Below are 115,343 nucleotides of genomic sequence, written 5' to 3'. Positions count from 1 at the left end.
CAACACCAGGACGGCGTACTGCCGGCACCCGTACGCCGGTCACCTGGCCGAACCGCACCTCGCCGGGGACGTCCCGGGCGAGCACGGCCACCTCGAGTACGACGTCGACGCCCTGACCGGTCTCATCTCCCGCGCCGGCCGGGCAGGTCTGGGTACTGCCGTGCACGCCATCGGCGACGCAGCCGTGACGGCAGCCCTGGACGCCTACGCGAACGCACGCTCCGCCGTCGGGGATCCCGGCCTGCCGGCTACGATCGAGCACGCCCAGCTCGTGCACCCCACGGACCTGCCCCGGTTCGCCCAGTTGGGGGTCACCGCCAGTGTGCAGCCCGAGCACGCGATGGACGATCGCGACATCGCCGAGGAGTACTGGCCTGACCAGACCGGGCGAGCATTCGCGCTGCGATCGCTGTTGGACGCCGGGGCCGGGCTGAGACTGGGTTCCGACGCGCCGGTGGCACCGCTGGACCCGTGGGCTGCGATCGCCGCCGCGGTGACCCGTAGCCGGGACGGTCGCGCCCCGTGGCACCCGGAGCAGCGGATCAGCGCCCGGGAGGCGCTGCGTGCGTCGACGGGGCGCGCGCGACTCGACCTACGGGCGGGAGATCCCGCAGACCTGGTGCTCGTGGCCGAGGATCCGCTGCGTGCCGACCCGGACGCGCTGCGCCGTCCGGACGTCCTCGCCACCCTGCTCGGCGGACGGTGGACACACCGCGCACTGTGAGTCGCCCCTCGCTACTGTCGACGGCGAGCCGAACCGCGCGAGAAAGGGCACCATGGACGAGCTGCTGCTGATCACACCGACCGAAGCGCTGGCGGTGGTGGCGGGGACGGTGGGGATGTATGTCGCGATGGTCGTCCTGGTCAAGGTGCTCGGACAGCGCATGCTCGCCACGATGTCCAGCTATGACCTTGCTGCCGTGGTCGCCTTCGGCGCGATCATCGGCCGCGCCAGTCTGGGTGAGGTGCCCCGGCTGGCAGCGGGTGTGCTCGCGCTGGCCACCCTGATCCTGCTGCAGGCGGTCGCGGGGATGATCCGGGTGACCCGCTCGGGCAATCATGCCGTCGCCGTTCCACCGGTGGTGCTGATGGCCGGGTCGACGGTGATCGAGGAGAACATGAAGCGTTGCCACGTGGTCCAGCACGAGCTCGCGTCCCGGTTGCGGCAGGCGGGCATCCGACACCGCGGTGAAGTGGCGGCGGTCATCTTCGAGCCTTCCGGTGCGATCAGCGTGCTGCGCCGGGGGGACGGGATCGAGCCCCAGCTGCTGGAGGGGGTACGAGGGGCCGATCTGGTACCGCGGGAGCTGCTGCGCTGACCAGGCCCTCTGCCACCGCGGACCGCCAACCTGTCCTAGGCTCTCCGGTATGCACCAGGGGTTCAGGCTCGTGGCCGCCGGAGCCGCGATAGCGATGGGGGCGGCGGTGGTCACCGCGTGCTCGGTGATCGGGATCGAGCAGCAGGAACCGATCACGTGCGAGGGGGAGTCGCCTCCCGCGACGGCACCTGGCGAGTCGTTCCCGTTGCTCACCATCGCGCAGGGTGAGAGCCCGTGGGCGCTGGTGACCGTCGTCTACGCCGACGGCGTGGTGGTCCAGGCCGAGAATGGTTCCAGCGTGGTGGAGCCGGTGACTGAGAGCGCCGGCGAGAGCCCAGACGACAGTGCCGATAGCCCCGGCAGCGCCGGCCCGGATGACTCGGCTGGGCCCTGGCGGACCGGCTACCTGCTCCCGTGCGCGGTCTCCGAGTTGCGGGAGGTGGCCGAGCGGGCGCTCTTCGGTGGCCCCGAGTTCGGCCGCATCGATCGCCCCGACCTGGACTGGACCTACCTGCGCTACGACAACGGGGTCTCCACCGCCTCAGCCGAGGTGCACGGCCATGGCACTGGGTTCTCCGACGGTCTGAGTTGGTCCGAGCGTCGCGCCCGCGACGTGCTGCGGGAGGTCAGCGACCTACTTCGCGTCAACATCGTCTCCACCGGCGAAGCCGTGCCTATCGCTGCCGTCCAGCTGGATGGTGAGATCCCCGACGGCGCAGCCCTCCCCTCCACGTGGCCCGGGCCACCCGCTGCCGAGGTGCTCGGGGAGGACGGGTGCGGGGTGCTGCCCGAGGACGTCGCCGAGGAGACGTTCCGGTACGGGGCCGAGCAGGGTCTGGGCGACGCGGGAGCCGCACTGAACCTGCGGGCGCTGCCCCCCGGTGTGGCCGGCTGCGAGTGATCGTCGGCGGACGACGTCCGGGCAGGTGCCGGTGCGTGAGCAGGCACACACGGGCACCGCTGCCCATTCCCGCCGCGCGGCGCCGCACCTAGCGTCGACGGTGTGAGCCGGGGAGGTCCCGGCACGAGGGAGAACACCGTTGAAGAACGTCACCACGATCCGGGTCCGTCACGCTGCTGCCGCAGCCGGAATGGGACTGCTGCTGGCTCTGACTGCCTGCAGTGAGCCCGCGAGCGAGGACGCTGCGGCCACCGGTTCCGAGGAGAGCGGTACCGAAGTAGCCGCCGAGGACGGCGAGGACACGGCTACCGAGGAGAGCGGCGGGGCCGAGGACGAAGAGGCTGAGGGCGAGGTCGCTGAGGACAGTGACGAGCAGGAGCAGCCCAGTGGCGATGTCGTGGCCCCCGCCGAGGACTTCGACCCGTGCACTGTGGTCTCCGCGGAGCAGGCCGGCGATGCTGTCGGGTTCGCCGTCGGGGAGGGGGAGTCGGACGAGCTGATGGGATCGCAGACCTGCACGTTCACCTCCAGCGAGGGCCTCGCCGCGAGCGTGCTCGTGCAGTGGATCCCTGTCGAGGATGACTTCGACGCCACGGTCGACTCGGCGACGAGCGCCTACGACGACATCAGCGAACCGGAAGACGTAGTGGTGGCGGGAACCGAGCGGGCAGTTGCCCTGACCGGGGAGACCATGAGCATGCCGGCGGCGGTGGTGCTCTCGCAGGTCGACGGAGGCTTCTTCCAGGTGCTGGTGATCGGTGAGGATGGCCAGACCGAGCAGGCCGTGGCCCTCACCGAACTCACCGTGAGCCAGGTCTGAGGAACCGTGACGGCACCGGTGGGGGAGGCGCTCGCGTCAGCGGACGCCAGCACCTCCCCCACGGCGCTCATGACCGCTTGACCAGCTCGTAGGCATCGAGTGCAGCTCGCCGGCTCTCGGCCAGATCCACGATGGGCTCGGGATAGTCCCCCGTCTGTGCTTCCGGCACCCAACGCCGCACGTAGGCCCCGCCCGGGTCGAACTTCTGCGCTTGGGTGAGTGGGTTGAAGATGCGGAAGTACGGGGCGGCGTCCGCCCCGGATCCTGCGACCCACTGCCAGTTGCCCGGATTGTTCGCCTCGTCGGCGTCGACGAGCGTGTCCCAGAACCACTGTTCCCCGATGCGCCAATCCACCAGCAGGTTCTTCACCAGGAACGAGGCGGTGACCATCCGCACGCGATTGTGCATGGAGCCGGTGTGCCACAGCTCTCGCATTCCCGCGTCGACCAGCGGGATCCCGGTGTGGCCATAGCGCCACCGGTTCAGTTCCTCCTCGGGTGCCTCGCCCCAGGGGAAGGCGTCGAACTGGCGCCGGACGTTCACCTGGGCCAGGTCCTCGGCGTGGAAGGCGACGTGATGGTGGAACTCGCGCCAGCCCACCTCACTGAGGAACTTTCCCTGGTTCTGCCGTGCGCCGTCGGGAAGATCCTGGTGCAGGCGATGCCAGATCTGGAACGGGCTGATCTCCCCGAACGCCAGCGAGGGGGACAGGCGGGAGGTGACCTCAGCGGCCGGTTCATCGCGCCGGTGGTACTCGGCCAGCGCGCCGGTGGCGAACTCCTCCAGCCGGCGCGCGGCGTCCACCTCGCCCGGCTCCCAGGTCTCGCGGAGCCCTCCCGCCCAGTCCGGCCGCGTCGGCAGGAGGCCCCAGTCCTGGAGGTCATCGGTGGCGGGCCCGGTGGACGGTGCGGGAATCTCCGCTGGTTCCGGCAGCGGACCCCGCGGCTCCGGCCCCGCGAGGAACGCCCTCCAGAACGGGGTGAACACCTGGTAGGGCTTTCCCTCGCCGGTACGGATCGTCCACGGCTCACTGAGCAGATTCGCGGCGAAGCTCTCGACCTCCACGCCCCCGGCGCGCAGCCCGTCCTTCAACACGGCGTCGGCGTGGCGCCCGTGGCCGTACCGCCGGTTCCAGAACACCCGGGTGGCTCCGGCCTCGCCGACGACGTCTCGCACCTGCTCGGGTCCGTTCCCCCGCCGTAGCACCAGCGTTCCGCCACGGTCCGCCAGGCGGTCCGCGAGCTGGGCCAGGCTGTGGTGCAACCACCAGCGGGAGGCTCCGCCCAGCGGCCGGACGCCCGGCGTATGCTCCTCCAGCACATAGACCGCGATCACGGGTGCTCCGCGCTCGGCAGCGGCGAGCAGCGCCGGGTTGTCCGCGAGTCGGAGGTCGCGGCGCAACCAGACCACGGTGGGGGAATCCATGCGGAACCTTCCGCTCGGGGCGCGCCGACCTGCGGGTGGCGCGGATACGGAATCACCCTAAGCACACATGCGTTGTGGCGAGCATGAGACTTCACGGAGAGTACGAGCCCAGCACCACCGCGTGGGTGCGCGAGCAGGTCGAGGCCTACGAGGCCAGCGGAGGGCAGGAGGCGAATACCCTGAGGGGGCGCCCGGAGTGGCCGATCGTGGTGGTCACCTCGCGTGGGGCCCGATCCGGGAAACTCCGCAAGAACCCGGTGATGCGTGTGGAGTCCGGCGGTGTCTATGCCGCGGTCGCCTCCAAGGGCGGTGCTCCCGAGCACCCGGTCTGGTACTACAACTTCCTCGCCGACCCGGTGGTCGAGGTGCAGGACGGAGCTGAGCCGCGGCTGTACCGCGCACGGCTCGCAGAAGGTGCTGAGCGCGAGGAGTGGTGGCAGCGGTCGGTGGCCCTGTACGCCCCCTATGCGGAGTACCAGGAGAAGACGGACCGGCTGATCCCGGTGTTCCTGCTGGAGCCGATCGACGAGTAGGAGCGCTGAGGCGGGTGTGACACGGGTACGTCGGTCTGCAACAGCGGAGTGCCGCAGACCGGCGTACCCGTGTCGGCCCGGTCAGCGAGCGGCGGTGCGCATCACCAGGGCGAGGGAGATCGCTCCGGGATCCGGGTGCCCGATGCTCCGCTCGGCCAGTGGCCGGGCGCGCCCGATGCGCGGGGTGAGGTCCGCCGTCGCATCCGCCTCCGTGGTGGCGACCTGGGCGGCGGCAGCCCACGCCTGCGCCAGCTCGCCCTCGTCCTGCTCGAGCGCCTCGGTGAAGGGGATCAGTGCATCCAACAGCGTCTTGTCCCCTCGTTCGGCCTTGCCGTAGGAGAGGATGTGCTCCAGCGCCGCGCGTACCGCTGCGCGCACCTGGGCCCCGGTGACGGCGGAGTCGTCCGTCAGCTCACCCGCTGCGGCCCGTAGCCCCGCACCCCACAGGGCACCGGAGGTGCCGCCGGCGCGATCACCCCAGGCGTCCCCGGCGGCCGCCAGGGCGGACGCGGCCCCGGCCCTAGCCTCGACGGCTTCGGTGAGAGCCTTCAGAGCAGCGTCGGCACCGCTGGTCATGCCGCGTCCATGGTCGCCGTCGCCGGCAATCGAGTCCAGCTTGCCGAGTTCGGTCTCGTGCTCGTGCAGGGCCGCTGCCACACGCTGGCCGATCGCCAGTAGTGCCCGCGCGCTCGCCTGGGACTCGGTAGTGGACTCCGGGTAGGTGACGGTAGTGGCGTCCTCGATCGCGGCAGGGTCGCGGCGGGTGGTGGTGATGGCGCTGCCACGTCGGAACGCGGGCGTCTGGGCGGGAGCCACCCAGAGCTTCTCCAACTCCTCGTCCAGCCAGAACAGGGTGAGGGAGACCCCGGCCATGTCCAGGCTGGTGATGAGCTCACCGACCTCGGGTGCCACGATCTGGACGCCCGCGTCCTCCAGGAGCGGGGCGATGTCGTTCCACAGCACGAACATCTCTTCGTACTTGGTCCCCCCGAGGCCGTTCACCAAGACGGCAGCCCGGCGTGCGCCGTCGGGACGTTCGGTCAGGACCTTCTCCACGAGCATGCGGGCCAGGTCCGCTGCAGGCAGCACGTCCTCCTCGGCGATGCCCGGCTCGCCGTGGACACCCATGCCGACGCCCATCCGCCCCTTCGGCACCGTGAACAACGGGTCCGGATCGCCCGGAAGAGTGCAGCCGGCGAAGGCGACCGCGAACGAGTAGGTGGCATCGTTCGCGCGCTGGGCCACCTCCACCACACCGTCCAGGTCGTAGCCGGCTTCCGCAGCGGCTCCGGCGATCTTGAAGACCACGAGGTCACCGGTGGTGCCGCGGCGCTTGTGCCGCTCCTCGGCGCTCGCGGAGGTGATGTCGTCGGCCACCACCACGGTGCGGGTGGGGATACCCTCGGCGTTCAGGCGCTCCTGGGCGAGGTCGAAGTTCAGCACATCCCCGGCGTAGTTGCCGTAGGAGAGGAACACCCCGCCTCCGCGCTGGGCGGCCTTGGCCACAGCGTGCACCTGCTGAGCGGACGGGGAGGCGAAGACGTTGCCCACGACGGCGCCGTCGGCCATACCAGGACCCACCCAGCCGGCGAAGGCCGGGTAGTGGCCGCTGCCGCCGCCGATGACGACGGCGACCTTGCCCTCCGGTGTGTCGGTCGCGCGCACGCACCCACCGGTGACGGGTTGCACGGTGTCGGCGTGCAACCGGCAGAAGCCGGAGAGCATCTCCTGGGCGAACTGGGTGGGATCGTTGAACACCGTTGTCATCGCAGACTCCTCGAGGTCGCGCCAGCTTCGATCGGGCGACGTCTGGGGTCGGGCGACGGCGCCACGTTCAGTCGTTCGTGTGAACGCTCTCAATCCTGCCGTGTTCGGGCGCCCGTCCGCCAGGCGGTACTCATGCTGAGACAGTGGGGGCACGAGCGCCTGCTCGGTCACTAGAAGAGGAAATACAGACCGTACGTGGCGAGGGCGATCACCGAAGAGGCGAGCGAGGCAAGTCCGAGCGCGAGCCCGGCCGCGGCTGCCATCCGCGGCGAGCCGGTGCGACGCACCCCGATCGCGCCGCTCACCGTGGCGACCAGCGCCAGTACCGTGACTACCACATTGGTCGGACCGTAGAGGAGCTGGTACAGCGTCGAACTGGCGAGATCGAAGGAGTCCGCGAGCGAGGGGATGAGGTTGCTCAGGCCCTGCTGCACCAAGCCGAGCACCACCACCGCGATCCCAGCCGCCAGCGCGACCTTCCCTGGCGGGTTGCCCTGTCGTGGCACCTGTTCATAGCCGTAGGCGCCTGGCTGACCGGCTCGGTACGGGCCGTCGGGGTGATGGCCCGCGCCGTCGGTGGGCTCGGAGGGGTGCGGTGAGGCTGGCGTCGACATGGCCGTAGTCTGCTCCCTGCTGGTGTGCCTGGTCGAGGGTCGTGCCTGGGCAGAGGTACCCGTCAGGCTTGCGGCACCCGTCGCGTCGGTGCGCGGCGGGCCGGGTGCGTCACCGGCAGCACACCCGTGGGGGCGGGGATCGCGAGGCGGACAGGCTCCTCTCCGGACAGTTCGACCGGTTCCCCGTGGTGAGAGGTGCGCAGCGACTCACCCTCGACCAGCCGGTAGGTCGCGGTGTCGGTGCCGTCCTCGCGGCGAACGTCCACCTCGACCACCGCACCGTTCCACCGGATGCGGAAACGCAGGCGGGTCAGCTCGTTCGGCAGCCGGGGCGCGAAGGTCACATGCCCGCCGTGGTCGCGCATACCGCCGAACCCGGAGACGGCGACCTGCCACGATCCGCCCATCGAGGCGATGTGCAGACCGTCGTCGACGTTGCCGTGCAGATCGCCTAGGTCCACCAGTGCCACCTCGGCCCAGTAGTCGTAAGCGAGTTCCAGGTGGCCCGTCTCGGCTGCCAGCACTGCCTGTGTGGCTGCGGACAGCGAGGAGTCGCGGACAGTCCGGGCCTCGTAGTAGGCGAAGTTCCGTGCCTTCTGCTCCGGAGTGAACAGGTCCCCTCGCAGTTGCATCGCCAGCACGAGGTCGGCCTGCTTGATCACCTGCTTGCGGTAGATCTGGAAGTAGGGGAAGTTCAGCAGCAGCGGGTAGAACTCATCCGATGTGCCCTCGAAGTCCCACTCGTCCCGCCGGGTGAATCCCTCCGACTGGGCGTGAACCTGCAGTTCGTCGTCGTAGGGGATCGCCATGGCAGCAGCCGCGCGTCGCCACCCGGCCACTTCCTCCTCGGTCACCCCGAGTCCGGCGGCGCTCTCCGGGTTGCGCTCGCACGCGGCGGCGGCAGCGGTGAAGTTCGCCTGTGCCGTGACGTTCGTGTACAGGTTGTCGTCCACGATCGCCGTGTACTCGTCCGGCCCGGTGACCCCATCGATGTGGAATGACCCGTCGGTGTTGAAGTGCCCCAAGGACATCCACAGCCGGGCAGTCTCGGTGAGCAGCTCAGTCCCGGGCCCGCGGTCGAACTCGCAGTCACCCGTCGCGGCCACGTACCGGGCCGTCGCGTCGGCCACCGCAGAGTTGACGTGGAAGGCCGCCGTTCCTGCCGGCCAGTAGCCCGAGCACTCCTTCCCGGTGATCGTGCGCCACGGGAATGCCGCTCCGTGTAGCCCCAGTTCGGTCGCCCGCTCGCGTGCTTGTGGCAGGGTGTCGCGCCGCCACGTGAGGTGGTCGCGGGCCGCCTGTGGCTTGGTGTAGGTCAGCATGGGGAGTGCGAAGAGGTCGGCGTCCCAGAAGGTGTGCCCGTCGTATCCGATGCCGCTGAGCCCCTTGGCGCCCAGACCCTGACCCTCCGCACGGGCCGAGCACTGCAGCACGTGGAACATCGAGATCCGTACCGCCTGCTGCAGCCCGGGATCGCCGTCGATCTCGACGTCGGCGTGTTCCCAGAAGTCGTCGAGGTACGCGCGCTGCTTCGCGGCAAGCTCGTCCCAGCCGATGAGCTTGCCGACGGCCAGCGCTGCCTCGACCTGGTCGCGCAGGGCGGGACCGGACCGGCGGTGCGACCACCCGTAGGCCAGATACTTGACCATCCGCAGCTTCGACCCCTTGGGCAGCTGCGCCGTCACGGTGTAGCGGGCGAGGTCCTTGTCCGCCTCGATCGTGGTCTGTGCGCCCTGGGGAACCTCCAGCACGTGGTCCATGCCGACTGCCATCCGCAACCTGCTGCGCCGGGTCCGGTGCACCAGCACCGCCTGCTGGTCACGTGCCGCGGATGCCTCCGACTTCAGTGGACGTTCGAGCACGGCGGCATCCCGCGGGTCCGAGGAGGGTGCCGCGTTCTGCTCGTTGGCGAGCAGGTCGGAGTAGAGCGCGACATAGACGTTGTCGTCGAGGGCCTCGACCTCATAGTGGATCGCAGCCAGTGACCGGTGCACGAAGGAGACCAGCCGGCGGGAGGTGACCCGCACCGACTGTCCGTTCGGCGACGTCCACTCGGTTTCCCGGTCGAGGGTGCCGGTGCGCAGATCCAGGGCGCGTTCGTGGGAATGGGTGGTCCCGTACCGCAGGTCGAAGGGGGAATCGCCGACGAACAGCCGGATGAGTTTGCCGTCGGTGACGTTCACGACCGTCTCACCGGACTCGGGGAACCCGTAGCCGGACTCGGCGTGCGGCAGGGGACGCTCTTCGTAGAAGCCGTTGATGTACGTCCCGGGCACAGCCCGCGGTTCACCCTCCTCCAGGGTTCCGCGCATGCCGAAGTGCCCGTTCGAGAGGGTGAAGAGCGTTTCGCTCGCCGCGATCTCGTCCGGCATCAAGCCCGAGCGCGCGAGCTTCCAGGGGTGGATGGCGTAGCCGTGCCGGGAGGTGGCGTAGGTGGTCGAGTCGCCGCTCTCACCGGTGGCGTGCTGGCCGTGTCCGTTGGTCATCAGGACTCCTCGGTGGTCGGGGCGGTGGTGGGTTCCTGCTCCAGCGACGAGCGGTCCGCGAGCAGCTCGCCGAGGTCAGCGACGACGACGTCGGCTCCGGCCTCGGCCAGCGCGTCGGCATGCCCCAGCCGGTCCACTCCGATGACGTAGCCGAAGTCGCCGGCGCGCCCGGCCTGCACCCCTGCGATCGCATCCTCGATCACGACCGCCTCGCGAGGAGCCACGCCGAGTGCCTCGGCGCCGGCGAGGAAGGTGTCCGGTGCCGGTTTGCCGGGCAGGGAGCGTTCCGCGGCGATGACGCCGTCGATGCGCGCGTCGAACATATCGATCAGCCCGGCGGCCGTGAGCACGGCTACCGCGTTCGCGGACGCGGTCACCACTGCCGCGGGAATCCCAGCCGCGCGTACCGCTTCCAGGTAGGCGACTGAACCTGGGAACGTCTCCACGCCGCGCTCGTTGAGGATGCGGCGTACGTCGGCGTCCTTGCGATTGCCGATCCCACAGACCGTCTCGGCCTCCGGCGGGTCGTCGGGCGTTCCCTCCGCGGGGTGGATGCCACGCGAGGCGAGGAAGGTACGCACGCCGTCGTACCGCCGTCGGCCATCGACATGCGCGGCGTAGTCCGCCTCGGTGAACACCGGCAGGCCACGCTCGGCGAGCAGGGCGTCGAATGTCTCCTTCCAGGCAGCGAAGTGCAGTGTCGCGGTGCGGGTCAGTACGCCGTCCAGGTCGAACAGGCAGGCGCGCACGTGAGCGGGCAGACCGAGATCGGCGAGAGTCTGGGGGGAGGCCATGACGAGCACGTTAGTGCCGATGGGTGGGGGCATGTCGAGCGCGGCGGGTCGAGTTTCGTTGATCGTTGCTCTCCCGCAACATCGCGGCCACGCCAGCGGGCGTCCACCGGGGCATCTGTGCCGCTCGCCCACCCCGCCCAGGGGCCGAATGTTCGGCCCCCGAGCCGCTCAGGGGCCGAACTTTCGACCCCTGGAACGGGGAGACCCCGAGTCTTGGGCCCCTTCGCAAGGTTCCGACGGCGGAGGGGCGCCTATGCATGCCAAGCAACCCTCCGCCGTCCACGGGTCAGGACATGCCGGTCACCTTGGCAAGCGCCTCCTCCTGGGCCTTGATGCGCCGATCCTGCTGGATGCCGCGGGCGAGGGCGAACAGCATCGCGAACACCAGGATGAAGATCGGCAGGCCCACCACGGTGATCACCTGCTGTAGAGCGAACAGCCCCGCATCGCCGGCCAGCACGATCAGCGAGGCCGCGAGCACACCCTCGGCGATACCCCAGAACATCCGCTGCCCGACCGGGCCGGAGCCGGCGTCACCTGTGCAGAGCATGTCCACCACCAGGGAGGCGGAGTCGGAGGAGGTCGCGAAGAAGATCGCCACGATGAGCACTGCCAAACCTTGGATGAGTGTGATCACTCCGTCGGGTACGGCGAACTGATCGAAGAAGGTGAACATCGCCAATGGCACGTTGTTCTCGGTGACGACCTTCTGGGTGATCTCACCGCCGCTGCCACCGATGCCGTCGAACTCGAGTGCGGACCAGCCGAAGATCGAGAACCAGATGATCGTGAAGAGTGTCGGAGCCACGAGCACGCCGATGATGTACTCGCGGATGGTGCGTCCCTTGGAGATGCGGGCGAGGAAGATGCCCATGAACGGCGACCAGGTCACGGTCCAGGCCCAGTAGAACACCGTCCAGCCGGCCTGCCAGCCCCAGCCTTCGGGGTCGGTGTAGGGCGCCATCGCGTCGTTCCAGAACGACAGCGGGATCAGTTGCTGCCCGTAGATACCGATGGTCTCGATGATCTGCCGGGCGAGGAAGACTGTGGACCCGAAGATGAACACGAACACCATCAGGCCCACGGCCATGCCGATGTTGATGTTGGAGAGGGTCTTCACGCCCTTGTCCAGGCCGCGCACGATCGAGGTCACGGCCACCGCCGTCAATGTGACGATGATCAGCACCTTCACCCAGACCGCATCCGGCAGCGCGGTCAACTCGGACAGGCCGGCGTTGATCTGGGAGGTGCCCAGGCCGATCGAGACCGCCACACCGAACAAGGTGCCGAGGATGGCGAAGATGTCGATGGTCTTGCCGATCGGGCCGTAGATCTTCTTCTTCAGGAAGGGATAGAACACCGAGCTGACGCGCATGGGCAGCTTGTACCGGTAGACGAAGAAGCCGAACGCCAGCCCGGGCAGGGTGAAGATCGTCCAGGTGTGCAGCCCGAAGTGGTAGAGCGCGAAGGCCATGGCATCCTCGGCGGCCTGCACCGAGTGCGGCTCGACCCCCGCCCGCGGCGGTTGTGCGGCGTGGTAGATGGGCTCGGCCACTCCCCAGAACATCAGGATCGTGCCGATGCCACCGGCGAAGAGCATCGTGAACCACGAGACATTGCTGTACTCGGGCCGGGCATCGTCCGAGCCGAGCCGGATCTTCCCGTACTTGCTGAGCGCCAGGATCACCAGGAACAGCAACCACAGGCTCACCCCCATGATGAAGAACCAGCCGAGGTTGGTCACGATCCAGGAGCGGGCCGCGGTGAAGGCGTCGGCGGTCTGCGACGGCAGGAGCAGCAGCACGATCAGGAAGAAGACCATGCAGGCCGCTGAGACGAAGAAGATCGTCGGGTCCGTCTTCAGCCGCAGGGCAGTGGCCCAGCGTTCCAGTGTTCCGGTCGGTGTGGAGGATCCTTCGGACATGGTGCGCCTTTCGGTCGGCCGACAGCAGCGACGGCCAGGCAGGCGCGAACGTTCTGCCCGCCCTACCGAGCCGATCGATCCGCACCACTGTGGTGCAGATCACGGCCGGCGGCAACCGGAATGGGGCACCAGATGCCACAGGAGTTCTTCACGATCGTGTTCACATTTCTGGAATGCTTGGGAATCACAGCCAAGATCTGATCCAGGCGGAACAGCCGCTCCTCGCCCTGGAGTGGCCGGTGACGGGCGCGCCGGGGTGATGTGACCCTCGCAAGGAGCGGGCGAGTCGATGGAGATGGCGACGCGGTGGTGTGGGTCATCGCGCACATGGAGTCGATGGCCGCCGTCAGACGGCCCGAGTGCCCTCGTTACCGAATGGGTGCCCTTCTACCTGGGTGCTCATGGGACCCTCCTCGCGCGCACCGGACCCCACCGCACTATCGTCACCACCACAGGCGTGAGGAGGTCGCGATGTCAGCACCAGCCGATCCATCCGAGTACGACGAGGTGCAGCTGCTGGAGGAGGATGAGAACCTGCCGCCGCGGCCCGAGGAGGAGGCGGCCGACCTCTTGCGATCCGAGCCTGCGGATCGGACGCCGGACCAGCACTGACCAACCTCACGACTGCAGATCCGCACGCTCGATGTTCAGTTGTGTGCAGATCCGTGCACTCCGGTCGAACGGGTGCCAGAGTCGGTGGCCCGACCTTCTTCGGCAAGGAGATCCCACTGATGTCGATATCCCTGCGCCCCCGACGCCGAACCGCGGCCGTCCTCACTGCGGCGCTGCTCGCAGCGTTCAGTTCACTGGCCCCGACGGCGGCCCAGGCTGCCGAACTCCCAGCCCTCACCAATCCCACCTTCACTGACGTCGGTACGAACGGAGTCCCGGCCGGCTGGGGAACCTGGGCACCTGCGGGCGCCGCCACGGTCACCGTGGACCAGAGCGCCGGCCCCGAGGGTGGCCCTGCGGTCGCGATCGCTTCGGACTCCGGCCCCGACGCCCGCCTCGCTCTCACGCAGCGAATCGACGTCGACTCCTCGACCGCCCGTGAACTCACCTTGACCGGCTGGGTCCGCGGCGATGGTCTCACCGGCGGCTTCAGCATGTTGCGGATCCAGGCCTACGACTCGGCCGGGAATGTGGTCGTGCCCGTCAACTCCGGGCCCTACCTGACCGGCACCTTCGACTGGCGCACCTACTCCACCGACATCGTGTTGCCCGAGAGTGCGGCTCAGCTCTCGGTGGAACCCATCCTCGACCGGGCCGGCGGCACGATCTGGTTCGCCGACCTCTCGATCACCGAGACCGTCGACGAAGGCGCCACCCTCGCCGCCTCGCCGAACGAACGCGGCCCGGTCGAGCTGTCCTGGGCGTTCGAGGAGGTCCAGGCCGACCGCTACGCGGTCCACCGCGCCGAGGGGACCACTCCGCCGACGGCGTCCCCCGAGACTCGCCTCAAGGTCGCCCTGGCGCCCACCACCGCCGACGCCACGGCCGAGCCCGCGACCACCTACACCTACCTCGTGACCGCCCTCGACGCCGAGGGTTCGGTGCTCGCGACCAGCCCGCCTGCGACCACCACTACGGCCAGCACCTTCGCGGACCGGACCGTCCTGAGCCTCGTCACCGCCCTGGCGGGCGAGGACGGCACCCACGTCAGCTGGGCGGTGGCCGACGGCGAGCCCACCGCCGATCTGACCGTCCAGGTCGGCACGTCCAGCCCGACGGCGGTCTCCGGCTATGAAGGCAGCGTCCAGGCGGCTGCCGCGAGCCCAGGCACCGAGGTGGTGTTGCGCTCGGGCGGCACCGAGTTGGCGCGCGGCGAGGTCGGAGCCTCCCAGCATCCGCGTTCGCTCGTGGACGCCGATGTCGCCGCCCGCATCCAGGCTGACCTCGCCGCCGGCGAGCCGACGATCGCCGGTGCCTGGAATGCGCTCATCGCCCGCCTCGACGGCACCGGATCCGCCTACCCGGGCTCGGCCACCGAGCTCTACCGTGCTCGTGACGCAGCCTTCGCCTACGCCGTCACGGGCGAGGACTCCTACGCCCAGGACGCCTACGACGCCGTCATGGCCGGTGCCGATTGGATCGTGGCCCGGGACGTCAACATGGGCCTGGAGCTCGGGCGCGGGGCGCTGAACCTCGCCCCCGCCTACGACCTCGCCCACGCCGGCTGGACCGAGGACCAGCGCGCCGATGTGCGCGACCTCATGACCCGCACCACCGACCTGCTCTCGACCTACCACCACGACACCCTCGATGGCGCCGACCGGGCCTCCAACTGGGTGGCCGTGACCCACGGCACCGAGCTCGCGCTGCTGCTCGCCGCCCGCGGCGACGGTGACTTCGGCACCCACGACGAGCGGATCACCTACCTGATCAACCAGGTGGCGCGGCACCTGCAGGACGGCTACACCGAGACGGGCTGGACCCAGGAGGGCTGGGACTACTTCCACTACGCCCAGCTGTATCTGTTCCCCTCGCTGTTCATGGCCCAGGACTCGGGTGTGCGCGCCCTGGACCCGGTGCTGGCCGAGGTCGACTTCTGGGACCTCGCCCTGCACACGGTCTCCTCGCGCACCGACGGCGACGTCTCCCAGTTCGGTGTCTCGGGCCCCGCGAACCAGGTCAGCGGCACCTTCCCACTGCTGTTCCCGACGGCGCCGGAGGGCGCCCTGCCGGGCCTGAAGCACCTGTATGACCGCGTCCAGGGGGTGGAAGCGGCCGAGCCGCGTTTCGACGACGTGCACAGCATGTTCGCCGTCCTCTACTACCCCTCCGAGGTGAGCAGCGACCCGGCCGATATGAGCGGCGAGGCCGCGCAGCAGGCCGAGCAGGCCCTGCTCGACGACGAGGCAGGCTTCTACGCCTTCCGCTCCGACGTGGCCGGCGCCGACGACACCCTCATCGCCACTTCCAACCGCAACACCCAGCACAAGGGCTGGGCTGCGGCGGAGACATTCGCCCTCTCCTGGATGGGGTACGACACCACGTGGGCAACCCAGGGCGGCAAATCTCATGACCCGCTGCTGTGGAGTAAACCGCTCGTGGACGGCGAGCTGGAGCCGTTCGAGAACCAGTACAACACCGTGCGCGGTGAGGGCGTGAGCCTGGCCTCCCGGGCCTTCGACGGGCAGGGCGGTGGGTACGTCCACCTGGACGGATCGGCCAACTTCGAGGTGACCACGGCCGAGCGCGAGCAGGTGGTCGACCTCGCACCGGGCGGGGACGCCGACGCGATCGTGGCCATCCGCGACACCTTCGCCGACACCACCTCCCACAGTTGGGACTGGCAGCTGCGCCCGGAGGAGTCCGTCACCATTGCCACCTTCCCCGACGGCGCAGCCCATGAACCGTTGTTCACCTTCACCGGGGCCGACGGCGCGACCCTGTCCGGGTTCGTGCCGGACCGGGAGGGCCTGACGGTCGAGGTCATCGACCAGACCCTGCGACTGAGCCGGACCGGTACCGACGCCGAGTTCGGGATCGTGCTCGCCACCTCCGCCGGCAGCCCGCTCGAGGCGGAGCTCCTCGACGGCGAGCTGATCCTCGACGGGCGCATCGTCGACCTGGACGACCTCAGCTCGGTCGAGGCCGGATTCCCGGCGGAGACCGACGACGCGACGCAACCCCCCGCCGTCGGGGTCCTCAGTTCGGACAACGGCTGGGACACCGGTCTGCGCGACGGCGACTACACGGTCTCCATGAACCTGTGGTGGGGCAGCAACGCGAGCCGGGTGCACCTGTACGAGGACGGGACCCTGATCGCCTCCCAGCGCCTCGACGCGGCGAGCCCGGCGGCCCAGGAGGTGGAGTTCGACATCTCCGGCCGCACCGACGGTGAGTACGTCTACACCGCTGAACTCGTCAACAGTGCCGGATCCACCACGACGGCGCCCCTCACCGTTGCCGTGACCGATGCCTCTCCCGGGGTCCCCGTGCTCAGTCACGACAACTGGGACGGCGACGGGTCCTTCACTCTCACCGGCGAGCTGTGGTGGGGGACCAACGCCGACCGCTACCGGCTCTACCAGGGTGAGGAACTCCTCGCCGAGGGCGAGCTTGAGGTGGCGACGCCCGGCCACCAGCGGATGACCCACGCGGTCGACTCGCTCGAGCCGGGACGCTACGTCTACCGCGTGGAGTGGATCAACGACGCGGGATCCACGTCCTCCCGGGAGCTGACCGTGCGCGTGCGCTGACGGGAGCCGGCGGGCACGAGCGGGCACGAGCGGGCACTGACGGGACTGATGGCGGGGCACAATGGGCGTCATGCTCCCGACCGAGCGTCGTGCCCAGCTGCTGCGGGAGCTGCGCGTGCACGGCACCGTGCGCACCGAGGAGTTCGCGATGCGGGTCGGCTCCTCCGGGATGACGGTCCGCCGTGATCTCGCCGACCTCGAGCAGGCGGGCCTGCTGCGTCGGGTCCATGGCGGCGCCGAGGCGCCCGGCGAACCGTCCGCCCCGCGCGGGAGTGCGCCGGTGGCGACGATCGGGATGGTCGTGCCCTCGGCCAGTTACTACTTCCCTGACGTCATCCGCGGCGCGCAGGCGGCGATCACTGCCGCCGGGAGCAGGATGATCCTCGCCGTCTCGGAGTACTCACCCACGCGTGAGCGCGAGCAGATCACCCGGCTGCTGGACCGTGGAGTGGATGGTCTCCTTGTCGCACCTGCCTCGCACGCCACTGAGGACCCGGAGACCTACCGGCTGCTCGCAAGCGCTCCGGCGGCGGTGGTGGTGCTCGAGCGGAGCCTGGATGGCTCGCCATGGCAGGGAGAGCTCGACGTGGTCCGGTGTGACCACGAGGTGGGCGGACAGCGGGCCGCCACGCACCTGCTCGAGACGGGCTGTACCCGGCTGCTGGTGGCTACCCGGAGCGGCCCGACGGCGCCACTGGTCCGAGCCGGTGCGCGCCAGGTCGCACAGTCGGCCGGCCTGGAGGTGGAGGTGCTCACCCTGCCGCCGGCCAACGCACCGGGGGCGGAGTTGCACGAGGCTCTGGCGGCAATCACCGACAGGGCACGCACCGGGGACGTCGACGGAGTGATCGTCGTTCCCGACGAGGTGGCGATCGGTCTGATCGACCTGGCCGACGATGCAGGTCTGGCCGTACCTGGCGACCTGGCTGTTGTCGCCTATGACGACGAGGTGGCGGCCCTGTGTGCGACACCGCTGACTGCCGTCGCACCCCCGCGCCGCGACGCCGGTACGTCCAGCGCCGAACTGTGCCTGGGACGGGTGATGTCGCGGCTGCGGGCCGATGCCCCGAGGGCGTGGTCCAGCCTTGCGCTGTCCCCGGTGTTGCGGGTGCGCGGGACGACGACGAGCTGACAGGGAGGAACGGGGGTTCTGTCTAGCCGTGCAGGACGAAGTGCGGGGACTCGATCTGATTCACGGCGCGGCGGAGGCATCCCGGCGGGCAGAGGAGTGCCGTGCAACGTGGCGCCGAAGCGCGGCACACGGGACTGGGCCCATGGTGAGAGAGCGCTCTCTTGACCGACCCCGGGGTGTCGTCTATGCTGAGAGAGCGCTCTCTCGCGCATCCTGTACACACAAAGGAGTGACCGTGATGCCACGTCGAACTTTGATGGCGCCCGCCATTGGCGCGCTCAGCCTCAGTATTGCTCTCGCTGCGTGCGGTGGCTCGGACGAAGGGACCGGCGAGGAGGCCGACGGCGAGGTCACGCTCACCGTTGCAACCTTCAACGACTTCGGCTATACCGACGAACTGTTCGACCGCTATGAGGCCGAGCACCCAGGCGTGACCATCGTGCACAACCGTGCAGCCACGTCCAACGATGCCCGGGCGAACTTCTTCAGCAAGCTCGGCAGCGGCGGGCTCGCCGATATCGAGGCCGTCGAGGTCGACTGGGTGCCGGAGATCATGGAGTATTCGGACCTGTTGGCCGATCTCAGCGACCCGGAACTCGAGGGCCGATGGCTCGACTGGAAGGTCGAGTCGGCGACCGACGCGGACGGGCGGCTGATCGGCTACGGCACGGACGTCGGCCCGCAGTCGGTGTGCTATCGAGCCGACCTGTTCGCCGAGGCCGGGCTGCCGACTGACCGCGAGGAGGTGGCCGCGCTCCTCGAGGGCGACTGGGACACCTACTTCGAGGTCGGCCACACCTACGTCGAGGCCACCGGCAATCCGTGGTTCGACACGGGAGGCGGCCCATACCAGGCGATGGTCAACCAGATCGCTGCCGCGTACGAGGACCCCGAGACCAACGAGATCATCGTGGCGGACAACGCCGAGGTGCGGGCCGCCTATGACCAGGCGCTCACCGAGGGAGAGACGCTCTCGGCGAATCTCGGTCAATGGGGCGACGACTGGCGCGCCGGTATCGCCAATGGCGCCTTCGCCACCATGCTCTGCCCGGGCTGGATGCTCGGTGTGATCGAGGGCAACGCGGCCGACGTCGAGGGCTGGGACATCGCGAACGTGTTCCCGGGCGGCGGCGGCAACTGGGGTGGCTCCTACCTGACCGTCCCCGGGAGTGGGGCGAACGTGGAAGCGGCTCAGGACCTGGCCGCGTGGCTGACCTCGCCGGAAGCGCAGTTGGAGGCATTCGCCAACGTCGGTGCCTTCCCGAGTCAGCCCGAGACCTATGACAGCGTCGAGTTGCTGGAGTCGACGAATGACTACTTCAACGATGCGCCCATCGGCGAGATCCTCATCGACCGCGCCAACGCCGTGACAGTAGCGCCCTACAAGGGACCGAACTACTTCGCGATCAACGATGCGCTGCATCAGGCGATCACTCGCGTGGAGGATGGCAGCCAAAGTGCCGAGGAGTCCTGGGAGCAGTTCCTCAGCGATGTCGAAACTTTGAACTGAACCCAGTCGAACTCGGCGGAGTCCGGACGCAGTGGGCTCCGCCGAGCGCCATCCCACCATCAGCGAGGAGTTGCCCGTGACCACGATCGACCGCGACACCCCCGTGCTGAGCCTGCGATCTCGGCTCGGTCGCTGGGACGCGAAGCTCTCGCCGTACCTGTACGTCGCCCCGTTCTTCGTGCTGTTCGCGCTGACCGGACTGTTTCCGCTGTTGTACACCGCGTTCGTGGCCACCCAGGACTGGGACCTGATCCGCAACTCCGGCACCTTCGTGGGCCTGCAGAACTTCGCCGATGTGCTCTCGCACCGCCAGTTCTGGATCGCGCTACGCAACACCTTCTCCATCTTCGCGCTCTCGACCATCCCGCAGCTGATCGCCGCCGTGACGATCGCCGCTCTGCTGGATCGCAACCTGCGCGCGAAGACGTTCTGGCGGATGGGAGTGCTGCTGCCGTACGTTGTGGCGCCGGTGGCGGTCGCGCTCATCTTCTCCAACCTGTTCGGCGACGACTACGGCCTCATCAACAACACGCTGCGGGACCTCGGGCTCAATCCGATCGGATGGCACACGGAGCCGCTGGCGAGCCACGTCGCGATCGCGACGATGGTCAACTTCCGGTGGACCGGATACAACACCCTGATCCTGCTCGCGGCGATGCAAGCAGTGCCGCGCGAGCTCTACGAGGCCGCGGCGATCGACGGCGCCGGTCGCCTCCGGCAGTTTCTCACCGTGACGATCCCGCAACTGCGGGCGACCCTGGTCTTCGTGGTCATCACCGCCACCATCGGCGGCCTGCAGGTCTTCGATGAACCACGGATGTTCGACAGCGGTGGGACCGGCGGCCCGGACCAGCAATGGCTGACGGTCACGATGTACCTGTACAACCTGGGTTGGGGGCAGTTCGACTTCGGGCGTGCCGCCTCGGTGGCCTGGATCCTCTTCCTGCTCATCGTCGCCTTCGGCCTGGTGAACCTCGCGATCACCAGCCGCATCGCCTCGACCGAGGGGAGGCGCTCATGAAACGCCGCCGCATCGCACTCGGCGTCGACTCCCGCCCTGGGTGGGTGGTCTACGGCCTGCTCGTCACCGTCCTGGTCGCCTCGGCGTTCCCGTTCTACTGGTCCTTCCTCATCGGCAGCGGTGACGCGAGCAGCGTCAACTCGCCCGACCTGTCGTGGATCCCCGGTGGGAACTTCCTCGCCAATGCCGCGAGCGTCGTCGACAATCCGGCGGTGAACTTCTGGGTCGGTCTGCGCAACAGTGTGATCGTGTCGACCACCGTCTCGGCGAGCGTCGTCTTCCTGTCGACGCTCGCTGGGTACGCGTTCGCGAAGCTGCGCTTCCGAGGCAGCAAGACGCTCTTGGTCTTCACGATTGCGACGATGGCGATCCCCACTCAGTTGGGAGTGGTGCCTCTCTACATCGCGATGGTCGAGCTCGGTTGGACCGGCGAGCTCGGTGCAGTCATCGTCCCCGCGATGACGTCGGCATTCGGGGTGTTCTGGATGACGCAGTACTTGCGTCAATCCCTTCCGGATGAACTGATCGAGGCCGCGCGCGTCGACGGCGCCAGCATGTTCCGGACGTTCCGGCACGTCGGTGCACCCGCAGCACGACCAGCCGCAGCGATGCTCGCGCTCTTCACGTTCATCACGACCTGGACCAACTTCTTCTGGCCGTTCATCGTGCTCGACCGCAACGATCCGACCCTTCCGGTAGCGCTGTCACTGTTGCAGGCCAACTACTTCGTGGACTACTCGATCGTGCTCGCGGGCGCGCTCCTGTCCACGATCCCGCTCATCGCGCTGTTCGTCGTCGGGGGTCGCCAGCTGGTGAGCGGCATCATGGCAGGGGCGGTCAAGGGATGAGGAGGCCCGACGGAGTCCCGGCCGAAATCTCCCACCGCCCCTTCCCACCCGGTTTCGTCATCGGCGCCGCGACGGCGGCCTACCAGATCGAAGGGGCGGTTGCCGAGGATGGGCGCACCCCCTCGATCTGGGATACGTTCAGCCGGGTGCCTGGCGCTGTCGCCGGCGGCGATACCGGCGATGTCGCGTGCGAGCACTACCACCGGTATCGCGAGGACGTCGCGATCATGCGTGAGATCGGGCTGCACGCCTACCGGTTCTCGGTGTCGTGGTCGCGTGTATGCCCCGATGGGGGGCCGGTCAACACCGTGGGCCTGGACTTCTACTCGCGGCTCGTGGATGAACTACTCAGCCACGGCATCATGCCGTGGCTGACGCTGCACCACTGGGATATGCCGCAGGCCCTGGAGGAGCGAGGTGGGTGGACGTCCCGCACTGTGGTCGACCGCTTCGTGGAGTACGCGACCACGGTGCACGACGCACTCGGCGACCGGGTCTCGCACTGGACGACGCACAACGAGCCGTGGTGCTCGGCGTTCCTGGGCTACGTCGGTGGCCAGCACGCACCCGGACGGCGGGAACCGGCCGCAGGGATCGCTGCCGGCCACCACCTGCTGCTCGCCCACGGCGCTTCCGTGACCGAGCTCCGTCGACGGGACCCGTCGCTCTCACTAGGAATCACGCTCAACCTGCAGCCGATCGAGCCTGTGGACGCCACCTCTCCCGGCGACCTGGAGGCCGCGCGCCGCATCGACGGGCAGTTCAACCGCTTCTTCCTCGATCCGCTGCTGCGTGGCCACTACCCGGACGATGTGCTCGAGGACCTGCGGCCCTTCGGCCTGGAGGACCTGATCGCTCCAGGTGACCTCGAGTCGATCTCCGCGCCGATCGATGTGCTCGGCGTCAACTATTACCACGGCGATGCGGTGTCGTACCGCCCGCCGATCGAGCCGCTCGATCGACGGGCACCGACCACGCGCCCGACCGGGACGCCCTACCCGTCGGCCGAGGGTGTCCATGTGCATTCTCGTGGACTACCCCGCACCGCCATGAACTGGGAGATACAACCCGAGGGCCTGACCACCTTGCTGCTCCGCCTGCACGAGGACTACCTGGACGGTAGCTCGACCCGGCTGTGGGTGACCGAGAACGGGGCGGCCTTCCATGACATCCACGACGTCCATCACGACAGCGTGCACGATCCCGAACGTGCCGCCTTCGTGCAGGCTCATCTCGGGGCGGTCCTCGACGCCGTCGACCTCGGTGTGGACGTCGGTGGCTATTTCGCATGGTCCCTGCTCGACAACTTCGAGTGGGCATGGGGGTACGGGCAGCGGTTCGGGCTCGTGCACGTCGACTACGCGACCCAGCGCCGGACGGTGAAGACGAGCGGGGCCACGCTGCGCGACATCATCCACGCGCAGGCACTGATCACCGGCGGCCCCACGGGCGAGCGACCATGACGGGCTGCCGTTCTATGCTGGCGGGATGTCGATGAGTGCCCGGCCGCCTCTGGGTCGACCGACCCTGGAGATGGTCGCCAAGGAGGCCGGGGTGTCCCGAGCCACGGTGAGTAGGGTGGTGAACGGCCAGCCGACGGTCAACGAGGACATGGCCGCCGTGGTGCATGCCGCCATCGAGCGACTTCAGTATGTCCCGAACCGGGCAGCGAGAACGCTGGTGAATCGCACGAGCAACGCGATCGCGCTCATCGTGCCTGAGGAGACCACCCGGTTCTTTCAGAATCCGTTCTTCGTCGCCGTGGTCGAAGGCATCACCGCGCGGCTGGAGCAGAGCGACTTCATCCTGAATCTGCTGGTGGCCTCGAGCGATCCGCGGGCTAAGATCACCCGGTTCCTCGCCTCAGGTGCCGTCGACGCCGCCATCTTCGTGGCGCATCACGCCGGCGACGCCTCCATCACCGACGTCGATCGCCGCATCCCCACCGTGTTCGCCGGCCGGCCCGCCGGGGAGGGCGCCGAAGGCCGGGTGTACATCGACACCGACAACGCCGACGGCGCACACCGCGCAGGGCAGCATCTGATCCAGCGGGGACGTCGGCGATTGGCAACGATCACCGGACCGCTGGACATGGCTGCCGGGCAGGACCGGCTGAACGGGTTCGTCCGGGCGCTCGCCGAGCACGAGCTGGAGCCGGTGGGGGTGGAGGTCACGGACTTCACCCCACGCGGAGCGGTCCGAGCGTGTGAGCGACTGCTCGCGCGCACCCCGGACCTGGACGGTCTGTTCGTGGCCAGCGACCTGATGGCTGTCGCGGCGCTGACCTGGCTGCGCAGCGCCGGTCGCGATGTCCCAGCCGACGTGGCGGTGGTGGGCTTCGGCGACGATCCCGCCGCCTCGATCGCCGAGGTGCCACTGACGACCGTGCGTCAGCCGTCGATCGAGATGGGTCGTCTGCTCGCCGACGCCGCCCTCCGGCTGATCGATGGTGACGCCGACGTCGCACCAGTGACGGTGCTGCCGACCGAGCTCATCCGGCGCTCCTCGACCTGACATCCAACGGGCCGCCCCCGACGCGGAGGACGGCCACCTCGCTCGTCACCACGCGGTCGTGGCCGTTGGCGACCATTGCACGCACCAGGAGACCGTGCTGCGATCGACTGACGTCGACCAACCGCAGCGTGCCCTCCACAGAGCCTGCGGACCCGGAGGTCGTCCCCGTGGGTCGCGGCTGCCAAGTCGTCCCGCCGTCGGCCGAGGTCTCCCACGTCACCGTGGGCGCCGGGTCGCCCTCGGTGACGACCTCGAAGACCGCAGTCCGGTTCGGAGTCACCCGCACGTCGGCCGGATGGTCGAGGATCACTGGCAGCGTGCCGGACGCGGGGGCGCCGTCACCGAGATCGGCGACGAAGGACGCCACCCACGCGAGCGCGGAGTTCCAGTTGACGGTGATCTCGTTGACCGACCACGCCTCGATGTCGTCGACGTAGCACGTCTGCGGTGCGCAGCCGGCCAGCCACTGGCTGGCGATCGGGTCCTGGAGGCTCGAGTTGGGCCCACCGGCGATCGACCCGACGGGTGGGTTCGGCAGGTCCGCGTCGAGCGATGCCGCGTACCACCGGCTGTGCTGGTTCTGCGCATACACGGTGCCGTAACCCGTCACGTAGGAGATTCCCAAGGCGTTGCGTCCCAGCAGGTAGTCCATCGATTCCAGGACCACGCGGGCGTAGGTGGGATCGGCGGTGAGGTCGAAGGCGGTGGCGAGCACCACCTGGTTGTTCAGTACGGATGAGTTCGAGCCCCACACGTACAGCCCGTCCTCGGGTGTGTATGCCTGCCCGAATGCCTCCAGCTGCTGCCGTTGCGCCAGTTCGTCGGCCGCCGCGATCACCGACCTGCGGACGCGATCCACATCCGGCAGATCCTCGCCGAAGCGGGCCAGATCCAGGCGTGCGGGCATCGCCATGTCACCCCAGTAGAAGCCGCCCGCGGTGAAGACGTCGGCAACGTGCAGCGGGTGGTCGAGCACCGCGTCGCGGTAGTTCGACTCGTTGGTCGTGAGGAACAACTCCGCGGCCGCCCAGTAGAACTCGTCGCTCACGTCGTCGTCGGCGTAGGCCCCGCCGCCCTCTTCACCATCGGCCTGCGGGGCGAGGAGCACGGGGTTGTCTTCGGCTGCGGCGTACGCGGTCCTGGCCGCGGCCAGGAGTTCGGCTGCGAACTCCGGGTCGATGCTTTGGTAGACCCGGGCCCCCTGGGCGGCGACGGCCGCGAGGTTGAGCGTGGCCGCCGTCGAGGGTCGGTGGAGCTGCCGTGGCTCGGGGTCTGCATGCGGGAGCAGCGGTAGCCCGGTCCACGTCGCGTCCTGGACCTTGTGGTGCACCATGCCGGCGAGCGGCTCACCCTCGGGCACCTGCATCGCCAGCAGGAACTCCAGGCTCCAGCGGGCTTCGTCGAGGATGTCGGGGACGCCGTTGCCCTGCTCGGGTATCGCGAGCGAGCCGTCGCTGAGCGCGCTCTCGCCACCTTCCTGGCGTGCGCGCTCCCACGTCGAGAGCAGCTGCCAGGTCGCGATACCCCCATTGACGACGTACTTGCCATGATCTCCGGCGTCGTACCAACCGCCGGTCACGTCCAGCGTGTAGTCACAGGTCCAGCCACCGGTGTAGGGCTGCGGCGGCTGGCATGGCACCGATGTGTCGCCTTGGTTCGGCGCGACGCCGATGTGGCCGGCGGGGCGTGCGTACTCTGCTCCAGCTACGGCGCCGTCGATCTCGATTCCGCTGCGGTTGGTGTAGAAGAAGCGGAATGCGTCGGTGCGCAGCGACTGGTACCGCTCGGCTCCGATGGTGAACGGCCTGCTCGTGATGCCGTCGACCGTCAGCGTGAAGCCCTCACCGGGCGTGCGGACCTCACTGAAGTCGATCGTGTGGACCGGGAACTGGCTCGAGAGATCGACGCCTGCAGGCGTGGTCATGCCGGATGCCACGACGGCGCCTGCCTGCTCGAGCTGCCAGGGTTGCGACTCCTCCGAGCCCGTGACCACGGTGGCGTTCTTGGGGCCCTCGGGCAGGTAGCCGACCTGGTTGACCTGGACTGCGGGACCGTCCTCGAGTGGGGGGCGGTATGCCGTGCCCTGCAGCGAGATGTCGTCGAAGCATGCGGTGTAGGCAACCTCGCTACCACCAAGCCGCACATGGAGCGACGAGCGGTACCTCTCCCGGTCGAAGTCGGTGACGAAGGCGGCGTCGTGCTCGGCCCAGGCCGTCGACGTCGAGAAGGTTTCGCCCAGGAACACGAGGTTGTCCGGGTTGTCGAACGGCTGCACCTGGGCGCCGATCTCTACCGGGACGGAGGTGCGTACACGCAGGGAGAGGCGATAGCCGGTCGCGTCGAGCAAGTGGAGGCTGTTCTGCCCAAGCAGCAGGTCCCACGGGTTCTCGGACGGCGGGACGTCGATGCAGAGCCCGCCACTGTCGAGGCGGTACTCCATGCCACCGTTCACCCACCAGGGTTTGTGGGACTCGTCGAACGTCCCGTTCAGCAGGATCTCGTCGTCGCCGATGGGAGGCAGCGGCGGAGATTCGTCGATCTCCGTCACCAGCTCGACGTTGGAGAAGCAGATCGTGCGGTCCGATGCCGAGCCGCCCAGGCGTAGTTGCAGCGTCGAGTCGGTGACGCCTGCTGGGACCGTTGCGGTGAACGGGAACTCGTAGGTGGTCGGCGCTGTGGAGAGCGACACCGTCTGGGCGAGATAGGTGATGAGGTCGGGATTCTCCGTCGGTTGCACCTGGGCGCGGATGTCCGAGGGGGCGTCTGCCCACGCCGTGAATCGCAAGGTGTAGTCCGCGCCGTCGACCACTGGCAGCCGGCGCTGCCCGACGATCGCCTCCCAGGACTGGACGCCACCCGGCACTTGCGCGCAGTAGCCAGCCGAGCTGACCGAGTACGCCACGTTGGCGGTGGCCCACCACGGTTCGTGAGTCTCGTCGAAGGAGCCGTTGACGATCAGGTCCTGCTCCTCGGCCTGGGCCGGGGCTGACCAACTCGTGAGCATGGCGACTGCGAGCAGGAGGGCGAGAACGGACGACAAGCGGGTGCGACGGTGCACGACCAGGCTCCTTAGGCTGAGAGAGCGCTCTCTGAGCGAGTAGCGACAAGGTTAGCGTCCGATGCGGCACTTGCCTACCCCTTGGCGAGAATCAGCTCGCGTGCACGTCAGAATCCGTCGTGGCCCGCGATCGGCGCCGCGCGCCAAGCCGGCGAGCATGGAGCGTTCTCGCTGGTCAGCCGCGGAACCGCGCTGCCTGCGTGAGCAGGTGCGTCCGTTCGGCCTCACTTGCCGCCTCGCGCACAGCCTGCCGGAACAGTTCGGCAGCCAGCGCGCTGTTTCCTGCGTGCTCCTGCAACCAGGCGGCGACAGCGGCGCGGCGAGGGACGCCGTCGGGAACTGCCGCGAGGGCCCGCAGGCCCGCCTGAGGACCGTCCACTTGCGCCACTGCCACGGCCCGGTTCATCATGATCGCCGGATTCTGCGGCACCAGGCGCACCAGCTCGTCATACCAGGAGAGCACCTGCAGCCAGTCGGTCTCCTCGGCACGGGGCGCGTCGTCGTGCAGCGCCGCGATCGCCGCCTGCACCTGGTACTCACCGAGTTGATCGCGTGCCAGCGCGCCCTGCAAGATCTGCACGCCCTCGGCGATCAGCGCCGTGTCCCAGCGGGTGCGGTCCTGCTCGTCCAGCGGCACCAGCTCACCGGTCGAGGTCAACCGCGCGGCCCGGCGCGCATGATGGAGCAGCATCAGTGCCAGCAACCCGTCGATCTCCGGATGGCGGTCGGCAGCGGCGAGCTGGCGCGTGAGCCGGATGGCCTCCTCGGCCACGTCCACCGGCCCAGTGAACCCGTGGTCGAACATCAGGTACAGCACCCGCAGCACCGCCGCTGCATGGCCGGTCCGGTCGAACCGGGCATCACGCACGGTGCGCTTGGCCCGGCTGATCCGTTGCGCCATCGTCGCCTCCGGCACCAGGTACGCGCGGGCGATCTGCGCCGTCGTCAGACCGGCCACCGCCCGCAACGTCAGCGCGATCGCCGACGCCGGGCTCAGGTCCGGGTGGCAGCAACGGGTCAGCAGCAGGAGGGTGTCGTCCGCCTGCGCCGCAGGCCCGGCAGGAGGCTCGACGGCGACCCTCGCCTCCCGCTGCCGGCGCGCCTTCTCCGAGCGCACCTGGTCGAGGAACTTGCGCCAGCCCACCCGCACCAGCCAGCCGGCCGGATCCTCCGGCATGTGCTCCGGCCAGCGGCGCGCCGCCTCGATCAACGCCTCCTGCACGGCGTCCTCCGCGGCCGTGAACTCGGCACCGCGCCGCACCAGCACCGCCAGTGCGCGGGGGCCGAGTTCACGCAGCAGGTGTTCCATCAGTCGAAGGTGGGCGGCTCAGACATGAAGGGCCGCACCTCGATCCACTCCCCGATCGGACGTCCACCAGGTCCGGGGGCCGAGGAGAGGAAGGCCGCCGCCTCGTGCGCGCGCTCGGTCGAGTCGACGTCGATGATCATCCAGCCGGCGATCAGATCCTTCGACTCCGCGAACGGGCCATCGGTGAGCGGCGCCTTGCCCTCGCCGTCGAAGCGCACGAAGGTCCCCTCCGGGGAGAGCGCCTGAGAATCAACGAACTCACCACGCTCGCGCAGCGTATCGGCCACGTGGTTCATGAACGCGATGTGCGCCTCGATCTCCTCCGGGGTCCACTGGTCCATCGGCACAAAGTCCTCGCAGGCAGGTTCCGGTGCGCCGCGGTAGTGCTTGAGCAACAGGTACTTCGCCATGATTCCTTCTCCTTGGTATCGGCCGGCTCGTCTGCCGACGTCATACAGGAGACGGAGCCGATGTGCCGGTCTCGACATCATGACGCGGAGTCCCTCTCGCTGTCCTCCGTGTTCACCTGCCTCGCACCTCGAGCGGGGCGTAGATTGCGCAGGTGCACTCCTTCCATCTGGCACACGTACCGGCAACGGCCGCCTTCGCAGCCATGACCCGGCCACCGGCCCGGTTCCCCGGCCTGCGCCACCTCGAGTGCCTGGCCACGATGCGACTCGGCGCTCCCGTGCTCTCCCCGGACCGGATGCAGATGCAGCGACTGGCCGTGTTTGCCGCATGGGAGGACGAGCCCGCCCTGGAGCGCTTCCTGTCGACCCACGCGCTGGGACGCCGGCTGGCCATCGGATGGCATGTGCGCCTGGAGTTCCTCCGCCGGTGGGGTGCGGTGACCGAGATGGCCGACCTGCCGGAAGTCGCAGGCCCGTGCGACCCGGGAGAACCGGTCGTCGCTGTGACCCTCGCGCGCATGCGATTGCCCGAGCTACCCCGTTTCGTGCGCTGGGGCCGGCCGGTGGAACGACTCGTCCGTGACCACCCGGGAACCACACTGGCGCTCGCGGCCGTGCGCCCCCCGCGGACGGTCTTGACGTTCTCGGTGTGGCGCACCAGCCGGGAGATGACGGATATGGTGCATGGCCGCAGCGATGTGGACGCAGCTTCGCGGCACGCCGACGCCATGGTCGAGCGGGAACGTCGAGACTTCCACCACGAGTTCACCACGCTGAGGTTCCGGCCCGTCTCCGAGCACGGCGTCTGGGCGGGCAGCGGCGACTACACCGCGGGGTGAGCCACGGCTCTCCCGATACGCGCACTGGGTACGGCCCCCGGTTCGTGTCGCGCGATGCAGCACTGCAGTGACCTACCGCTCGGGAACTGACACGAGAGGGCACCCACCGCGAACGATGGGTGCCCTCTCGTGCCCTGTCACGTGGTGGCGCAGCCGCGCCGGGCATCTTTACGGCCCAGTGGGAGGCTGCGGTGTCGAGGTCGGGTTCGAAGGCGGGGGAGTGTGACTCCCGTCGGACTTCTTCTCGTCGAGCTTCGCCAGCGTCCGGGCGGCAGCGTCCCGGCCGCCGAGGCCGAAGGCGAGCGCGGCTGCCAGTGCGCCACCCACGACCACCGCACCGAAGGCGAGGTTGATGATCGAGTCGGCGATCTCCATGTACTTCAGGCCCATGGCTGTGAAGAGAGCGATCGTCACCCACTTGATCACCGTGCTGGCCGTGCCGCTGCCGACCAGGCGCGAGAGGAGACTCGCCACCAGGAAGCCGGCTGCGATGATCACGCCACCGAAGAGCACCTTGCCACCGAGTTCGAGTACCTCGTTCAGGATCGCAGTGACCTCGGGGAAGTTCAGCGCCCGCGCGGCCATGATGGCGAAGAACACCATGATCGCCACCTGAGCGATGCGGGTGATGATCGTCGACGCGCTCTGACCCTCCGGCACGATCTCCAACTTGGCGATCGCACGGTCTGTGCCCAGGCCCTGCAGTGTGGACTCGAGCAGATTGCCGACGAAGGTGGAGATCAGGTACCCAAGGCCGAGAATGATCGCGGCCGCGATGATCGCCGGGATCGCATTCAGAATGAGGCTCAGCATCTGCTCGGCCGGATCGGAGATCGCGGAGATTCCGAGGATCTGCAACGCGGCGATCGAGACGACGATCAGGATGATCGCGAAGACGAGGTTGCCGACGAGGCCCGCGATCTTGTTGGCGTCGAACCCGCTGCTTGGTTCCTGCGGCTGGCTTTCCGGTGCACCCGACTCGCTGCCGGTGGCCTCGTCGAGCACCGTATCTGTCCCCGACTTCACCTTCTCACCGAGCTTCGAGAAGTTGACGGCCCGGATGGCGGTCTCGACGAGCTGGCGCACGATCTTCGCCAGGACGTAACCGATCACGAAGACGAATGCCGCTCCGATGAGATTCGGCAGGAACCCGAGAATGCCGCTGAGCAGCGACTGGATCGGAGCCAGCACCTGGGTGAGAGCGAACAGTTGCAGGATGGCCGTCAGGCCGAACAGCCAGACCAGTAACGAAGCGACCGTGCCGATCGACTCCCCGAGTGATTGACCGTCTTGGCCCTGCCGTTGCAGGAAGGACACCTTCCCGACAAGCTTGCCGATCGCCCATCTGACGACCCGGGCAAGGATCCACGTCACCAGAATGATGACGATCGCGAGAAGCACCTTCCCGAGAATTCCCCACCAGTCGACATTGTCGAAATCCATCGCCTACTCCTTTGTCACGTGTCTGACGCCGCTGAGGCATTGGTATGCGTCTGCGACGCTAGCAGTGGTCGATGGCGGCTGCATATGGTGTGTTGTACATCTGGTCAAGTTCATTGAGGGTCTCAGGGCCGTGGTGTTGCTCTCATTTGCTGGCGAGATGGTCGATTCGTTCGTAGCCTCGGCACAGAGTCCAGCATCCGCTGGCGGCGTTCTGTTGCACCCATCCCCGACGCCAGCGGCCCCCAGAAATCGGATCCCCCATGTCACTTGCGCACGATGCACCCGCTCCTACGGAACCTGGTTCTGACCAGGCGATCGTCGATGCGGTGCGCGCGGGCCAGATCGGCGAGTTCGCTCTGCTGTACGAGCGCTACCGTGACGAGGCCATGCGCGTGGCCCGGCGCGGTGGTGGTGCCGACGACGCCGCAGACCTTGTGCAGGAGACTTTTGCCCGGGTGCTGCGGGCGATCCGCAACGGGGGTGGGCCCACGCAGGACGTCGCCGGCTACATCTTCCGCACCTTGCGCAACCTCCGGATCGACCGGGGTGGGTTGCGAGAGGACCCCTCTGACGACGTCGAGGCGCTCGGTCCTCCCGGTCTGTGGGTGGTCGATGGCGAGGCAGACCGCGCGATCGACCGGGGGCTGGTTGCCGAGGCGTTCGGAGAGTTGCCACCTCGGTGGCGTGAGGTCCTGTGGCTCACCGAGGTCGAGGGCATGGGCCCCGGTGAGCTCTCCGGCCGGATGGGAATGAAGCCGACGGCGGTCGCCACCCTGTCCTCGCGAGCTCGCCGGGGCTTTCGCTCTGCGTGGCTGCAGGCGCACGTGCGCACCGGTGGCGTGCCGACTGGGTGCCGGCCCTTCGCTGCCCGGCTCGGCGACTATGAGACCCGCAGGCTCTCTCCGCGGCGTCGACTCGAGGTCGAGCGTCACCTGGAGTCGTGTGATCGATGCCCAGCCGTCATGGCCGAGCTGGCTGCGGTCTCCGAGCGTCTAGGGGCTGTGATGCTCCCGGTGGTCCTGCTCGCTCCTACCTCCCTGTGGTGGGTCTTTGGAGGTGTCACCAAGGCGGGGCTCCTGCTGGCGGGGACGGTCAAGGCAGCGGCCTGGACGCTGCGTGACCCGAAGGCTGCGCTTGGCATCGGGGTAGGTGCCGGGACCACGGTCATGGCTGCCACGGTGCTGGCGGTTGCTCTCAGTGCCCAGCCCCCCGTGGAAACCGCCGCGATCACGCCTGACCCCACGCCAGCGGCCAGCGCCGCACCCGTGCCCTCGGAGCCGCCGTCCGAGCCCGTCGACGAGCCGGCCGCTGTCGAGAACGCCACGGCGGATCCCGAACCACCGACCGAACTGCCGCCTCCCGACCCCACGGACCCGGCCCCGGAACCGGTGGCGTCGGCCCCGCCGCCCGCCGAACCCGCCGAGCCGGCGGCCGCGTCGAATCAGGCCGAACCGCGCCTACCGGATGAGAGCCCCGACGCGGGGGCGGGCACTGAACCAGCGCCGGCGGAGCCCGAGCCGGTCGAGGAGGCGGCGCTGCCACCTGCCCCGGTGATCACCAGCGTCCCGGCCTCCGGTCTGCTGGTCGCGCCCACGATCACCGGTACGGCGCTCCCTGGTGCGCAGATCACCCTCACGGGTGATGACGGATCGGCTGCCACCACGTTCGCCGGCGAGGACGGCGGATGGAGTCTCGTCCCGTCATCACCTGCCACGAGCTACTACGCGACTCAACTGATGGAGGCCGGTGGTTCGGAGCAGTATGCCGGTGAGTCCGAGCCGAGCGCACCCGCCGGGCCCTTCGACTACATCGTCCCGACATGGCAGCAACCTCAGCCGGCCAACGGCGCGGTGCTCGAAGACCTCGACCAGGACGGTGAGGAGGATGACCTCCAGATCATGGTCATGGGCGAGAGTGGTGCTCAGGTCGAGGTCATCGCCGATGGCAGTCCGATCGACGTAGCAGTCATCGGCCCCGGTGTCGTCGCCCACCACGTCATCCCGGATGTCGACGTCGGTGAACGCACCTTCGAGCTCCGCTATGTCGACCCGGAGACCGGCGCCCTCGGTCAGGTGGTCACCGTGACGATCACGGTCGTCGAACCCTGACGCTGGTCTGGTCGCGCCAGTGAGTGACAATGATCTGCCTGCGATGTGAGGCAGATCACTTCACGGGTGCGTGACGTATGCCCTCCTCCGGGGTCGTACTCCATGTGCGCGCGGTTCCTTCGCCGCACTGCCGCTCGTGAGCGGCCCGGGTGCGGAACGCCGCAGGGGGGTGTTCCGCACCCGGGGCAGGGGCGAGACTGCTCAGGGCGAGGCAGCACCTGCCTGCGGTGGCGCTGGAGCGGGCCCGGTGCGACGCTGTCAGTGCCCGGACCTGGGCGCCCGAGTTCATAGGCCCACCACCCCGGGCCGGAGAGCGAGTGCTGATGCGCGTCGGTGTCGTCTCTGAAATCAAGAACAACGAGTACCGTGTCTCGGCCACCCCGGCCGGTGTCCACGAACTGGTCGGCCACGGGAACGAGGTACGGGTGCAGGCCGGCGCCGGACTCGGATCCGCTTTCGACGACGAGGTTTACCAGCGCGCGGGAGCCGAGATCGCTACCGAGGCGGGCGCGGTCTGGGAGTGGGCCGACCTGGTGCTCAAGGTGAAGGAGCCGGTGGCACGCGAGTACGGCTACCTGCGTGAGGGGCTGACGCTCTTCACCTACCTGCATCTGGCTGCTGATGAGGAACTGACCCGGGCGTTGCTCACCTCCGGTGCCACCGCCATCGCCTACGAGACCGTCCAGATGCCGGGTGGGGCGCTCCCGCTGCTGGCGCCGATGAGCGAGGTTGCCGGACGTCTGGCCACCCAGGTCGGTTCCTTCCATCTCATGCGTCCCCACCGTGGCCGGGGCCAGCTGCTGGGCGGAGTTCCGGGTACCCCGCGCGGTGAGGTGCTCATCATCGGCGGCGGTGTCGCCGGCGAGCAGGCGGCGACGATCGCGGTCGGCATGCAGGCCCGCGTCACGATCGCCGACGTCTCCCTTCCCCGGCTGCGGTCGCTCGACGATCGATTCGGCACCCGGATTCAGACCGCCCGCTCCAGTCCGTACATCATTGCTGAGCAGATCCGTCAGGCCGACCTGGTCATCGGGGCGGCGCTGGTCCCCGGGGCACACGCACCCACCCTGGTCACTGACGAGATGGTGGCCACGATGCGACCAGGGTCGGTTCTCGTCGATATCGCCATCGATCAGGGCGGATGCTTCGAGGGGTCCCGGCCCACGACCCACGACAACCCGGTCTTCGCCGTGCATGAGTCGCTCTACTACTGCGTGGCGAACATGCCCGGAGCAGTTCCGATCACCTCCACCATCGCGCTGACGAACGCCACCCTTCCCTATGCCCTGACGATCGCCGACGCCGGCTGGGCCGGTGCCGTCGATGCCGATCCGGCGCTCGCGTCCGGTGTGAACGTGACTGCAGGACGGCTCGTCAACCCAGCAGTCGGCGCCGCCCACGGAATCGAGACAGGGCGGCTCTGAGCGTGTGAGGCGGAGCAGGGCCGGACATGCATCGTCAGGCGTGAACCGCGCCCTCGTGGCGCAGGTGCCCGGCGGGTTCAAGCTGGAAGGTGCAGTGGGCGACGTCGAAATGCCCCTCCAAGCACTCGGCCAGGGCGTCCAGGGTGTCGCACTCCAGCTGGGCGCGCTCGGTGCCGGATGCCTCGCCCACATCGATCACCACGTGTGCCGATAGCACCGGTACCCCGCTCGTGATGGTCCAGGCGTGTAGATCGTGCACGTCCTCGACGGCAGGGAGGTCGGTGATGTGCCTGCGCACCGTGTCCAGATCGATCCCGCGCGGGGTCGACTCGAGCAGCACTCCTGCCACGTCCTTGAGCAGTGCCAGGGCGCGAGGGAGGATCAGCAGGCCGATCGCGAAGGAGGCCACGGCGTCCGCCCGGGTCCAGCCGGTGGTCATGATCACCACGCCCGCCACGATCACCGCCACGGAGCCGATCAGATCGCCGAAGACCTCGAGATAGGCGCCGCGCATGTTGAGGCTCTCGCCGCGTGCACTCGTGAGCAGCAGCAAGGACACGAGGTTGGCGACGGCTCCGACCACGGCCGCCACCAGCATCGGCGTGGTCTGGATCTCCGGTTCGCTGCCCCAGCGAGTGAACGCCTCGCGGATCACCAGCACCCCGACGGCGCACAGCACCATCGCATTGATCATCGCCGCAAGCACCTCGGCCCGCTGCCACCCGAACGTCTTCGCCTGCGTCGGAGGTCGCGTCGCCAGGTGGGCGGCGACGAGAGCGATCGCCACGCCCGCCGAGTCGGTGAGCATGTGCCCGGCGTCCGCGAGCAGTGAGAGGGATCCTGAGATCCATGCGCCGAGCGCCTGGGCGACCATCGCCGTCAGTGTGATGCCCAGCACCAGCTGGAGCCGGCGCCGGTTCGCCTGTGTCGCGGTGACGGCGTGGTCGTGGTGTCGACGGTTCTCGCGGGAGTGGTTGTGGTCGCCCGCCCCTGCGTCGCCATCGCTCGCGCGTGCCATCTCGTTCTCCCGTGTTCGACTGTCCAGTCCTTGCACACCATACCGCCTAGGGGTATCTTCTCCATACCCCCTAGAGGTATCCTGGGGCTGTGAAGGAGACAACGATGAGCACCACTGACCAGACGCAGGGCGAGCTACAGCGCATCGAGCTGGGGATCGGCGGGATGACCTGCGCCTCGTGTGCTGCACGGGTTGAGAAGCGCCTCAATCGGCTCGCAGGAGCGAGCGCCAGCGTCAACTACGCCACGGAGAAGGCCCGGATCTTCCACCCGCCGAGCATCACCGTCCCCGAGCTCATCGCAGCAGTCGAGCAGGCCGGATACAGCGCCCATGAGATGCACGCGCCCGGAACCCCCGACGGCGGAGCTTCAGCCGCCGGGTCAGGTGCGGCCGGGCAGCAGGAGGAGCAGGAGCAGGCCGGCCCGCACAGTCTCGCCGCGATGCGTCACCGGCTCATCGTCAGCGCGCTGCTCTCGGTCCCGGTGATCGTGCTCGCCATGGTGCCGGCGCTGCAGTTCACGAACTGGCAGTGGCTCTCCCTCGTGCTGGCCGCCCCGGTGGTGGTGTGGGGAGCTGCTCCCTTCCACCGTGCCGCCTGGACCAATCTCAAGCACGGCGCCGCCACGATGGACACTCTCATCTCGATGGGCACCTCGGCGGCGTTCGCGTGGTCGGTGTGGGCGTTGTTCTTCGGCACCGCCGGTCACCCCGGGATGACGCACCCGTTCTCCTTCACACTCGGATCCGCCGACCCCTCCGGTGCCCTCTATCTCGAGGTGGCAGCCGGCGTGACCACCTTCATCCTCGCCGGCCGGTATTTCGAGCTGCGCGCGCGCCGCAACGCCGGTGCGGCCCTGCGAGCCCTGCTCGATCTGGGCGCCAAGGACGTCGCGATCCGGCACGGTGGTCGGGAGATCCGCCGCCCGGTGAGTGAGCTGGCCGTCGGGGACGAGTTCGTGGTCCGCCCGGGTGAGACCATCGCCACCGACGGTGAGGTGATCGAGGGGCGCTCCGCCGTCGACGTCTCGATGCTGACCGGAGAATCGGTGCCGGCCGAAGTGGAGGCGGGGGACGCCGTCGTGGGTGCCTCGGTGAACGTGGGCGGCCGGCTCGTGGTGCGTGCGACCCGGATCGGAGCGGACACCCAGCTCGCCCGGATCGCCGCGCTGGTGGAGGAAGCGCAGAACGGCAAGGCGGCCGTGCAGCGGCTCGCCGATCGCATCTCCGCGGTCTTCGTGCCGATCGTCATTCTGATCGCGTTGGCGACGTTGATCGTGTGGTGGGCCGTCTCGGGCGAACCTGCCAGCGCGTTCACGGCGGCGGTGGCCGTGCTCATCATCGCCTGCCCGTGCGCACTCGGGCTGGCCACCCCGACGGCGCTGCTCGTCGGTACCGGGAGAGGCGCCCAGCTCGGCATCCTGATCCGCGGCCCTGAGGTGCTCGAGTCCACCCGCGCCGTCGACACGGTCGTGCTGGACAAGACCGGCACCGTGACCACGGGCGCGATGGCGGTGCGCAGCGTGCACCCACTCGCCGGCACCAGCGAGGAGGAGGTGCTGCGTCTGGCCGGCGCCGTCGAGCACGCCTCCGAGCACCCGATCGGAGCGGCCGTGGCGCGGGAGGCGCAGGAACGGCTGGGCGAACTGCCCGCCGTCGCCGACTTCGAGAACCTCGCCGGGCGAGGCGTGCGCGGAGCGGTGGACGGCACGACCGTGCTCGTCGGACGGCCGTCGGTGCTCACCGACGAAGGATGGGATGTCACCGGTCTCGGCGCTGCCGTCGCACAGGCATCGACGGGTGGGGCGACCGTTGTCGCCGTCGGTGCCGACGGCGTGCTGCGCGGGCTCATCGAGGTGGGCGACACCGTCAAGGAGACGTCCGCCGAGGCTGTGCGGATGCTGCGCGGGCTCGGCCTCACCCCCGTGCTGCTGACAGGCGACAACAGGCGCGCCGCCGAGCAGGTGGCGGCCGAGGTGGGGATCGAGGAGGTCATCGCCGAGGTGCTCCCCGAGGAGAAGGTGAACCAGGTGCGGCGCCTGCAGGAGTCGGGCCGGGTGGTCGCGATGGTCGGTGACGGGGTGAACGATGCCGCCGCTCTCGCCACCGCCGACCTGGGACTGGCGATGGGTACGGGAACGGACGCTGCGATCGAGGCCAGCGACATTACCCTCGTGCGCGGCGACCTGCGGGCCGCCGCCGATGCGGTCCGCCTCTCCCGTCGTACCCTGGGCACCATCAAGGGCAATCTGTTCTGGGCGTTCGCCTACAACGTGGCGGCCATCCCGGTGGCAGCGCTCGGGCTGCTCAACCCGATGATCGCCGGCGCGGCGATGGCGTTCTCCTCGGTATTCGTGGTGACGAACAGCCTGCGGTTGCGCGGCTTCCGGTCCGCCACGCGCTGACGAGTTGGCGCTGTGGCGGGCGTCGCCGAGGGTGAATCGCAGGCTGCCATCGAAGTGTTCGCCACCCGTATACCAGGCGGATGGGCGCCGGACATCTTCCCTGTATTGACTACCGGGGTTGCCCGCGCACTCCAGCACCCTGTCGCGCCGATCACCAGCGCGTGGGCGACGTCGTGGCCGGCGCCGTGGAGATCTCGATGCCCCGCTTTGCCTCCTCCGCGATCGGCCTGGCACTCGCTGCTGGCCTGGTCATGGGCGCTCTCACGCCCGCCGCGGCAGCCGACCCGCTCGACGATGTCGAGGGTGACGGTACCGCTGACTCGCCCTATCTCATCGAGACGGCAGCCGAGTTCGTGGCAGTGGCCGACCAGATCAATACCGGTGACGCCGCCTGGATCGATGCGCATCTCGAACTCACCGCGAATCTCGACTTCGCCGGGCAGGAGTTCGGTGGCATCGACCGGTTCACCGGTGTGCTCGACGGTGCCGGGCACAGCATCCGCGACATCGTCTACGGACCGGGCGCGACGAGCAGCGAGCTGGGTCTGTTCCGTGAACTCGACGCCGCCGTCGTCCACGACCTCACCCTCGACGGCGTCAGTGCGCAGACCACCGCGGCCACACGCGTCGCGGGTGTCGCCGTCGTGGCCACGGGCGGGACCCGCATCGAACGCAATGCAATCCTCGGCGCCGCTCTGGTATCCGGGCATCAGTACACGGCCGGCATCACCACGAACGCACAAGACGGCGTCAGCATCGTCGACAACGCGATCGAAGGCGTCTTCGACTCCGCGCGGTACCCGAGCGCTGTGGTCGGGTACGGACGATACGACGTCCAGATCGAACGCAACCTGGTCGACGCCACCGTCGTCTCGGGTGGGTCACGCGCCCACGGTGCGATGCTGCTCGGATACGCCGGTGCCTACTCGGACACCTCGAAATCCGAGGTGGAGATCCTCGACAACATCCTGATCGGGGGCGAGGTGACCTACCGCGGGGGAGACAGCGGCATCGATCCTGCTCGGGTGGTCGGGGTCATCCGGAGCCCCGGAGTGGTGGCCGAGCGCAACGTGGCCGCCGACTCCATCCTGGTCGCCGGGGAGCGCCCCGAGACGCCTGGCGAGCACAACCGTCAGGGCGAGGACATCACCGCTGAGGAACTGCGCCGACAAGCCACGTACGAAGGGCTGGGCTGGCTCTTCCCTGACACCTGGCGGTGGGACGAGGATCGTGAACGTCCGGTGCCGGCGCTCTCCGGGACCGGCGCCGACCTTCCCGAACCCGAGCCGCTGCCCGAACCCGAGCCCGGGGAAGAGCTCACGGGCGTGGACGGACGGGGTACCGCGGCCGATCCCTATCAGATCGCCGACGCCGAGGACTTGATCGCCGTCACCGAGGCGATCAACAGCGACATGGCTACCTACGGCAGTGCACATGTGCGTCTCACCGCGAATATCGACTTCGGCGGTGGCGTGTTCGCCGGCATCGACTACTTCAGCGGTGTGTTCGACGGAGCGGGGCACAAGATCTTCAGCATCGGCGACTACGCCGTTCGTGACAGCGCGAACGGTGACCCTCAGCGCGGGTTCATCCACACGCTGGATGGCGGCACTGTCCGCGACCTCACCATCGATGGACTCCGCGTGACCGACCGCGGGAACGTCCGCGTGGCGGGAATTGCACTCGATGCCGTGAACGGCGCCGTGCTTGACGGCAACTCGGTGCTCGACGCCACCCTCATCTCCGGCAGCCAGTACGCGGCAGCTATCGCTGCCAGGGCGGAGGGCGCCGTCGTCACCGACAACTGGGTCACGGGAACCTTCGACAGCGCCCGCTACCCCGCCGCTGTCGTCGGCTACGCCCGGCACGGCTCCGAGATCAGCAGGAACCTGATCGATGCCACCGTCGTCTCGGGTGGGGCACGCGCACACGGTGCCATGGTGGTCGCCTACCAGGGTGGCGGCAGCGTGGTCGGAACGACCCGGATCACCGACAACGTGCTCTACGGCGGCGAGGTCACGTATCGCGGTGGGCGCCTGGCGATCGCACCCGGCCGCGTGGTCGCCATTCACCGCGCTGACGGATTCGAGGTCGAGAACAACCTCGCGCGGGAGACGATCCTGGTCGCCGGAGAGCTGCCGGACGCCCCCGGTGAGCGCAACATGCACGGCAGCGACACCAGCGCCGAGCAACTCGCCCAACAGGCAACCTACGAGGCACTCGGCTGGGACTTCTCCGGCCAGTGGACGTGGGACGTCTCCCGTGGCCACCCCGTGCCCGATCGCAAATACCTCCTGGGCGCCGGTACACACGAAGCTCCCTTCGAGATCCACAGCCCTGCTGACCTGCAGATGCTCGCCGATGGCCTCAACGGAGGCGACGCCACGCTCGAGGGCGACCGGCGATTCGTCCTCACCAGCGACCTCGACTTCTCCGGTCAGGACCCCTTCACCGGAATCGACCGTTTCGAGGGGGTGCTCGATGGTCAGGGTCACACCATCTCCGGTCTTCGATACGCCCCGAGCGGAGCGCACGACTCGCTCGGACTGGTGCGGACGCTCACAGGCACCATCCGGAACATGCAGTTCGACGATCTGGTCGTCGGCGACAGCACCGAGCCCGTCGCGGCTGTCGCGGTGCACGCTGCCGGTACCGCCTCACAGCGTGCCCTCATTGAGATGATCTCGGTCGACGTCACCATCGACGCCCCATCCTCTCCGCTGGCAGGCGGCCTCGCGGCCACCGCAGAGCACGCGGACGTGACCTTCAATGAGGTCGACGCCACGGTCGCGGCTGCGACTGCAGCGGCGGCCGTGGCCCGCGCCGGTGATGGCGCCCTGATCTCGACCCTCCTCGTCCACGGAGAGGTCACCGGAACCGAGTCGTCCGGCCTCGTGGTCGCCACTGTGCATGCGGGTGCCGAGGTGACCCGGAACATCGTGCTCGGTAGCGCCGTCACGGATGCCGACGGTGGCCGCGTGCTCGGTGACGTCAGTGCAGATGGATGGGATGCCGTCGAGAACCTGGCGAACGTCGAGACCACGGTCGGCGGCGAGACCGTCACGGGCCCCGGTGAGCGCGGACGGCACGGGATCGACGTCAGCGCCGATGATCTCGCTCTGCGCAGCACCTACGACGAGATCGGCTGGAGTTTCGTGGAGCACTGGCGGTGGGATCCGGAGACGGGCACCGCGTCGATCAAGCACACCGCACCCGAGGAGCTCCCGAACCGCATCACGACGACCTTCTATGGCGACCCGCGTACGCAGCGCGGGTTCTCGTGGTATCAGACCGTGGACACCGATGACGCGGCGGTACTGCTGAGTACCGACCCCTCGTTCCCCGTCGGGGAGTCGACCTTCCAGGTCACGGCAGACCAGGCGACGACACGCCACGACGAGTTGCACTACTCGGCGGTCGCCCACGGCCTCGTGCCCGGCAACACGTACTACTACCGCGTCGGCGACTCGCTCACCGGGGTATGGGCCGCCACCGGCGAGTTCGTGACTCCGACGTCAGGGAGCGAGGACTTCACCTTCGTCGACCTGACCGACACTCAGGCCAAGGCCGAAGAGGAAGCGACGTTGGCCGCCACCACGCTGCGCCACGCTCTGGCGACCGTGCCCGAGGCCGAGTTCATGGTGCACAACGGCGACGTGGTGCAGGACGGTCACATCGAGGATGACTGGTCCGACATGCTCGGCGCCGCGCAGGACAGCCTGCTCGCCACCACCATCGCCCCGGCTGCGGGCAACCATGAAGACCGGAACAGTTCCTTCGTCGATCACTTCACGCTGGAGGCCCCGAACGGTCAGAGCACCGAGACCGGCGCCTACTACGCCTACCGCTATCAGGGCGCTCACTTCATGGTTCTCAATACCAACGAGGATCCCGAGGAAGGGATCTCCGACGACCAGCTCCGCTGGCTGCGCGAGGAGGCCCAGGCGGCACGCGCAGACGGCGCCGACTGGTTGTTGCTCGTCATGCACAAGGGTCCCTACACGGCAGGCACTCACGCGACCGACGCCGAGATCCACGCGATGCGCGAGAAGTTGGTTCCGGTGATCGACGAGATCGGGATCGACCTCGTGTTCCAGGGCCACGATCACTACATGTCGCGCACTGAGGTGCTTCGCTACGATCCTGACGGCACGGCGTTCGCGAGCTCGGTGGAGACCTCGGTCATCACCGAGATCGTCGACGGGCACCGGTTCGAGTACACCGTCGATCCGGACGGGACGCTCTACTTCATGCCCAACACAGCGGGCGCCAAGCACTACGCGCAGATCGCCGAGGCGGAGATCTTCGACCTGGAGTCCTATCTGCGGCTCTTCGACCGACTCGGCACGCCGCGCGCCGGGACGGCCGAGACCTTCACCGCCGTCGACGTCACCGAGGAGCGGTTGACCGTCGAGGTGTACAACATCACCGACGGAGGTCAGCCTCGGCTCTCCGAAGGGTTCGGCATCGACCGCCAGCTGACGGGTGTCGAGGGGCTGATCGCGGGCCTCCCGGCCGCCGAGAGCGTCACGCTCGACGACCAGGCGCTCGTCGAGGCAGCGAGGGACGCCGTCGACGCCCTCACCAGCGGCCAACGGGATGTGCTCGACCTCGCGCGACTGGAGGCGGCGGAACTGAGGTTGCGTGAGTTGCGTGGGCTCGTCTCTACCGACGGCACCACCCTCGCGTGGGCCGACCCTGAGGCAACTGCGCGCGAATCGATCACCGTCCGTAACGACACCGCGCGCGACTTCCGTGATGTACCCGTGCGGCTGACCATCGCCGACACCCCAGACGTCGCCGCGGACGAACTCGCCTTCGCCGCAGCAGACGGCGCCTTCCTCGACCATGAGGTGGAGCACTGGAATCCGGGCGAGTCCAGCACCATCTGGGTGCGGATGCCGCGACTGGCCGCCGGCTCGGTCGCGGTGCTGTGGGCCTATTTCAGCGGCGGCGATGAGGGCAACGACCCCACCGAGGTATGGAGCGCCGACTACGCGCTCGTCGAGCATTTCGACGGGACCACGACGGCGGGCCAGACCCGGGTCGACTCCACCGGGCAGCACACCGGCACCTTGTTCGGGGCCGATCTGAGCGCAGAGGCGACTGCGGGTGGGGCGCTCGCAAGCCGCTTCGAGGGATCCCTCTTGCAGTACCCGGGCAACGTGGGAGGGGGGCATCAGACCATCTCCGTGAGCGGCATCTACTCGTTCACCGACGAGGATGTCCTCGCGGGCGGCCAGGACGGCACGATCGTCGCCAAGGAGGACCCGGCAGGCGACACACCGTCGGCGTTCCTGCAACGGCTGAGCGGGGGAGAAGGGGCGGTGCGGACGACCCTGGGCTCCTCGGAGTTCACGGCCACCGTTCCGGCCGACGGCGAACCTCACCTGGTCACCCAGCTCTATGACGGCATGACCTACGCGGTGTTCGTCGACGGCGTGCAGCAGTACGAGACGATGGCCGAACGTCGGCCGACGCGAAGCGACTTCGGCGTCCTCACCACTATCGGTGCGCTATCGGCAGAGGACGACTCGCTCGTCGCGCCGTTCCACGGCACCATCGAGGAGGTGCAGATCGCGAGTGCTCCCGTTCTGCCCGAGTTCGAGCGGTTCCGCTATGCGAACTACTTCGGAGACGCCGTCCGTCACGGCGAACGCACCGAGCGCTCGCAGGACGGGCTGTCCCTGATCGCTGACAGCGCCGCCCCGGACCGTGAGATCGAGGCCGGGCTCGTTCCGATCACCGGTGCGCTCTCCCACCGAGCCGAGATCACGGCCACCGTCGGAGATCGCATCGTCTTCCAGGAGACCGTCGAGGCGGGCATCTTCATGCTCGACGTGCCGGTCCACCTGCCTGGCGAGCAGGATGTCTCGTTGGTGGCGGCACTCGGGGACGATACGGCGGGGGCCACCGTTTCCCTCAGTGTGACCGACACGGCGGCTCCGGAACAGCCTGAGGTGGATACCGAGCGGGTCAATGCCGCCACCGACGAGGTGCGCCTGAGCGCCACTATGGGCAGCGACGATCGTGAGCCCGTTGAGGCGCGATTCTTCATGAACGAGGCGGTCGACCTGACCGAGGCGAACGTGAGTGTGCGCACCGGTGCCACCGAGGACCGGGTGCCCACGTCACTGACACCCGAGTCCGGCGAGGCGGTACAAGATCTCCTCCCGGAGACGGTCGGCGAGGATGCGAATCCCTACCAGATCTACTCCATCGCGCTGACCCCAGAGCAGGCTGCCGAAGAGACCTTCCACCTCAGTTGGACCGGAACCGGCGACGACCGTCGCATCTCCGCCTGGGTGTGGGACCACACGGCCGGGAGCTGGTTGGTGAAGGACAGTGAAGCGGACATCTCCGGAGGTGAGGTCTCGCTGGACATCACCGCCCTCGCGACGGAGAACGCCGTCGGGCCCGACGCTGAGCTCCAGGTGCTGATCTGGCGAGGTCTCGTGACTGAGCCGTTCGGCGACCGCGTGCACGAGCAGTACCCGGACCGTTCCGACTTCGACTGGAGCTTCAGCCATGTGCCGGACACCCAGCTCTACGCCGAGTCCACGCCGTGGATGATGACCGAGATGTTCGAGCACCTCGTCGACAACGCCGACGAACGTCAGACCGAACTCGTGATCCATGCCGGTGACTGGGTTAACCGTGAGTATCTGCGGGACGAGTACCAGTGGAGCGACGCGGAACCTTCAGCCCGTGCACTTGAGGAGGCTGGAATCCCGCTGATGGTCTCGTGGGGCAACCACGACTACTCCGAGGACCGCAACGGTCGCCTGATGCTCCAGCAGTACTTTCCGATGTCCCGCTTCCAGGACAACGTCGAGGACACGCCCTTCACCTTCGGTGGGCACTACGACATCGACAACTACTACTACACGGCAGAGATGGAGGGGGCGCAGCTGCTGTTCCTCGCGCTCAGCTACTGGTCGGCGAACACCGACGATGACCCGGGCATCCAGTGGGCGAGGGAAGTCATCGAAGCACATCCCGAACACACGGTGATCCTGGCCACGCACGACTACATGTTTGCCCGTGACGCGAACGATCCGTACACGAACCCGCGGATCAACGATCAACTCGTCGATCCCTACCCGAACGTGGCGCTCGTGCTTGCCGGCCACAACTCCGGAAGCTATGTGGCTGCTCGGGAGACCGATCACGGCACCACGTCCTACGGTCTGCTCACCGACTACCAGACGCGCCCGTGGGGTGGTCACGAGTTCTACAAGAACCTCAGTGTGGATGCGGAGAACGGTCTTCTGTACGTGAACACGTACTCGCCGTGGCTGGACTCATGGACCTCGGACGGGCGCTGGCATTCCCCCATCTCCTCGGAGGACGTGCCTGGGTTCCACGGTGACGACTCGGAGAACTTCGTCCTCGAGCTCGACCTCGGTGGTGCTGGCGATCACCGCACCCTCGGCGCGCGCGGGCTCAGCCTGGACGTCGGCGCACCGACACCAGTGGGTGAGGCGCAGACGGTTGTCGGCACAGATGCTGCGGACGTCATCGTCGCTGATCTGGCACCGCAGGCCCGGCACGCGTGGTTCGCCGAGGTGACAGATGCTGCGGGGAACGTGTCGCGCAGCGCCACCACGGTGTTCTCGCTGGCGGCTCTGCCGGATCCGGCTCCCGATCCGGAACCCACCGAGCCGGGCAGCCCGGGCGAGGATGACGCTGACCCAGGTGATGGGCAGGGTGACACTGACCCAGGTGATGGGCAGGGTGACACTGACCCAGGTGATGGGCAGGGTGGCGCCGACCCGGGAGATGGGCACGGCGGCGCCGACCCGGGAGATGGCGGGCAGACGGACGGCTCCGGTACGGACGGTGAGCTCTCCGAGACCGGGGTCGGTGTGCCGATGCTGCTCTGCCTCGTTGCCCTGGGGCTGCTCGTGAGCGGGGCCGCAGTGCTGATGATCAGACGACACCAGCGGCCCGGTCACGGCTGATCCGTCCGCAGCATGGTGGTGCCGACTCGGTCGGGTCGGCACCACCTGTGCGCCAGGGACGACAGGCACAGTACTCGGGCCCGCCAGATTCCTCGGTGGCCCGCCTACGTGCAGATCAGTAGCGACGCCTGCTGCACCTGCGCGTGCAGTGCGACGACCTTGCCCAGGTACTCGCCATCCACTTGAAAGTGCTCCGGTCGACGCAGCACGACCCGCACGTCCTTGGTGCGGCGCAGCTGGACCGCTTCGCCGGTCCGCAACGGCCGGCGCTTGCCGGTCCGTCGGCGAACCTGACGTACCAGCGAGTTCTCCTGCACGAACCACGACGCGACCTCACTCCAGGTGCGCGCATCATCGGCGTGCAGCATCAGGACGTCCAGTTCGCCGTCGTCGACCTCGGCGTCCGGCAGCAGCACCAGCCCGGCCGGCAGAGCACCGCCGTTGGCGATGGCCAAGGTGAGCAGCCGGGCCTCTTGCGGCGCTGCGCCGTCCAGGGAATGCGTGACGTCGAGCCGGTCCGGGCGGGTGACACCCCGGGTCACCCCGGCCACGTAGGCCAGCCACCCCAGATGTGCCTTCGCCTCGCTGGAGGTGTGCACCACCATCTGGGCGTCCACACCGAAACCGGCCAGGACCAGAAAGGTCCTGCTCGTGCGGTCCCCGTCTGCCAGGTCCACGCTCACCCGACCGGTGTCGACCCGCCGGTGCATCCCCGAGAACGAGACACGGAGCGCGGCCACCTGGTCCAGCACCGGCAGGCCCACGTTGCGGGCGAACAGATTCGTCGACCCGACCGGCCACACCCCGAGCGGCTGGTCCGTGCCGACAAGCATCTCCGCGACGGCCCGCACTGTCCCGTCACCGCCGGCAGCGATCACCACGTCCGCCTCGCCGGCGGACGCCTCGACCAGGCGCCTACGCAGGGAGGCTGCGTCGTCATCGGCATGGGTGGGCACCCAGACGGACGGGCCCCACCCAGCGCGCCGCTCCTCACGTGCCACGATGCGCCGCCAGCGCTCACCGGTGAGCTTCTCCGGGTGGTAGACCACGGCAGCCATCGGTAGCGTCATCGTGCCTCCCTCCCAAGCCCCGGCTTCTGGTGCCAGTATCCGTCATCGGGCGGGTGGTGCGTGCGTTCCGGCGTAGTCTTCCCCGGTACGGCAGTCGGAGGAAGAAGGAGAAGTGATGGGCGTCGTCGTGGTCGGCTCGGCGAATATGGACGTGGTGGCACGAGTACCGCGCATCCCCGGGCCGGGGGAGACGCTGCTGGCGCGATCCTTCGCACGCGGTGGCGGCGGCAAGGGTGCCAATCAGGCGGTGGCGGCCGCCCGTGCTGGTGGCGTCGAGACGGCGTTCGTCGGCGCGCTTGGCTCGGACGGGGACGGCCAGGCGTTGCGGGAGTCGCTCACCGGCTCCGGAGTCGACATGAGCGTCGTGGCCCAGTCGACCGAGCCGACCGGCACGGCCCTGATCTCGGTGGCCGACGACGGGGAGAACGCGATCGTCGTCGTCGGGGGCGCCAATGCCGACTTCACCGCGCTCGATGCCCGCCAGCAGCAGGTGATCGGGGCTGCCGACGTGCTGCTCGCCCAGCTCGAGATCGACGCCGACGTTGTCCTCGCGGCCGCACAGGCCCGCCGGGAGGGGGCGGTGTTCGTGCTGAACGCCGCACCCTCGCAGCCGCTCTCGGAGGCGATGTGGGCGCAGCTGGACGTGCTGGTGGTCAACGAGCACGAGGCCGCCGACCTGGCCGTCGCGCTCGGTGCGCCGGACCGGGGACTCGACGGCGCCGTCGACCTTCTTGCCGCAAGGGTCGGATCGCTGGTGGTGACCCTCGGCGGGGAAGGCTCCCTCGTGGTCGAGGGCGGTGAGCACACGCGGGTACCGGCCGTACCGGTCACTCCGGTGGACACCACCGGTGCCGGTGACACCTTCGTCGGCGTCCTCGGGGCACGCCTGGCCCTGGGCGACTCGCTCGTGGAGGCCGCCCGGTGGGGTTCAGTGGCAGCGGCACTCGCCGTTCAGCGTCCGGGTGCTCAGGACGGCGTCCCGTCCGCTGCCGAGGTGCGCACGGCGCATGCGAACGGACAGAACTAACGGCCCACGAGATCTCCGTGCCACATGGGGCACGCGAGTCCCCTCGGCCGTCGGTTCCGTTCCGGGTAGTGACTCAGGGGAGCCAGGCGGGAGCGGGCAGATCGTACGGATGGGCCTCCCAATCCCGCCACCAGCCGTCCGCCCCAGGCGGCAGCAACGCCGGGTCGGCGGCCACGACGGCGTCCCGCAGGTCGACCTTCAACCGCGCCACCAGGTCGAGGTCGGGGGAGGCGTCCTCACCCGTCTCCGTGCGGAGCGCATCAGCGTGGCCCTCGGCTGACTCCGGCTGCAGGACGGCATTCTCCACCGCCCAGATCCGCCGCCGGAGCTCGATGAGCGCGCGGGTGGCTGCTCGTTGCGTGGCGGAGGCGCCCGTGCAGACCTCGGCAGCGCGGATCCAGCCGTAGTCCATCGCGATGCGAATGAGGCCGGGGTCCACGGTGAGGATGTCGTGGATGTCGAGCTCGGGCTGGATGACGATGGCTCCGGCGGCATGGGCGCGGCGGACCTCATCGGCCTGGATCTCATCGGTCATCACCCCGAAGCCGGCGCGCATCACGATCTCCAGCATGTCCTTGTCCGCGAAACTCGATGCCGGGCTGAGCCCGGGGGGTGAGGCCACCACGGCGTAGCACCGGGTGACGCCCAGGTGATCGACCGCCACCTCCACGGGTAGGGACTCCCGTGCTCCGCCGTCGACGTAGTGCTCTGATCCGAGGCGGATGGGTGCGAACACGCTCGGGATAGCGCAGGAGGCACGGATGGCGGTCACGAGGTCGACCACCGGTTCGCCCGGGACGGGTTGATCGAGCCGGTCCCGGATCTGGCCGGTCTCGGTCACATACCGCAGCTCACCCGATTCCAGCGCGACCGCAGCGATGCGCAGCTTCACCCCGGAACCGGCCACGTGAGCCGGGTCGAACATCGCCGGGTCGACGAGGCGTTCCACCAGCGGTCCCGGGCGGAATGCTGCGCGCTCGGTCTGTGCCCCGCTCAGGATGAGGTCGACGTCGGTACTGGTGCGTCCCGCCTCCCACAGCGTGGCCATCGTGTCGAGGACGTTCGTCACCGACCATGACGGGCCCTGCTCCGGCGGTGTGCGCTGCGGGGGAGCTGCGTCCGGAGGGCGACGGCGCTCGCGCGGCTCGGAACGGCCTGCCCGGTTGTCACGGGAACCGGCGGTGCGGGCAGTGCGACCCGGGTTGCGGGTGCGGCCGGCCAGAGCATCCCGCGCGTCCCGATGACGCAGCGCCATGACCTTGCGCCAGGTGGGCATGTGCTCGTTCAGCTTGGTGAACCACTCCAGCTCGGCGAACATGTCGGCCGAGCTCTCCATGCTCAGCCACAACTGCCGCAGTTCGCCCACGGCCTGGTGCTGCTGGGTGCGAGTGGGATGCTGGGCGAGGACGGCCGCGAGGATCGACCCAGCGGAGGTTCCGGTGATCACAGACGGGGTGATGCCCTCGCGATCGTAGAGGTAGTCCAGTGCGCCGATCTCGAAGCTGGAGCGGGCGCCGCCGCCGGCGATCGCCAGGCCGACGACCTCGCGCTGCGATGGTTTCGGCAGGGCCGGGACCTGCCCGCCCAAGGCTGTGATGAGTCGATGGCGCAGGTGGTCGAGAGGACCGGACGGGCCAGGCATGCACCCAGAGTAGGTCACGTACTCCTGACCTGTCCGGATGGCGGAGTGGAGCCGGCTGTTCGCCCGAGTCCATCCGCACCACACCTACGTCCATCATGTGAGCCCAGTGATCTCGCGCACCGGACGGACCGGTTGCGGGTACCACCCCGAGGGTGTTTCGGTGGAGTGGTCCCCAGGCGCCACGCGTGTAGTGAGCACGTACTGCTCGTCAGCGTCTATGCCGAAGGAACGAGAGGGAGCATCATGCTCACCCTGACCGAGAACGCCCAGACCGCGATCAAGTCGATCACCGAGCAGGCCGGGCTCCCGGCCGAGGGTGGTGTCCGGATCGCGATGGCCGAGAGCGGCACCGAGCTCCAGCTGTCGCTGGTACCGGAGCCCCAGAACGAGGACCAGGTGATCGAGGAGGACGGTGCCCGCGTCTTCGTCGCCACCGAGACCTCGGAGCTGCTCGACACGCAGAAGCTCGACGCCAACCAGAGCGCCGAGGGCACCGGCTTCACGCTCACCAACCAGGAGGGCTGAGCCCCACCCGCGCACCAGCCAGACTCAGAATTGCTCGTCGATCTGGTCGCCGATCGAATCGGTCGGACCGCCAGATCGACGAGCAATTTTAGTTCGGGCCGCCGGTGAGCTGTCGGCGCAGATCTGCCACAGACGTCACCGGCAGGTCGCAGGTGAATCCGCGGCACACATAGGCAGCGGACCGGCCGTCCACGAGGCCGCGTCCTTCGAGCAGCGGGTGGGTGGTGTCAGTGCCCGCTGCGAGTACCAAGCCCGGACTCGTCGCAGCCCGCGCGACGGCGAGCATCTCCTGCGCGACGTCGTCCTCGCCGACCACCGCCACCTGCAGGGGACCGGCGACGGCCGCCTCAGCGACTGCGAGGAACCAGCCGGCGAACCGCGGGTCGGCGGAGATCGTCCGCGTGCCTGCAGCGAGTGCCCGCTCGGCCTCCTCCCGGCGGGATCCGGTCAGCGCCGAGTACGTCAGCAACGCCCCTGCCAACGACGACGTCCCGCACGGTTCGGCGTTGTCGCCCACCCCTTGTAGTCGCAGCACCAGGCGCTCGGCGTCGGCCGCGGTGTCGTAGAAACCCCCGCCCGGGGCGGAGAACTGGTCGACGGCGGAGCCCAGGATCTCTCCGGCCGCCTCCAGCCAGCGCATCCCACCGGTCGCCTGATGAAGCGCGAGCAAGCCTTCGGCGAGATTGCCGTAGTCGTCGGCCACCCCGGCCGGTTCGCCTGGGCGACCCTCGCGGGAGGCTCGGAGCACGCGGACCTGGCCCTGCGCCGTCGTGGGGTGTTGGGTATGCACAGCGAGCAGCAACTCGGCGCATGCGGTCGCAGCCTCCACCCACCCCGGCTCCTCCAACAGCGCGCCTGCCTCGGCCAGGGCGGCGATCGTCAGCCCGTTCCACGAGGTGACCACCTTGTCGTCCCTCGCCGGCTGCGGGCGCCGGGCCCTCGCCGTCAGCAAGTCTTCCCGCCACGCCGGCCACTCAGGAGGTGGCTCGGCCATCATCTGCAGCGTGGACGCGCCGCCCTCGAACGTCCCTGACTCGGTGACGCCCAGCAACTCGGCGGCACGAGCGCCGTCGGCGGCTCCGAGAACCTCGGCCAACTGCGCCGGGGTCCACACATACGTCAGGCCCTCGACGCCGTCGGTATCGGCATCGAGGGAGGCGGCGAACCCGCCCTCGGGAGTGCGCATCTCCCGCAGCAGGAACTCGGCCGTCTGGGCGACCACGCGGCGGGCGAGCGGGTCGCCGGTGGCTTGGTACCAGTGCAGGTAGAGCCGCAGCAGCAGGGCGTTGTCGTAGAGCATCTTCTCGAAGTGGGGGACCACCCAGGCCTGGTCCACGCTGTAGCGGGCGAACCCGCCGGCGAGCTGGTCGTAGATCCCACCGCGGGCCATCGCCGTGCACGTCCGGTTGACCAGATCCAGCGCCGCCTCGCTGCCCGTGCGGGCGTGGTGGCGCAGGAGGTGCTCGAGCGTCATCGACGGCGGGAACTTCGGGGAGGAACCGAACCCGCCGTGGCGGGTGTCGGCCTGAGCAGCCAGGCGCCCGACGGCGGAGGCCAGCATGGTCTCGTCCGGCACCTGGCCGGGCGGGTGGCCCGGAGCGTTGGGGTTGCCGGGATCGGTGGTGGCCTCGGTGGCTTCCTGCAGCCGGCGGGTGATCTGCTCGGCTCCGGTGAGGATCTCCTCGCGCCGCTCGGACCACACCTCGCTGATCGCCTGCAGCAGGCTGACGAACTGCGTGCGCGGGAAGTAGGTGCCGCAATAGAACGGCTCGCCGGCGGGGGTGAGGAGGCAGGTCATCGGCCACCCGCCCTGACCGGTCATCGCTTGGGTGGCCTGCATGTACACCGCGTCGACGTCCGGGCGCTCCTCCCGGTCCACCTTCACAGGAACGAAGAGCTCGTTCATCACGGCCGCGACCTGCTCGTCCTCGAAGGACTCGTGGGCCATCACGTGGCACCAGTGGCAGGCGGCGTATCCGACGGAGAGGAGGATGGGCACCTCGCGCTGCTTCGCCTCGGCGAATGCCGCCTCACCCCATTCGTGCCAGTGCACGGGGTTGTCTGCGTGCTGGAGCAGGTAGGGGCTGGTGGCCCGGCTGAGGCGGTTGGGCATACATCCAGCGTGACATGCCGGCTCCACTCACTCAGGTGGCAAGGGTGCCGATGCCACCGTGAGGTGGTGGTGGCGGGAGGGCAGCTCGATCTCGTCGAGCACGGCAACCGCGAGATCCTCGGCACTGATGCGTGAGATTCCGGTCGGGTCGATCAGCAGTGTCTGTGTACCGCGGCGGTAGCGCCCAGTCCGTTCGCCTGGTGCGAGCAGAGCGGGCGGGCTGAGGTAGGTCCAGTCCGCGTCCGGGTGACGTCGGCAGGCGTGCAGCTGACCGATGCTGGCAGCCGCGACGGCTCGTACCTGCGGCGGGACGTATCTTGGGTCGTCAGCCACCAGCAGGTCATGGTCGTGCGGGGTGCGCAGCGGTCCGGCGCCGCCGATCACCAGGACGCGGGTTCCGGAAGCCGCCGCCGCATCGAGAACGGAGGTGGTCATCCGCGCCAGGTTGGCTTCGGCACCGGGCTCGGCCCGAACAGCGAGGATGGCCGTGTCGGCATCGGCGAACAGCGACCGGAGTGAGTCCTTCTCGCCGGCGTCGGCGGTCACCCAGTGCACGGAGGCGAGGGTGGTCTGCGGGGCGCGGCCCCGGGAGACCCCGATGACATTGTGGCCGCGGCTCGCGGCCTCATGGACGACGCGATGTCCGACCATGCCGGAGGCGCCGATCACTGTGATCTTCATGCTGGTGGTCGCTTCCGATGGGGTTGAGCTGACCGGCGACGAGAGCCGCCAGAGCGAGGATGAAGCCGGCGAGCTGGGCCGGCGTGAAGGCCTCGCTGAGCACGAGCGCTCCGATGAGCGCCGCGACCAGCGGGGAGAGCAGGCCCAGCAACGCGATCGCGGTGACGGGCAATCGTCCGATGCCGCGGATCCAGAGGGCGTACGCGATGAAACCGCCGACGCTGCCCAGCCACAGGTATCCACCGATGGCAGGGGCGTCGATGACGGGCGGTAGCCCGTCGACCAGAATCATCAGCGGCAGCAGGATGAGCCCGCCCGCAGTGAGTTGCCAGCCAGTGAAGGCCAGTGGACCCACGTTCTCGGGGCGGCCCCAATGCTTGGTCAACGCCACGCCGAGGGCCATGCAACCGGCCGCCGTGAGCCCTGCAGCGACACCGGCCCCATCGAGGGCGGCGGCCGGTCCGAGGGCGACGAGCCCGACCCCGACGATGCCCGCGCCGCCCCAGCCGATCCGCCAGAACGAGGGAGGTTCGCGGAGCACGGCCACCGCCAACCCAGCCACGATCAGCGGTTGAACGGCACCGAGCGTTGCGGCGACACCACCCGGAAGGCGCTCGGCCGCAACGAAGAGCAGCGGGAGAAAGGCACCGATGTTCAAGGCCCCCAGAACACCTGCTTTCCACCACCATTGACCGCTGGGAAGGGTGCGGGTGAGCAGTATCAAGACCAGCCCACCGGGAAGCGCTCGCATCAATGCTGCGAAGATCGGGTGGTCGGGTGGGAGCAACTCCGTGGTCACCGCATAGGTGGTGCCCCATGCAGCGGGTGCGAGCGCGGTCACGACGATCAACGCCGCTGTGGAGATCCGCAGCGGCGCTCTCGTCGGGAGCCGAGACGTTTCGACGGGTGCGCGAGGTGCGTCGGTGGTCATGTGGAGAGTCTCGATTCCGCCGAATCAATATGTCCAACACATCGTTGCGATGACATCAATCGTGTAGCACGATGAATGGATGGAGTTCCGTCAGATCCGGTATGTCCTCGCCGTGGCTGAGACCCGCAACTTCACCCGGGCTGCGGCTCAGTGTTACGTGGCGCAGTCGGCGCTGAGCCACCAGGTCAGATCGCTCGAGCGCGAGCTCGGTGTGCCGCTGTTCGCTCGCACCAGCCGCCGCGTGGAGCTCACCCCTGCAGGTGAGGCTTTCCTCCCCGCTGCACGGCGTTGCCTGGCCGAGGCCGAACGCGCGGCAACCGAGGCAGCTGCGGCGGTCGGCGAGGTGCGCGGGCGGCTGGCAATCGGCATCATCCCTACTGTCGCTGCAGTCGACATTCCGGCGACCTTGCAGCGATTCCGTGATCAGCACCCGCGGGTGCGGGTGAGCTTACGTGTGGGAGCCAGCCACGAGATGTCGGCCGCCGTGGCCGCCGGGGACCTCGACGTCGCCTTCCTCGGCCTACCGGTGAACGACCGTGCCCGCGGGGTGTCGGCGCGTGAGCTGGCCCGCCAGGATCTCGTCGCCGTCGTTCCTGCCGGTCATCCCTGTGCCGACCAGGGCACCGCCACCCTTCAGGACCTCGCCACGTCACCTTTCGCCGACTTTCCCGCCGGCAGCCCGGGCCGCAGCCAGAGCGATGAGGCCTTCGCAGCTGCGAAGCTGGAGCGAGATGTGGCCTATGAGGTCTCTTCAGCTGAGCTGATGGTGCAGATCGTGAGTCAGGGGCTCGCGGTCGCCTTCCTGCCCGCGCCGATCGTGCGCACCGATCCCGGTATTCGTGTTCTCACCGTCGCGGACGGTCCGAGCAGGATCGAGCACCTCATCTGGAGCGAGTTCAATCCAGCGGTGGCCACGAGAGCCTTCCTGGCCGTGTTGGAGCTCGATGAGCCGTAGCAGTTTCGCCCGCCACTGCGATCAGAGTGCCGGCTTGCGCGCCACGATCGAGAGAGTCATCGGTACCCGCTCACGCCACGGCTGTGGGAGCACGAACGCGTCACCGTCTTGCACCATCACCGGCAGCGCCTGCCATGGCAACGTGTCGTGCTCACCGACCGCGACCAGCTGCAGACCCGCATCCAGGAGCGCCTGCAGCGTCTCCGACACCGGATGCGGCCACTCGAAGTTGCGGGTGGAGGTGATCTGGTCGTGATCGCCGTCCACATAAGTGGCGCCGTCGTTGTACGTGAACGCCCTGCCCTCGGGTAGCGACCAGTACCGGTTCCCCAGCCGGACGTCGTCGGTAACCAGATCGTCCATCGTGGCCAGCATCGGGTGTTGGTCCCGGAAGAAGAACGTGCCGCCCGGCCGCAGCAACGCGGCGATCGCACGCGCCCAGGCGTGTAGATCCTGCACCCAGCAGATCGTCCCGATCGAGGTGTGCACGTGATCGAACGTCTCCCCGACGGCGGAAGTCGCCTGCGTCACCTCGCTCTCCACCCATCGCGCCTCCAGTCCGCACCGGTCTGCCAGGTCGCGCGCGTGCTCGAGGGACACCGGCGACAGGTCCACGCCGGTCACGCGGGCGCCGAGCCGGGCCATGGAGAGAGTGTCGGTGCCGATGTGGCACTGCAGGTGGCAGACGTCCAGGCCGTCCAGGAGTCGGTCCGGCTGATCGGCCCGCTCCTCGAGGTGCGGGGCGAGCAGTGCCATGTCCTCGCGGATCACTGAGGAGATGCGGGTCGGATCGGCGGCGAAGCCGTCCAGGTCGTAGGCGTTGCTCGCGGCATGGACGCTCGCGCGGTCGTCCCAGTTGGCGCGGTTGGCGGCGTAGGCCTCGGCGGTGGTCGCCTCGGTCTCGACGATCGGGTCGGTCGGCAGGCTCATGGAGGTCAGCCTGGCACGCACCCAGGTCGGGGCACACCGGAAATACGGACCAAACCGATGGCCCTCAGCGTCGCTGTGCCACATGGGCCACAGGCCCGCTGGGCGCCGTCAGTTCGGTACAGACCTACCCGCCCAGCGCTGCCGAGACCACGTCCTTGGCTGCCGACTGCACCTGGCCGAGGTGCTCGGCCGAGACGAAGGACTCGGCGTAGATCTTGTACACGTCCTCGGTGCCGGAGGGGCGCGCTGCGAACCACGCGTCCGCGGTGGTCACCTTCAACCCTCCGATAGCGGCGCCATTCCCGGGGGCCTCCACCAGCGTGGCCGTGATCGGCTGTCCGGCGAGCTCGGTGCTGGTGACGTCCTCGGCCGACAATGCCGCGAGCTTCGCCTTCTCATCCCGGGAAGCCGGTGCATCCACCCGGGCGTACCAGCTCTCCCCGAACTCGGCCACCTGCTCTTCGTGCAGCTGACTGGGGGAGCGGCCGGTCACCGCAAGGATCTCCGCCGCGAGCAGCGCCAGCAGGATGCCGTCCTTGTCCGTGGTCCACACCGACCCGTCACGGCGCAGGAACGAGGCGCCAGCGGATTCCTCGCCGCCGAAGCCGAGCGACCCCTGCAACAACCCCGGCACGAAGTGCTTGAACCCGACCGGCACCTCCACCAATCGCCGCCCCGTGGCGCCCACCACCCGGTCGATCAGGGCCGAGGAGACCAGCGTCTTGCCGACACCCGCGTCTGCAGCCCACTCGGGGCGATGGCGGAACAGGTAGTCGATCGCTACGGCCAGGTAGTGGTTGGGGTTCATCAGCCCACCATCGCCGGTGACGATCCCGTGCCGGTCGGCGTCGGCGTCGTTGCCCGTGGCGATGTCGAACGGCGGTGCGCCACCCTCGCCTCGCATCTTCGCCACCAGCGACGCCATCGCTGAGGGGGAGGAGCAGTCCATCCGGATCTTGCCGTCCCAGTCCAGTGTCATGAACGACCATTGCGGATCCACCTGCGGGTTCACGACGGTCAGGTCCAGATTGTGGCGTTCAGCGATCGCGGCCCAGTACTCGACGGCGGCACCGCCGAGCGGGTCTGCCCCGATCCGCACACCGGCCTCCCGGATCGCATCGAGGTCGAGCACTGCCTCCAGGTCGTCCACATAGGTCAGCAGGTAGTCGTGGCGGGCCACGTTCTCGGACTCGAGTGCCTGCGCATACGGCACCCGCGCCACCGACGAGACGCCGCTACGCAGCAATTCGTTCGCGCGGGCCGCGATCGCCGAGGTCGCATCGGACCCGGCCGGGCCACCGTGCGGCGGGTTGTACTTGAAGCCCCCGTCCCGCGGGGGGTTGTGCGAGGGGGTCACCACGATCCCGTCGGCCAATCCCGGACCGCGTGTGCGCACTCCCTCGCTGGAACCCGCACCGTTGTGCCGCAGGATTGAGTGCGAGAGCGCAGGGGTGGGGGTGTAGGAGTCGCGGGCGTCGATGCGCACCTCCACACCGGCGGCGGCCAGCACCTCCAGTGCGGTGCGCTGCGCCGGATCGGAGAGCGCGTGGGTGTCCCGCCCCAGGTACAGCGGACCGTCGATGCCCTGGGAGGCCCGGTACTCCACGATCGCCTGGGTGATCGCGACGATGTGAGCCTCGTTGAAGGCGGAGTCCAGGCTCGACCCGCGGTGCCCCGAGGTCCCGAACACCACCTGCTGACCGGGATCGTCGACGTCCGGGGTGCGGTCGTAGTAGGCGGAGACCACGGCATCGACATCGATCAGGTCCTCAGGAAGGGCTACCTGCCCAGCGCGGGAATGCATGACGCCATCGTGCCACTCGCGCCGCCTGGAAGCAGCCTCGACGCGATGCGAACGTCACAGCCCCGGTCTCGATAGGGTGAAGCCATGGCAAAGCGCAAGAAGCAAGGCCCGGTGAACGAGAAGGTCGCCGCACGGCGTGCTGCCCGCAAGGCGGCCAAGGCCTCGGGAGGTGCCCTCGCACCACGGCGATCCTTCGAGGGGCTTCCCGGCGAGGCCGACTGGGTGGCGATGCGCGAGGTCGTCCCAGCCGCCAGTGCCACAGCCCGTACCACCGCCGAGTACGGTTCGCGCGACATCACCGTCGTCACCGTGCTGCCGGGTCTGCTGCCCGCGATGCACCGCGAGGACGGCCAGATCCTCGTCGCTCTCCAGAACGTCACCTCCAGCGGCGATCCGAGCCGGGACGTGGCCGCCGCCTTGCTGCAGGTACTCGACTCCGAGCCCGGGACGAGCCTCACTCATCTCGATCTGCCGGGTCCGGGGCCGCGCCTGCAGGACGTGCTCGACCTCGACGCTCCGTTCGAGGTCACGCTGCACGAGACCTTCGACTTCGTGCTCCCGCCGGACAGCGATCCCAGCCCCGAGGTGAACGACGCGCTGGAGGAGTTCGCCGGGGCGATCGTGCCCACCGTCAAGCTCTCCTCCGTCGACGGCGCGTACTGGTGCCGGATGGGTGCGCGGGAGTTCCTGCGCTGGTCCCGCACGGAGGACGAGGAGCAGCTCCTCGATGCCCTGGCCCGTCTGCACGCCGAGCGCCGTTCCGCGGTCGACGATGGTGCCCGGTTCATCGGGGCGTTCCGCTCCTGCGGTCTGGTGGTCCCGGTGTGGGAGCTCGAGCCCGGGACCGAGGCGGAGGAGCTGGAGAAGCCGGCCCCGCAGTTCGAGGCGAGACTGGCCGAGGCGCTGGCCGTGACCGACCCGTTGAACGCCGAAGAACGGCGGGCCCGCGCGGGTATCGTGTCGCGCCAGGTCACGCTTCGCTGACGACGTTAGGCTGAGGGCGTGAGCCGGGTGTCGGGCGAGGGGATCAATCCCCTACGGATCATCCGTCGCCGTGTGCCTGAGACAGGTCCGATCCCGGTGCCACCAGCCGATCCCGACCATCAGCGGGTCGCCGCTGTCATCCCTGCCAAGGACGAGGCCGCCCGAATTGCCGCGACGGTGCGAGCCGTCCGGGCGATCCCGTACGTCGACCTGGTGCTGGTGGTCGACGACGGCAGCGAGGACGACACCCAGCATCTCGCGCGCTCTGCCGGTGCGGTGGTGGTGCGCCACTCCCACAACCGCGGCAAGGCGTCGGCGATGGAGACCGGTGCCGCCGTCGTCTCCATGCGTGATATCGAAGACGGCCCGGCCCGGCTGCTGCTGTTCGTCGACGCGGACCTGGGTGCCACTGCCGTGAACGCCGCGCCGTTGGTGCCTCCGGTGGTCACCGGCCGGGCCGACCTGTCGATCGCGACCCTGCCGAAGCAGTCCGGCGCCGGGGGCCGGGGCATCGTCACGGGTCTGGCGCGCCGCGCGATTCAGCGCGCCACCGGGTGGGCGCCCAGCCAGCCGCTTTCCGGGCAGCGTTGCATGACCCGCGCTGCTTTCGACGCCGCCACCCCCCTCGCACACGGATGGGGGGTCGAGACCGGCATGACGATGGACGTCTTGATGCAGGGTTTCGCGGTGGTCGAGGTGCCGTGCGATCTGCGGCACCGCGCCACCGGCAACAACCTGGCCGGGCAGCTGCACCGCGCCGGGCAGTACCGCGATGTGGCGATGGCCATCGCCGCTCGCCGGTTTCGTCACTACAAGCAGAAGGTCACCCGCGACGCGGCCGAGCCTGGGCCTGATCTCGACCAGGCCGATACCGACAGGACTCTGACCGACCAGGGCGATGGCCGCACCGGCGACAGCATCAGCGACCACGCAGCGCCACAGAGGCCACAGAGGCCACAGCGGCCACAGGCGTTACAGCCGCCGGACCCGCCACAGGAGCCCGGGCGCCGCTCCCGCTCGCTCAGGCGGGCGGTGGAGTCTTCCCGACGGCGGAGGTCGCGTCCTCGTTGACGTGGGCTTCGCGTAGCCCCAGCATCCAGGTGGCGCAGGCCGCGATCAGCAGCGGCACGCCGTGCGCCACCCCGAGCGCCGGGATCGCGATCCCGGAGTCGTTGACGGCCAGCCCGAGTCCGAGCGCGACGGCCAGGGCGATCAGTCCCGGTCGCAGCATGGGGGCCTGACGGCCCATCAGCGAGATCGGGTTGCCTCCGGAGAGCCACGCGAAGTCGCCGCCACCCGGTGAGGTCAGCGCCACCCGGATCGGCCGGGACAGCACCAGCAGCACCGTGAGCACTCCGCAGATGGCGAGGATCGTCAATGGCCGGTTTCCGAACAGGATGGAGATGTTCTGGTCGAGCTTGCGCCACACCACATCCCACAACCCGCCGTCGAGCACGGTCTGGAAGAACCGGCCCAGGTGCGTCGGGTCTGGGCGCAACCAGTCCACGAACGCGATCGCCATCGTCGCCACGGCGGCGCCGACGAGCACCATCACCACCCGCTGCCAGGTCAGGCGTACACCGGCGGCGAGCAGGGCCAGCACGGCGAAGGCCGGCAGCAGCGCGGGCGGTCCTCCGAAGTCGGCGCCCAGGCCAGGCGCCCCGTCGAGCACCACCACCACCACCCCGACGGCGAGGGTCACCACCGCCGCGAGTCTCCGGCGGCCTGCCCGCACCAGGGGGTTGATGACCGCGATGGTCACCAGCAGCGACGCCGTCGTGAACAGGGCGAACGTGGTGTTGTTCATCCCGTAGAAGCGTCCCGCCACCAGCGTGGGCACTCCCATGACGGCGGAGAGCTGCAGCGTCGCTCCGGTGGCGACGTCCACGGCGAGAACGAGCGCCGTCAGGCTCGCGACCACGGTGACCGACCCGAAGAGGTGACGGCGCCATGGCCCGGCGAGAGACGCCGTCACGATGATCGTGACGATGGCTGCCGTGCTGCCGAGAAGCGCCAGCATCGGGGTCCCGGCACGCCACCAGGGCAGGAGGTTCGTCAGGTACGAGGCCACGGGGATGCTGGCGATCCCGAGCGCGACGGCACGCAGTACCCGCAGGGCCGGTTCTCGTTGGGCCAGGACTCGCCTCAGGCCACGGTTTCCCGGGAGGCGGCCGAGATGTTCGGCCGTCCAGGCTCGCAGGCGCGCGGCAGCGGGGCGCTTCAGCGCCAGGGCCACGACGGCGAAGAGCAGCAGGTTCAGGGCCACCAGCCCGGCGTAGAACACCGGCACGATGGGGCGGACGACGCCGGCGTGCAGGGCGTCGTCCTCCAGCTGGTCGCGGCGATCTTCCGCGGAGGATCCGCGATCGGGCAGCACCTGGGTGACGGCGCCGATGGCCGATCCGGTCGGCCCCGCGTCCTCGATGTCCAGCAGCCGCAGCAGGGTCGGCAGCAGGTCGGTGGTGAGGACGAACCCGTCCTGGCGGGTGGAGGGGGAGGTGAGTAGCCCGGGCTCCACGCCGGGGCCGGTGAGCGCGAGGACGCGCAGGCCCGGCTCGTAGCCATCATCGGCCAGTCCGGCGAGCAGCACCGTGGGCTCTGCCGACTCTGCCGGCGTCCCTGGGAGGCCCGCGAGCACGTCGGCCACCCGGCGCTCGATCACCCGCAGCTGGTCCTCGCGATAGGTCTGCCTGCTTGTGGACAGGGTGAAGCCGTCCTCGCCGGCGCGCAGGGAACCGGCGTCGATCATCAGCAGATCGGCGCGGGTGAGGGTGTCGCTGGTCCAGCGTGTGAGGTCGGTGCCGGTGAGGGTGGTGTGCTCGGTGACCATGCCGGCGGCATCGGCAGCCGCGATTGCCGCCCCGGGCCCGATGCTCGCCACGGTGACGTCACCGGCTGCCAGCAGCTCACCGAACAGCCCGGGCTCGGCCTGGAAGTTCTGCGATGCCAGCTCGGCCGAGTACTCCTCCCAGCCCGGGACTTGACCGGCCGAGGGTTCCAGGAGGAACCGGCACTGCCCCTGACGATCGGGCCCTTCGAGATCGGCGGCGCGGGTGCCGGTGCTCAGGGCGAGCCACCCGTCCGCCGGGCAGGTGAACGACCGCACGCTGCGCACCACCAGGGATCCCACCGCCTCCTCGGTGAGGGAAGCGAGCGCAGGCGTGCTCTCGTCGATGTCCGACCATGCCAGCCCGCCGACGCCGATCACCACGACAGGTCCGGCGGACTCAGTCGTCGGCTGGGGGGCGGCATGGGCCGGGACGGCGATCCCACAGGCGATCAGAATGCCGGCCAGAACCGCCAGGATCGAGTTGCCGGCGGTTCGTGCGCGTTGGCCGGCACGGACCACAGGTGGCAACTCGTGTGTAGTCATCGCCGATCAGCCTACGGTTGCGGGTGTGGAGGAACGGTGAGGGCTCAGCGGAGAGTTCAGTGAGAGGTCGCGTGCCATCTCTCAGAGTCAGCGGGTGCGCACCCGCAACCCACCAGGCTGCACGCGTGCGGTCACGCCGGTCGCCTCACCGATGAGATCGCCGTCGATCTGCACGTGCTCGGGCTGCTCGCACGTGACCGACACCTCCCGCCCGCGCCAGAACTCGATCGAGCTGGCCGAGACCGGCAGGTCCCGGCGGAAGCCGAGGCCCTGCGCCACCACCTTCCCGAACAGCGAAGCCCAGCCGAACACACCGCCCCGGGTGTCCAGTGCCGCCACATCGAGCCATCCGTCGTTCAACTCGGCATCGGGCAGCAACACGATCCCGCCGGGTAGACGGCCGCAGTTCGCGAACAGCAGGCTGCGCACCTTCAGCGGTCGCACCTCGCCCTCGCCCACGCGCATCCGCAACTTCAGCTTGCGGCCGTGCAGGTGACGGGCGCCGGCCAGGAAGTAGGCGAACCAGCCCACCTTCGACTTCAGCTCGTCATCTGCTCCCGCCACCATCGCGGCATCGAAGCCGATACCGGCCATCACCAGGAACAGGTGCTCGTCCTCCTCGGTGCTGAGGTCCGGGCCCTCGTCCTCGGCCGGGTCGAGCCGGCGCGGGCGGATCCAGCCGATGTCGATCGGATGGTCACTGCCCCCGAGCGCAGTCCGCACCAGCGACGCCGTGCCCTCCAGCGGCAGATCAAGGTTGCGGGCCAGCAGATTCCCAGTGCCCATCGGCAGCAACGCCATCGGGATGTCCGATCCTGCCAGCGCGGTCGCCACCGCACGCACGGTGCCGTCGCCGCCGGCAGCCACCACCACCGAGGCCCCGGCAGCCAATGCCTCGCGTGCCTGCCCGACTCCCGGATCCTCCGGTGTGGTCTCGAACCACAGCGGCTCCGGTAGTGCGAGTTCCTCGGCGATCTGGATCGCCATGCGGCGCAATCCCGCCGGATCGTTGGCCTTCACCGGATTCACCACGAACGCCGGCGGGCCCTGCGAGGGCACCCGGTCCGGCTCCGGTGGGCTGATCAGCGGCTCGACCCGAGCACCCCGCTCCCGGATCCGCTTCAGCACCAGCAGTCCCACCACCAAGGCGGCGATCGCCACTGCCAGCGCCACCAGACTCACCGTCTGTTCCCAGGTCATGACCTGAACGGTAGCCCGTCCCCGATAGTCTCGGGGGGTGATCGACCTGAAGAGCCTGCGTGAGGATCCGGACGTCGCCCGAGCCAGCCAGCGGGCCCGGGGTGAAGACCCCGAGCTGGTGGACCGGGTGCTGGCAGCCGACGAACGCCGTCGGGCGCTGCTGACTGCCTTCGAGCAGCAGCGAGCCGAGCAGAAGGAGGTCTCCCGCTCCGTGGGGAAGGCCTCGCCGGAGGAACGCGAGCACATCCTCGCCAAGGCGAAGGCGCTCGCCGAGGAGGTCAAGGCCGCCGAGACAGAGGCGGGCACCGCTCAGCGTGAGTTGGACGAGATGCTTGCGCAGCTACCGAACCTCGTGCTCGACGGCGTCCCTTCCGGTGGTGAGGACGATTACGTCGTCCTCAAGGAAGTAGGCACGCCGCGGGACTTCGCGGCCGAGGGTTTCGAGCCGGCCGATCACCTCGACATCGGGCACGGCCTCGGCGGGATCGACACCGAACGTGGCGCGAAAGTCTCCGGCGCGCGGTTCTACTACCTCACCGGTATCGGCGCCCGGCTGGAGCTGGCGCTGCTGAACGCGGCGATGGACACGGCTCTCGCAGCCGGGTTCACCCCGGTGATCACCCCGACGCTGGTCAAGCCCGAGATCATGGCCGGTACCGGGTTCCTCGGCGCGCACGCAGATGAGATCTACCGGTTGGAGGCCGACGACCTGTACCTGGTGGGGACTTCGGAGGTAGCGCTCGCCGGGTACCACGCGGGCGAGATCATCGACCTGAGCGATGGTCCCAAGCGGTATGCCGGCTGGTCGGCGTGCTACCGCCGCGAGGCCGGCTCCTATGGCAAGGACACTCGCGGCATCATCCGGGTGCACCAGTTCCACAAGGTGGAGATGTTCTCCTACGTCCGGGTCGAGGACGCCGAAGCCGAGCATCAGCGTCTGCTCGGCTGGGAGGAGCAGATGCTTGCCCTCGTGGACCTGCCCTACCGGGTGATCGACACCGCCGCCGGTGACCTGGGTTCCAGTGCCGCCCGCAAGTTCGACTGCGAGGCGTGGCTGCCGACCCAGCAGCGATACCTGGAGCTGACCTCCACCTCCAACTGCACGACCTTCCAGGCCCGCCGCCTGGGTGTGCGCGAACGCGGCGAGCGGGGCACGCATCCGGTGGCCACCCTGAACGGCACTCTCGGGACCACGCGCTGGATCGTGGCGATCCTGGAGAACCACCAGAACGCCGACGGGTCGGTGCGCGTGCCGGAGGGTCTGCGCCCCTACCTGGGCGGGCTCGAGGTGCTCGAACCGGTCGCTGCTCGATGAACCCGATGAGCGTCCGGGACGCAGGCGTGCGGCCGGTCACCGGGCCCGAGGGCAGATCCGCATTGGCCCGGCTCCGGGAAGCGCCGGAGCACCTGGTGGCGCTTGACATCGACGGGACGATCCTGGGGCACGACCAGAGCCTGAGCGCGAACGTGACCGACGCCGTCGGGGCGTTGCGTGAGACCGGTGCGCACGTGGTGCTCTCCACCGGGCGGTCCATCCAGGCCGTGCTACCCGTGGCCGAGGAACTCGGGATCACCGACGCGTGGGCGGTGTGCTCGAACGGGGCGGTCACGGTCCGGCTGGCCGAGGGTGGCTTCACCATCGACGACGTCGTCACCTTCGACCCGGAGCCGACGCTGCGGCTGCTGCGCGAGCACCTGCCGGAGGGCATCTTCGCCGTTGAAGACCTGGGGCGTGGCTTCCTGCTTTCGGCGCCGTTCCCCGACGGGGAGCTGACCGGAGAACTGCGGGTGGTGGGCTTCGAGGAGCTGTGCGCTACCCCGGCTTCCCGCGTGACGCTCCGGGCCCCGGGCCTGGGATCGGACGACTTCCACGACCTCGTCGACCGGTCGGGCCTGCACGGGGTGAGCTACGCCGTCGGGTGGACCGCCTGGCTGGACATCGCCCCCGAGGGGGTCTCCAAGGCGTCTGCGCTGGAGCGGGTGCGTCTGCGCCTGGGCGTCCCGTCGACGGCGACACTCGCCGCAGGCGACGGGCGCAACGATATCGAGATGCTCACCTGGGCCCGGGTGGGTGTGGCGATGGGCGGGGCGGATGCCGACACCCGGGCGGCCGCCGACTTCGACGCAGCGCCGGTGAGTGAGGATGGGTTGGTGCCGGTGCTGACGGCGCTGGTGCCGTGACTGATACGCCCGATCGCCGGATGTCGGTGCCCTGCGGCAGACTGAATGTGGCATCGACGACGAGGAGCACACCGTGAAGACGTTCACCCTGCCCGGTACCCAGATCACCGCACCGAACGTGGTGCTCGGCCTGATGCGGATCGCCGAGAAGAGCGACGAAGAGATCCGCACCCTGGTGGCCACCGCGCGTGAGGCCGGGATCGACTTCATCGACCACGCCGACATCTACGGCCGTGACCACGGCTGCGAGGAACGCTTCGGGGCGGCGATGCAGCTCACCGGCTCCCAGCGCGAGGAGCTGACGATCCAGACCAAGTGCGGGATCGTGCCGGGGCAGAACGGTCGACCCACTCACTTTGATTTCTCCTACGAACACATCGTGGCGCAGGTGGAGGGGTCGTTGCGGGCGCTGCGCACCGACTACCTCGACATCCTGTTGCTGCACCGGCCCGATGCGCTGGTGGAGCCGGAGGAGGTGGCGCGCGCCTTTGACGAACTGCAGGCCGCGGGCAAGGTGCGTCACTTCGGCGTCTCCAATCACACGCCCCGTCAGATCGACCTGCTGAAGACGGCGGTCACGCAGCCGTTGGTGGCGAACCAGGTGCAGCTGTCGATCACGCACTCGCCGATCGTGGCGCAGCCGCTGGCGATGAACATGCAGGGTGAGGACCAGTCGATCGTGCGCGACGGTGGGGGACTGGTGGAGTACTCCCGGCTGCACGACATCACTCTGCAGGCGTGGTCACCGTTCCAGGCGGGGTTCTTCGACGGGGTGTTCCTGGGGTCGGAGCGTTACCCGGAGCTGAACGCCGTGATCGATCGGCTGGCCGCCGAGTACGGGGTACCGCCGATCGCGATCGCGGTGGCCTGGATCACCCGGCACCCGGCGCGGATGCAGGTGGTGCTCGGCACGACCACGCCGGAGCGGGTGACGGGCGCGGCGCAGGGCTCGGACATCCCGCTGACGCGGGCGCAGTGGTACGAACTACTCCACGCGGCGGGCTACCTGATCCCGTAGGCGAGGTGCGGGCCGGATCGCTCCGTCATCACAGGTACTGAAGTCACAGGTACTGAAATCAGAGGTACTGCCCGGTGCCGTGGTGCGGCTCGCTGCCCTCCTGCTTCTGCAGACCCAGTGCCTGACCGGGGTGCACACCGGGAGGAAGTGCCTTGCGCATCTGGGAGAGCTGGCTCTGGGCGGCCATCTGCTGAGCCACCAACGCCGTCTGGATCCCGTGGAACAGGCCCTCGAGCCAGCCCACCAACTGCGCCTGGGCGATCCGCAGCTCGGCGTCAGAAGGAGCACGGTCGTCGGTGAACGGCAGGGTGATCCGGTGCAGCTCGGCGATGAGGTCCTCGTTGAGCCCGTCCTCGAGCTCGTGCAGGGACCGTTCGTGGATCTCCGCCATGCGTTCGCGTGCGGCCTCGTCCAGCGGGGCGCTACGCACCTCGTCCAGAAGTTGCTTGATCATCGTGCCGATGCGCATGACCTTCGCGGGCTCTTCCACCATGGCGGAGGGGTCGCGGGCGTCGTCGGCGGAGGCGATGCCCAGACCATCCGATGAGGAGACGACTACGCGAGGGCTCTTCTCCTCAGCACTGTCCGTGGGATCGGATCCGGGGGACTGCTCGGACTCGCTGGGCTCGCCTTGGTCAGTCTTGTCCCGGTCGGTCTCGCCCTGGGCGGTCTGGTCCTGATCCGGCTCGTCAGCGCTCGCGTTCTCGTGCTCGGACTGCTCGGCCGTGTCGGGCGTCGCGTTCTCGTCTCGACTCGCGGATTCCATGGCACCATCATGCCTGCTCCGGCTCGTGCAGGCGTGGGGGGAGGATCGTGCCCACGGGCAGAAGCACTAGCCTTCGGGTATGAACTGGTTGACCAACGCCGCTCACGCCCGCTGGCTGGAGAACGAGACCGATGCCCTGCTGGACTTCGCTTCCGGTGCGATGGTGGAGGAAGGTTTCGCCTACCTCAGCAGCGAAGGCGAGCAGATTCCGGCCGAGGGGAGCCAGTTGTGGCTCACCTGCCGGATGATCCACTGCTTCGCACTCGGGTCGCTGTTGGGGCGGCCCGGTTCGGCCACGATGGTCGACCACGGGCTACGGGCTCTGTCCAGGCACTTCCGCGACGACGTCAACGGCGGCTGGTATGCCCAGGTGGGTCCGGACGGGCCGATGGATGACACCAAGGCGGCCTACGCGCATGCGTTCGTGATCCTCGCCGGAGCCAGCGCTGCATCTGCGGGCCGTCCGGGTGGCAAGGAACTGCTGGAGGAAGCGCTGACCGTCTCCCTGCAGTGGTTCTGGCGTGAGGACGAAGGCATGGTCGTGGAGTCCTACGACCGGACCTTCACCGATCTGGAGGACTACCGCGGCGTCAACGCGAACATGCACACCGTCGAGGCCTATCTCGCGGCCGCTGACGTGACCGGTGACGACACCTGGCTCGAGCGGGCCACCCGCATCTCCCGCCGCGTGGTGGATGATTTCGCGCGGAACCAGTCCTGGCGGATCCCGGAGCACTTCGACGCCAACTGGCAGCCGCTGCTCGACTACAACATGGACTCCCCGTCCGATCCGTTCCGTCCGGCGGGGGCCACGATCGGGCACTGGTTCGAGTGGTCCCGGCTGGTGCTGCACGTGCGGGCCGCGTGGGCTGCCCGCGGTGTCTCGGCCGAGGACTGGATGCTCGAAGGCGCCCAGGCGTTGTTCGACCTCGGCGTCACCGAGGGATGGGATGTGGACGGCGCCGACGGCTTCGTCTATACGGTCGACTGGGACGGCAAGCCACTCGTACGGGAGCGGATGCACTGGGTGGTGACCGAGGCGCTCGCAGCTGCCGCAGCGTTGTACCGGGTGACCGGGGACGCGAACCTCGCCGCCTGGTACCAGCTGTGGTGGGAGTACGCGGCCGTGCACCTGATCGACACCGAGAACGGCTCCTGGGTGCACGAGCTCGCCCCGGACAACGGCCCCAGCGCCACCGTGTGGGCCGGGAAGCCGGACGCGTACCACGCGGTCCAGGCGACACTGATCCCGCGCCTGCCCCTGACCCCGGTGCTGGCCCCGGCCCTCGCGCAGGGCTTGCTCGATACGCACTGACGCTGGGCCGGTCGTACGACCACTGCCGCCCGTACGACCACCGCACCTCCCATCGCCGCCCGTGCACCCACCGACCGCCTGTACACCCACCGGGGGTGAAGTTGACGTCGGTTATGGGCCCATAACCGACGTCAACTTCACCCCCGGGTGGAGATCCGGTCGGTCCTAGTGCCCGGCAGGCACCCCCCGACGGCGTCCCCTACCTCAGGGGAGGAGCAGCACCTTCCCGAACACCTCGCCGTCAGCCATCATCCGGTGTGCCTCGCTCGCCTCGGCGAGCGGCACACGTGCGTGCACGACCGGGCGGACCTTGCCCGCGGTGACCAGCGGCCAGGCGCGCTGGCCGACATCGGTGAGGATCGCCGTCTTCTGCTCGGGTGGGCGCTGACGCAGCACGGTGCCGTGGATGGACAACCACCGGGTGAGCAGTGGAGCGAGGTTCAGCTCGCCGGTGGTGCCCTTCTGCATGCCAATGATCACCAGGTGACCGAAACGGGCGACGGCGTCGATGTTCCGCTGAAGGTATTTCGCCCCGACGACGTCCAGCACCACGTCAGCGCCCGTGCCGCTGGTCTCGGTGCGCGTGATCTCGACGAAGTCCTCGCTACGGTGGTCGATGGCGCGGTGGGCCCCCAGCTCGGCGCACCGGGCAGTGCGGTCGGGGCCACCGGCCGTGGTGAGTACGCGGGCGCCGAGGGCGGTCAGCAGCTGGATCGCGGCGGTACCCACGCCGCCGGATCCGCCGTGGACGAGAACGGTGGTGCGCTGGAGGGACTCAGGGTCCAGGCCGGCCGTGGCGGGCAGTCCGGGTACGGCGATCAGGTTCGACCAGAGGGTGGCCATGGCCTCCGGCAGGCCGGCGGCGTCGACGAGGTCGAGAGCATCCGGGACCGGAAGCAGATGCTCGGCACGGGCGAGCGCCTGCTCGGCGTACCCTCCGCCGTCGACGAGAGCGCAGACCCGATCGCCCACCTGATGACCGGTGACGCCGTCGCCGAGCGCGGCGATCGTTCCGGAGACCTCCAGGCCCGGCCAGTCGGGCGCACCCGAGGGCGGCGGGTGCAAGCCCTTGAGCTGTAACAGGTCGGCCCGGTTCACACCGGCGGCTGCCACATCGAGGAGCACCTCACCCGGCCCAGGCGAGGGGGTGGGGATGTCGGCTGGTGCTAGGCCAACTGGGGCACCGCCGGAGCCGTTGTCTTGCGAGATGACCATCGCGCGCATACCCCCACTCTATGAACGGGACGCGCCACCGCTCATCCAGGGATCGAGGTTCGCGGAACGAGCGGGTCGATGTCCGGTTTGGGACTGCTCGCAGGTGTGGGACAGAATGGGGCGACCAGGAGGGTTGACAGAGCGGCCGAATGTGACGGTCTTGAAAACCGTTGTGCCTCAACAGCACCAAGGGTTCGAATCCCTTACCCTCCGCCAGATTCCGGCGTACGGTGGCAGACAGGGGAGGGATGCCACCGTGCCGCACGGATGGGAATGGTTCCGGTTCGCCGCTGGAGTGGTCGTTGCGCCGGGGATGGCCAACGGCATCGTGTGGTGGGCCTCCTGGTTGACGCCGCTGACGATGGCGGTGGCGCTCGTGGTCCTGGTCGCTGTGGTGATCTTTGCGCTGGTGCATGAGCAGCGCGCAGCGGGGCAACGGACCGTGCTTCAGCAACGGCGCCGCGAACGTGCGAATCTCGCGTTCGGCCGCGGCATGGCGCTGGGTGGGGTGGGAGCTCTCCTCGCTTCGCTGCTCGGGGTGCCATGGCTCGAGTCAGCCCATATGGCGTGCGTGGTGATCGCTGGGGGTGGAGCGGGTCTGGCTACCGGTGCGCGAGTGCGTCTGGGGCGCCTGGAGACAGCGACATAACTGCGTTCCCGGCGCCTCGGGAGGGGTGGTTCGCATCATGCCGGTGAGCCCGTTATCCTGGTGGGCACCTAGGAGACGTCGCATAGTCTGGTCTAGTGCGCATCCCTGCTAAGGATGTGAAGGGGCAACCCTTCCGTGGGTTCAAATCCCACCGTCTCCGCCCTTGTGATGAAGGCGCCCCACCCCGAGCGAAGCGAGGCGGTGGGGCGCCTTCATCACGTGCTGCAGAGGGGGATTTGGGAGGAGCGAGCGCCAGCGAGGGACGGCTCCCACCGTCTCCGCCCTGTGGTGGTAGGACGGCCCCGAGCGTAGCGAGCGGGTCGGTCTACCACCACACGTGTGTTGGGGGATTTGGGAGGACTGAGGAGCGTCAGCGACGAGGGACAGCTCCCACCGTCTCCGCCCTTGTGAGGAAGCCCCCCCGTGTGTTTCGGGCGGGGCTCCATCACATATCTGGCTTGTGAGATGTAGGAGGAGCGAGCGCGAGCGAGGGACGGCTCCCACCCTCTCTCCGCCGTGCTACGCGAGGGTCCCGCCATGTGACGGCGCGGTCCTCGTCGCAGCATAGGTGCGGATCGGGCGGGTGCGTGCTTGGTTGCGAGGCACTCCAGGCATGCCGGCCACTCGAGGTAGCCGGACGGTTTCTCGGTGCGTGGTCCCGGGTGGTGCTGATACCACAGAAGTGTTGATTTGGTCACAATTCATTGAATGTGATTCACATCGGTGGTGAGGGTCTGTGCGCATTTGCGCAGGTCAGCGCCCGTCTCGGGGACGGCCGGTATCGGCCCGCCCCGGAGATTGAACGCCCGAGAAGTCGTGCCATGGTGGTCATCGCTCCTGCCCAGGTACTCGATCGGGCAGGTCAATCCATACTCTTCGGGGGAAGGTCAATCACCGTGCTGCGCGCAACCAACTCGCCACACCGACGCATCCGACGGGTGCTCGCGAGCGCCCTTGCACTCGTACTGACCGGCGGTGTGGTGATCGCCGGAACGACCCCCGCCGTCGCGGACGTCGGCGATCCGCAGTACCTGACCGTTGACAAGCGCGTCAGCGCGGACGAGATCTCCGTGGATGAGCCGTTCACCTACACGATTGAGGTGAACTGTTCCGAGGCGACCTGTCTCGACGCGCACCTGCAGGACCAGTTCCCAGCAGAGCTGGACGGCTACGCACTGCAGAACGTGACCATCACCCCGTCGGCGTCCTCCGTGCCGCGCGAGGTCACGTGGACCGTCGATGGCGCCGAGACGTCACAGCCGAGCGTGCTGACCGATGACACGGTGCTCGACATCGATTTCCAACAGGAGGGCACCAACCCCGAGGGAACCGGACTCGAGTTCGGCACCCGCGTGAGCGTCAGCATCACCCTCCAGGCACCGGAGAAGACCCCGGGCGAGTACGCGTTCACCAACACCGCCACCACCGAGGCGTCCAACTCCAACCCAGATTCCTCCGACGCCACCACCACACTCGTGGTCCCGTCCGTGCTCGACGTCGACGTCACCAAGGACTGGGATCCTGCCGAGGAAACCTTCACTCCCGGTGCCGAGTCCACCATCAGCCTCGGCGTGACGAACACCTCCAACGGCCCGGTCGAGACCCTCACCCTCCAGGAGCCGCAGAACGCTCCCGACGGCGCCACCTCCCTCGACCCCAGCAATCCGTTCACCCTCACCGACCTCGCCGGACCTGACGGCTTCTCCGCGTCCATGCCCCCCGGTGCCGAGCAGGCGCAGGTGGACGTGTACGTGCTGCAGTCCGACGGCAGCTACGGCTGGGAGACCGGCACACCCGATGCCACCCCCGCGCTGCCGGTCGGTGTCGACCCCGGCGATGTCGCCGGCATCCGGATCACCTACACCGGTGCGGCGATCGAACGGCAGGCGAGTTCCGCCGTCGAGCTGGATCTAGCCCTGCGCGAGACGCACCGCGACACCGGCGAGGACCTTTCCGTCGACACGCACACGGTCGACAACACCACCGTCGGAAGCGCCGCCGTCGCCGATCGCGACCCGGCCACTGCCACCGCCGACGCCAGCTACACGGTGACCCCGCCGGCCCTTGGTGTGGAGACCAGCAAGAACATCAGCCCGAGCCGGATCGCCGCCGGTGACAGCGCCGAAGCCACCCTCACCGGGACGAACGCATCCGACATCCCGGTGGCCGAACTGCGTCTGGCCGACCTCGACTACTTCACCGCCGACCTCACCTTCGACGGTTTCACGGCGGCCCCCAGCTGGCCGGCGGGCGCCACCGGTGCCGAGGTGATCTACCACCCGCTGGATGGTTCCGACCCGGTCAGCGTCCCGTTCGCAGACGGCGAGACACCTGCTGCGCCGGCCGAGGCGATCTCCGGCTTCGAGCTGGTCTTCACAGCCGACGCACCCGGGATCGAGCCCGCCGCGAGCACGAGTGCCGACTTCATGATCGGCTCGACCGAGGCTGCCGTCAGCACCGGCGAGACGCTCCCCACCACGAACACCGTCGACGCCAGCATCACCACGTTCAACGACCGCGGCGAAGAGGCGAGCGACGACGCGAACCTCACACTCGTGGCCCCGGCCGTCGACGTCGAGCTCACCAAGACGATTCGCCCGGGCGCCACCGTGCGCCCTGGTGAGGATGTGGTCACCGAGCTGCGCTCGAATCTGACCACCACCTCGGACTACGTCACGGCCACTCAGATCGTGGTCGAGGATTCCTCCACCGGTGACGGCGGCTTCTGGGACGCCTTCAACGTCGACTCCGTGGCACCCACCCAGGTGCCGAGCAACACCGACCTGACCGTCGAGGTGCAGCTGCCCGACGGCAGCTGGACGTCCGTGGCCGTCTTCGACGCTCAGGCCAGTCCCTTCCTCGCCTCGCTCAGCCAGGCCGAGATCGCTGCCGCACTCCCGGGCGGCGTGACGACCGAGGACCTCACCGGAATCCGGTTCATCTTCGACAACACTGACGGGTTCGCCGCCGACACCACGGTGACCCCCTACGTGGTCTCCACCGCGCGCGACGAGCTTCGCTCGGGCGGTGAGATCACCGAGGACGGCGTGGACGTGGAGAACCTCGCCACCACCACCGGTACGGGTGAGACCGAGGCGGGTACCCCGCTCACCGATACGGATGAGGACGTCGACTCCGCCGGCGTCGCGCCCCAACCGGGCGGACCCGGACCGGGAGTGGGCATCGACAAGTCCTGGGACCGGGCCACCATTCCGGCTCAGACCGACCAGCAGGCGGGCACCACCCTCTCCTGGCGTGTCTCGCCGGGATTCGAGCAGGTGGTCGTCAGTGACCCCGCCGCGCCAGTGCCCGGTGATGTGTCCGACACCGTGTACGACGCCTTCGACCTGGTCCAGCTTGACCCGATCGCCGGCAGTGACGAGCCGTACAGCAACGGCTGGTTTCTGAAGTACGACACGATCACCGCCGTCGAGCTCTACGACGGCACCAGCTGGCAGACCGTGGCCGAGCCGGCCGACGGCTGGCAGTCGAACGGCGCCTTCGTCGGCTACACCCTCACCACGGACGAGCAGGTCTCCACGGTGGCGATGCGGGTCGTCCTCGAGGAAAACACCGCTGCCCGTGAGGCAGCGGCCACTGCCGGTGACGCCTACGACCCGTACGCGCCGACCCCCGGCACCGGTGTGGCGACCAGCAGCGTCGACCGCACCTTCGACCAGACCTGGCGCCTGCGCGACCAGTTGCGCTCCGACGGATCCTGGATCACCGACGAGGCCGTCTACAACGCCGGCGAGCCCGGCGTGGTGGACAACACCACCAGCGTCACCGGCACGCCGATCGGCGGCGATGACCCCGTCACGGACAGCGACAACGCGGTGATCACCATCACCACCACGCCGCCGGGGGTGCAGGTCGGCAAGAGTGTGGACCCCACCAGCGAGTTGTACGTGCCGATGGAAGGCACCACCGAGCCCGGTGATTACCCGACGGCGACGTTCACCCTCACCGCGCGCAACGACTCGGTGACTCCCGCCTCCTACGTGCGCCTGATGGACCCGCCGGCATGCACCGATGCCGAGAACATCTCCGTCTGCCAGAGCGAGGCGAGTGAGGCCGGAGCCCTCGCCGACCCGTTCACCGCCGACATCGACTGGCTGCGGGAGGGGAGCCCGTTCGACCGGTTCACCCTGACCGGTCTCGACATCTCCGCCGGGATCGCCGATCAGGTGGATCTCGCCGAGAGCGTTGTGTGGCTGCTGCACGAGGATGGCACCACCAGCCAGGTCGTGGCCGAGGACGCCAACGATCTCACTGCGCCCGACCTCGCCGATGTGATCGGCCTGAGCGTGACCTACGCCGGCGCAGATCTGGCGACGATCACCTCCGACAACACGCTCTCCGTGGTGCTCGAGACCCAGCTGCGCACCACCCTGCGGTCTACCGGCGAGCAGCAGCTGCTCTCGGCGAACGACCACCTGCAGATCCCGAACCGGGTGTTCGCCCAGTCCTACGATCCGCTGCTCAATGACGGTGCACTCACTGGTGCCAACGCTAGCGCCGCCGTCGGGCTCACCGGCGGGGACATCAACGTGGCCCCCTCCAAGTCCGTCTCCCCCGATGCACTCACCGAGCCCACCCGGGACGAGCCGGTCACCGTCACCCTGGGTGCGGACCAGGGCAACGACCCGGTGAGCACGCTGGCACCGGCGGAGGTGCGCCTCACCGATGACGTCACGACGTCACCGGACTTCTGGAACACCTTCGACCTCACCGGTCTCGGGGAGATCACCGCTCCCGACGGCGCAGACCAGGTCGCGATCGACGTGTACGGACCGTTCGGTACCGACGGCGAGCTGGAGTGGACCAGCGACGCTCCCACCGGATTCGACACCGCCGCACTGCCGGATGTGGACCTCACCGAGGTGCAGGGTGTCCGGTTCGCGTTCTCCCGCGCCGACGGCGAGTTCTTCTCCGACGATGTGCCGGCGCCGGGCTGGTCGGCCAACGCCGCGTTCACCGTGCAGCTGCGCGAGGACTACCGTGACTCCGGCGAGGCCGTGCAGCTCGAGGGAGAGGTGACCAACACCGTCACCGTCATCAGTGACCGGTTGAACGGCGAAAGCTCCGAGGCCAAGGCGGCGGCCGCCGTCGTGGGCCTGAGCGAAGGCACCGCCGAGCTCGAGGTGAACAAGCTCGCCAACGACGGCAACCGCACGGCGACCGTGGGCGACCTGGTGCCGTGGGACCTGACCGTGCACAACTCCGGAACCGGATACCTGGACCTCACCGAGGTGCGGGACGCGCTCCCGGAGCACCTCGCCTACCTCGGGGACGAGCCCACCTACACCGCCGACGACGAGGGCGCGCTCAGCGAGGACGTCACGCTGACCCAGGAGGGCGAGGAGCTCGTCTTCACCTGGCCCGAGGGCGGGAACCGGATGCTGCCGGGGGAGACGTTCACCATCCGCGTGCTGCTGGAGCTGCAGCCGGGCCTGAGCTCTGGAGAGCGCACCACGAACACGATGGTCGCCTCCACTGTTCAGACGCTGGAGCGGTGCGAGAACGTCGTCTCCGGTGGATCGACCACCGACGACTGGGCGTCTGATGCCACGACCTGTGGCGCCACCGACTACGTCCAGCCCGCCCAGGGCACCAACCTCTACACCCTCAAGGGTGTCCGCGGGGAGCTGGAGGGAGCGCACCACAGCTCCTCGGTGGACCGGCTGTGTGAGCCGACGCTCACGGCCACCGGCGGCGACTACTACCGCGCACCCTGCGCCGCCAACAGCGTGATCGGCGGAACCGACGACTGGGTGCTGCAGACCGTCAACGCCGGCACCACCGATATCACCGAGATGGTGGTCTTTGACCAGTTGCCAGTTGCCGGGGACCTCTCCCTGGTGGCGGGGAGCGACCGCGGCTCGGTGTACCGGCCGCAACTACTGGACAACCTGCTGGTGACCGCCCCCGAGGGGACCGAGACGGTCATCGAGGTGACCACCAGCGACGATGTCTGCGTCGGCACCTGGTCGGAGGTCACCACGGCCGAGCCGTGCACCGCCAGCGGTGAGGAGTGGACCGAACTGACCGACGGCACCGACCTTTCGCAGGTGTCCGGCCTGCGGATCTGGCTCGACTTCAGCGCCACGGCCGACGGTGCTCTCGTGCCCGGGCAGGGCGTGGACGTGACCTACTCCAGCGAGAACGTCCCGGCCACTGACGTCGATCCGAGCGGTGCCCCGGTGGAAGTGCCGGTGACCGACACGTATGCGTGGAACCAGTTCGGTGTGAAGTACCAGGTGGCGGGCGAGGACCGCTACGAGAGGCTCGCACCGTCCCCCGTGGGCGTGCACCTGCGTACGGGGTCGCTCGAGGTGGTCAAGGACGTCACAGGCCCCGCCGCTGGTTATGCCGCACAGGAGTTCCTGGCCGACCTGGTCTGCACCGTCGAAGGCGCACCGCTCGACATGGGCGAGTACGCCACGCTGACCCTCACCGACGGCGAGTCGGTGCGGGTGGACGGTATCCCGCTCGGGTCCGAGTGCGTCGTCACCGAGCAGGGTGAGGTCGGCGAGTTCGGAGAGACCAGCCGCGAGCCGGGTTCGGTCACCCTCGACATCACCGAGATGACCGGTACTGAGGACGAGGTTCCTGCTGCTCATGTGGGCCAGCTCGGCAATGACTTCCAGTACGCCGACCTCAGCGTCACCAAGAATGTCGACACCCAGGCCACCTCCGGTGAGCTCGGACCGTTCGACTTCACCCTGACGTGCACCACGGCACTGGGTGCTCCGGTCGACTTCGGTGACGGCGCGACGGAGCTCGCGTTCACCCTGGCCGACGGCGAGACCTTCGACGCCCCGGCCGGGACTATCCCCGTCGGCGCCGAGTGCGTGCTCACCGAGGCCGACGCCGCTCAGGACGAGGTGGTAATCGTGGGCACCAACGTCACCGACAACGGCGACGGATCGGCCACGATCGGCGTCGACGTCACCGGTGCCGAGGTCGAGGTGACCAACGGCTACGATGCCGGCGTGCTGTCGGTGGCCAAGGTCGCCGAGGGTGACGGAGCCGATCTCTACGGCGCCGGACCGTTCGGCTTTGAAGCCGTCTGCACCTACGACGGCCAGACCCTACTCGAGGAGTCCTTCGAGCTCGCTGCCGGCGCAGAGCGCTCGTTCGGCACCTACCCGGCCGGCACCGAGTGTGCCGTGACCGAAACGGCCACCGGGGGAGCGAACGCCACGGCGCTCGAACCCGCCGACGGCGCGGTCACCATCGTGGGCCCGGAAACTGATGAGGAGAACGTGGGCATGGTGGGCGTGACCGCCACGAACACGTTCGTCCTCGGCGAGGTCGCGATCGAGAAGCTGGTCGACGGGCCGGGCGCTGAGCTCTATGGTGCCGGGCCGTTCACCGCGCAGGCGGTCTGCGCCTGGGACCGTGACGGCGAGCAGGTGAGCGTTGAGCTGCCGAACGATGGGCACATTCAGCTCAACGCTGCGAACGGTTACGCCGCCACCATCGGTGACCTGCTGGTGGGCACGGACTGCGTGGTCACCGAGGTTGCCGACGGCGGAGCTACCGCAACGCAGATCCTCCCGGCCGATGGGGTGGTGACCGTGGGAGAAGAGCCGGCTGTGGTCACGTTGACCAACACTTTCGACGTGACGTCGCTGACGGTGACCAAGCAGATCGAGGGCGAGCCTGCCGGTGAGGCGAGCTTCGCCGTCACCCTGGTCTGCACCTGGACGGCGGACGGTGAGGAGCGCGAGGTCGAGATCCCCGGCGGTGCGGTGCGTGAACTGCAGGCCCCGGATGACCTGACGGTCACCTACGAGGATCTGCCGATCGGTGCTGATTGCGTGGTGAACGAGTCCGAGACCGGTGGTGCGGACGCGACCACGATCGCCGTGAGCGCTGCGGGTGAGGAGGTCACCACCGAGGGCGACTCGGCTGAGCTGACCACGCTCGCCGACGCTGGTACCACGGTCACGGTGACCAACGTCTTCGACCCGGAGCCGGGCGCAGGCGACGGCGACCTGCCGGGCACGGGCACCGAACCGGTGTGGTGGATTGCCGGGGCGGCGCTGCTGATGCTGGCCGGAGGGATCCTGCTGGGGGTGCGCCGGCGACAGGTCTGATCACGCTCCCCCGAGCCTGATCACCGGTCGCACTGAGTGCGATCGAACGGAGGCGTGCTCACCCGATCGGGGTGAGCACGCCTCCGTGCTTTCTCGGACAGTGTCCGAGTCGCCTTCCCGGGGCAGTGTCCGCGACGCGGGCGGGCGTGATCATGATGAAGCGAACCGGTTCGCCATCAGGGCCGGAAATTTAAGCGAATACCGCTGAATCAAGGGGTTGCTTTCGCTGTGGGAGACACTGTAGTGTCGAACCGGTTCGCAACGACGAGGACGAGGAGCGCAGCAGGTGGCCACGATCGGAGAGGTCGCACGCGTGGCGGGAGTCTCGCGCAGCACGGCGTCCTACGCACTCTCCGGCAAGCGATCGATCTCTGCCGATGTGCGGCGCAGGGTCGAGGACGCGGTCCGAGAGCTCGGCTACACGCCGAACGCTGGCGCTCGTGCGCTGGCCACCTCGCAAACACGCGTCATCGGCCTGCTTGCCCAGTTCCTCGAAGATGAGTTCGCCCCCGCGATGCTGCAGTACATGCTCGGTGTCTCCAACACTGCGCGCGAGCTCGGGTACGACATCCTGCTCGGCACCGAGGCCGACGGCCGTAGCGCGCTGCGCCGGATGACCAGCTCGCGGATGGTCGACGGCATCGTGCTTCTCAATGTCGCAGAACAGGACGATCGTCTGCCGATTCTGCGCGAGGCGATCCAGCCGGGCGCCCTGGTCGGGCTTCCGGGTGACTGTACGGGCGTGGACGTCTTCGATCTCGACTTCGAGGAAGCCGGCCGGGTGATGGTCGAGCACCTCCGTCGGCTCGGGCATCGTGAGCTGATCCTCGTCTCGCAGCCGCAGCACGTGATCGAGCGTGGTGGCGCCTATGTCTGGCGCCTGCAGAATGCTGCGCTCGAAGCGGCACGACTGAGTGGGATCACACTGCACGCCGAGTTCGGATCCTCGCACCAGCCCGAGGTCGGTCGGGAACTGAACGCCCTGCTGGACGCCCACCCTTCAGCCACCGGACTGCTCATCAACAACGAGGCGGCAGCTGCTGCCCTGCCCAGCGTGCTGCACGCGCGCGGTTTGGCGGCACCTGCGGACCTCTCCGTCGTCGGGCGCTACTCGGACGAGTTCGCCCGCACCTTCTCCCTCCCCTACTCCTCGATCGAAAGCGCCCCCGACCGCCTTGGCCGTATGGCTGTGCGCGAGTTGGTGCGCCGCATCGAGGGGCAGGTGGGACCCGACGAACCCCATGTGGTGCGGTTCGTCTCGCCCGAGCTCGTCGACAGGGGCAGCATCGGCGCCCCACCGGAGCGCTGATGCTGCACGGCTTCCACACCCGACTTTTCTGACATCCAACGTCGAACCGGTTCGACGAATGAGGAACACAGTACCGAACGGCACCCGGCGACACGGGGCCACCACGTTCAAGGAGGAACACATGCAGCACCTTCGGAGAAAGCACCTCATCGTTGCAGCGACCGCTGCAATCACTCTCGGCGCACTGAGCGCCTGCTCGTCCGACGGAGACGACGGCGGCGACGGTATGGGTGATGACACAGCAGGAGGTACCTACACCTGGTGGGACCCCTACCCCCAGCACGACGGTTCCTCCGACTGGGAGGCCCGCGTGCAGGCATGTGGCGAGGCGGCCGGCGTCACCATCGATCGGACGGCCTACGACACCACAGCGCTGACGAACCAGGCCCTGCTCTCGGCGCAGGAGGGGACCTCGCCGGATGTCATCCTCATCGACAACCCGGCCGTGTCCACCCTGGCCGACACCGGGATGCTCACGACCGTCGATGAGTTCGGCCTCGACACGTCCGCGATCGACGAGAACCTGTTGAACGCCGGCGTCGTCGACGGCGAGGCCTATGGCATCCCGATCGGCGCCAACACCCTGTCGCTCTACTACAACGCTGAGGTGCTCGCGGACGCGGGCGTCGACCCTGCCTCGATCACCGACTGGGAGTCACTGACAGCAGCACTCGAGCAGGTGACCGGCGCGGGGCACCAGGGCATCACGTTCTCCGGCATCGGCACTGAGGAAGGATCGTTCCAGTTCCTGCCGTGGTTCTGGGGGTCCGGTGCGGACCTGACCGATCTCGCCTCCGACGAGGCGGTCGCCGCGCTCGAGCTGTGGACGGGCTGGCTGGACGAGGGCTATGCACCGAACACGGTCATCAACAACTCCCAGAACACCGTCTGGGAGGAGTTCCTGACCGGAAACTTCGCCTTTGCGGAGAACGGCACGTGGCAGGTCAACAGTGCTGCCGAGGCCGAGTTCGAGACCGGTATCGTGCAACTACCCGCCCGGAACGGCGGCGTGGCGCCCGCCCCGACCGGTGGCGAGTTCATCGTCGCCCCAGTCCAAGAGGAGACTGCTCGCTACGACGTCACCCGCGAGATCGTCGAGTGCATGACGACGCCCGAGGGTTTCGTGGAGACGGCTACGACGTTCGCGTACTACATCCCGCCGACCGCTGACGGTCAGGAGCAGCTGCTCGCCGAGAATGCTGACCTCGAGCCGTGGGTCGAGGCCGTGCGCAACGCCAAGGGCCGCACCAGTGATGGACTCGGGAGCGACTACCCGGTCATCTCCGAGGCGCTGTGGACGGCGGTGCAGAACGCACTCTCCGGGGCCGCGACACCGGCTGAGGCGCTCGAGCAGGCGCAGGCCGACGCCGAGGCCGGCACCAGCTGATTCGCGACCGGATCGGCTGACCTCGCGAATATCGACTTCGATGAAGGACGCACCATGACCAGCAACCCGGCAGTTGTCGGGCAGCGCGCAGGGTCGGGCGGTGCGGCGGGTACGACCCCCGCCGGGCCGCCCGGCCGGCGGCGCGGACGCACGATGAACCCGAGCCAGTGGGCCGCTGTCGGCTTCGCGACGCCGCTGCTGGCGTACCTCGTGCTCTTCTACGCCTACCCGTTGTGGCGCAACATCGACCTGTCGATCCACGACTACACGGTCCGCGCCTTCGTGCAGGGCGATGCGGAGTTCGTGGGCCTGCACAACTACGTGGAGGTGTTCAGTTCGTCGACATTCCCGACGGCGTTGGCCAACACAGCGTTGTTCACGTTCGGCTCGATCGCCCTCCAGTTCTCGATCGGCATGGCCCTTGCCGTGTTCTTCCGGTCCAGTTTCCGGCTCTCGGGTGCGCTCCGGGCGATGTTCCTGGTGCCGTGGCTGCTGCCGCTGATCGTCTCCGCCTCGACCTGGGCGTGGATGCTGAACAGCGAGAACGGCATCATCAACTCCGTCCTCGGAGCGTTCGGAGTCGAGCAGATCAACTGGCTCACCTCTCCCGACACGGCGCTGCTGTCAGTGACGATCGCCAACATCTGGCTGGGTATCCCGTTCAATCTGGTGATCCTGTACTCCGGTCTGCAGAACATTCCCGGTGAGGTCTACGAGGCGGCGTCGCTCGACGGTGCCGGTGCGTGGCGGCAGTTCTGGAGCGTCACTTTCCCGCTGTTGCGCCCGGTTTCGGCGATCACATTGCTGCTGGGCCTGATCTACACGCTCAAGGTCGTCGACGTGATCTGGGTGATGACGACCGGCGGGCCGGGCACCTCCTCGACCACGCTGTCCATCTGGTCGTATCGGGAGGCATTCGGCACCGGACAACCCGACTTCTCACCTGCGGCTGCCGTGGGCAACCTGCTGATCGTCATCGCACTGGTCTTCGGATTCCTGCACCTGCAGCTTCAGCGACGACAGGAGGCCGCCTCATGATCGCGAGTCGACGGCGCTCTCAGCGTTGGTGGAAGACAGCACTCGGGGTCTTCTTCACCCTCGTGATGCTCTTTCCCGTCTACTGGATGCTCAACGTGTCCTTCACCCAGACTCGCGACCTGCGGGCCGACCCGCCGCACTGGTTCCCGTGGGAGGCCACTTTCGAGGGCTATCAGGCCGTCTTCAGTCAGCAGATGCCGGCGCTCGCCACGAGTCTGCTGATCGGGCTCGGTAGCGTCGTCCTCACGGTGCTGATCGCCGCACCGGCCGGCTATGCGCTTGCCCTCCTGCACCTGCGCGGCAGGCGGACGCTGAACTTCCTTCTGCTGGTCGCCCAGATGATCCCCGCCGTCGTCATGGCGATGGGCTTCTATGCGGTCTACAACAGTCTCGGCCTGCTCAACACGATCCCCGGCCTGATCGTCGCGGACTCCACGATCGCGGTGCCGTTCGGGGTGCTCCTGTTCACCGCCTTCATGTCCGGCATCCCGCGGGAGCTGCTGCAGGCGGCCCGGGTGGACGGGGCAGGAGCGTGGCGCACCTTCGTGTCGATCGTGCTGCCGGTGAGCCGCAATTCGATTCTGACGGTCTCCCTGTTCGCCTTTCTGTGGGCCTGGTCGGACTTCATCTTCGCCTCGACGCTCAACCGCAACGGCGACCTCATCCCGATCACGCTCAGCATCTACAACTACATCGGCAACAACACCACGCAGTGGAACGCGATCATGGCGACCGCCGTCGTGGCCTCCATCCCGGCCTCGATTCTGCTTGTTGTCGCGCAGCGCTACGTGGCCGCGGGCGTCACCGCCGGCGCCGTCAAGGACTGACGAGAGAAGCACATGACCGACACTTCGACACGCCCCGCACCAGCCCCGTCGCTTGCCCGCCCCGTCGTTCCACCTGGTCCGCGCCGGGGCCTGGGCCTGGGTGAGCTGACGCTCGACGGCGGGTTCTGGGGGCACCTGCAGGACACGAACGCCAGCGCGACGTTCCAGCACTGCCTCGACTGGATGGAGCGCCTCGGCTGGCTCGGCAACTTCGACCGCGTCGCTGCGGGCGCCACCGGCCCCGACCGGTCCGGCTGGCAGTTCTCCGACTCCGAGGTGTACAAGCTCGTCGAGGCGCTCGCGTGGGAGCAGGGGCGCACGGGCGACCCCGCCGTGGAGAAGATGCTGACTGCAGTCGTCGACCGCATCGCGGCGGCGCAAGACGCCGATGGCTACCTCAACACCTGCTTCGGGCACCCCGGGCGACCGGGTCGGTACACCGACCTGTCCTCGGGGCACGAGCTGTACTGCACCGGCCACCTGCTGCAGGCTGCCGTGGCCAGGGTGCGCACCGTCGGTGTCGACGACAGACTCGTCGACGTCGCCCGCCGCGCCGCCGACCACGTGTGCCGCGAGTTCGGTGAGGGCGGCACTCCGGGCATCCGCGGACGCGCGGGAATCTGCGGACACCCAGAGATCGAGGTCGGTCTCGCCGAACTGGGCCGCGCGCTCGGCGAGCCGCAGTACACCGAGCAGGCCCGGCTGTTCGTGGAACGCCGCGGTCGTGGCACCCTCGCGCCGATCGCGCTGCTCAGCCCCGCCTACTTCCAGGACGACGTTCCCGTGCGCGAGGCGGACGTGTGGCGCGGCCATGCCGTGCGCGCCCTGTATCTTGCTGCCGGTGCGGTGGACGTCGCCGTGGACACCCACGACGACGACCTGCGCTCCGCCGTCGAGCGCCAGTGGGCACGCTCCGTGGAGCGCCGCACCTATCTCACCGGCGGCATGGGCTCGCGGCACCAGGACGAGGGCTTCGGTGACGACTGGGAACTGCCACCGGACCGCGCCTACTGCGAGACCTGCGCGGGCGTCGCCTCGGTGATGGTGTCGTGGCGGCTGCTGCTCGCCACCGGCGACGTGCGGTATGCCGACCTGATCGAGCGCACCCTGTTCAACGTCGTCGCGACCTCCCTGCGCACCGACGGGCGGGCGTTCTTCTACGCCAACCCGCTGCAGCAACGCGAGCCCGGGGCGGACGTACAGCCCGACGCTGTCAACCCCCGCGCCGAGGGCGGGGTGCGCGCACCCTGGTTCGACGTGTCCTGCTGCCCCACCAACGTGGCGCGCACGCTCGCGTCGTGGCAGGCGTACGCGGCGTTCGTCGAGGCACCGGGCGAGGATCCTCGGGACGCGCCCGCCGTCGTGACGCTCGCCCAGTACACCGCGGGCGACGTACGGGTAGAGCTCGGTGACGGATCGGTGCTGGCCCTGCGTATCGACACCGCGTATCCGGACGACGGTGCCATCCGGGTCACAGTGGTCGAGGCCCCCGCGCTGCCCGTGCGCCTGCGGTTGCGGGTGCCGCACTGGGCGGAGGGTGCGACCCTCGCCGGAGTCGACGGCGTGTCCGAGCCGGTCGGTCCAGGCTGGGTCGAGGTGCCCGGAATCCTCGCCGACGGCGCGACCGCGGCCCTCGACCTGCCCGTCGCACCGAGGTTCACCTGGCCCGATCCCCGGGTCGACGCGGCGCGCGGCACGGTCGCCGTCGAACGCGGGCCGCTGGTGCTCGCGCTGGAGTCGGTCGATCTGCCCGCCGACGTTGACCTCGAGGAGGTCCGGGTCGACGCGGCTGCGGGCGTGCACCCGCACGGCGACGGCGCGATCGTGCGGGCACGCAGGCTCCCACTGCCCGACGGCGGCGCGGGGACGCCGCCGTTCACCGCTGCCCCGTCCCTCCCGCCGCCGGACGGTGGCACGCCGGCCGGGTTCGACGTCCCGCTCGTGCCGTACCACCGGTGGGCCGAACGCGGACCGTCGACCATGCGCGTCTTCGTGCCGACCACATGACCTGCACGGCCCAGAACCTACCGACAGCTCGACCTGACCCGTCGAAGGAGACCACGGTGACCGAACCGACCGACCCAACGCCCCGCTCGACGTCCTCTCCGTGTTCGTGCGCAGGTGCGCTCACGCACCTCGTCGGACGAACAGCGGATGCAGCATGACGTCGGCAGGAGCATGAGCGAACCGGTTCGACTGGTCAACGTGAGAGAAGGGAGGGAGTGCGACGCTCCGGCCGGTCCGGGGTGAGATCTACGACGTCCGCACGATCACGTATTACGTCCGCGGAGGGCATGACGCGGTGCCGTCCGCCGCACACGAGGAGTACGAAGATGTCTCTGCACAGAAGATCACCGGCGCCGGGTGCCCGACGCCGCCGGATCGCGATGACGGCGATGACGGCCGCGAGCGCCATGGCCCTCGGCGCCGTGGGAGCCGCCGTGAGCACGACCGCGGCGGTGGCCGAGCCGGGCCCCGAGTCGACGCTGGTCGTCGACGCCGACCAGCCGTTCCGCGAGGTCAGCCACGTGGCCACGGGATCGCTCTACGGTATCGCCGACGAGGGCGTTCCGTCCGACGAGCTCATTGCGCCGATCAAGCCCAACACATTCGTCCAGATGCCGCCGGGAGGCCGACAGCAGCCGACGGGCGACACCCTCGACGTGTGGGAGACAGCCGCACGTCACGACGCCGGCATCGTCGTCAGGATCGTCGACTACTACCCCGGCTGGCCCTACCAGTTCAGCTGGGAGAACACCGAGGACCGCAAGGCCTGGGAGGACGTCATCCGGGACGTCGTGGCCGACGTCGAGGCGTCCGGAGCGACGAACATCGTGGCCTACGCCCCGTGGAACGAATCGGACCACACCTGGCTCGAGGAGAACGGCACCTTCGAGGAGCTGTGGGAGTTCAGCTACAACGTCTTGCGGGAAGAGCTGGGGCCCGACGTTCCCATCCAGGGTCCGAGCTTCTCCGACAACATCACCGACATGCGGCAGTTCCTCGAGTTTGCGAAAGAGACGGACACCGTCCCCGATGTGCTCGAGTGGCACGAGCTGATCCGGTCGTCGAAGACGAAGGACGACGTCGAGTCCGTCCGGGCGATGCTCGAGGAACTGGACCTGCCCGACCTTCCGATCGACATCGCTGAGTACGCCTCCCCGCAGGAGGTGGGTCTGCCGGGACCGCTCGTCGGGTACATCTCGAAATTCGAGCGGTTCGGCATCGACCGGGCCGAACTCGCGTTCTGGAACCAGTCCGGGACGTTGGGCGACCTGCTCGTCGAACGCGGTGGCGCACCCAACGGCGCTTACTGGCTGTACACCTGGTACGCCGACATGACCGGGGATATGGTCACCACGACCCCGCCGTCGAATGAGAGCCCGCTGGACGGTGCTGCCTCGGTGAACGACGCCCGGGACGAGGTGCGGATCATCGCGGGCGGCAACAGCGGCCCGACCTCGATCGAGGTCAACGGCCTCGACCAGCTCGCCCTCGGCGAGGACGTGAACGTGACACTCGAAGTCACGCCGTCCTACGGGCGTACCACGCCCACCGCAGGGCCGATCACTGTCTCGGAGACGACGTACACCGTCGGTGAGGACGGATCGATCACCGTCCCTGTCGTGATGAACCCGATGTACGGATACCACGTCGTCGTATCCGAGGCCGGACAGGCCGAGAGCCTGGCGGGGACGTACACCCTCGACAACGTCCACTCCGGCCTGCCGCTTGGCACGGACGACGGCGGTGCCATCCAGTCCGCGGCCGGCCAGGGCAGCACGTGGGAGATCCGTGACGCCGGCTCGGGCCTCTACACCGTGATCGACACGGCCAGCGGACTGCTCCTCGGCGCACAGCCGGGGGAGATCGGCAACGGCGCATCTGCCGTCGTCCAGGAGGAGGACGGGAGCGAGGAACAGCTGTGGCAGCTGGTCCCCGACGGCCAGGGCAACGTCCGGCTCGCCAACTACGCGACCGGCCTGACCCTCGGCGTCGACCAGATGAGCACCGAGCCGGGCGCAGCCGCGGTCCAGTGGACCGACGGGAGCCCGACGTCGAACTGTACGCCCGACGGGCCACGACAGCCGGGCCAGTTCGGGACGGCGCTCGACATGTGCGGCACCGACTCCTACGTCACGCTGCCGGATGGCGTCGTCGACGGGCTCGACGGCGACTGGTCGATCTCGACCTGGGTGAAGCCGTCCGCGTTGCCGACCTGGGCCCGGGTGTTCGACATCGGCTCGGGCTCGGGATCGAGCATGTTCCTCACCCTCAACGCAGGGAGCGGGCCACGCTTCGTCATCACCACGAGCGGTGCCGGGGGAGAGCAGCGTCTTGACTATCCGGGGCAGAACCTTCCCCTCGACGAGTGGACGCAGGTGACGGTCACCGTGTCCGGCACCACGGGCACGCTCTACATCGACGGCGAGGCGGTCGTCACCAACGACCAGATCACGAATTCGCCTGCCGACCTGGGGGCGGCGAACGGACGCAACTGGCTCGGGAGGTCGCAGTACGGGAGCGATCCGGCGTTCGACGGCGCCCTGGACGACTTCGCGATTCACAGCAGGGCACTGTCCTCCGACGAGGTCTCCGAGCTGGCTGCTGGGCAGCCGGTCGAGGGTGACGTGGTCAGCTACGCCTTCGACGAGCCCGACGGCGGCACGACCGTGACGGACTCCTCGGGCAATGGGCTCGACGCCACGATCACCGCCGGGCTCGGTGCCGGCGACACCACGACGGCCACCGACGAGGAGACCGCCGACCGGTTCTGGACTCTCGTCCGGGACGCGGAGCCCGAGACCGGTGAACTGACACTGCTCAACGAGGTGGAGGGTGCCGGTGCCGAGCTCTATGGGGCCGGACCGTTCGTGCTTGACGTCGTGTGCACTGCGGACGGGCAGATCGTGCTCGAGGAGTCCGTGACGCTGGCGGCAGGGGGCGAGAGTTCGTTCGACGCTCTCCCGCTGGGTGCCACGTGTGTGGTGACCCAGATGGCTGACGGCGGAGCGACAGTCTCCGAGCTGGAACCTGCCGACGGAACGATCACTGTGGGTGAAGAGCCTGCGGTGGTGACCCTGACGAGCACGTTCGAGGTGACGTCGTTGACGGTGACCAAGACCGTCGAGGGTGAGGCGGACACGGAGGCGAGCTTCGCCGTCGGGCTGGTGTGCACCTGGACGGCGGACGGCCAGGAGCGTGAGGTCGACATCCCCGGCGGGGCGGTGCGTGAGCTGCATGCTCCGGACGATCTGATGGTCACGTTCGAGGATCTGCCGATCGGTGCCGCATGTGAGCTGAGCGAGTCCGAGACCGGCGGTGCGGATTCGACCTCGATCACGGTGGCGACCGACGGTGACGAGGCGGTGACCACCGAGGGCACCTCGGCGGAGGTCACCGTTCTCCCTGACGGGGGCACATCGGTCACTGTGGCCAACGTCTTCGAGCAGTCCGGCGCGGGCTCTGGTGACGGGTCGGGGGACCAGCCAGGGTCCGTCGATGACCTGCCCACCACCGGTACGACGGTGCTGTGGGCCGTAGTCGGCGCCGTCGTGCTGATGCTGGCTGGAGGAATCCTGCTGGGAGTGCGCCGGCAACAGGTCTGATCACGCTCCCCCGAGCCTGATCACGGGTTGCACCATGGTGCGGCCGATCCACAGGCGTGCCTCATCCGACAGGGTGGGGCACGCCTGTGGCGTTGAGTGCCGGAGTGCGCCACGCTCTAGGGCTACCGTGAGGTCATGGCCGATGACGCCGCCGAGCTCACCGTCGAAGAGCGCACGATCCGCATCTCCCACCCGGACCGGGTCATGTTCCCCGCCCGCGGTGAGTCCAAGCTCGACCTCGCCCAGTACTACCTGAGCGTCGGTGACGGCATCACCCGGGCGCTGCGCGAACGGCCGTGCATGCTGCACCGCTTCCCCACCGGGGTGAGCGGCGAGAAAGTGCACCAGAAGCGCCTGCCGCGAGGGGCGCCGTCGTGGGTGGAGACCGTGCAGGTCTACTTCCCCCGGTACAAGCGCACCGCGGACGAGTTGTGCGTGACCGGGCCGGCCAGCGTGATCTGGGCGGTGCAGATGGGCACGGTGGAGTTCCACCCCTGGAACTCCCGCCGCGAGCATGTGGAAGAACCCGATGAGTGGCGCATCGACCTCGATCCGATGCCGGACTGCCCGTTCGACCGGGTGCGCCGGGTGGCCGGGGTCGCTCACGAGATCCTCGACGAGCTCGGCATCACCGGCTACCCGAAGACCTCCGGCGGATCCGGCCTGCACATCTACGTACGGATCGAGCCCCGATGGGGCTTCGATGAGGTCAGGACGGCGGCCCTCGCCTTCGCGCGCGAGGTCGCCCGGCGCGCGCCTGACGATGTCACGACCGAGTGGTGGCGCAAGGACAGGGATCCGGCGTCCGTCTTCGTGGACTACAACCAGAACGCGCGTGACCACACGATGGCCGCCGCGTACTCGGTACGCGGCAACCCCGAAGCCACTGTGTCCACCCCGATCACCTGGGACGAGATCGCCGATATCGACCCCCGCGAGCTGACCATCGCCACCGTGCCGGACCGGTTCGCCCGCCTCGGGGACCTGCATGCCTCCATCGATGAGGTCGCCCACTCGATCGAACCCCTGCTGGAGTGGGCCGAGCGCGACGAGAAGTCCTGACACACGCCCGTCATCTTCGCCCGGTTACTGTGGCGATCATGTTCGTTCACTTCCAGGCGGTCGCGTGAAGCGGCTCCGCGGACTCTGGTCGGCGATCGACCCCTTCGTGCTCCTCATCCTGACCGCGCTCGTGCTGGGCCTGGTGCTGCCCTTGCCGGGGCCCGTGCTCGAGGGCGTCACGACCGTGGGCGATGTGGCGATCTTCGTGCTGTTCCTCGTCTACGGCATGCGCTTGCGCACCACCGAGGTGCTCGGGGGCCTGCGGAACTGGCGCCTGCAGGGCGGGATCCTCGCTGCTACCTACTTACTCTTCCCGGCGCTGGGGGTGTTGATCGGTTGGGCCACCGAGCCGCTGGTGGGGGCTGCCTTCGCCGCTGGTCTGCTCTATCTGAGCCTGTTGCCGTCCACGGTGCAGTCCTCGGTCGCCTTCGTCTCGGTCGCGCGCGGGAACGTCGCTGGGGCGATCTGCGCGGCCACGGTGTCCAACGTCGTCGGGATGGTGCTCACCCCGCTGCTGGTTCTATGGCTGATGGGTGCTTCCGGGGCGACGGGCTGGGGCGGTCTGCAGTCGGTACTGCTGCAGTTGTTGCTGCCGTTCGTGATCGGTCAGTTGCTGCAGCCATTCGTGGGGGAGTGGGTACGGGCGCACGCGCACCTGACCAAGGTGCTCGACCGGGGCACCGTGGTGCTGCTGGTGTTCGGAGCCGTCGCCCACGCCACCGCCGACGGCGTCTGGGGCCAGGTCACGCCCCTCACCCTGGTGGCGCTGCTCGCCGTCAGTGCCCTCCTCCTGACGGCGGTGCTCGCCGCGACCTGGTGGGGTGGCAAGGGCCTCGGGTTGGATGTCGAGGACCGCATCTCGCTGCTCATGTGCGGGTCGAAGAAGTCCCTGGCCACGGGGCTGCCGATGGCGCTGGTGCTGTTCCCTGCCGCGACGGCCGCAACGATCGCGGTGCCGGTGATCATCTTCCACCAGCTGCAGCTCGTGGTGTGCGCGGCACTCGCGCGGCGGTTGGCTGCTCGCTGACAGGTGGGCCCCGCCGACGGGCCGGCCAGTCCTCATCCCCGGGGCCCACCCCTCCCCGCTCCGGACCCAAGTTCGGAGGTCCGACCCGAACTCCGGGTTCCAACCCATGTTCCCGGGTGTGTCGGCGCCGGGAAGGTGGGTCCGCGGGCGATCGAACCGGGGTCCGGTCAGGCGAGCACGGTGCGCACCACCCGGCCGGAGGCGAGTACCCCGAGCAGCACCAGGGCGCACGCCCCGGCGACGCTCAGCGCGAACTGGATGAGCACCGGTGCGGCGGTGACGAAGGCGAAACCGAGTGCCGGGACCATGAACAGCAGCGCGGAGGCGGTGGCCAGTCCCACGGCAACCGCCAGTGGCACGAGTGTCTCCTGCAGGCGCGCCGAGTCGAGCACGCGCCGATCCGTGCCCGCCAGCCGCAGCGCCCGGTACTCCCCGGCCTGGTCGATCACCCGGCCCGCCTGCATCACCCCGGTCGAGACGGCCGCGACCACGCCCGCGATCGCGAGGGTCAGGAAGCCCCCGGTCGACATGTCGCGGGCCATCTGGTCGGCCTGATCGCCGCTGAACATCGCGATGGCGGCCGTCATTCCAGCGATGAACGTCGCCAGGGCGACGCCCCCGACGCTGCGCCACGCCGTGCGCGGGGAGTCGATGATGCGACGAGCCGCGATCAACGTGGCGGGCGTGCGCGCCCGCCATGCAGTGAATCGGCCGATCAGACCCATGACCCACGGCCCGAGTGCGTTCATCATCGCGAACCCGCCGACGACAAACACCACCAGCACGCCGAGAGCGGCCTGACCGCTGTTCAGGAGAACGGCGAACGCGCCGCCGAACGCGAGGATGGGGAGGATGCGTGACCAGTGCAGCGGACTGGGCGACGTCCGTGCGGCCACGCCGAGCGGAGTGATCGCCACCTTCCGCAGGCTCCCGCCCGCGGAGAACAGCGCCACCAGAGTCACCACGGCGACGATCGCCACGTAGACCCACCACGGGGCGACGAGCTCGCCGTAGCTGAATGGCACGCCCTGGAACGAGATCTGCAGGACCGGCGGGATCAGCGCGAACGTCCCGGCGGTTCCGAGGAGAGCTCCGGTCAGCGCCTGGCCCGTCGCGTCGAGGATCGTCAGCAGGGATACCTGCCCGGTCGTGGCGCCCGCGAGACGCAGTGCCGCCAATCGCTCGTCCCGTCGTGCGACGGCGAGCCGGGCCGCGGCGCCACCGAGTGTGACCAGCGGGACCATCAGCAGCGCCGAGGCGGTCCCGGCCAGTGTGATGTAGAAGCCGGCCTCGTCCGCTGCCCCCGGTGCCTGCCCACGTTCGACGAACGCCAGGAGGCCTCCGAGCACGACTCCGGTGACCGCCGTCGTGACAGCGAACGCCAGCACGGCGAGTGCCGTGGTGAGGCGCTGCGGATCGCCGCTCCCGGCGGTGCGCCGGCGCAGCAGCAACCACAGGTCGACTGCCGCCTTCATCGGGTGGCCCGGACGTCGTCGGGGGAGGACGTTTCGCGCCGGTGTTCGGTCACGATCCGACCGTCCTGCATCTGGACGGTGCGCTCGCACCAGCGGGCCACCTGCGGATCATGGGTGACGATCACCAGCGCCGCCCCGGTGGCGCGCGTGGCGTCGGTGAGCACCCGCAGCACCTCGGCTCCGGTCTGCTGGTCGAGTGCACCGGTGGGTTCGTCGGCGAACACCACACCGGGGGAGCCCACCAAGGCGCGCGCGATCGCGACGCGTTGGGCCTGGCCACCCGAGAGCTCGCCCGGGCGCCGGTTCGCCATTCCGGCGAGGCCGAGGAACTCCAGCCAACGCTGTGCGGTCTGGACCGCGGAAGCGCGTGGGACGCCGCCGAGCATCAGCGGCAGGGCTGCGTTCTCCTCGGCCGGGAGCTCCGGAAGCAGCTGCCCGGACTGGAAGACGAAGCCGAAGTCGGTGCGGCGCAGGGCGGTTCGGGCGGCGTCGGAGAGCGATGCCAGGTTCTGGCCCGCCCAGAGCACCTCGCCCTGGGTCGGCGTGAGCACACCGGCGAGGCAGTGCAGCAGCGTCGTCTTGCCGGAGCCCGAGGGGCCCATGACGGCGACCGACTCGCCCGGGGCGATGGTCAGGTCGACTCCGGCGAGCGCCGTGGTGGTGACGCCGTCCGTGCCGTAGGTCTTCACCAGATGGTGGGCGGTGAGAGGGGTGCGTGTGGTCATGCCTTCACTCTGGTGCCAGTCTCACGGCGGCGGTATCGGTCCATGGGATCGAGGTTCATCGCGGGGGTCCACCCCTGGTCGGGTGCGATCTGCGACCGTAGGCGGAGGCGCGTGCGTGGCGCAGTGTGACCGGTCCGACAACGGCTGGATTGGTCAGCGGCGCCGAGGACCGGTAGAGTGACACGCGGCCTTGAGCCATGAGCGCCCGTAGCTTAATGGATAGAGCATCTGACTACGGATCAGAAGGTTGGGGGTTCGAGTCCCTCCGGGCGCGCTCGTTGAGACAGCGACACAGAAGGGCCGGAATCATTGAGATTCCGGCCCTTCTGCGTTGTGGGCGATGCTGAATCGCTGCACTCCGGACCCTGGGTAGGTTCGAATAGCCGAGAAGCGACTCACCTCCGGCAATTGTGATGCAGATCACAGGAAGTCTCGCGTGAGCATTCCCGCCCTCATGTGTCGTACATGGTGAGCGTGGTAGTTGCGGTCTCCTCCCCCGGGCCTGCATGTGCGTGCGCTCCAAACCCCCGGGCGGGCCGTGACCGGCCCGCCCGGGGCTCTATCGGATACGCGTCACTGGGTGGTGAGGACGTTCGCCCCGAGTGTGGCGAGTGTGCCGAACGCGATGCCCCAGATCGCGATCGAGACGATCTGCCAGCCGATCACGGCGTTGCGGGATGCCCCGAAAGAGACCATCGCCATCGACGTGATCTGGCTCGGCAGCACCGTCTGGCCCAGCAAGCTGACCCCGGGCACCCCGAACTTGTCGAACATCCGCTTGAGGCGCTCGCGCCGCGGGTTCGACTGTGGCTCGCGGCTCTTCGTCGCGGCGTTGCGCACGCGCGAGGCGCCGAGAACGAGGAGCACCATCGAGGCGACGTTCCCAACGATCGCGGCAGGGATGGCGACGAACGGGTTGAGGCCGGCAAGCACGCCGATCGCGGAGCCGAAGTAGGACTCCACGAACGGGATCGCGCTCGCGAGGACCACACCCAGCCACTGGACGACCGGCGGAAGTCCTTCGGTGAACTCGCGTAGTGACTCGATCATGATCGTTGCTCCTTCGGGCAGGTTGCCGGGCGGTTCCGGCTGGCAATGGGTACTGGTCCAGACTCCCGCCGTCGTGCTGCTGGAGGTAGTGCGCCGCCGCACGAGATCGCCGCCGCACTGTCACCTTCCGTCCATGACACCCGTCATATCTGCGATGTGAGACGAATCACAGCCGGTTTCGCGTGATGGATCGTTGCTTGCTCTGTCGTGCACAGGTATGAGGGGTAGACATTGGGTGAGCGAGATTGAGCAGATTCCTGAGCTGGTGACATGGCTGATGTCGACCGAGCGCCAGGCCGCTGTTGTCCTTGTCAGCGTTGCCCGTTCGACCGCCACGCCGCTGGTCCAGGTGGGCCGGCTGATGTCCGAGCTCGACGGTGTGGCCGAGGTGGTGGTGATCGCTACACAGGAGGCGGGGAGTGTGCTGCGGTCGCAGTTTGGGCCCGCGCGCCATCTGTACGGCGGTGCGGCCCGGGTCATACCCTCGCGCAGGTTCATCGGGCTCCTGCCGAGGTTGCATCTCCCCTTCGGGCCTGCGGATAGCGCACGCGTGACCGACGCGATCGTCGCCGACGTGCGTCGACTCGGTGGTGGGGTGATGGGGACGGTACCGGCACCTGAGCCTGCTCCCTCCGGCAGGTGAGTGCCTGGCGGGCGTACGGTCACAGGCTCCTGGTGCGGGTTGTCTCCTCGCCTACGACCGAAAAGTCGAAACGTTTCGTTTTTTCGGCGGTTCCTAGTAGCGTGACTGCTGCACCTGTATCGAGCTGACTCATCGAGGAGAGCCCCACATGACCGGAGCACCGATCTCCGTCCAGCTGTACTCCGTCCGCGAAGCCATGACGGCTGACATGTCCGCCGCGCTGCGACGGATCGCCGATATCGGTTTCACCGAGGCTGAGGCATTCGGCTTCGCTGACCGGGTGGAGGAATACCAGAAGGCCAAGGACGAGTCAGGCCTGAGCCTCACGTCCGGGCACGCCAAGCTCGTCACGGCCGACGACCCCGCCGCTATTCTCGGAGCTGCCCGGACCCTGGGGATGTCCACCCTCATCGACCCAGCCATCCCGGCCGAGCAGTGGGAGACCCGGGAGTCCGTGGAGGGCTTGGCTGCTCGTCTCAACGAGCTCGCCGTGCAGGGAGCGGACCAGGGCTTGAGGATCGGCTATCACAACCATTGGTGGGAGCTTGCTGAGATCGAGGGCACTCCGGCGCTGGAGATCTTCGCTGCTGCGCTCGATGAGCGAGTGATCCTCGAGGTCGACACCTACTGGGCCGAGGTGGGCGGCGTCTCCGCCGCCGCGCTGCTGGAGCGGCTCGGTTCGCGGGTCACCCACATTCACGTCAAGGATGGCCCGCTCACCCGTGACAACAAGGCGCAGCTGCCCGCGGGCGCTGGCCAGGCCCCGGTCGAGGCGATCCTGGCCGCAGCTCCGGAGGCCGTCCGCGTGGTGGAGTTCGACGACTACGACGGCGACGTCTTCGAAGGTCTCGCGGCCAGCTTCGCCTACCTCAAGGACCGCGCCTGATGGCCGGCCGTGTGGGCGTCGGGGTCATCGGCGCCGGGGTGATCAGCACCCAGTACCTGAAGAACCTGACCATCTTTCCCGACCTCGAGGTGCTCTTCATCGCCGACCTCGACGTTGAGCGCGCCCAGGCCAAGGCCGAGGAGTTCGGTGTGCCGGGCCATGGCACGGTCGCCGACCTGCTGGCCGTGGACGAGGTCGAGATCGTCGTGAACCTGACCATTCCGGCGGTGCATGCCGAGGTGGGCCAGCAGATCATCGCCGCTGGTAAGCACCAGTGGAGCGAGAAGCCGTTGGCGTTGGACCGGGCCTCGGGCCGGCAGCTGCTGGAATCGGCCGAGGCTGCCGGTCTGCGGGTCGCGTGCGCGCCCGACACTGTTCTCGGCTCGGGTCTGCAGACCACGATCCGGGAGTTGCGGGCCGGGCGGATCGGCACGCCGCTGAACGGTCTGGTTCTGTTCCAGACGCCTGGGCCGCATTCCTGGCACCCGAGCCCGGAGTTCCTCTTCGACGTCGGTGGCGGGCCGTTGTTCGATATCGGCCCGTATTACCTGACGGCGCTGGTGCACCTACTCGGTCCGGTCGCCTCGGTCAGTGCGAGCGCCTCGACGGCGCAGGCCACCCGAGTGATCGGGGCCGGTCCGAAGGCGGGCACCGAGTTCCCGGTCAACGTGCCCACCCACCACAGCGCGCTCATCCAGTTCGAGTCCGGTGCCGCGGCCCAGGCTGTGTTCAGCTTCGAGTCCGAGATCAAGCGGACGTTGCTGGAGGTCACGGGTTCAGCCGGTTCAGTCGTGGTGCCCGACCCCAACAAGTTCGAGGGCGCCACCACGCTCTGGGCGCCCGGGGCCGGCGAGGCCGAGGAGATTCCCTCCGCGGGGGTGACCACCACGCGCGGCACCGGTGTGGTCGAGCTCGCCCGTGCGATCCGCGCCGGTGAGGCCGAGCGCGCATCCGGCGAGATCGCTTTCCACGTGCTCGACGTGATGATCTCCATCGACGAGGCGGCGACCGCCGGCACCGCGGTCGAGGTGGCCAGCACGGTCACCGTCCCGGACGCGCTCCCGACCGAGTGGGACCCCACCGCCGCCACACTCTGACCGGTCACTGACCGAACGACGGGCCCGGGCTGTCCAGATCGTGGACGGTCCGGGCCCGTCGCATGTTCCGGCCTTCCGGCGTGTGCACGATGCTCTGCGGCTCACGCACCAGCGTGGCCGCCTGTGCCCTCCCGACGGCGCCCCATCCGGCCCGATCACGAGGTCACACCGAGCATCCGCCCACCCCGCGCGAAAGGCCTGACCCGTGTCGACCGGCACCACCTCTGAAGCTCCACGTCGCTCCCGGCTGCGACTTCCCTCGTTCAGCGTCCAGATCGTCCTCGGCCTCGTCCTGGGCGCCGTACTCGGATGGGTCGCCCTGCAGATGGGGACCGTCGGAGCCGACGAGAACCCGAACTGGCTCACCGAGACGCTCGCCACGATCGGCGGGTCCTTCGTCACCCTCCTGCGCGCGATCGTTCCCCCGCTGGTCTTCTTGGCGATCGTCGCCTCGATCGCCAACCTCCGGAAAGTCTCCAACGCCGCCCGGCTCGCCGGTCAGACCCTGCTCTGGTTCGCCATCACCGCCGGCATCTCCGTGGCCATCGGTATGGCGCTCGGCCTCATCACCCGGCCCGGCGAGAACACCTCGATCAGCGCCGACCTCGCCGAGGCACCGAGCCGCACCGGTAGCTGGGTCGACTTCCTCACCGGACTGATCCCCAGCAACGTCCTCGGACTCGACGCCGGGCTGCGCGGTGACTCGGTCTCGCTGAACTTCAACGTGCTGCAGATCGTGGTCATCGCCCTCGTCGTCGGGATCGCTGCTCTGCGCTCAGGTCAGAAGGCTGATGCCTTCCTCAGCTTCAACGCCTCAGCTCTCGCCGTGATCCAGAAGGTGCTGTGGTGGATCATCCGCCTCGCGCCGATCGGCACGCTCGGTCTCATCGGGCGGGCGGTGGCCACCTATGGAACGGAACTGTTCGCGCCGTTGGCGACCTTCGCCGTCGCGATCTACATCGGCCTGGCCATCGTGCTGTTCCTGCTCTATCCCGTGCTGCTGCGGGTCAACGGGCTGCCTGCGCTTCCGTACTACAAGGGGGCATGGCCGGCCATCCAGCTCGGCTTCGTCTCTCGTTCCTCGATCGGCACGCTGCCGGTGACCGAGCGGGTGACCGAGCGCAACCTCGGGGTCCCGCGCGAGTACGCCTCGTTCGCCGTGCCGCTCGGGGCCACCACGAAGATGGACGGCTGCGCCGCGATCTACCCGGCGATCGCAGCGATCTTCGTCGCCCAGTTCTACGGCATCGATCTGTCGGTCACCGACTACCTGCTCATCGCCTTCGTCTCCGTGGTCGGATCCGCTGCGACGGCGGGACTCACCGGGGCGCTGGTGATGCTCACCCTGACGCTGTCCACCCTCGGGCTGCCGCTGGAGGGCGTGGGTCTGTTGCTCGCCGTCGATCCCATCCTGGACATGGGACGCACGGCGGTGAACGTGGCCGGCCAGGCGCTCGTACCCACGATCGTGGCCAAGCGGGAGGGCATCCTCGACGAGGATCGCTACCGCGCCGGCAACGCCGAGAACCTCTTCGCCGACGAGGGCACAGCCGACCGGGAACCGGAACCGGCCAACGCCTGAGATGCGATGTCTCGGGCCGCCTGGGGAACTCCCCGGCGGCCCGAGGCGTTGAGAGGGGTGTGAGCATGATCGACGACGCCCGAGACATCAGCGCCGACGCCAGCACCGCACTGTCCGTGGTGAACGTCCGCGACGCGGCCCCGGTTGCGGGGGTGAACGAGATCCTCTCCCTGGCTGACGAGCTCAGCCGCATCGGCGATGCCGGGTCGCAGCTCGCGCGGGCGATCGAGTCCGCCACCGGTCTGCGCGCCGGCGAGGTGCAAGTGCTTGCAGCAGTTGCAGCGGGGGCGGAGCACCACCGGGCGATTGCCAGCGCCATCGGTCAGGTGCCCGAGGCGGCGGAAGCCACCGTGGATGGGCTCGCCGAGCGTGGGCTCATCGGGCGGCACTCGCACGAGTCCGATCCCAGCGGAGAACTCGGCCTCGTCCACGTCTCCCCGAGCGGGCAGGCTGTCCTGGAGCAGGTCGAAGCCGTGCGTATCCGGCTCGCTGATGCGCTCTTCGGGGCGCTCGGGCTCGAGAAGGCACAGGAACTGCGACGGACCCTGACGGCGGTGGCCGAGATCGTGGAGACGCCCGCCTTGCGATGAGGTGCTGGCGTCTTGACCCCCATCTCGGCTCCTCTGACCGTGAATCCATTCAACGGCAAGTCCTGACCTGATGACGAGTCAGGACTTGGGCGGAACGGAGCATGTATGACCATCCATCTCGCAGGTGACTCCACGGTGGCACCCGGCCCGCTCGACGGGTCCGGTGTGATCGGCTGGGGCGGAGTGTTCCAGGAGTTCGTCGACGAGCCGGTAGTCAACCGTGCATTCGGCGGGGCCACCACGGATTCCTTCGTGGCGCAGGGGAACTGGCAGGCGACCGTCGACGCTGTCGAGGCGGGAGACGTCGTCGTGATCCAGTTCGGGCACAACGATCAGAAGGACGCCGATCTCGAAGCTGACGGGCGCTACACCGAGAATCTGCAGCGGTTCGTGGCCGAGGTGCGCGAGCGCGGCGGGTCGCCGGTGCTGGCGACGTCAGTGGAACGACTGCTGCGCGATGACGAGGGAGCGTTGCGCCTCTCCCATGGCTCCTACCCGCGAGCGGTGCGCCGCCTCGGACACCGTCTGGACGTCCCGGTGATCGAGCTCACCGCCTTCACTCGGTGGCTCTATGAATGGCTGGGCGCCGAGGCGGGGCCAACGCTGTTCCCGCACGGCAAGCCGGACCGGAGCCCAGAGGAAGCCCGCGACACGACCCACTTCGGACTGGCTGGCGCCCGGGCGGTGGCCGGATTCGTCGCCCAGAACCTGCGAGCGATCCGCGGCCAGGACGACGACCATGAACCGCTCGGGCTCTGGGTGATGCAGCAGTAGATCCGCTCGGGGGTCCGTGGGGTGTGGGACAACTGGGATGAAAGTGACGGGAATACTGCCACCCCAGTGCGTATACGAGCCTGGTTGGCAGTATTCCCGTCACTTTCATCCCGCCACCGTCCGGAGGCGTTCACGAGATGGGCGTGAGGACGCTCACTCACGGCCCGGACACACGCTGTGCCACACTGAACAGGTCGAACTGAAGTTCGCGCACTCCGGGGTCGGTGTAATTCCGAACCGGCGGTTACAGTCCGCGACCCGGCCGCAGCCAGCGGCCGGTTGACCAGGTGAAACTCCTGGACCGACGGTGAAAGTCCGGATGGGAGGAAGTGCGCGCGCGGTGGTCGGCGCCTCCCGTCGGCGTAGGTCTGCGTGGGGAGCCGTTCGTCGTCGCCGGCCCCGGGCTGCGCCCTAGCGCAGGAGGAACCCGGTGGCCCACCCCGACGGCGGAGCCCACGATGCCCGCTCCGGTGACCATGATCGCGTGGTCGCCGCCCTTCAGCGCGCCATCGAGCTGAGTGCCCACGGTCTTGGCCGGGTCAGCCCGAACCCTGCCGTCGGGTGCGTGATCCTCGACGCTGAGGGGCACGTGGCGGGCGAGGGTTGGCACGCCCGCCCCGGCGGCCCGCATGCCGAGGTCGTCGCGCTGGACGACGCCCGTGCCCCATCCAGCGCCGCGGGCGGGACCGCTGTCGTCACCCTCGAGCCGTGCCCCCACACCGGCCGCACGGGCCCGTGCACGCAGGCCCTGCTCAGGGCGGGGATCTCGCGTGTGGTCTATGCCGTCGCCGATCCGCTGTACGGGGGTGGGGGAGAGGTGCTGCGGCAGGCGGGCGTGGAGGTGCACGGCCCCGGCAGCGACCTCGTGCCCGCTGAGTTCACGCAGTCAGCCGGCTTCGTCAACGAACCCTGGCTGACGGCGCAGCGCACCTCCCGCCCGCACGTCACCTGGAAGTTCGCCGCCACGCTCGACGGCCGGTCCGCGGCTGCGGACGGCACCAGCAGGTGGATCACCGGGGAGGAGGCCCGGGCCGACGTGCACCAGCTGCGTGACAGCGTCGACGCGGTGCTCATCGGGGCCGGCACCCAGCGCACGGACGACCCGCAGCTGACCGTCCGGCCGTCGCCGCAGGACGGACGCCAGCCGCTCCGGGTGGTGCTCGACCCGAGCGGTACCACTGCTCCAGGTTCACGGGTGCTGGACGCCGCAGCGTCGACCCTGCTGGTGCTCGGTCCGGATGCGTCCGATCCCGATGCACCCGAACCCGATGCGCCGGAGCGCGTGCAGCTCGCGCGCGTGCCCCGGGCAACCAGCGGGGCGGGCGGTCTCGACCTCGACGCGGTGCTCGCCACCCTCTACGCCCGCGACGTCCGATCGGTCCTCCTCGAAGGCGGCCCGCGACTGGCCGGCACCTTCCTCGCTGCCGGTCTCGTCGATCGCGTCGTCGCCTACCTTGCGCCCGCACTCCTCGGCGCCGGCCCGGCAGCCCTCACCGACGCCGGTGTGGCCACGATCGCCGGCACCCACCGCCTCGAGCCGATCGACGTCACCACCCTCGGCCCCGACATCCGACTCATCGCCCGCCCGACCCGCCGAACGGACCGTTGAGCGGACTCCGTTCCCGCCGCCCACTATGCCCACGGCCTCGATCACCAAGGAGAGACCATGTTCACCGGAATCGTCACCGACCTCGGCACCGTCACCGCCCTCGAACCTGCGCCGGGAGGGGCCCGGCTGCACGTCCGGGGCCGGCTGCCCTACGACGTCGCCCTCGGCGACTCGATCGCCGTCGACGGCGTCTGCGTCACCGTTGCCACCCTGACCGCGGTGGATGGTTCCGCCCAGGAGCACGGAAGGGACGCCGTCGTGGAGTTTGCCGCCGACCTCATGCCCGCCACGCTCGGACGCACCACCGTGGGCCAGCGCGAGCCCGGAGACAGGGTGAATCTCGAGCCGGCGCTCGCAGCGAACGGGCGCTTCGGCGGCCACGTGGTGACCGGCCACATCGACGCCGTGGGCACCGTGGTGGGCCGCACCGCCGGCGACCTGGCCGACCGCGTCACCATCGACGTGCCCGCGCACCTGGCGCGCTACGTGGTGCCGCAGGGATCGATCGCAATCGACGGCGTCTCCCTCACCGTCGCCGAGCTCGCCGACACCGGCGACGGCTGCCTGGTGACCGTCGGACTCATCCCCGCCACCCTCGAGGCCACTACCCTCGGGCACCGCGCCCCACCCGACCGGGTGAACCTCGAGGTGGACGTGCTCGCCAAGCAGGTCGAACGCCTGCTCGCCGTCAGGGAGGCCGCTCATGCGTGAGGTCGAGAACGCGATCGCGGCGATCGCCGCTGGGCGGATGGTGATTGTCACCGACGATGCCGACCGCGAGAACGAGGGCGACCTGGTGGCCGCCGCCGATGCGATCACCCCCGAGATCGTCGCGTTCATGGCCACCCACGGGCGCGGACTGATCTGCGCGCCGATCACCGCCGAGACCGCCGAGTGGCTGGAACTGGCGCCGATGACCCGCCGCAACACCGAGGCGCACGGGACGGCATTCACCGTCTCCGTGGACGCCGTCTCGGGCATCACCACCGGCATCAGCGCCGCCGACCGCGCCCGCACGATCGCTTTGCTCGCTGACCCAGCCACCGCGCCCGACGATCTGGCCCGGCCGGGGCACGTGTTCCCGCTGGTAGCCCACCCTGCCGGTGTGCTCGGCCGCGTCGGGCACACCGAGGCCGGTGTGGACCTGGCCCACCTCGCCGGACGCGCGCCGGCCGCCGTGATCTGCGAGATCCTCAGCCCCGACGGCGTCCCCTCCCGGGGCGAGCAACTGCGCGCCCTGGCGGCGGCTCACGATCTGCCGGTGGTCAGCGTGGCCGAGCTCGTCGCCTATCGCCGGGGCGGGTCGGGGGTGGGGTCCGCGTCCGACCGGCCGGGCGGGGCGCGGGCACAGTCCCAGGGCGGTGACGCCCCAGCCGGTCGCGGATCGACGCCGCACGACAGAGCCGAGGGGCTGCGCGGGAGTGCGTCCACCCCGGTGCACAGTGGGGCGACCGAGGTAGATCGTGGGGCGGCCGCCATGCTGCCCACGGCGGCCGGGGTGTTCCGGGCCGTCGTCTTCACCGATCCTGCGGGTACCGAGCATGTGGCCCTGTGCCACGGGCTCGACTCCGGCGACCGCTTTGCGGGCGAGGAGGAGGTGCTGGTGCGAGTGCACTCGGAATGTCTGACCGGTGAGGCGTTCGGATCGTTGCGCTGCGACTGCGGCCCCCAGCTCGACGACGCGCTCAGGGCCGTGGCAGCCCACGGGCGAGGCACGGTCGTGTACCTGCGTGGCCACGAGGGGCGCGGCACCGGGCTCAGCGCGAAGATCCGTGCCTACGCACTGCAAGAGCAGGGGCGCGACACGGTCGAGGCGAACCTCGACCAGGGGTTGCCCGCCGATGCCCGCGACTACGCGGCGGCGGCCGCCATCCTGCTCGATCTCGGTGCCCGGAATGTGCGCCTGAAGTCGAACAACCCGGCCAAGTCGGCGGCGCTCGCGCTCGGCGGCGTGACGGTGCGCGGGCACGAGCCGGCACCGGCACCGGTCGGCGTCGACAACCTCGCCTACCTGCGCACCAAGTCCGAGCGGATGGGGCATGTGCTGCCCTGGCTGCCCGAGGCCGTCGTGCCCGGATCGACTGCCTCGTCTTCCGCCCCGCGCTCGGCCGCTCCGGCGGCCGCCACTGACGAGCCGGCGGGCTACGTGCCGGCCGTCGTCTGCCCCGCGGGCTACGAACCCACCACCCACGAGAGGACCCCAGTATGAGCACCCACGCCCCGCACACCGGACCACAGATCCAGGTGCCGTCTGTTCCGCACCTGAGGGTCGCCGTCGTGGCGGCCTGCTGGCACGAGGAGATCACCACCGGCCTGCTCGAGGGGGCGCTCCGGGCGCTCGCGGACGCGGGCATCGAGGAACCGCAGGTGGTGCGGGTGCCGGGCAGCTTCGAGCTGCCCGTGGCTGCCGGCCGGCTGGCACGGGGAGGGTTCGATGCCGTGGTGGCGCTGGGGATGGTGCTGCAGGGCACCACCGCACACTTCGAGTACGTGTGCCAGGGGGTGACGGCGGGGCTCACCCAGGTGGCCACGTCCACCGGCGTCCCGGTCGGGTTCGGCGTGCTGACCTGCACCGGCGTGGAGCAGGCGCGCGACCGGGCCGGGCTGCCCGGCTCCCGGCAGGACGTCGGCTACGAGGCGACGGTGGCGGCGATCAGTACCGCGGTGGCGCTCGCGGGTGCCGGGGTCTGATGCCCTCCCGCCCTCCCGCGCCCATCTCCCCGTGCCCACCATCTCGAACCCACCACCCACGCCGAACGCTGACTTGTTCGGCGAATCGCCGGAAACGCCGAGTAGGTCAGCGTTCGGCGCGGCATGTAGGCGTTAGCTCACCGCGCGCTCGACCAGAGTGGCAAGTTGCTCCCACGCCGCTTCGGTGGGTTCGGTGAGAGCGTAGGCGGTCGGCCACAATCCGGAGTTCTCGTCGAGTGCCGCGAGAGTGCTGACGCCGAAGGTGGAGTAGCGCTCCTTGTCCATCTGGCCGCTGCGGAAGAAGCAGACCACCTTGCCGTTGCGGGCATAGCCCGGCTGGCCGTAGTAGAGCTTGGGCGCCAGTTCCGGCGCTGCGGTTGCGACGATCGCGTGCACGCGCTCGGCGAGCTGGCGATCCCCGTCGGGCATCTTCGCGATCTTCGCGAGCACATCGGCCTCGTCAGCCGCTGCCTTGGCCTCGGCCTTCTCAGCGCGGCTGCCGCGCCGCGCCTGAGTCTTGAGCTCGGCGGCGCGTTGCTTGATCGCCTCCCGCTCCTGTTCGGAGAATCCGTCGGCGGTGGCCGTGCTCTTCTTGGCGGATGTCGACATCGTCGTTCCCTTCGTCTGCGCTGGTGCCATCACCGTAGGCGGACATCGGGGTCGTGCACTTCTCGATTCCTGATCGATGGCACGGGTGGGTGTCGAGCGTTCCGACCGTCACTGTGCGCGAAGGCGGGGATTGTGCGAGTAGTCGACCTCGGCGGTCAGGAGATCTGGCTGGTGGTGAGCCATCCCGCGAGCCGATCGGGTCGGTCGGTGATGATGCCGTTCACCCCGGCGGCCACCAACGGTGCCCACTCGGCCGCCTCGTTGGAGGTCCACGTATAGATCTGCAGTCCCGCCTCGTGCACGCGGGTGGCGGCCGACGGGTCGGCGATCACACTGGCGGAGGACGGGTTGCACGCGACGGCGCCCAGTTCCGCGCAGGTCGCCAGTGCCTGGGTGTCTGCCTCCTGGACCAGCAGGGCCCGGCGCATCGTCGGCGCCAGGGTTTGCAGGGTGCGCAACATCTCCACCTCGAAGGACTGGGCGAGCACCCGGTCGGTGAGGCCGGCTTCCTTGACTTGGGTCAGCAGTGCCTGGGTCGGCTCTGCGGGCCATGCGCCCTTCAGTTCCAGCAGCAGCTCGAGCTCGGGGTAGCGCAGCATCAGGGTGACGACATCCCCGAAGAAGGGGAGAGGTGTGCCCTCGTAGGCAGGGTCGAACCACTCACCTGCGTCGAGGTGGCGCACATCCTTGGCGCGCATCTCGGCGACGATACCGGCGCCGTCGGTGGTGCGATCGACACTGGCGTCGTGGATGACCACGGCGGATCCGTCGACGGCCACCTGCACGTCGATCTCGATCATGTGGGCGCCCGCAAGCGCGGCGGCCGCGAAAGCGGGCAGGGTGTTCTCCGGTGCCACGGACGAGTTGCCGCGATGGGCGATGATCTGGGTCATACAGTGCTCCTGTCTCTCTGGGCACCACGGTAGGCGAGGGCGGTGACAGGGGCAGACGGTGGAGCGAAGTGTCGCTGGTCGTTCAGCGAACGTTCACGTGCTCGACTCCGATCACCGCCGACCGGCAGTGACAACGTGATCGACGTGCTTCTAGGGTGAGTGCATGAAGGTTGTCGCGGTGTACTCCACCAAGGGTGGAGCAGGGAAGACGTCGGCAGCGCTCAACCTGGCCTGGGAGGCGAGCAAGTCCGGCCGGGTGCTGCTGTGGGATCTGGACGCTCAGGGCGCGAGCACGTACCTGACCGGCGTGAAGCCCAAGCTCAAGGGTGGGGTCGCCAAGTTGCTGAAGGGGAGCAATGCGATCTCCGAGGTGGCTCGCAAGGCTGATCTACCCAGCGTCGACGGTCATCACCCGATCGACGTCGTCCCTGCTGATGACTCCTACCGGGAACTCGAACTGATGCTTGACGCCGCAAAGGGGTCCCGTCGGCGGCTGCAGAAGGTACTCAAGGACGCCGCTGGTACCTACGACACCGTGATCTTGGACTGTCCTCCCGGCGCGTCGCTGGTGGCCGACAATGCGGTGCGCTCGGCTGACGTGATCGTGACGCCTGTGCCTCCCGCAGCGCTGTCGCTGCGCTCGCTGGAGCAGGTGCGCGAGCTGGTGGCAGACTCCGCGAAGCCGGCTCCGATCCTGGCGTTCCTCTCCATGGTCGACCGGCGCAAACTCACCCACCGCCGGGCCGCCGAGGAGCTTCCCGCCGAGCACTCCGAGATCGTCGATGTGGTCGTTCCGGCCAGCGTGGTGGTGGAGCGGATGGGTGACGAGCGCGCTCCAGTGGCGACGTTCGCGCCGCGGCACCACGTGACGCAGGCATATGCGCAGCTCTGGGCCCTCGCTACCGCCCAGACATGATGTCCGGCAGGCGACCGCCGTCGAAGTCGAGCAGTCCGACCCAGGTCGGCCGCAACGCGATCCGGGCCATCCGGGTGCCCGGCTGATCGGCCATGCCGAGATAGTCGTCCGCACCTTCCGCGCCGAGGTAGTGGTGGGCGGCATCGGCGAAGTCCGGGTCGATCCCATCGACCTCAGTGATATCCACCTGGCCGCGGAGCAGCAGCGCTTGAGACGGGGTCTGCTCGGTGTCGATCGAGACCGCAACGTCCGGGCGTGCCCGTAGCGCGGCAATCCGGCGGGAGGGTCCGCTCACGTGCGGTGCGGCGATGAACGTGGGCATGACCACCTCGCTGCCAGCCCACCGGAACCAGGTCGGCACGATGCGAGGGGTGCCGTCGGTGGCCGTGAAGGCAACACGCGCTGGGATCGCTGCGGCGAGCAAGGTCTGGGCAACGTCAGTGTCGAGCAGTTCCAGGCTGCCCTGCGGGAGGTCGAGGACTGCGGTGCTCATGGAGTCTCCGTCTCGTGTGCGTCGAAGAGGACAGAAGGCCGTGGTCGAAGACCCGGCTCAAGTTCCGTCAGGGAACTCTACTGAGCATAGCGTTCAAAGTTCCTTCAGGGAACCCTGTTGATATGATGCTGCGATGCAGCGCACCGACTTCGCCGCGATGACCTGCTCGATCGCCCGCACCCTCGACGTGATCGGCGAGCCTTGGTCGCCGCTGGTGCTGCGGGACGTGTGGGTCGGGATGCACCGCTTCGAGGAGATCCAAAGTGACCTCGGCATCTCCCGGAAGGTACTGACCGAGCGCCTCCATCACCTGGTGGCACACGGGGTCCTCGAGCGCCGCCCGTACGACCAGCGCCCTCGCTACGAATACCACCTGACCGTCAAGGGTCTTGAGCTCGTTGATGTGCTGATGGTCCTTGGCGGCTGGGGCGACCGGTGGCTAGCCGGCGAAGCCGGCCCGCCCGTGCTCCACCGCCATCGTGCCTGCGGGCAGATCTCCCGCGTGGATCTGCGGTGCGACCACTGCGGTGAGCCGATGCACGGGGACGACGTCGACGTGCTGACAGGGCCGGGAGCGGCGGCCTCCTGAGCGGCACGTCATCTCACAGCGGCTCTCGCAGCCCGCTCGCTCGCCGCACCGGGTGTTCCACCGCCACCCGCACGGCCTCCTCGCTGCCCACCACCCGCACGAACTCCTGCGCCCGCGTCACGGCCGTGTACAGCAGCTCGCGCGAGAGCAAGGGCGACGTGGCCGGCGGCAGGATCAGCGACACCCGCTGGAACTGGCTGCCCTGCGCCCGGTGCACGGTCATCGCATGCACCGTCTCCACCGGGGGTAGGCGGTAGGGACGCACGAGCATCGGGCGGCGCGAGTCCCCGAACGCAGCCACCACGCTCTCCCCGTCGGCCACCAGCACCCCGGTGTCGCCGTTGTAGAGCCCCACGTCCTTGTCGTTGCTGGTCACCAGGATCGGCCGGCCCACCGTCCACGGGGAACCGGACAGGAGCACCGGCATCCTCGGCGCGGTCGGCGTGGTCCCCGCAGCCGCGCGTGCCCCCTCCTGCACCCAGACCTCCACCTGCGCCGCCCACCGGGCCACCCCAGCCGGACCGCGCCGGTGGGCCAGCATCAGCCGGTGCTCATTCAGTGCGTTCAACGCTCCGGCTGCATCCCCGGCCTCGGCCCGCGCCATCAGTTTCTCCCCAGCGGCCACTGCATCGTGGCGCAGGTCCGCGATCGCCTGCTCCTCCAGGTGCTCGACGTCCGCTGATACCAGCTCCACCCCGTGCCTGCCGGCCCGCAGCAGCTCCAGCACCCGATCCGCGTCCCCAGCCCGGATCGCCGCCGCCAACGGCAGGATCTCCGAGCCCTGCTCCTGCCGGTGCACGGTGGTCAGGCGAACGACGCCGTTGCCGAGATCGGCCGCCATCTCACCGCGCTCAGACGTTGCCCCGACCGACTCCAGCCCCACCGACTCCAGCCCCACCGGCGCCTCCGCGACCGGCGGCCGTGCCACGAGGTCGCCGAGCACCGCACCGGCCTCCACCGACGCCAGCTGATCCGGGTCGCCCACGAGCACCAACCGGGCGTCCGGGCGCAACGCTTCCAGCAACCGCGCCATCAGCGACAGCGGCACCATCGAGGTCTCGTCCACCACCACCACGTCGTGCGGCAGGTGATGCGCGGCGTCGTGCGCGAAGCGAGTGCTGCTCCCCGGCTTGAACCCGAGCAGCCGGTGCACCGTCGTCGCCTCCGGCAGCCCCACCCGGTCCCGGTCGGAGTCCTCCAAGAACCCGACGACCTCGGCTGCCGCCTCCTGCAGTCGCGCCGCCGCCTTCCCCGTAGGGGCGGCCAGCGCCACTCGCACCGGCCCCGCAGCGTCCTGCAGTACCGCCAGCAGGCGCGCGACCGTGGTCGTTTTTCCCGTTCCCGGGCCCCCGGTGAGCACTGTCAGTCGCCTGCGTAGCGCGTGCGCGGCCGCCAGGCGCTGCCGGTCGTCCCCTGCCTCGGGGAACAACCGGTCCAGTGCTCCGCCGGCATCGCCGGGCACGTGCAGGTCCGGCGCCGTGAGCCGGGCGTCGATGAGCCGCCGCACGGTCAACTCATCCCGCCAGTACCGGTCCAGGTACAACCGCCCGTTCACCCAGCGGGCAGGCCGCACGTCGGGCTGCGAGGCTCCCGCGCCATGGTGCTCGCTGTGCTCGCTGTGCTCGCTGTGCTCGCTGTGCTCGCTGTGCTCGCTGTGCTTCTCACTCCCGACGGCGACCATCGGGCTGGCCTGCACCGCCGCCACCCATCCGGGGTGCTCGGGCCACGGCGGTGGCTCCGCTGCTTGCTCGCCCAGCACGGCGTCGTCGGGCAGCCGCAGTACCTCCAACTCCGCCTCGTCGCCCAGGTGCAGGCACACCGACCCCCCACGCAGCGCTCGCACGGTCAGCGCCACCGCGAGCAGTACCCGCTCGTCCCCCTCCCCGGTGAGTGTGCCCAACCGGGTCGCCACCTGCACATCCGTCGCGGTCACCAGCCCGGCGGCGTTGAACCGCGCCAGCAGGGGAGGGGCCCCGACGGCGGTGCGCACGTCCCCGTCGACGCTCGCCAGGGTGGAGGTGGTCACCGTGCTCATACCGTCCCCCGTGTTCCCTGAGTGCGCTGTGGGTCCTGAGCGCGTGGAGTGTCCTGAGTGCCCACCCCATCGAGCACCTCCGACAATGCCGGTACCAGCCCGGCCGGTGGCCGCCACGCCAGCACCCCGAACGGCGAACCGTCCGGCCCCACCGGGGTGTCCGGGCCCGCCATGCCACGGACGAAGAGGTACAAGCCCCCGCCCAGATGCACGTCGGGGTCGTAGCCGCGCAACCGCCACCGCAGGTACCGGTGTAGGCCCACCAGATACAGCAGCAGCTGCAGCGGATAGTGCGCGTGCAGCATCGCCTCCACGACCGCCTCGGGTCGGTAGTCGTGCACCGTGAGGTCCGCGCCTGGAGTGCCCAGCCGGTTCGTCTTGTAGTCGCACACCAGGAACTGCGTGCTCTCTCGCCGTGTCGGGCTACCCTCTGACGGCTCGCTGCCGTCGGAGGGTGCCTCACGCACCCGCAGCACCGCATCGATCGATCCGGTCAGATATCCGCGCAGCTCCGCCGGTCCTTGCGGGTCAGTGGCCAGTGCCCGGAGCATCTGCGGGTAGGGCGCGTAGGGGTCGCCAGTCTCGAGGTGGCTCTCCAGCACATCGGCGATGTCCAGCAGCGTCGCCGCACGCAGAGGTGCCGCCGGAGCCGTCGTAGCCGCCGGAGCGGACGCAGCCGCCGCACTGACCTGACCGCCATCCTTACCGCCGACCGCGCGCCCGCCTGGCACATCACCACCAGCCAGGGGTAGTTCGAACTCCAGCTCGGAGAGCCGGTCCGCCGGATCGATCTGCGCCAACGTCCGCCCGCCTGCCACGGGGCCCAGCGGGGTCCGCATCACCGTCCCGAGTGCATCGGCGAGCGACTCCACGTCCAGCCCGTCCACCCGAGCGGACGAGGCCGTCCGGCACCGCGCCAGGAGCTCGGCGTCCAGGTCCGTGGCCGCGGTGTCGGCGTACTCGAGCACCTCGTGCACCAAGGTGCCGAAGGCGGCCCCCGCGGGCTGGTCCGCCATCGGCGAGGGCAGGTCGAGCCCGGGAGCATCGCCGGCCACGGGCGCGGCGTCAACCACGAATCCGTCCTCCACGCTCGCCCCACTCGCAGGTTCGTCCAGCACTCCCGCGCCCTCCGGTTCGCTCACCACACCCGCCGGCCGGGCTGTCTCACTGCGGTCCGCCGCCGGGCCTGCGTGGTGCGCCGCCGCCGTCAGGGCCGTGTACGACGCACGCCGCCAGCTGACATCCGGTAGCCGGTCCAGGTGCGCGACCGCGAGCTCCGGGGTGTCCCGGGCCGGCGGCACCCACCGCTCCCGGCTCGCATCCGCCGGTGCCACCTCCGCCGCGATCGCCGGGGACCGGGCAGCGAGCGCCTCGAAAGCCTCCCGGGCCGCGTCGTCCCGCATCGCTGAGGTGTCGGCCGCCACCGCGGGGGCACCACCGAGCTCCCGCGCCCCGAGCAGCACTCGTGTGAGCGGCCCCTTCGCCGAGTTGCCACGGGTGGGCGCCCAGTGCGCCACCACCTGGTGCCGGGCACGGGTCAGGGCGACGTACAGCAGTCGCAGATCCTCACCCCTGTCCTCGCGCTGGTACCGCTCGCGCGCCTCCCGGTACAACTGCGAGCCCTGCCCGCCCACGTGCAGGATCCGACGGCCGTCGTCGGCATGAAAGCCCAGCACCGAGGGTGTGGCCGACTCGTACCGGTCCCACGCGAACGGCACGTACACCACACCGAACTCGAGGCCCTTGCTCGCGTGCACGGTCACCACCTGCACGGCCGCCGCATCGGTCTCCAGTCGCCGGCTGCGTTCCTCCTCGAAGTCGCGCGTGGCCTCCCGGATCCGACGGCGCAGCCACCCCGTCAACGCCGCCGCACCCAGCCCCTCGGTCACCGCGACCGTGTGCAGCACTTCGCCCACGTGTCGCAGGTCGGTCAGGCGCCGCTCCCCGGTCGTGGTCGCCATGAGCCGCTCGGCCACCCCACTGCGGGTGACGGCCTCGTGCAGTGCCGCCACCCCGCGGGAGGCGAGCAGGCGCGCCCAGGTGCGTACCCTCTCGGCGAGCCGGTCACGGTCGGGGTCCTCCGCCGTCGCCAGCTTCCTGGCATCCCAGCCCGCGAACGGAGTGAGCGCCAGCGCCGACGCACGCTGCCGTGAGCCCGGCTGCTCGAGCGCATCCAGCAGCGTGAGCCACTCCCGGGCGGCCGGCGTGGCGAAGACGCTGGACAGCCCCGAGACCACGGCGGGCACACCGCGGGCGTTGAGCTCGGCCCGCACCTGCTCCGCCTGCGCGTTCGTGCGGGTCAGCACGGCCACGTCTCCCGGCTGCAATGCCCGCCAGGCATCGTTCACGTCGTCCCGGATTCGCGCCTGCCCGAGCCGGGCCACGATGTCCGCCGCCGTGTCGGCCGCGACGAACGATCGCGCCTCGCCCACATAGGCGTCCTTGCCGGGTCGCACACCCATCGCCTCACGGGTGACCTGCCGGATCCGCAGTGCAGGTCCGCCGTCGAAGCGCTCCTCGCTGTGGGCCGGGGCCACCGGTCCCACGGTGATCCGGTCGTCCCCGAGCGCCGCGCCGCCGATCATCGTCTGCAGCGCCTGCAGCAGCGGAGCGTCGCTGCGCCAGTTCGTGCCCAGCGTCGCGGTCACCGCTGCGTCGCGTTTGGCGTCCAGGTAGGCCACCACGTCCGCCCCGCGGAAAGCATAGATCGCCTGCTTCGGGTCCCCGATCAGCACCAGCGTGCGATGACCGTGGAAGGCGGTCCGCAGGATTTCCCACTGCACCGGGTCGGTGTCCTGGAACTCGTCCACCATCACCACCCGGTAGCGCTCACGCACCCGCTGCGCTGCCGCCGGGCCATGGACCGGATCCCGGAGCGCATCCCGCAGCAGCACCAGCAGGTCGTCGTAGTCCAGCAGGTGACCCACGCGCTTGCGCCGCTCGGTCTCCTCGCGCACCGCTACGGCGAGCCGGTACCGCAATGCGCCCAGTTCGGTGGTGTCGTCGGACTTCGGCTCCAGCTCCGCGCCATGATCACTGACGGCGGCCTTCCCCAGCGCGTAGAGCTCGTCCGGGGTCAGCTGGGGCTGCTTCTCGTCGGAGAATTCGCGGACGTACAGGTCGTCGGTGACCTCCTGCACGAGGTCCGCCACGTCCGCGACGAACGTCGCCGCCGGGTCCACGTCGGCGGCGATCCCCAGCGCCGTGAGCATCTGGTGGCAGAACCCGTGGGTGGTGGTGATCGTGGCCGCATCCAGCTGGGAGAGTGCCCTCGCCAACCGGGCACGACGGCGGTCCAGCTCGCTGGGATCCACATCCGCCAGCATCGCCACCAGCGGGTCGTGGCTGCCGGCCGGGTCCGCGGCCCGCAACGCCCGTTCGGTACCGACCAGCCGTTCGCGCACCCGGTCCCGCAGCTCGGAGGTGGCCTGCCGTCCGAAGGTCACCAGCATCAGGTCGCGCAGCTCGGCCACGCCTTCGGCCACGTAGCGCGCCGCCAGCGCTGCGATCGTGAACGTCTTCCCGGTGCCGGCGCTGGCCTCCAGCACGGTGGTGCCCTCCGGCAGCGGGCCGGACACGTCGAAAGTGGCCGCGTCGATCGGTGCCCGCGAGGTGTCACGGTCCTGGGCGGCACAGGCGACACCATGGGCGGGCACGTGGTCCGGCGCGTGGTCGGGCCCGGCGGTGTCGGCCGGATCGGTTGTCTCGGCCTGGCTTGAGGTGTGCATCCGGTCGGTCATGACGTAATCCGCTCCTCACAGGCCAGCAGCGGGTCCCATACACGCCGGGCCAGCGCCCCCAGGCGCGTCGTCTCCTCCGGGTAGTGGGCGAGATCCTGCTCCGACGGTGCGCCCGCCACCTGCTCCAGACTCGCCGCCTCCCCGAAGCACAGCACGTGGAACGGGTCGTCCGCCTGGTAGTCGTACCGCCACCCGCGGCGCACCTGCGCCAACGCGGAGTCAGGGCTGGCGCCCTTGGAACGGGCGGTGGCGTAGCGTTCGGCGATCTTCGGTGGGATCGGCACCGGCATACGGGTGGCCTCGGTGTGCAGGGCCACCAGATCGGCGAGTACTGCGCCCGCGTCCCCGGGCGGACGCAGCTGGCTCGCTGCCGCCGTTGGCACGTCTTCGCCGTACCGGTTGCTCTCCCCGCGGCCGATGGTCACGGTGTGCCAGGCCCGGTCGGGCTCGCTGACCGCCAGGGCCAGCAGCTGCACCCAGGCCCGCAGGCGGTGCTTGGCCCCGAGCCGGGAGTACTCCGCGCGTACGACCCGTTCCCCGTGCACGCCGGGAACAGTGCCCGCCACCAGCACAGCGGCCGATCCAGAACCGGTCTCGGCCAGCACGTCCACCCCGGTCGCAGTGCCCACGCGGGCGGCCTCGGTGGCCATCGCGTGGATCGGGCGGATCCGCTCCATCACTTCCAGCAGGGCGGCGTTCCCCAACTGCCGCGGCGGCATCTGCCCGCGGCGCCACTCTGCCTGGAACGCTTGCCGCGGCTCGGTTCCCTGGCGTACCGCGGCCAGGATGCGATCGCCGGCCGCCCAGGAGTCCAGACCACCGGCCGTCAGTGGCAGCCGGTCGTCCACCTCGTCCTCGTCGCGCACGAGACGTGCGCCCAGTCGCCGCTGGACGAACCAGCGTGCCGGGTGCTCGAGCAGTTCCACCAGTTCGTCCAGATCCAGCACGGGTGGAGCAGCCCTCTCCCCGGGACGAGCCCCCGTACCGGCGGAACCACCGTGCAGGTGGGGGCCCTGCGGTGCGGACGCTCCGCCGTCGAGAGCCGGCAGCGGTTCGGTGACCAGCACCCCCGGGGTGACTCGTTCCCCCCGCCCGGCCACCGCACCGCGGAAGGCGGCCGCATCGAAGCTGAACGGACCCGGGGCGCCCAGGGCGCCCGCAGTGAAGGAACGCTCGTCCACCGTCTGCAGCGGGTGGCGGGTCACCACGTGGTCGCGAACCGGCCCGCCGCCAGGTGCGGTAGCCACCCGGTCGAGTGCGTCCACCAGCTCGGCCACCGGAACTGCCGGCGGCCGCGGGGCACCGGTGCGCTCGTCCGCCCCGGTGTGCACGATCACCAGGTGCTCGCCGGCGGCGGTGATGGCGTCCAGGAAGATCTGCCGGTCCTCGCTGCGCAGGTCCCGCTCACCCAGGCAGGGATCGCGGGCGAGCATGTCGTCACCGTTCGGGGTGGGGGAGCGGGGGAAGGCACCGTCGTCCATGCCCAGCAGGCACACCACCCGGTGGGGGACGGCGCGCATCGGCTCCAGCGAGCACACCGTCAGCGCTCCGGTGCGGAAACCCGAGCGGGTGGGGCGACCGGCCAGCCGGTCTGCGAGCAGCGCGCGCACATCGGCCAGCAGCAGCGGTGACCCCTCACTGGACGCTGAGGCCCCGCCGGAGCCCGCCGCGCGCACGTCGGCCAGCACCCGGCGCGCATGGATCGTTTGCCACGGCTCCTCCGCATCGGTCAGCAGTGTCACTGCGTCATCGAGAGTGTCCAGCCAGTGCCGCAACGAGTGGGCGCCGTCCAGCCGTGCCAGCAGGCCCGTCAGGCGGTCCACGAACTCGGCGAACCGGCCTGCCACCTCCACATCGGTGGAACCGACGTCGTCCACGGGGAGCGCGGCTCCCACGTACCGGGAGTCCTCCTCGGCCATCGCCACGCCGAGCAGCACCCGGTCCAGTGCCGCCTCCCAGGTGCCCTGCCGAACCGAGGCGTCGATGCCGTAGCGGGTGCGGCGGGCACCGTTCTCACCCCAGCGCACACCCACCTCGACCGCCCAGGTGCGCCAGCGGTCCAGATCGTCCTCACTGAGACGGAACCGGCGCCGCACGGGCGTCGTCGCCGCCAGGTCCAGCACCTCCGGCGCGCTCACCCGGCTGTCGGCCAGGTGGAGAACCGTGTCCAGCACTGCCAGCACCGGGTTCGTGTTCCGGGCGCCCCGGTCGGCCAGGCTCACCCGCAGCTGCTGCCCCGGGTGCGTCTGCCCGGCGTCGGGGGTTGTCTCCCCGGGAGCGGCGCCGAATGTCGCCGTGATCAGCGGGGCGAAGGCGTCCACATCCGGGCACATCACCACCACGTCCCGGGGTTCCAGGCTCGGATCGGCGGCGAACAACCCGGTGAGAACCTCCCGCAGTACCTCCACCTGCCG

The 115,343-nt window shown here is 69.2% G+C and carries 79 protein-coding genes, 3 tRNA genes, 1 pseudogene and 1 riboswitch (2 of these 84 only partly in view); of the genes and pseudogenes, 52 read left to right on the top strand and 31 right to left on the bottom strand.

What is annotated here, in order from left to right:
- From FV560_RS08405 to FV560_RS08390, 4 genes are all read left to right on the top strand, one after another.
- Positions 1-724: the 3' end of an amidohydrolase gene (locus FV560_RS08405; RefSeq protein WP_159621067.1), read on the top strand. 854 nt of this gene lie to the left of the window's left edge; 724 of the gene's 1,578 nt are visible here — the last part of the coding sequence; its start codon lies off the left edge, out of view; its stop codon occupies positions 722-724.
- A 52-nt stretch (positions 725-776) separates the two neighbouring features.
- On the top strand, positions 777-1,319 hold the full coding sequence (locus FV560_RS08400) for a DUF421 domain-containing protein (RefSeq protein ID WP_159621066.1): 543 nt from the start codon (positions 777-779) through the stop codon (positions 1,317-1,319).
- Between the two features lie 49 nt (positions 1,320-1,368).
- Positions 1,369-2,220: a hypothetical protein gene (locus FV560_RS08395; protein ID WP_159621065.1), complete on the top strand. Its 852-nt coding sequence runs from the start codon at positions 1,369-1,371 to the stop codon at positions 2,218-2,220.
- A 139-nt stretch (positions 2,221-2,359) separates the two neighbouring features.
- Positions 2,360-3,040, top strand: a complete 681-nt coding sequence (locus tag FV560_RS08390; RefSeq protein WP_159621064.1) for a hypothetical protein — start codon at positions 2,360-2,362, stop codon at positions 3,038-3,040.
- Positions 3,041-3,107: 67 nt separating this feature from the next.
- Here FV560_RS08390 and FV560_RS08385 read toward each other — a convergent pair whose 3' ends face one another.
- On the bottom strand, positions 3,108-4,466 hold the full coding sequence (locus FV560_RS08385; protein WP_159621063.1) for a cryptochrome/photolyase family protein: 1,359 nt from the start codon (positions 4,464-4,466) through the stop codon (positions 3,108-3,110).
- An 83-nt stretch (positions 4,467-4,549) separates the two neighbouring features.
- On the opposite strand from FV560_RS08385, the gene FV560_RS08380 reads away from it, so the two are divergent.
- Positions 4,550-4,999 carry a nitroreductase family deazaflavin-dependent oxidoreductase gene (locus FV560_RS08380; RefSeq protein WP_159621062.1) on the top strand — a complete coding sequence of 150 codons (450 nt, stop codon included), beginning with the start codon at positions 4,550-4,552 and terminating at the stop codon, positions 4,997-4,999.
- Positions 5,000-5,080: 81 nt separating this feature from the next.
- On the opposite strand, the gene FV560_RS08375 is transcribed toward FV560_RS08380, so the two are convergent.
- The 5 genes from FV560_RS08375 to FV560_RS08355 form a co-directional block, all read right to left on the bottom strand.
- On the bottom strand, positions 5,081-6,766 hold the full coding sequence (locus FV560_RS08375) for a dihydroxyacetone kinase family protein (RefSeq protein WP_159621061.1): 1,686 nt from the start codon (positions 6,764-6,766) through the stop codon (positions 5,081-5,083).
- A 170-nt stretch (positions 6,767-6,936) separates the two neighbouring features.
- Positions 6,937-7,380: a hypothetical protein gene (locus FV560_RS08370; protein WP_159621060.1), complete on the bottom strand. Its 444-nt coding sequence runs from the start codon at positions 7,378-7,380 to the stop codon at positions 6,937-6,939.
- 62 nt (positions 7,381-7,442) lie between these two features.
- Positions 7,443-9,866, bottom strand: coding sequence for a glycoside hydrolase family 65 protein (locus FV560_RS08365; RefSeq protein WP_159621059.1), 2,424 nt, complete (start codon positions 9,864-9,866; stop codon positions 7,443-7,445).
- The gene (locus tag FV560_RS08360; protein WP_159621058.1) at positions 9,866-10,660 is read right to left on the bottom strand and encodes an HAD family hydrolase; all 795 of its coding nucleotides are present in this window, start codon (positions 10,658-10,660) and stop codon (positions 9,866-9,868) included. The genes FV560_RS08365 and FV560_RS08360 overlap by 1 nt, the downstream gene beginning before the upstream one ends.
- 286 nt (positions 10,661-10,946) lie before the next feature.
- Entirely contained in the window at positions 10,947-12,584 is a 1,638-nt protein-coding gene (locus FV560_RS08355) for a BCCT family transporter (RefSeq protein WP_159621057.1), read from the bottom strand.
- Between the two features lie 471 nt (positions 12,585-13,055).
- On the opposite strand from FV560_RS08355, the gene FV560_RS20095 reads away from it, so the two are divergent.
- The 8 genes from FV560_RS20095 to FV560_RS08320 all read left to right on the top strand — a co-directional run bounded on the left by FV560_RS20095 (position 13,056) and on the right by FV560_RS08320 (position 23,814).
- Positions 13,056-13,196, top strand: coding sequence for a hypothetical protein (locus FV560_RS20095; protein ID WP_200837581.1), 141 nt, complete (start codon positions 13,056-13,058; stop codon positions 13,194-13,196).
- A gap of 119 nt (positions 13,197-13,315) precedes the next feature.
- Positions 13,316-16,789, top strand: coding sequence for an early set domain-containing protein (locus FV560_RS08350; RefSeq protein WP_159621056.1), 3,474 nt, complete (start codon positions 13,316-13,318; stop codon positions 16,787-16,789).
- A 70-nt stretch (positions 16,790-16,859) separates the two neighbouring features.
- Positions 16,860-17,921: a substrate-binding domain-containing protein gene (locus FV560_RS08345; protein WP_159621055.1), complete on the top strand. Its 1,062-nt coding sequence runs from the start codon at positions 16,860-16,862 to the stop codon at positions 17,919-17,921.
- A 238-nt stretch (positions 17,922-18,159) separates the two neighbouring features.
- Positions 18,160-19,431, top strand: coding sequence for an ABC transporter substrate-binding protein (locus tag FV560_RS08340; protein WP_159621054.1), 1,272 nt, complete (start codon positions 18,160-18,162; stop codon positions 19,429-19,431).
- Between the two features lie 76 nt (positions 19,432-19,507).
- Positions 19,508-20,452: a carbohydrate ABC transporter permease gene (locus FV560_RS08335; RefSeq protein WP_235020007.1), complete on the top strand. Its 945-nt coding sequence runs from the start codon at positions 19,508-19,510 to the stop codon at positions 20,450-20,452.
- Positions 20,449-21,300: a carbohydrate ABC transporter permease gene (locus FV560_RS08330; RefSeq protein WP_159621053.1), complete on the top strand. Its 852-nt coding sequence runs from the start codon at positions 20,449-20,451 to the stop codon at positions 21,298-21,300. The genes FV560_RS08335 and FV560_RS08330 overlap by 4 nt, the downstream gene beginning before the upstream one ends.
- Positions 21,297-22,763: a GH1 family beta-glucosidase gene (locus FV560_RS08325; protein WP_159621052.1), complete on the top strand. Its 1,467-nt coding sequence runs from the start codon at positions 21,297-21,299 to the stop codon at positions 22,761-22,763. Before FV560_RS08330 ends, FV560_RS08325 begins: the two co-directional genes overlap by 4 nt.
- Before the next feature lie 25 nt (positions 22,764-22,788).
- Positions 22,789-23,814: a LacI family DNA-binding transcriptional regulator gene (locus FV560_RS08320; protein ID WP_235020006.1), complete on the top strand. Its 1,026-nt coding sequence runs from the start codon at positions 22,789-22,791 to the stop codon at positions 23,812-23,814.
- On the opposite strand, the gene FV560_RS08315 is transcribed toward FV560_RS08320, so the two are convergent.
- From FV560_RS08315 to FV560_RS08305, 3 genes are all read right to left on the bottom strand, one after another.
- Entirely contained in the window at positions 23,792-26,872 is a 3,081-nt protein-coding gene (locus FV560_RS08315; RefSeq protein ID WP_159621051.1) for a glycoside hydrolase family 9 protein, read from the bottom strand. The genes FV560_RS08320 and FV560_RS08315 overlap by 23 nt on opposite strands.
- 175 nt (positions 26,873-27,047) lie before the next feature.
- Complete coding sequence (locus tag FV560_RS08310; protein WP_200837580.1) at positions 27,048-28,181, bottom strand: RNA polymerase sigma factor; 1,134 nt, start codon at positions 28,179-28,181, stop codon at positions 27,048-27,050.
- A complete protein-coding gene (locus FV560_RS08305) occupies positions 28,181-28,591 on the bottom strand; it encodes a YciI family protein (RefSeq protein ID WP_159621050.1) in 411 nt (136 codons plus the stop codon). The genes FV560_RS08310 and FV560_RS08305 overlap by 1 nt, the downstream gene beginning before the upstream one ends.
- A gap of 152 nt (positions 28,592-28,743) precedes the next feature.
- On the opposite strand from FV560_RS08305, the gene FV560_RS08300 reads away from it, so the two are divergent.
- Positions 28,744-29,430 carry a hypothetical protein gene (locus FV560_RS08300; RefSeq protein WP_235020005.1) on the top strand — a complete coding sequence of 229 codons (687 nt, stop codon included), beginning with the start codon at positions 28,744-28,746 and terminating at the stop codon, positions 29,428-29,430.
- A 168-nt stretch (positions 29,431-29,598) separates the two neighbouring features.
- Here the strand turns inward: FV560_RS08300 and FV560_RS08295 are convergent, their stop codons facing one another.
- Positions 29,599-30,873, bottom strand: coding sequence for a mechanosensitive ion channel (locus FV560_RS08295; RefSeq protein WP_159621049.1), 1,275 nt, complete (start codon positions 30,871-30,873; stop codon positions 29,599-29,601).
- Between the two features lie 260 nt (positions 30,874-31,133).
- On the opposite strand from FV560_RS08295, the gene FV560_RS20520 reads away from it, so the two are divergent.
- Together FV560_RS20520 and ald are read left to right on the top strand one after the other, a co-directional pair.
- Positions 31,134-32,981, top strand: coding sequence for a sigma-70 family RNA polymerase sigma factor (locus FV560_RS20520; protein WP_159621048.1), 1,848 nt, complete (start codon positions 31,134-31,136; stop codon positions 32,979-32,981).
- Between the two features lie 323 nt (positions 32,982-33,304).
- On the top strand, positions 33,305-34,405 hold the full coding sequence (gene ald / locus FV560_RS08285) for an alanine dehydrogenase (RefSeq protein ID WP_159621047.1): 1,101 nt from the start codon (positions 33,305-33,307) through the stop codon (positions 34,403-34,405).
- Positions 34,406-34,439: 34 nt separating this feature from the next.
- Here the strand turns inward: ald and FV560_RS08280 are convergent, their stop codons facing one another.
- Entirely contained in the window at positions 34,440-35,423 is a 984-nt protein-coding gene (locus tag FV560_RS08280) for a cation diffusion facilitator family transporter (protein WP_159621046.1), read from the bottom strand.
- 104 nt (positions 35,424-35,527) lie between these two features.
- Here FV560_RS08280 and FV560_RS08275 point away from each other — a divergent pair, with 104 nt between their 5' ends.
- Together FV560_RS08275 and FV560_RS08270 are read left to right on the top strand one after the other, a co-directional pair.
- The gene (locus FV560_RS08275; protein WP_159621045.1) at positions 35,528-37,825 is read left to right on the top strand and encodes a heavy metal translocating P-type ATPase; all 2,298 of its coding nucleotides are present in this window, start codon (positions 35,528-35,530) and stop codon (positions 37,823-37,825) included.
- 197 nt (positions 37,826-38,022) lie between these two features.
- Positions 38,023-45,789: a purple acid phosphatase family protein gene (locus FV560_RS08270; RefSeq protein ID WP_159621044.1), complete on the top strand. Its 7,767-nt coding sequence runs from the start codon at positions 38,023-38,025 to the stop codon at positions 45,787-45,789.
- 104 nt (positions 45,790-45,893) lie between these two features.
- On the opposite strand, the gene FV560_RS08265 is transcribed toward FV560_RS08270, so the two are convergent.
- Positions 45,894-46,859 carry a diacylglycerol/lipid kinase family protein gene (locus FV560_RS08265; protein WP_159621043.1) on the bottom strand — a complete coding sequence of 322 codons (966 nt, stop codon included), beginning with the start codon at positions 46,857-46,859 and terminating at the stop codon, positions 45,894-45,896.
- Positions 46,860-46,974: 115 nt separating this feature from the next.
- Here FV560_RS08265 and FV560_RS08260 point away from each other — a divergent pair, with 115 nt between their 5' ends.
- The gene (locus FV560_RS08260) at positions 46,975-47,886 is read left to right on the top strand and encodes a ribokinase (protein WP_235020004.1); all 912 of its coding nucleotides are present in this window, start codon (positions 46,975-46,977) and stop codon (positions 47,884-47,886) included.
- Between the two features lie 73 nt (positions 47,887-47,959).
- Here the strand turns inward: FV560_RS08260 and FV560_RS08255 are convergent, their stop codons facing one another.
- Positions 47,960-49,528 carry a patatin-like phospholipase family protein gene (locus FV560_RS08255; protein ID WP_159621041.1) on the bottom strand — a complete coding sequence of 523 codons (1,569 nt, stop codon included), beginning with the start codon at positions 49,526-49,528 and terminating at the stop codon, positions 47,960-47,962.
- Positions 49,529-49,771: 243 nt separating this feature from the next.
- Between FV560_RS08255 and FV560_RS08250 the strand changes: the two genes are divergently transcribed.
- On the top strand, positions 49,772-50,053 hold the full coding sequence (locus FV560_RS08250) for a HesB/IscA family protein (RefSeq protein ID WP_159621040.1): 282 nt from the start codon (positions 49,772-49,774) through the stop codon (positions 50,051-50,053).
- An 88-nt stretch (positions 50,054-50,141) separates the two neighbouring features.
- On the opposite strand, the gene FV560_RS08245 is transcribed toward FV560_RS08250, so the two are convergent.
- The 3 genes from FV560_RS08245 to FV560_RS08235 are packed head-to-tail and all read right to left on the bottom strand — an operon-like array spanning position 50,142 to position 53,778.
- Positions 50,142-52,166 carry a thioredoxin domain-containing protein gene (locus FV560_RS08245; RefSeq protein ID WP_159621039.1) on the bottom strand — a complete coding sequence of 675 codons (2,025 nt, stop codon included), beginning with the start codon at positions 52,164-52,166 and terminating at the stop codon, positions 50,142-50,144.
- 27 nt (positions 52,167-52,193) lie between these two features.
- Positions 52,194-52,847, bottom strand: a complete 654-nt coding sequence (locus FV560_RS08240; RefSeq protein WP_159621038.1) for an NAD(P)-dependent oxidoreductase — start codon at positions 52,845-52,847, stop codon at positions 52,194-52,196.
- Positions 52,792-53,778 carry an EamA family transporter gene (locus FV560_RS08235; RefSeq protein ID WP_159621037.1) on the bottom strand — a complete coding sequence of 329 codons (987 nt, stop codon included), beginning with the start codon at positions 53,776-53,778 and terminating at the stop codon, positions 52,792-52,794. The genes FV560_RS08240 and FV560_RS08235 overlap by 56 nt, the downstream gene beginning before the upstream one ends.
- A gap of 79 nt (positions 53,779-53,857) precedes the next feature.
- Here FV560_RS08235 and FV560_RS08230 point away from each other — a divergent pair, with 79 nt between their 5' ends.
- Positions 53,858-54,733 (top strand): LysR family transcriptional regulator, encoded by an 876-nt coding sequence (locus FV560_RS08230; protein ID WP_159621036.1) that lies wholly within the window; start codon positions 53,858-53,860, stop codon positions 54,731-54,733.
- Between the two features lie 21 nt (positions 54,734-54,754).
- Here FV560_RS08230 and FV560_RS08225 read toward each other — a convergent pair whose 3' ends face one another.
- Entirely contained in the window at positions 54,755-55,663 is a 909-nt protein-coding gene (locus FV560_RS08225; RefSeq protein WP_159621035.1) for a class I SAM-dependent methyltransferase, read from the bottom strand.
- 124 nt (positions 55,664-55,787) lie between these two features.
- Positions 55,788-57,467 carry a phosphoglucomutase (alpha-D-glucose-1,6-bisphosphate-dependent) gene (gene pgm, locus FV560_RS08220; RefSeq protein ID WP_159621034.1) on the bottom strand — a complete coding sequence of 560 codons (1,680 nt, stop codon included), beginning with the start codon at positions 57,465-57,467 and terminating at the stop codon, positions 55,788-55,790.
- Positions 57,468-57,551: 84 nt separating this feature from the next.
- Between pgm and FV560_RS08215 the strand changes: the two genes are divergently transcribed.
- Positions 57,552-58,451, top strand: a complete 900-nt coding sequence (locus FV560_RS08215) for a DUF5926 family protein (RefSeq protein WP_200837579.1) — start codon at positions 57,552-57,554, stop codon at positions 58,449-58,451.
- Positions 58,452-58,523: 72 nt separating this feature from the next.
- Positions 58,524-59,258 (top strand): annotated as a pseudogene (locus FV560_RS08210) (glycosyltransferase family 2 protein); the annotation flags it as partial.
- Positions 59,259-59,472: 214 nt separating this feature from the next.
- Here FV560_RS08210 and FV560_RS08205 read toward each other — a convergent pair.
- Together FV560_RS08205 and FV560_RS08200 are read right to left on the bottom strand one after the other, a co-directional pair.
- Positions 59,473-61,824: a hypothetical protein gene (locus tag FV560_RS08205; RefSeq protein ID WP_159621033.1), complete on the bottom strand. Its 2,352-nt coding sequence runs from the start codon at positions 61,822-61,824 to the stop codon at positions 59,473-59,475.
- A gap of 87 nt (positions 61,825-61,911) precedes the next feature.
- A complete protein-coding gene (locus FV560_RS08200; protein ID WP_159621032.1) occupies positions 61,912-63,024 on the bottom strand; it encodes a diacylglycerol/lipid kinase family protein in 1,113 nt (370 codons plus the stop codon).
- 37 nt (positions 63,025-63,061) lie between these two features.
- Between FV560_RS08200 and serS the strand changes: the two genes are divergently transcribed.
- The 3 genes from serS (at position 63,062) to FV560_RS08185 (ending at position 66,223) form a co-directional block, all read left to right on the top strand.
- Entirely contained in the window at positions 63,062-64,339 is a 1,278-nt protein-coding gene (gene serS / locus FV560_RS08195; protein WP_159621031.1) for a serine--tRNA ligase, read from the top strand.
- A gap of 5 nt (positions 64,340-64,344) precedes the next feature.
- Positions 64,345-65,205 carry an HAD family hydrolase gene (locus tag FV560_RS08190; RefSeq protein ID WP_159621030.1) on the top strand — a complete coding sequence of 287 codons (861 nt, stop codon included), beginning with the start codon at positions 64,345-64,347 and terminating at the stop codon, positions 65,203-65,205.
- A 73-nt stretch (positions 65,206-65,278) separates the two neighbouring features.
- Positions 65,279-66,223 (top strand): aldo/keto reductase, encoded by a 945-nt coding sequence (locus tag FV560_RS08185; protein ID WP_159621029.1) that lies wholly within the window; start codon positions 65,279-65,281, stop codon positions 66,221-66,223.
- Positions 66,224-66,281: 58 nt separating this feature from the next.
- On the opposite strand, the gene FV560_RS08180 is transcribed toward FV560_RS08185, so the two are convergent.
- Entirely contained in the window at positions 66,282-66,989 is a 708-nt protein-coding gene (locus tag FV560_RS08180) for a bacterial proteasome activator family protein (protein ID WP_200837578.1), read from the bottom strand.
- A gap of 79 nt (positions 66,990-67,068) precedes the next feature.
- Here FV560_RS08180 and FV560_RS08175 point away from each other — a divergent pair, with 79 nt between their 5' ends.
- Entirely contained in the window at positions 67,069-68,304 is a 1,236-nt protein-coding gene (locus tag FV560_RS08175; RefSeq protein ID WP_159621028.1) for an AGE family epimerase/isomerase, read from the top strand.
- A 204-nt stretch (positions 68,305-68,508) separates the two neighbouring features.
- On the opposite strand, the gene FV560_RS08170 is transcribed toward FV560_RS08175, so the two are convergent.
- Positions 68,509-69,528, bottom strand: coding sequence for an NAD(P)H-quinone oxidoreductase (locus FV560_RS08170; RefSeq protein ID WP_159621027.1), 1,020 nt, complete (start codon positions 69,526-69,528; stop codon positions 68,509-68,511).
- Between the two features lie 118 nt (positions 69,529-69,646).
- On the opposite strand from FV560_RS08170, the gene FV560_RS08165 reads away from it, so the two are divergent.
- The 12 genes from FV560_RS08165 to FV560_RS08110 all read left to right on the top strand — a co-directional run bounded on the left by FV560_RS08165 (position 69,647) and on the right by FV560_RS08110 (position 90,532).
- A tRNA-Ser gene (locus FV560_RS08165) sits at positions 69,647-69,735 on the top strand.
- A gap of 40 nt (positions 69,736-69,775) precedes the next feature.
- On the top strand, positions 69,776-70,168 hold the full coding sequence (locus FV560_RS08160; RefSeq protein ID WP_159621026.1) for a hypothetical protein: 393 nt from the start codon (positions 69,776-69,778) through the stop codon (positions 70,166-70,168).
- A gap of 71 nt (positions 70,169-70,239) precedes the next feature.
- A tRNA-Ser gene (locus FV560_RS08155) sits at positions 70,240-70,328 on the top strand.
- Between the two features lie 736 nt (positions 70,329-71,064).
- Positions 71,065-78,273, top strand: coding sequence for a DUF5979 domain-containing protein (locus FV560_RS08150; protein ID WP_159621025.1), 7,209 nt, complete (start codon positions 71,065-71,067; stop codon positions 78,271-78,273).
- A gap of 286 nt (positions 78,274-78,559) precedes the next feature.
- Positions 78,560-79,582, top strand: a complete 1,023-nt coding sequence (locus FV560_RS08145) for a LacI family DNA-binding transcriptional regulator (RefSeq protein ID WP_159621024.1) — start codon at positions 78,560-78,562, stop codon at positions 79,580-79,582.
- A gap of 121 nt (positions 79,583-79,703) precedes the next feature.
- The gene (locus FV560_RS08140) at positions 79,704-80,969 is read left to right on the top strand and encodes a sugar ABC transporter substrate-binding protein (protein ID WP_159621023.1); all 1,266 of its coding nucleotides are present in this window, start codon (positions 79,704-79,706) and stop codon (positions 80,967-80,969) included.
- 54 nt (positions 80,970-81,023) lie between these two features.
- Positions 81,024-82,007, top strand: coding sequence for a carbohydrate ABC transporter permease (locus FV560_RS08135; RefSeq protein ID WP_159621022.1), 984 nt, complete (start codon positions 81,024-81,026; stop codon positions 82,005-82,007).
- On the top strand, positions 82,004-82,834 hold the full coding sequence (locus FV560_RS08130; protein WP_159621021.1) for a carbohydrate ABC transporter permease: 831 nt from the start codon (positions 82,004-82,006) through the stop codon (positions 82,832-82,834). The genes FV560_RS08135 and FV560_RS08130 overlap by 4 nt, the downstream gene beginning before the upstream one ends.
- 12 nt (positions 82,835-82,846) lie before the next feature.
- Positions 82,847-84,841, top strand: coding sequence for a glycoside hydrolase family 127 protein (locus FV560_RS08125; RefSeq protein WP_159621020.1), 1,995 nt, complete (start codon positions 82,847-82,849; stop codon positions 84,839-84,841).
- A gap of 326 nt (positions 84,842-85,167) precedes the next feature.
- Positions 85,168-88,443: a LamG-like jellyroll fold domain-containing protein gene (locus FV560_RS08120; RefSeq protein ID WP_159621019.1), complete on the top strand. Its 3,276-nt coding sequence runs from the start codon at positions 85,168-85,170 to the stop codon at positions 88,441-88,443.
- 135 nt (positions 88,444-88,578) lie between these two features.
- Complete coding sequence (ligD, locus tag FV560_RS08115) at positions 88,579-89,505, top strand: non-homologous end-joining DNA ligase (RefSeq protein WP_159621018.1); 927 nt, start codon at positions 88,579-88,581, stop codon at positions 89,503-89,505.
- A gap of 64 nt (positions 89,506-89,569) precedes the next feature.
- Positions 89,570-90,532 (top strand): bile acid:sodium symporter family protein, encoded by a 963-nt coding sequence (locus FV560_RS08110; protein WP_235020003.1) that lies wholly within the window; start codon positions 89,570-89,572, stop codon positions 90,530-90,532.
- A gap of 167 nt (positions 90,533-90,699) precedes the next feature.
- On the opposite strand, the gene FV560_RS08105 is transcribed toward FV560_RS08110, so the two are convergent.
- Together FV560_RS08105 and FV560_RS08100 are read right to left on the bottom strand one after the other, a co-directional pair.
- Complete coding sequence (locus FV560_RS08105; protein ID WP_159621016.1) at positions 90,700-92,007, bottom strand: FtsX-like permease family protein; 1,308 nt, start codon at positions 92,005-92,007, stop codon at positions 90,700-90,702.
- Positions 92,004-92,732 carry an ABC transporter ATP-binding protein gene (locus FV560_RS08100; protein ID WP_159621015.1) on the bottom strand — a complete coding sequence of 243 codons (729 nt, stop codon included), beginning with the start codon at positions 92,730-92,732 and terminating at the stop codon, positions 92,004-92,006. Before FV560_RS08100 ends, FV560_RS08105 begins: the two co-directional genes overlap by 4 nt.
- Before the next feature lie 201 nt (positions 92,733-92,933).
- Between FV560_RS08100 and FV560_RS08095 the strand changes: the two genes are divergently transcribed.
- Positions 92,934-93,006, top strand: a tRNA-Arg gene (locus FV560_RS08095).
- Positions 93,007-93,305: 299 nt separating this feature from the next.
- Here FV560_RS08095 and FV560_RS08090 read toward each other — a convergent pair.
- Positions 93,306-93,782, bottom strand: coding sequence for a hypothetical protein (locus FV560_RS08090; RefSeq protein ID WP_159621014.1), 477 nt, complete (start codon positions 93,780-93,782; stop codon positions 93,306-93,308).
- Positions 93,783-94,017: 235 nt separating this feature from the next.
- On the opposite strand from FV560_RS08090, the gene FV560_RS08085 reads away from it, so the two are divergent.
- The 10 genes from FV560_RS08085 (at position 94,018) to ribH (ending at position 103,654) form a co-directional block, all read left to right on the top strand.
- Entirely contained in the window at positions 94,018-94,425 is a 408-nt protein-coding gene (locus tag FV560_RS08085) for a hypothetical protein (protein WP_159621013.1), read from the top strand.
- 148 nt (positions 94,426-94,573) lie between these two features.
- Positions 94,574-95,311: a sugar phosphate isomerase/epimerase family protein gene (locus tag FV560_RS08080; protein ID WP_159621012.1), complete on the top strand. Its 738-nt coding sequence runs from the start codon at positions 94,574-94,576 to the stop codon at positions 95,309-95,311.
- Positions 95,311-96,408 (top strand): Gfo/Idh/MocA family protein, encoded by a 1,098-nt coding sequence (locus FV560_RS08075; protein WP_159621011.1) that lies wholly within the window; start codon positions 95,311-95,313, stop codon positions 96,406-96,408. Before FV560_RS08080 ends, FV560_RS08075 begins: the two co-directional genes overlap by 1 nt.
- A 205-nt stretch (positions 96,409-96,613) precedes the next feature.
- Positions 96,614-97,990, top strand: coding sequence for a dicarboxylate/amino acid:cation symporter (locus FV560_RS08070; protein WP_159621010.1), 1,377 nt, complete (start codon positions 96,614-96,616; stop codon positions 97,988-97,990).
- A gap of 65 nt (positions 97,991-98,055) precedes the next feature.
- Positions 98,056-98,580 (top strand): helix-turn-helix domain-containing protein, encoded by a 525-nt coding sequence (locus tag FV560_RS08065; RefSeq protein ID WP_159621009.1) that lies wholly within the window; start codon positions 98,056-98,058, stop codon positions 98,578-98,580.
- 105 nt (positions 98,581-98,685) lie between these two features.
- Positions 98,686-99,354, top strand: a complete 669-nt coding sequence (locus tag FV560_RS08060; RefSeq protein ID WP_159621008.1) for a rhamnogalacturonan acetylesterase — start codon at positions 98,686-98,688, stop codon at positions 99,352-99,354.
- Between the two features lie 206 nt (positions 99,355-99,560).
- A riboswitch (FMN riboswitch) is annotated at positions 99,561-99,691 on the top strand.
- Positions 99,692-99,784: 93 nt separating this feature from the next.
- Positions 99,785-100,963 (top strand): bifunctional diaminohydroxyphosphoribosylaminopyrimidine deaminase/5-amino-6-(5-phosphoribosylamino)uracil reductase RibD, encoded by a 1,179-nt coding sequence (ribD, locus tag FV560_RS08055; RefSeq protein ID WP_235020002.1) that lies wholly within the window; start codon positions 99,785-99,787, stop codon positions 100,961-100,963.
- A gap of 57 nt (positions 100,964-101,020) precedes the next feature.
- The gene (locus FV560_RS08050) at positions 101,021-101,674 is read left to right on the top strand and encodes a riboflavin synthase (protein ID WP_159621007.1); all 654 of its coding nucleotides are present in this window, start codon (positions 101,021-101,023) and stop codon (positions 101,672-101,674) included.
- Positions 101,667-103,172, top strand: coding sequence for a 3,4-dihydroxy-2-butanone-4-phosphate synthase (ribB, locus tag FV560_RS08045; protein ID WP_159621006.1), 1,506 nt, complete (start codon positions 101,667-101,669; stop codon positions 103,170-103,172). The genes FV560_RS08050 and ribB overlap by 8 nt, the downstream gene beginning before the upstream one ends.
- A complete protein-coding gene (gene ribH, locus FV560_RS08040; RefSeq protein ID WP_159621005.1) occupies positions 103,169-103,654 on the top strand; it encodes a 6,7-dimethyl-8-ribityllumazine synthase in 486 nt (161 codons plus the stop codon). The genes ribB and ribH overlap by 4 nt, the downstream gene beginning before the upstream one ends.
- Before the next feature lie 132 nt (positions 103,655-103,786).
- Here the strand turns inward: ribH and FV560_RS08035 are convergent, their stop codons facing one another.
- Together FV560_RS08035 and FV560_RS08030 are read right to left on the bottom strand one after the other, a co-directional pair.
- A complete protein-coding gene (locus tag FV560_RS08035; protein WP_159621004.1) occupies positions 103,787-104,263 on the bottom strand; it encodes a DUF1801 domain-containing protein in 477 nt (158 codons plus the stop codon).
- Positions 104,264-104,418: 155 nt separating this feature from the next.
- Entirely contained in the window at positions 104,419-105,156 is a 738-nt protein-coding gene (locus tag FV560_RS08030; RefSeq protein WP_159621003.1) for a glycerophosphodiester phosphodiesterase, read from the bottom strand.
- A gap of 163 nt (positions 105,157-105,319) precedes the next feature.
- On the opposite strand from FV560_RS08030, the gene FV560_RS08025 reads away from it, so the two are divergent.
- Positions 105,320-106,072, top strand: a complete 753-nt coding sequence (locus FV560_RS08025) for a ParA family protein (RefSeq protein WP_159621002.1) — start codon at positions 105,320-105,322, stop codon at positions 106,070-106,072.
- Here the strand turns inward: FV560_RS08025 and FV560_RS08020 are convergent.
- The gene (locus FV560_RS08020; protein ID WP_159621001.1) at positions 106,056-106,565 is read right to left on the bottom strand and encodes a pyridoxamine 5'-phosphate oxidase family protein; all 510 of its coding nucleotides are present in this window, start codon (positions 106,563-106,565) and stop codon (positions 106,056-106,058) included. The two genes, FV560_RS08025 and FV560_RS08020, sit on opposite strands and share 17 nt — an antisense overlap.
- A gap of 133 nt (positions 106,566-106,698) precedes the next feature.
- Between FV560_RS08020 and FV560_RS08015 the strand changes: the two genes are divergently transcribed.
- Entirely contained in the window at positions 106,699-107,154 is a 456-nt protein-coding gene (locus FV560_RS08015; protein ID WP_159621000.1) for a winged helix-turn-helix transcriptional regulator, read from the top strand.
- Between the two features lie 13 nt (positions 107,155-107,167).
- Here FV560_RS08015 and recD read toward each other — a convergent pair whose 3' ends face one another.
- The 3 genes in view from recD to recC are tightly spaced (each overlapping or abutting the next) and all read right to left on the bottom strand, a layout consistent with a single transcriptional unit that may run on beyond the window.
- Positions 107,168-109,189: an exodeoxyribonuclease V subunit alpha gene (gene recD / locus FV560_RS08010; RefSeq protein ID WP_159620999.1), complete on the bottom strand. Its 2,022-nt coding sequence runs from the start codon at positions 109,187-109,189 to the stop codon at positions 107,168-107,170.
- Positions 109,186-112,929 carry a UvrD-helicase domain-containing protein gene (locus FV560_RS08005; RefSeq protein ID WP_235020001.1) on the bottom strand — a complete coding sequence of 1,248 codons (3,744 nt, stop codon included), beginning with the start codon at positions 112,927-112,929 and terminating at the stop codon, positions 109,186-109,188. Before FV560_RS08005 ends, recD begins: the two co-directional genes overlap by 4 nt.
- Positions 112,926-115,343: the 3' portion of an exodeoxyribonuclease V subunit gamma gene (gene recC, locus FV560_RS08000; protein ID WP_200837577.1), read on the bottom strand. Its footprint extends 1,062 nt past the window's final position; the window shows 2,418 of its 3,480 coding nt (coding positions 1,063-3,480); its start codon lies off the right edge, out of view; the stop codon is at positions 112,926-112,928. The genes FV560_RS08005 and recC overlap by 4 nt, the downstream gene beginning before the upstream one ends.

This window comes from Ruania rhizosphaerae, from assembly GCF_009805705.1.
In the GTDB taxonomy this organism is placed as follows: Bacteria; Actinomycetota; Actinomycetes; order Actinomycetales; family Beutenbergiaceae; genus Ruania; species Ruania rhizosphaerae.
Note: the sequence above shows the minus strand (reverse complement) of the source record. Positions and strands in the feature narration are given on the sequence as shown.

Excerpts from the sequence above, each read along its gene's own strand:
- FV560_RS08400 (WP_159621066.1), top strand. The coding sequence starts at position 777 with ATGGACGAGCTGCTGCTGATCACACCGACCGAAGCGCTGGCGGTGGTG.
- FV560_RS08395 (WP_159621065.1), top strand. The coding sequence starts at position 1,369 with ATGCACCAGGGGTTCAGGCTCGTGGCCGCCGGAGCCGCGATAGCGATG.
- FV560_RS08385 (WP_159621063.1), bottom strand. The coding sequence starts at position 4,466 with ATGGATTCCCCCACCGTGGTCTGGTTGCGCCGCGACCTCCGACTCGCG.
- FV560_RS08380 (WP_159621062.1), top strand. The coding sequence starts at position 4,550 with ATGAGACTTCACGGAGAGTACGAGCCCAGCACCACCGCGTGGGTGCGC.
- FV560_RS08375 (WP_159621061.1), bottom strand. The coding sequence starts at position 6,766 with ATGACAACGGTGTTCAACGATCCCACCCAGTTCGCCCAGGAGATGCTC.
- FV560_RS08370 (WP_159621060.1), bottom strand. The coding sequence starts at position 7,380 with ATGTCGACGCCAGCCTCACCGCACCCCTCCGAGCCCACCGACGGCGCG.
- FV560_RS08365 (WP_159621059.1), bottom strand. The coding sequence starts at position 9,866 with ATGACCAACGGACACGGCCAGCACGCCACCGGTGAGAGCGGCGACTCG.
- FV560_RS08360 (WP_159621058.1), bottom strand. The coding sequence starts at position 10,660 with ATGGCCTCCCCCCAGACTCTCGCCGATCTCGGTCTGCCCGCTCACGTG.
- FV560_RS08355 (WP_159621057.1), bottom strand. The coding sequence starts at position 12,584 with ATGTCCGAAGGATCCTCCACACCGACCGGAACACTGGAACGCTGGGCC.
- FV560_RS20095 (WP_200837581.1), top strand. The coding sequence starts at position 13,056 with ATGTCAGCACCAGCCGATCCATCCGAGTACGACGAGGTGCAGCTGCTG.
- FV560_RS08350 (WP_159621056.1), top strand. The coding sequence starts at position 13,316 with ATGTCGATATCCCTGCGCCCCCGACGCCGAACCGCGGCCGTCCTCACT.
- FV560_RS08345 (WP_159621055.1), top strand. The coding sequence starts at position 16,860 with ATGCTCCCGACCGAGCGTCGTGCCCAGCTGCTGCGGGAGCTGCGCGTG.
- FV560_RS08340 (WP_159621054.1), top strand. The coding sequence starts at position 18,160 with ATGCCACGTCGAACTTTGATGGCGCCCGCCATTGGCGCGCTCAGCCTC.
- FV560_RS08330 (WP_159621053.1), top strand. The coding sequence starts at position 20,449 with ATGAAACGCCGCCGCATCGCACTCGGCGTCGACTCCCGCCCTGGGTGG.
- FV560_RS08325 (WP_159621052.1), top strand. The coding sequence starts at position 21,297 with ATGAGGAGGCCCGACGGAGTCCCGGCCGAAATCTCCCACCGCCCCTTC.
- FV560_RS08320 (WP_235020006.1), top strand. The coding sequence starts at position 22,789 with ATGTCGATGAGTGCCCGGCCGCCTCTGGGTCGACCGACCCTGGAGATG.
- FV560_RS08310 (WP_200837580.1), bottom strand. The coding sequence starts at position 28,181 with ATGGAACACCTGCTGCGTGAACTCGGCCCCCGCGCACTGGCGGTGCTG.
- FV560_RS08305 (WP_159621050.1), bottom strand. The coding sequence starts at position 28,591 with ATGGCGAAGTACCTGTTGCTCAAGCACTACCGCGGCGCACCGGAACCT.
- FV560_RS08295 (WP_159621049.1), bottom strand. The coding sequence starts at position 30,873 with ATGGATTTCGACAATGTCGACTGGTGGGGAATTCTCGGGAAGGTGCTT.
- FV560_RS20520 (WP_159621048.1), top strand. The coding sequence starts at position 31,134 with ATGTCACTTGCGCACGATGCACCCGCTCCTACGGAACCTGGTTCTGAC.
- ald (WP_159621047.1), top strand. The coding sequence starts at position 33,305 with ATGCGCGTCGGTGTCGTCTCTGAAATCAAGAACAACGAGTACCGTGTC.
- FV560_RS08280 (WP_159621046.1), bottom strand. The coding sequence starts at position 35,423 with ATGGCACGCGCGAGCGATGGCGACGCAGGGGCGGGCGACCACAACCAC.
- FV560_RS08275 (WP_159621045.1), top strand. The coding sequence starts at position 35,528 with ATGAGCACCACTGACCAGACGCAGGGCGAGCTACAGCGCATCGAGCTG.
- FV560_RS08270 (WP_159621044.1), top strand. The coding sequence starts at position 38,023 with ATGCCCCGCTTTGCCTCCTCCGCGATCGGCCTGGCACTCGCTGCTGGC.
- FV560_RS08265 (WP_159621043.1), bottom strand. The coding sequence starts at position 46,859 with ATGACGCTACCGATGGCTGCCGTGGTCTACCACCCGGAGAAGCTCACC.
- FV560_RS08260 (WP_235020004.1), top strand. The coding sequence starts at position 46,975 with ATGGGCGTCGTCGTGGTCGGCTCGGCGAATATGGACGTGGTGGCACGA.
- FV560_RS08255 (WP_159621041.1), bottom strand. The coding sequence starts at position 49,528 with ATGCCTGGCCCGTCCGGTCCTCTCGACCACCTGCGCCATCGACTCATC.
- FV560_RS08250 (WP_159621040.1), top strand. The coding sequence starts at position 49,772 with ATGCTCACCCTGACCGAGAACGCCCAGACCGCGATCAAGTCGATCACC.
- FV560_RS08245 (WP_159621039.1), bottom strand. The coding sequence starts at position 52,166 with ATGCCCAACCGCCTCAGCCGGGCCACCAGCCCCTACCTGCTCCAGCAC.
- FV560_RS08240 (WP_159621038.1), bottom strand. The coding sequence starts at position 52,847 with ATGAAGATCACAGTGATCGGCGCCTCCGGCATGGTCGGACATCGCGTC.
- FV560_RS08235 (WP_159621037.1), bottom strand. The coding sequence starts at position 53,778 with ATGACCACCGACGCACCTCGCGCACCCGTCGAAACGTCTCGGCTCCCG.
- FV560_RS08230 (WP_159621036.1), top strand. The coding sequence starts at position 53,858 with ATGGAGTTCCGTCAGATCCGGTATGTCCTCGCCGTGGCTGAGACCCGC.
- FV560_RS08225 (WP_159621035.1), bottom strand. The coding sequence starts at position 55,663 with ATGAGCCTGCCGACCGACCCGATCGTCGAGACCGAGGCGACCACCGCC.
- pgm (WP_159621034.1), bottom strand. The coding sequence starts at position 57,467 with ATGCATTCCCGCGCTGGGCAGGTAGCCCTTCCTGAGGACCTGATCGAT.
- FV560_RS08215 (WP_200837579.1), top strand. The coding sequence starts at position 57,552 with ATGGCAAAGCGCAAGAAGCAAGGCCCGGTGAACGAGAAGGTCGCCGCA.
- FV560_RS08205 (WP_159621033.1), bottom strand. The coding sequence starts at position 61,824 with ATGACTACACACGAGTTGCCACCTGTGGTCCGTGCCGGCCAACGCGCA.
- FV560_RS08200 (WP_159621032.1), bottom strand. The coding sequence starts at position 63,024 with ATGACCTGGGAACAGACGGTGAGTCTGGTGGCGCTGGCAGTGGCGATC.
- FV560_RS08190 (WP_159621030.1), top strand. The coding sequence starts at position 64,345 with ATGAGCGTCCGGGACGCAGGCGTGCGGCCGGTCACCGGGCCCGAGGGC.
- FV560_RS08180 (WP_200837578.1), bottom strand. The coding sequence starts at position 66,989 with ATGGAATCCGCGAGTCGAGACGAGAACGCGACGCCCGACACGGCCGAG.
- FV560_RS08175 (WP_159621028.1), top strand. The coding sequence starts at position 67,069 with ATGAACTGGTTGACCAACGCCGCTCACGCCCGCTGGCTGGAGAACGAG.
- FV560_RS08170 (WP_159621027.1), bottom strand. The coding sequence starts at position 69,528 with ATGCGCGCGATGGTCATCTCGCAAGACAACGGCTCCGGCGGTGCCCCA.
- FV560_RS08140 (WP_159621023.1), top strand. The coding sequence starts at position 79,704 with ATGCAGCACCTTCGGAGAAAGCACCTCATCGTTGCAGCGACCGCTGCA.
- FV560_RS08135 (WP_159621022.1), top strand. The coding sequence starts at position 81,024 with ATGACCAGCAACCCGGCAGTTGTCGGGCAGCGCGCAGGGTCGGGCGGT.
- FV560_RS08130 (WP_159621021.1), top strand. The coding sequence starts at position 82,004 with ATGATCGCGAGTCGACGGCGCTCTCAGCGTTGGTGGAAGACAGCACTC.
- FV560_RS08125 (WP_159621020.1), top strand. The coding sequence starts at position 82,847 with ATGACCGACACTTCGACACGCCCCGCACCAGCCCCGTCGCTTGCCCGC.
- FV560_RS08120 (WP_159621019.1), top strand. The coding sequence starts at position 85,168 with ATGTCTCTGCACAGAAGATCACCGGCGCCGGGTGCCCGACGCCGCCGG.
- ligD (WP_159621018.1), top strand. The coding sequence starts at position 88,579 with ATGGCCGATGACGCCGCCGAGCTCACCGTCGAAGAGCGCACGATCCGC.
- FV560_RS08105 (WP_159621016.1), bottom strand. The coding sequence starts at position 92,007 with ATGAAGGCGGCAGTCGACCTGTGGTTGCTGCTGCGCCGGCGCACCGCC.
- FV560_RS08100 (WP_159621015.1), bottom strand. The coding sequence starts at position 92,732 with ATGACCACACGCACCCCTCTCACCGCCCACCATCTGGTGAAGACCTAC.
- FV560_RS08090 (WP_159621014.1), bottom strand. The coding sequence starts at position 93,782 with ATGATCGAGTCACTACGCGAGTTCACCGAAGGACTTCCGCCGGTCGTC.
- FV560_RS08080 (WP_159621012.1), top strand. The coding sequence starts at position 94,574 with ATGACCGGAGCACCGATCTCCGTCCAGCTGTACTCCGTCCGCGAAGCC.
- FV560_RS08075 (WP_159621011.1), top strand. The coding sequence starts at position 95,311 with ATGGCCGGCCGTGTGGGCGTCGGGGTCATCGGCGCCGGGGTGATCAGC.
- FV560_RS08065 (WP_159621009.1), top strand. The coding sequence starts at position 98,056 with ATGATCGACGACGCCCGAGACATCAGCGCCGACGCCAGCACCGCACTG.
- FV560_RS08060 (WP_159621008.1), top strand. The coding sequence starts at position 98,686 with ATGACCATCCATCTCGCAGGTGACTCCACGGTGGCACCCGGCCCGCTC.
- FV560_RS08050 (WP_159621007.1), top strand. The coding sequence starts at position 101,021 with ATGTTCACCGGAATCGTCACCGACCTCGGCACCGTCACCGCCCTCGAA.
- ribB (WP_159621006.1), top strand. The coding sequence starts at position 101,667 with ATGCGTGAGGTCGAGAACGCGATCGCGGCGATCGCCGCTGGGCGGATG.
- ribH (WP_159621005.1), top strand. The coding sequence starts at position 103,169 with ATGAGCACCCACGCCCCGCACACCGGACCACAGATCCAGGTGCCGTCT.
- FV560_RS08035 (WP_159621004.1), bottom strand. The coding sequence starts at position 104,263 with ATGTCGACATCCGCCAAGAAGAGCACGGCCACCGCCGACGGATTCTCC.
- FV560_RS08030 (WP_159621003.1), bottom strand. The coding sequence starts at position 105,156 with ATGACCCAGATCATCGCCCATCGCGGCAACTCGTCCGTGGCACCGGAG.
- FV560_RS08025 (WP_159621002.1), top strand. The coding sequence starts at position 105,320 with ATGAAGGTTGTCGCGGTGTACTCCACCAAGGGTGGAGCAGGGAAGACG.
- FV560_RS08020 (WP_159621001.1), bottom strand. The coding sequence starts at position 106,565 with ATGAGCACCGCAGTCCTCGACCTCCCGCAGGGCAGCCTGGAACTGCTC.
- FV560_RS08015 (WP_159621000.1), top strand. The coding sequence starts at position 106,699 with ATGCAGCGCACCGACTTCGCCGCGATGACCTGCTCGATCGCCCGCACC.
- recD (WP_159620999.1), bottom strand. The coding sequence starts at position 109,189 with ATGAGCACGGTGACCACCTCCACCCTGGCGAGCGTCGACGGGGACGTG.
- FV560_RS08005 (WP_235020001.1), bottom strand. The coding sequence starts at position 112,929 with ATGACCGACCGGATGCACACCTCAAGCCAGGCCGAGACAACCGATCCG.